Source organism: Stenotrophomonas rhizophila, assembly GCF_003751305.1.
In the GTDB taxonomy this organism is placed as follows: domain Bacteria; phylum Pseudomonadota; class Gammaproteobacteria; order Xanthomonadales; family Xanthomonadaceae; genus Stenotrophomonas; species Stenotrophomonas rhizophila_B.
In genome coordinates, this window is record NZ_RJKV01000001.1 from 57,672 (window position 1) to 169,001 (window position 111,330).

Annotated in this window: 107 protein-coding genes, 1 other RNA gene and 2 riboswitches (2 of these 110 running past the window's edge); of the genes, 62 read left to right on the plus strand and 46 right to left on the minus strand. The window is 67.4% G+C overall.

What is annotated here, in order from left to right; all coding sequences use genetic code 11:
* On the minus strand, positions 1-2,378 hold the 5' portion of the coding sequence (locus EDF74_RS00175) for an autotransporter domain-containing protein (RefSeq protein WP_148045891.1). The gene continues 1,159 nt to the left of window position 1, outside the view; only the first 2,378 of its 3,537 coding nucleotides appear in the window; its start codon is at positions 2,376-2,378; its stop codon lies beyond the left edge, outside the window.
* 235 nt (positions 2,379-2,613) lie between these two features.
* Here EDF74_RS00175 and glyA point away from each other — a divergent pair, with 235 nt between their 5' ends.
* The 10 genes from glyA (at position 2,614) to thiL (ending at position 10,708) form a co-directional block, all read left to right on the plus strand.
* Positions 2,614-3,867 (plus strand): serine hydroxymethyltransferase, encoded by a 1,254-nt coding sequence (gene glyA / locus EDF74_RS00180; RefSeq protein ID WP_123728329.1) that lies wholly within the window; start codon positions 2,614-2,616, stop codon positions 3,865-3,867.
* A 1-nt stretch (position 3,868) separates the two neighbouring features.
* The gene (locus EDF74_RS00185; RefSeq protein WP_123728330.1) at positions 3,869-4,294 is read left to right on the plus strand and encodes a hypothetical protein; all 426 of its coding nucleotides are present in this window, start codon (positions 3,869-3,871) and stop codon (positions 4,292-4,294) included.
* A 34-nt stretch (positions 4,295-4,328) separates the two neighbouring features.
* A complete protein-coding gene (locus tag EDF74_RS00190; RefSeq protein ID WP_123728331.1) occupies positions 4,329-4,742 on the plus strand; it encodes a hypothetical protein in 414 nt (137 codons plus the stop codon).
* A gap of 108 nt (positions 4,743-4,850) precedes the next feature.
* Entirely contained in the window at positions 4,851-5,372 is a 522-nt protein-coding gene (gene nrdR, locus EDF74_RS00195; RefSeq protein ID WP_019182518.1) for a transcriptional regulator NrdR, read from the plus strand.
* A gap of 70 nt (positions 5,373-5,442) precedes the next feature.
* Complete coding sequence (gene ribD, locus EDF74_RS00200; RefSeq protein WP_123729664.1) at positions 5,443-6,525, plus strand: bifunctional diaminohydroxyphosphoribosylaminopyrimidine deaminase/5-amino-6-(5-phosphoribosylamino)uracil reductase RibD; 1,083 nt, start codon at positions 5,443-5,445, stop codon at positions 6,523-6,525.
* 187 nt (positions 6,526-6,712) lie between these two features.
* Positions 6,713-6,857, plus strand: a riboswitch (FMN riboswitch).
* 76 nt (positions 6,858-6,933) lie between these two features.
* A complete protein-coding gene (locus EDF74_RS00205) occupies positions 6,934-7,536 on the plus strand; it encodes a riboflavin synthase (RefSeq protein WP_123728332.1) in 603 nt (200 codons plus the stop codon).
* Positions 7,533-8,648 carry a 3,4-dihydroxy-2-butanone-4-phosphate synthase gene (ribB, locus tag EDF74_RS00210; RefSeq protein WP_123728333.1) on the plus strand — a complete coding sequence of 372 codons (1,116 nt, stop codon included), beginning with the start codon at positions 7,533-7,535 and terminating at the stop codon, positions 8,646-8,648. The genes EDF74_RS00205 and ribB overlap by 4 nt, the downstream gene beginning before the upstream one ends.
* A gap of 133 nt (positions 8,649-8,781) precedes the next feature.
* Entirely contained in the window at positions 8,782-9,249 is a 468-nt protein-coding gene (gene ribH / locus EDF74_RS00215) for a 6,7-dimethyl-8-ribityllumazine synthase (RefSeq protein ID WP_019182514.1), read from the plus strand.
* Positions 9,246-9,725 carry a transcription antitermination factor NusB gene (gene nusB / locus EDF74_RS00220; protein WP_123728334.1) on the plus strand — a complete coding sequence of 160 codons (480 nt, stop codon included), beginning with the start codon at positions 9,246-9,248 and terminating at the stop codon, positions 9,723-9,725. Before ribH ends, nusB begins: the two co-directional genes overlap by 4 nt.
* Before the next feature lie 8 nt (positions 9,726-9,733).
* The gene (thiL, locus tag EDF74_RS00225) at positions 9,734-10,708 is read left to right on the plus strand and encodes a thiamine-phosphate kinase (protein WP_123728335.1); all 975 of its coding nucleotides are present in this window, start codon (positions 9,734-9,736) and stop codon (positions 10,706-10,708) included.
* A gap of 6 nt (positions 10,709-10,714) precedes the next feature.
* Here the strand turns inward: thiL and EDF74_RS00230 are convergent, their stop codons facing one another.
* The 4 genes from EDF74_RS00230 to EDF74_RS00245 are packed head-to-tail and all read right to left on the minus strand — an operon-like array spanning position 10,715 to position 14,734.
* The gene (locus EDF74_RS00230) at positions 10,715-12,100 is read right to left on the minus strand and encodes an FAD-binding oxidoreductase (protein ID WP_123728336.1); all 1,386 of its coding nucleotides are present in this window, start codon (positions 12,098-12,100) and stop codon (positions 10,715-10,717) included.
* A gap of 2 nt (positions 12,101-12,102) precedes the next feature.
* Positions 12,103-12,639 (minus strand): metal-dependent hydrolase, encoded by a 537-nt coding sequence (locus tag EDF74_RS00235; protein ID WP_123728337.1) that lies wholly within the window; start codon positions 12,637-12,639, stop codon positions 12,103-12,105.
* Complete coding sequence (locus EDF74_RS00240; RefSeq protein WP_260232160.1) at positions 12,639-13,064, minus strand: YraN family protein; 426 nt, start codon at positions 13,062-13,064, stop codon at positions 12,639-12,641. The genes EDF74_RS00235 and EDF74_RS00240 overlap by 1 nt, the downstream gene beginning before the upstream one ends.
* Entirely contained in the window at positions 13,013-14,734 is a 1,722-nt protein-coding gene (locus EDF74_RS00245; RefSeq protein WP_123729666.1) for a penicillin-binding protein activator, read from the minus strand. The genes EDF74_RS00240 and EDF74_RS00245 overlap by 52 nt, the downstream gene beginning before the upstream one ends.
* A gap of 79 nt (positions 14,735-14,813) precedes the next feature.
* Here EDF74_RS00245 and rsmI point away from each other — a divergent pair, with 79 nt between their 5' ends.
* Positions 14,814-15,635: a 16S rRNA (cytidine(1402)-2'-O)-methyltransferase gene (gene rsmI, locus EDF74_RS00250; RefSeq protein ID WP_121042690.1), complete on the plus strand. Its 822-nt coding sequence runs from the start codon at positions 14,814-14,816 to the stop codon at positions 15,633-15,635.
* A gap of 117 nt (positions 15,636-15,752) precedes the next feature.
* Here rsmI and rnpB read toward each other — a convergent pair.
* The 3 genes from rnpB to EDF74_RS00265 form a co-directional block, all read right to left on the minus strand.
* An RNA gene (rnpB, locus tag EDF74_RS00255) (RNase P RNA component class A) lies at positions 15,753-16,103 on the minus strand.
* A 40-nt stretch (positions 16,104-16,143) separates the two neighbouring features.
* Positions 16,144-16,623, minus strand: a complete 480-nt coding sequence (locus tag EDF74_RS00260; RefSeq protein ID WP_123728338.1) for a DM13 domain-containing protein — start codon at positions 16,621-16,623, stop codon at positions 16,144-16,146.
* 235 nt (positions 16,624-16,858) lie between these two features.
* A complete protein-coding gene (locus EDF74_RS00265; RefSeq protein ID WP_123728339.1) occupies positions 16,859-17,635 on the minus strand; it encodes an NRDE family protein in 777 nt (258 codons plus the stop codon).
* A 324-nt stretch (positions 17,636-17,959) separates the two neighbouring features.
* Between EDF74_RS00265 and mraZ the strand changes: the two genes are divergently transcribed.
* From mraZ to lpxC, 15 genes are all read left to right on the plus strand, one after another.
* Positions 17,960-18,406 (plus strand): division/cell wall cluster transcriptional repressor MraZ, encoded by a 447-nt coding sequence (mraZ, locus tag EDF74_RS00270; protein ID WP_019182494.1) that lies wholly within the window; start codon positions 17,960-17,962, stop codon positions 18,404-18,406.
* A 14-nt stretch (positions 18,407-18,420) separates the two neighbouring features.
* Positions 18,421-19,389, plus strand: a complete 969-nt coding sequence (gene rsmH, locus EDF74_RS00275; RefSeq protein ID WP_123728340.1) for a 16S rRNA (cytosine(1402)-N(4))-methyltransferase RsmH — start codon at positions 18,421-18,423, stop codon at positions 19,387-19,389.
* On the plus strand, positions 19,386-19,649 hold the full coding sequence (ftsL, locus tag EDF74_RS00280; RefSeq protein WP_123728341.1) for a cell division protein FtsL: 264 nt from the start codon (positions 19,386-19,388) through the stop codon (positions 19,647-19,649). Before rsmH ends, ftsL begins: the two co-directional genes overlap by 4 nt.
* The gene (locus tag EDF74_RS00285; RefSeq protein WP_123728342.1) at positions 19,646-21,490 is read left to right on the plus strand and encodes a peptidoglycan D,D-transpeptidase FtsI family protein; all 1,845 of its coding nucleotides are present in this window, start codon (positions 19,646-19,648) and stop codon (positions 21,488-21,490) included. Before ftsL ends, EDF74_RS00285 begins: the two co-directional genes overlap by 4 nt.
* A complete protein-coding gene (locus EDF74_RS00290; RefSeq protein WP_123728343.1) occupies positions 21,487-22,968 on the plus strand; it encodes a UDP-N-acetylmuramoyl-L-alanyl-D-glutamate--2,6-diaminopimelate ligase in 1,482 nt (493 codons plus the stop codon). The genes EDF74_RS00285 and EDF74_RS00290 overlap by 4 nt, the downstream gene beginning before the upstream one ends.
* Entirely contained in the window at positions 22,965-24,359 is a 1,395-nt protein-coding gene (locus tag EDF74_RS00295; protein ID WP_123728344.1) for a UDP-N-acetylmuramoyl-tripeptide--D-alanyl-D-alanine ligase, read from the plus strand. Before EDF74_RS00290 ends, EDF74_RS00295 begins: the two co-directional genes overlap by 4 nt.
* Positions 24,349-25,434 carry a phospho-N-acetylmuramoyl-pentapeptide-transferase gene (mraY, locus tag EDF74_RS00300; RefSeq protein ID WP_123728345.1) on the plus strand — a complete coding sequence of 362 codons (1,086 nt, stop codon included), beginning with the start codon at positions 24,349-24,351 and terminating at the stop codon, positions 25,432-25,434. The genes EDF74_RS00295 and mraY overlap by 11 nt, the downstream gene beginning before the upstream one ends.
* Positions 25,434-26,762, plus strand: a complete 1,329-nt coding sequence (ftsW, locus tag EDF74_RS00305; protein WP_123728346.1) for a putative lipid II flippase FtsW — start codon at positions 25,434-25,436, stop codon at positions 26,760-26,762. Before mraY ends, ftsW begins: the two co-directional genes overlap by 1 nt.
* Positions 26,759-27,853 carry an undecaprenyldiphospho-muramoylpentapeptide beta-N-acetylglucosaminyltransferase gene (murG, locus tag EDF74_RS00310; protein WP_123728347.1) on the plus strand — a complete coding sequence of 365 codons (1,095 nt, stop codon included), beginning with the start codon at positions 26,759-26,761 and terminating at the stop codon, positions 27,851-27,853. Before ftsW ends, murG begins: the two co-directional genes overlap by 4 nt.
* A gap of 37 nt (positions 27,854-27,890) precedes the next feature.
* Positions 27,891-29,327 (plus strand): UDP-N-acetylmuramate--L-alanine ligase, encoded by a 1,437-nt coding sequence (gene murC / locus EDF74_RS00315; protein WP_123728348.1) that lies wholly within the window; start codon positions 27,891-27,893, stop codon positions 29,325-29,327.
* A complete protein-coding gene (locus tag EDF74_RS00320; RefSeq protein ID WP_123728349.1) occupies positions 29,324-30,307 on the plus strand; it encodes a D-alanine--D-alanine ligase in 984 nt (327 codons plus the stop codon). Before murC ends, EDF74_RS00320 begins: the two co-directional genes overlap by 4 nt.
* Entirely contained in the window at positions 30,304-31,056 is a 753-nt protein-coding gene (locus EDF74_RS00325) for a cell division protein FtsQ/DivIB (protein ID WP_123728350.1), read from the plus strand. Before EDF74_RS00320 ends, EDF74_RS00325 begins: the two co-directional genes overlap by 4 nt.
* Entirely contained in the window at positions 31,053-32,288 is a 1,236-nt protein-coding gene (ftsA, locus tag EDF74_RS00330; protein ID WP_017355446.1) for a cell division protein FtsA, read from the plus strand. Before EDF74_RS00325 ends, ftsA begins: the two co-directional genes overlap by 4 nt.
* A gap of 299 nt (positions 32,289-32,587) precedes the next feature.
* Positions 32,588-33,820: a cell division protein FtsZ gene (gene ftsZ / locus EDF74_RS00335; protein ID WP_019182482.1), complete on the plus strand. Its 1,233-nt coding sequence runs from the start codon at positions 32,588-32,590 to the stop codon at positions 33,818-33,820.
* A gap of 216 nt (positions 33,821-34,036) precedes the next feature.
* Positions 34,037-34,948 carry a UDP-3-O-acyl-N-acetylglucosamine deacetylase gene (gene lpxC, locus EDF74_RS00340; RefSeq protein ID WP_123728351.1) on the plus strand — a complete coding sequence of 304 codons (912 nt, stop codon included), beginning with the start codon at positions 34,037-34,039 and terminating at the stop codon, positions 34,946-34,948.
* 296 nt (positions 34,949-35,244) lie between these two features.
* Here lpxC and EDF74_RS00345 read toward each other — a convergent pair whose 3' ends face one another.
* Positions 35,245-35,685: a DUF721 domain-containing protein gene (locus EDF74_RS00345; protein ID WP_123728352.1), complete on the minus strand. Its 441-nt coding sequence runs from the start codon at positions 35,683-35,685 to the stop codon at positions 35,245-35,247.
* Positions 35,686-35,697: 12 nt separating this feature from the next.
* Here EDF74_RS00345 and EDF74_RS00350 point away from each other — a divergent pair, with 12 nt between their 5' ends.
* The 3 genes from EDF74_RS00350 to EDF74_RS00365 all read left to right on the plus strand — a co-directional run bounded on the left by EDF74_RS00350 (position 35,698) and on the right by EDF74_RS00365 (position 41,021).
* Complete coding sequence (locus EDF74_RS00350; protein ID WP_019182479.1) at positions 35,698-36,648, plus strand: M23 family metallopeptidase; 951 nt, start codon at positions 35,698-35,700, stop codon at positions 36,646-36,648.
* A gap of 168 nt (positions 36,649-36,816) precedes the next feature.
* The gene (gene secA, locus EDF74_RS00355) at positions 36,817-39,549 is read left to right on the plus strand and encodes a preprotein translocase subunit SecA (RefSeq protein WP_123728353.1); all 2,733 of its coding nucleotides are present in this window, start codon (positions 36,817-36,819) and stop codon (positions 39,547-39,549) included.
* A 512-nt stretch (positions 39,550-40,061) separates the two neighbouring features.
* Entirely contained in the window at positions 40,062-41,021 is a 960-nt protein-coding gene (locus EDF74_RS00365; protein ID WP_123728355.1) for a Nudix family hydrolase, read from the plus strand.
* On the opposite strand, the gene EDF74_RS00370 is transcribed toward EDF74_RS00365, so the two are convergent.
* Positions 41,011-41,577 (minus strand): DUF4124 domain-containing protein, encoded by a 567-nt coding sequence (locus EDF74_RS00370; RefSeq protein WP_123728356.1) that lies wholly within the window; start codon positions 41,575-41,577, stop codon positions 41,011-41,013. The two genes, EDF74_RS00365 and EDF74_RS00370, sit on opposite strands and share 11 nt — an antisense overlap.
* 50 nt (positions 41,578-41,627) lie before the next feature.
* Positions 41,628-42,455, minus strand: a complete 828-nt coding sequence (gene metF, locus EDF74_RS00375) for a methylenetetrahydrofolate reductase [NAD(P)H] (protein ID WP_123728357.1) — start codon at positions 42,453-42,455, stop codon at positions 41,628-41,630.
* A 124-nt stretch (positions 42,456-42,579) separates the two neighbouring features.
* Here metF and EDF74_RS00380 point away from each other — a divergent pair, with 124 nt between their 5' ends.
* The 5 genes from EDF74_RS00380 to EDF74_RS00400 all read left to right on the plus strand — a co-directional run bounded on the left by EDF74_RS00380 (position 42,580) and on the right by EDF74_RS00400 (position 46,952).
* A complete protein-coding gene (locus tag EDF74_RS00380; protein WP_123728358.1) occupies positions 42,580-43,470 on the plus strand; it encodes a TIGR01777 family oxidoreductase in 891 nt (296 codons plus the stop codon).
* Positions 43,471-43,591: 121 nt separating this feature from the next.
* Entirely contained in the window at positions 43,592-44,512 is a 921-nt protein-coding gene (locus tag EDF74_RS00385) for an alpha/beta fold hydrolase (protein WP_123728359.1), read from the plus strand.
* A 20-nt stretch (positions 44,513-44,532) separates the two neighbouring features.
* Positions 44,533-45,603 (plus strand): sensor histidine kinase, encoded by a 1,071-nt coding sequence (locus EDF74_RS00390; RefSeq protein WP_260232161.1) that lies wholly within the window; start codon positions 44,533-44,535, stop codon positions 45,601-45,603.
* Complete coding sequence (locus EDF74_RS00395; protein ID WP_123728361.1) at positions 45,600-46,340, plus strand: LytR/AlgR family response regulator transcription factor; 741 nt, start codon at positions 45,600-45,602, stop codon at positions 46,338-46,340. The genes EDF74_RS00390 and EDF74_RS00395 overlap by 4 nt, the downstream gene beginning before the upstream one ends.
* Positions 46,341-46,394: 54 nt before the next feature.
* Positions 46,395-46,952, plus strand: coding sequence for a DUF3228 family protein (locus EDF74_RS00400; RefSeq protein WP_123728362.1), 558 nt, complete (start codon positions 46,395-46,397; stop codon positions 46,950-46,952).
* A 171-nt stretch (positions 46,953-47,123) separates the two neighbouring features.
* Here the strand turns inward: EDF74_RS00400 and EDF74_RS00405 are convergent, their stop codons facing one another.
* Both EDF74_RS00405 and ybaK read right to left on the minus strand, forming a co-directional pair.
* On the minus strand, positions 47,124-47,639 hold the full coding sequence (locus EDF74_RS00405) for a hypothetical protein (RefSeq protein WP_123728363.1): 516 nt from the start codon (positions 47,637-47,639) through the stop codon (positions 47,124-47,126).
* Complete coding sequence (ybaK, locus tag EDF74_RS00410) at positions 47,639-48,112, minus strand: Cys-tRNA(Pro) deacylase (RefSeq protein WP_123728364.1); 474 nt, start codon at positions 48,110-48,112, stop codon at positions 47,639-47,641. The genes EDF74_RS00405 and ybaK overlap by 1 nt, the downstream gene beginning before the upstream one ends.
* A gap of 92 nt (positions 48,113-48,204) precedes the next feature.
* Between ybaK and EDF74_RS00415 the strand changes: the two genes are divergently transcribed.
* Positions 48,205-49,032 carry a hypothetical protein gene (locus tag EDF74_RS00415; protein WP_123728365.1) on the plus strand — a complete coding sequence of 276 codons (828 nt, stop codon included), beginning with the start codon at positions 48,205-48,207 and terminating at the stop codon, positions 49,030-49,032.
* A gap of 76 nt (positions 49,033-49,108) precedes the next feature.
* Here EDF74_RS00415 and ahcY read toward each other — a convergent pair whose 3' ends face one another.
* Entirely contained in the window at positions 49,109-50,554 is a 1,446-nt protein-coding gene (gene ahcY / locus EDF74_RS00420; protein WP_123728366.1) for an adenosylhomocysteinase, read from the minus strand.
* A 35-nt stretch (positions 50,555-50,589) separates the two neighbouring features.
* Positions 50,590-50,678, minus strand: a riboswitch (S-adenosyl-L-homocysteine riboswitch).
* A gap of 126 nt (positions 50,679-50,804) precedes the next feature.
* Here ahcY and EDF74_RS00425 point away from each other — a divergent pair.
* Together EDF74_RS00425 and ppc are read left to right on the plus strand one after the other, a co-directional pair.
* Entirely contained in the window at positions 50,805-53,339 is a 2,535-nt protein-coding gene (locus EDF74_RS00425) for an alpha/beta hydrolase family protein (protein ID WP_123728367.1), read from the plus strand.
* 190 nt (positions 53,340-53,529) lie between these two features.
* Positions 53,530-56,241, plus strand: a complete 2,712-nt coding sequence (gene ppc / locus EDF74_RS00430) for a phosphoenolpyruvate carboxylase (protein ID WP_123728368.1) — start codon at positions 53,530-53,532, stop codon at positions 56,239-56,241.
* Positions 56,242-56,379: 138 nt separating this feature from the next.
* Here ppc and EDF74_RS00435 read toward each other — a convergent pair whose 3' ends face one another.
* The 3 genes from EDF74_RS00435 to metK form a co-directional block, all read right to left on the minus strand.
* A complete protein-coding gene (locus tag EDF74_RS00435) occupies positions 56,380-56,898 on the minus strand; it encodes an acyl-CoA thioesterase (protein ID WP_070471768.1) in 519 nt (172 codons plus the stop codon).
* Between the two features lie 58 nt (positions 56,899-56,956).
* On the minus strand, positions 56,957-58,171 hold the full coding sequence (locus tag EDF74_RS00440) for a hypothetical protein (protein WP_123728369.1): 1,215 nt from the start codon (positions 58,169-58,171) through the stop codon (positions 56,957-56,959).
* A gap of 152 nt (positions 58,172-58,323) precedes the next feature.
* On the minus strand, positions 58,324-59,535 hold the full coding sequence (gene metK / locus EDF74_RS00445) for a methionine adenosyltransferase (protein ID WP_019182462.1): 1,212 nt from the start codon (positions 59,533-59,535) through the stop codon (positions 58,324-58,326).
* A 326-nt stretch (positions 59,536-59,861) separates the two neighbouring features.
* Between metK and EDF74_RS00450 the strand changes: the two genes are divergently transcribed.
* Genes EDF74_RS00450 through EDF74_RS00460 form a run of 3 tightly spaced genes read left to right on the plus strand, consistent with a single transcriptional unit; the run spans position 59,862 to position 62,266 of the window.
* A complete protein-coding gene (locus EDF74_RS00450; RefSeq protein WP_260232162.1) occupies positions 59,862-60,704 on the plus strand; it encodes a UDP-2,3-diacylglucosamine diphosphatase in 843 nt (280 codons plus the stop codon).
* A gap of 48 nt (positions 60,705-60,752) precedes the next feature.
* Positions 60,753-61,829: a metal-dependent hydrolase gene (locus EDF74_RS00455; RefSeq protein ID WP_123728370.1), complete on the plus strand. Its 1,077-nt coding sequence runs from the start codon at positions 60,753-60,755 to the stop codon at positions 61,827-61,829.
* Positions 61,826-62,266: a hypothetical protein gene (locus EDF74_RS00460; RefSeq protein WP_123728371.1), complete on the plus strand. Its 441-nt coding sequence runs from the start codon at positions 61,826-61,828 to the stop codon at positions 62,264-62,266. Before EDF74_RS00455 ends, EDF74_RS00460 begins: the two co-directional genes overlap by 4 nt.
* A gap of 13 nt (positions 62,267-62,279) precedes the next feature.
* Here EDF74_RS00460 and EDF74_RS00465 read toward each other — a convergent pair whose 3' ends face one another.
* The 6 genes from EDF74_RS00465 to EDF74_RS00490 form a co-directional block, all read right to left on the minus strand.
* A complete protein-coding gene (locus tag EDF74_RS00465; protein WP_121042748.1) occupies positions 62,280-63,107 on the minus strand; it encodes a methyltransferase domain-containing protein in 828 nt (275 codons plus the stop codon).
* Positions 63,108-63,116: 9 nt separating this feature from the next.
* Complete coding sequence (dusB, locus tag EDF74_RS00470; RefSeq protein ID WP_123729668.1) at positions 63,117-64,109, minus strand: tRNA dihydrouridine synthase DusB; 993 nt, start codon at positions 64,107-64,109, stop codon at positions 63,117-63,119.
* Between the two features lie 189 nt (positions 64,110-64,298).
* On the minus strand, positions 64,299-65,045 hold the full coding sequence (locus EDF74_RS00475; RefSeq protein WP_123728372.1) for a SagB/ThcOx family dehydrogenase: 747 nt from the start codon (positions 65,043-65,045) through the stop codon (positions 64,299-64,301).
* Between the two features lie 14 nt (positions 65,046-65,059).
* Positions 65,060-66,397 (minus strand): YcaO-like family protein, encoded by a 1,338-nt coding sequence (locus tag EDF74_RS00480; RefSeq protein WP_123728373.1) that lies wholly within the window; start codon positions 66,395-66,397, stop codon positions 65,060-65,062.
* Positions 66,394-66,969, minus strand: a complete 576-nt coding sequence (locus EDF74_RS00485; protein WP_123728374.1) for a hypothetical protein — start codon at positions 66,967-66,969, stop codon at positions 66,394-66,396. The genes EDF74_RS00480 and EDF74_RS00485 overlap by 4 nt, the downstream gene beginning before the upstream one ends.
* A gap of 51 nt (positions 66,970-67,020) precedes the next feature.
* Positions 67,021-67,878, minus strand: coding sequence for a hypothetical protein (locus EDF74_RS00490; protein ID WP_148045892.1), 858 nt, complete (start codon positions 67,876-67,878; stop codon positions 67,021-67,023).
* Positions 67,879-68,011: 133 nt separating this feature from the next.
* On the opposite strand from EDF74_RS00490, the gene EDF74_RS00495 reads away from it, so the two are divergent.
* Positions 68,012-68,614, plus strand: a complete 603-nt coding sequence (locus tag EDF74_RS00495; protein ID WP_123728376.1) for a phosphatase PAP2 family protein — start codon at positions 68,012-68,014, stop codon at positions 68,612-68,614.
* Between the two features lie 397 nt (positions 68,615-69,011).
* Here EDF74_RS00495 and EDF74_RS00500 read toward each other — a convergent pair whose 3' ends face one another.
* Both EDF74_RS00500 and EDF74_RS00505 read right to left on the minus strand, forming a co-directional pair.
* Positions 69,012-69,977, minus strand: coding sequence for a ribokinase (locus EDF74_RS00500; RefSeq protein WP_123728377.1), 966 nt, complete (start codon positions 69,975-69,977; stop codon positions 69,012-69,014).
* A gap of 26 nt (positions 69,978-70,003) precedes the next feature.
* Entirely contained in the window at positions 70,004-71,302 is a 1,299-nt protein-coding gene (locus tag EDF74_RS00505) for a NupC/NupG family nucleoside CNT transporter (protein WP_123728378.1), read from the minus strand.
* Between the two features lie 247 nt (positions 71,303-71,549).
* Between EDF74_RS00505 and EDF74_RS00510 the strand changes: the two genes are divergently transcribed.
* From EDF74_RS00510 to EDF74_RS00525, 4 genes are all read left to right on the plus strand, one after another.
* Entirely contained in the window at positions 71,550-72,518 is a 969-nt protein-coding gene (locus tag EDF74_RS00510; RefSeq protein ID WP_123728379.1) for a potassium channel beta subunit family protein, read from the plus strand.
* A 336-nt stretch (positions 72,519-72,854) separates the two neighbouring features.
* A complete protein-coding gene (gene hemP / locus EDF74_RS00515) occupies positions 72,855-73,052 on the plus strand; it encodes a hemin uptake protein HemP (RefSeq protein WP_019182448.1) in 198 nt (65 codons plus the stop codon).
* A gap of 109 nt (positions 73,053-73,161) precedes the next feature.
* Positions 73,162-73,752, plus strand: coding sequence for a Hemin transport protein (locus tag EDF74_RS00520; protein ID WP_123728380.1), 591 nt, complete (start codon positions 73,162-73,164; stop codon positions 73,750-73,752).
* Entirely contained in the window at positions 73,752-74,693 is a 942-nt protein-coding gene (locus EDF74_RS00525; RefSeq protein WP_123728381.1) for a DUF6607 family protein, read from the plus strand. Before EDF74_RS00520 ends, EDF74_RS00525 begins: the two co-directional genes overlap by 1 nt.
* A 307-nt stretch (positions 74,694-75,000) precedes the next feature.
* Here EDF74_RS00525 and EDF74_RS00530 read toward each other — a convergent pair whose 3' ends face one another.
* Both EDF74_RS00530 and EDF74_RS00535 read right to left on the minus strand, forming a co-directional pair.
* Positions 75,001-77,487, minus strand: coding sequence for an ABC transporter permease (locus tag EDF74_RS00530; protein ID WP_123728382.1), 2,487 nt, complete (start codon positions 77,485-77,487; stop codon positions 75,001-75,003).
* On the minus strand, positions 77,484-78,086 hold the full coding sequence (locus tag EDF74_RS00535; protein WP_123728383.1) for an ABC transporter ATP-binding protein: 603 nt from the start codon (positions 78,084-78,086) through the stop codon (positions 77,484-77,486). The genes EDF74_RS00530 and EDF74_RS00535 overlap by 4 nt, the downstream gene beginning before the upstream one ends.
* 120 nt (positions 78,087-78,206) lie before the next feature.
* On the opposite strand from EDF74_RS00535, the gene EDF74_RS00540 reads away from it, so the two are divergent.
* The 3 genes from EDF74_RS00540 (at position 78,207) to EDF74_RS00550 (ending at position 81,088) form a co-directional block, all read left to right on the plus strand.
* The gene (locus tag EDF74_RS00540) at positions 78,207-78,857 is read left to right on the plus strand and encodes an arylesterase (RefSeq protein WP_184996993.1); all 651 of its coding nucleotides are present in this window, start codon (positions 78,207-78,209) and stop codon (positions 78,855-78,857) included.
* A 77-nt stretch (positions 78,858-78,934) separates the two neighbouring features.
* Entirely contained in the window at positions 78,935-79,648 is a 714-nt protein-coding gene (locus tag EDF74_RS00545; RefSeq protein ID WP_019182442.1) for a response regulator transcription factor, read from the plus strand.
* Positions 79,649-79,816: 168 nt separating this feature from the next.
* The gene (locus EDF74_RS00550) at positions 79,817-81,088 is read left to right on the plus strand and encodes a sensor histidine kinase (protein WP_123728384.1); all 1,272 of its coding nucleotides are present in this window, start codon (positions 79,817-79,819) and stop codon (positions 81,086-81,088) included.
* Between the two features lie 31 nt (positions 81,089-81,119).
* On the opposite strand, the gene EDF74_RS00555 is transcribed toward EDF74_RS00550, so the two are convergent.
* Entirely contained in the window at positions 81,120-81,827 is a 708-nt protein-coding gene (locus EDF74_RS00555) for an SGNH/GDSL hydrolase family protein (RefSeq protein ID WP_123728385.1), read from the minus strand.
* A 232-nt stretch (positions 81,828-82,059) separates the two neighbouring features.
* Here EDF74_RS00555 and EDF74_RS00560 point away from each other — a divergent pair, with 232 nt between their 5' ends.
* From EDF74_RS00560 to EDF74_RS00595, 8 genes are all read left to right on the plus strand, one after another.
* Positions 82,060-82,440 (plus strand): diacylglycerol kinase, encoded by a 381-nt coding sequence (locus EDF74_RS00560; protein ID WP_019182439.1) that lies wholly within the window; start codon positions 82,060-82,062, stop codon positions 82,438-82,440.
* A gap of 54 nt (positions 82,441-82,494) precedes the next feature.
* A complete protein-coding gene (locus tag EDF74_RS00565) occupies positions 82,495-83,244 on the plus strand; it encodes a TerC family protein (protein ID WP_123728386.1) in 750 nt (249 codons plus the stop codon).
* Between the two features lie 94 nt (positions 83,245-83,338).
* Positions 83,339-83,986, plus strand: coding sequence for a LemA family protein (locus EDF74_RS00570; RefSeq protein WP_123728387.1), 648 nt, complete (start codon positions 83,339-83,341; stop codon positions 83,984-83,986).
* A 4-nt stretch (positions 83,987-83,990) separates the two neighbouring features.
* The gene (locus EDF74_RS00575) at positions 83,991-84,887 is read left to right on the plus strand and encodes a TPM domain-containing protein (RefSeq protein WP_184996995.1); all 897 of its coding nucleotides are present in this window, start codon (positions 83,991-83,993) and stop codon (positions 84,885-84,887) included.
* On the plus strand, positions 84,887-85,375 hold the full coding sequence (locus EDF74_RS00580; RefSeq protein WP_123728389.1) for a TPM domain-containing protein: 489 nt from the start codon (positions 84,887-84,889) through the stop codon (positions 85,373-85,375). The genes EDF74_RS00575 and EDF74_RS00580 overlap by 1 nt, the downstream gene beginning before the upstream one ends.
* Before the next feature lie 84 nt (positions 85,376-85,459).
* Positions 85,460-86,350: a prolipoprotein diacylglyceryl transferase gene (lgt, locus tag EDF74_RS00585; protein WP_123728390.1), complete on the plus strand. Its 891-nt coding sequence runs from the start codon at positions 85,460-85,462 to the stop codon at positions 86,348-86,350.
* Positions 86,347-87,141: a thymidylate synthase gene (locus EDF74_RS00590; protein WP_123728391.1), complete on the plus strand. Its 795-nt coding sequence runs from the start codon at positions 86,347-86,349 to the stop codon at positions 87,139-87,141. The genes lgt and EDF74_RS00590 overlap by 4 nt, the downstream gene beginning before the upstream one ends.
* Before the next feature lie 11 nt (positions 87,142-87,152).
* Entirely contained in the window at positions 87,153-87,644 is a 492-nt protein-coding gene (locus tag EDF74_RS00595; protein ID WP_123729670.1) for a dihydrofolate reductase, read from the plus strand.
* Between the two features lie 43 nt (positions 87,645-87,687).
* Here EDF74_RS00595 and EDF74_RS00600 read toward each other — a convergent pair whose 3' ends face one another.
* From EDF74_RS00600 to EDF74_RS00640, 9 genes are all read right to left on the minus strand, one after another.
* Complete coding sequence (locus EDF74_RS00600; protein WP_123728392.1) at positions 87,688-88,713, minus strand: symmetrical bis(5'-nucleosyl)-tetraphosphatase; 1,026 nt, start codon at positions 88,711-88,713, stop codon at positions 87,688-87,690.
* Between the two features lie 13 nt (positions 88,714-88,726).
* A complete protein-coding gene (gene apaG / locus EDF74_RS00605; protein WP_121042792.1) occupies positions 88,727-89,110 on the minus strand; it encodes a Co2+/Mg2+ efflux protein ApaG in 384 nt (127 codons plus the stop codon).
* Positions 89,111-89,232: 122 nt separating this feature from the next.
* Positions 89,233-90,063 carry a 16S rRNA (adenine(1518)-N(6)/adenine(1519)-N(6))-dimethyltransferase RsmA gene (rsmA, locus tag EDF74_RS00610; protein WP_123728393.1) on the minus strand — a complete coding sequence of 277 codons (831 nt, stop codon included), beginning with the start codon at positions 90,061-90,063 and terminating at the stop codon, positions 89,233-89,235.
* Entirely contained in the window at positions 90,060-91,040 is a 981-nt protein-coding gene (gene pdxA / locus EDF74_RS00615; protein ID WP_123728394.1) for a 4-hydroxythreonine-4-phosphate dehydrogenase PdxA, read from the minus strand. Before pdxA ends, rsmA begins: the two co-directional genes overlap by 4 nt.
* A gap of 3 nt (positions 91,041-91,043) precedes the next feature.
* Positions 91,044-92,393, minus strand: coding sequence for a peptidylprolyl isomerase (locus EDF74_RS00620; RefSeq protein ID WP_123728395.1), 1,350 nt, complete (start codon positions 92,391-92,393; stop codon positions 91,044-91,046).
* Entirely contained in the window at positions 92,390-94,819 is a 2,430-nt protein-coding gene (gene lptD / locus EDF74_RS00625) for an LPS-assembly protein LptD (protein WP_123728396.1), read from the minus strand. The genes EDF74_RS00620 and lptD overlap by 4 nt, the downstream gene beginning before the upstream one ends.
* A gap of 116 nt (positions 94,820-94,935) precedes the next feature.
* The gene (locus EDF74_RS00630; RefSeq protein ID WP_123728397.1) at positions 94,936-95,847 is read right to left on the minus strand and encodes a histone deacetylase family protein; all 912 of its coding nucleotides are present in this window, start codon (positions 95,845-95,847) and stop codon (positions 94,936-94,938) included.
* A 34-nt stretch (positions 95,848-95,881) separates the two neighbouring features.
* Positions 95,882-96,436: a cob(I)yrinic acid a,c-diamide adenosyltransferase gene (locus tag EDF74_RS00635; protein WP_123728398.1), complete on the minus strand. Its 555-nt coding sequence runs from the start codon at positions 96,434-96,436 to the stop codon at positions 95,882-95,884.
* Between the two features lie 18 nt (positions 96,437-96,454).
* Positions 96,455-97,039: a hypothetical protein gene (locus EDF74_RS00640; RefSeq protein WP_123728399.1), complete on the minus strand. Its 585-nt coding sequence runs from the start codon at positions 97,037-97,039 to the stop codon at positions 96,455-96,457.
* 94 nt (positions 97,040-97,133) lie between these two features.
* On the opposite strand from EDF74_RS00640, the gene ubiH reads away from it, so the two are divergent.
* Positions 97,134-98,339: a 2-octaprenyl-6-methoxyphenyl hydroxylase gene (gene ubiH / locus EDF74_RS00645; RefSeq protein ID WP_123728400.1), complete on the plus strand. Its 1,206-nt coding sequence runs from the start codon at positions 97,134-97,136 to the stop codon at positions 98,337-98,339.
* Entirely contained in the window at positions 98,318-99,511 is a 1,194-nt protein-coding gene (locus EDF74_RS00650; RefSeq protein WP_184996997.1) for a UbiH/UbiF family hydroxylase, read from the plus strand. The genes ubiH and EDF74_RS00650 overlap by 22 nt, the downstream gene beginning before the upstream one ends.
* Before the next feature lie 9 nt (positions 99,512-99,520).
* Here EDF74_RS00650 and EDF74_RS00655 read toward each other — a convergent pair whose 3' ends face one another.
* The 4 genes from EDF74_RS00655 to EDF74_RS00670 all read right to left on the minus strand — a co-directional run bounded on the left by EDF74_RS00655 (position 99,521) and on the right by EDF74_RS00670 (position 103,614).
* Positions 99,521-99,916: an EF-hand domain-containing protein gene (locus EDF74_RS00655; RefSeq protein WP_123728402.1), complete on the minus strand. Its 396-nt coding sequence runs from the start codon at positions 99,914-99,916 to the stop codon at positions 99,521-99,523.
* A gap of 115 nt (positions 99,917-100,031) precedes the next feature.
* Positions 100,032-101,078, minus strand: coding sequence for a 23S rRNA (cytidine(2498)-2'-O)-methyltransferase RlmM (gene rlmM / locus EDF74_RS00660; protein WP_121042813.1), 1,047 nt, complete (start codon positions 101,076-101,078; stop codon positions 100,032-100,034).
* A gap of 24 nt (positions 101,079-101,102) precedes the next feature.
* Positions 101,103-101,663, minus strand: coding sequence for a nucleoside deaminase (locus EDF74_RS00665; protein ID WP_123728403.1), 561 nt, complete (start codon positions 101,661-101,663; stop codon positions 101,103-101,105).
* A 202-nt stretch (positions 101,664-101,865) separates the two neighbouring features.
* A complete protein-coding gene (locus EDF74_RS00670) occupies positions 101,866-103,614 on the minus strand; it encodes a glutamine--tRNA ligase/YqeY domain fusion protein (RefSeq protein WP_123728404.1) in 1,749 nt (582 codons plus the stop codon).
* Between the two features lie 191 nt (positions 103,615-103,805).
* Between EDF74_RS00670 and EDF74_RS00675 the strand changes: the two genes are divergently transcribed.
* Positions 103,806-104,072, plus strand: a complete 267-nt coding sequence (locus EDF74_RS00675) for a DUF2007 domain-containing protein (RefSeq protein WP_123728405.1) — start codon at positions 103,806-103,808, stop codon at positions 104,070-104,072.
* 30 nt (positions 104,073-104,102) lie between these two features.
* A complete protein-coding gene (gene msrA / locus EDF74_RS00680) occupies positions 104,103-104,756 on the plus strand; it encodes a peptide-methionine (S)-S-oxide reductase MsrA (protein WP_184997144.1) in 654 nt (217 codons plus the stop codon).
* A 209-nt stretch (positions 104,757-104,965) separates the two neighbouring features.
* Here msrA and EDF74_RS00685 read toward each other — a convergent pair whose 3' ends face one another.
* The 5 genes from EDF74_RS00685 to ahpC form a co-directional block, all read right to left on the minus strand.
* A complete protein-coding gene (locus EDF74_RS00685; RefSeq protein ID WP_123728407.1) occupies positions 104,966-105,928 on the minus strand; it encodes a transaldolase in 963 nt (320 codons plus the stop codon).
* A gap of 52 nt (positions 105,929-105,980) precedes the next feature.
* The gene (rnk, locus tag EDF74_RS00690; protein WP_123728408.1) at positions 105,981-106,388 is read right to left on the minus strand and encodes a nucleoside diphosphate kinase regulator; all 408 of its coding nucleotides are present in this window, start codon (positions 106,386-106,388) and stop codon (positions 105,981-105,983) included.
* 137 nt (positions 106,389-106,525) lie between these two features.
* Positions 106,526-107,482: a DNA-binding transcriptional regulator OxyR gene (gene oxyR / locus EDF74_RS00695; protein WP_123728409.1), complete on the minus strand. Its 957-nt coding sequence runs from the start codon at positions 107,480-107,482 to the stop codon at positions 106,526-106,528.
* Positions 107,483-107,573: 91 nt separating this feature from the next.
* On the minus strand, positions 107,574-109,166 hold the full coding sequence (ahpF, locus tag EDF74_RS00700) for an alkyl hydroperoxide reductase subunit F (RefSeq protein ID WP_123728410.1): 1,593 nt from the start codon (positions 109,164-109,166) through the stop codon (positions 107,574-107,576).
* A 151-nt stretch (positions 109,167-109,317) separates the two neighbouring features.
* Positions 109,318-109,881, minus strand: coding sequence for an alkyl hydroperoxide reductase subunit C (gene ahpC, locus EDF74_RS00705; RefSeq protein ID WP_123728411.1), 564 nt, complete (start codon positions 109,879-109,881; stop codon positions 109,318-109,320).
* Positions 109,882-110,307: 426 nt separating this feature from the next.
* Here ahpC and prmC point away from each other — a divergent pair, with 426 nt between their 5' ends.
* A complete protein-coding gene (gene prmC / locus EDF74_RS00710) occupies positions 110,308-111,156 on the plus strand; it encodes a peptide chain release factor N(5)-glutamine methyltransferase (protein ID WP_123728412.1) in 849 nt (282 codons plus the stop codon).
* Positions 111,157-111,258: 102 nt separating this feature from the next.
* A protein-coding gene (gene pip, locus EDF74_RS00715; RefSeq protein WP_123728413.1) for a prolyl aminopeptidase crosses the window boundary here: on the plus strand, positions 111,259-111,330 show its 5' end (the start). It continues 873 nt past the right edge of the window; only the first 72 of its 945 coding nucleotides appear in the window; the start codon lies at positions 111,259-111,261; its stop codon lies beyond the right edge, outside the window.

The following is a 111,330-nucleotide window of genomic DNA, read 5'->3' on the forward strand; positions in this document are numbered from 1 at the left end:
TCGAGGAACGCGAAGTTGCTGCTCACCCCGGCGAACGTGCCCGCCACACCATCACCTGCCGTCAGCACGGTGTAGCGGGTGGAGACCGCCCAGTTGCCGGCTGCCGCAACGGCAACGGTACCCGCAGTACCCAGAGTGGCCTGTCCGGCCACCGAGACGAGGTCACTGCGGCCATCGGCGGCAACGTCCACCTGGTAGGTCGCGCTCGGGTCGAACACCAGGTCGCCGCTCATCGACAAACGCCCGACGCTGCCAAGCTGGCGGCTGCCAGGCGACAGCACGCTGCCGCTGAGCAGGTGCGCGCTGCCCACGCTGCCGGTGCCGGCCAGCAGGGCGTTGCTGGTCATCTGGATGTCGCCGCCCAGCGCACCGGTTACCTCCAGCATGCCGCCGTTGACGACGGTGGTGCCGGTGAAGGCGCTGCTGTCGCCGGTCAGGGTCAGGAAATGGCGCCCCTGGCGGAGGGTGCCGCTGCCGCTGAACTGGCCGGCGTACTGCAGCACGCGGGTGGTGTCGATGGCGAAGGTGCCGGCGTTCCCGATCTCGATGTTGCCGGTCGGCAGTGCATTGCCGGTGGCAAGCAGCGTGCCGCCTTCGATGCGGGTGTCGCCGGTGTAGGCGCTGCCGCCCAGGACCAGCGTGCCGCTGTCGTTCTTCACCAGCAGGCTGTTGCCGCTGGCATCACGCACGCCGCCGGCCAAGGTCACGCTGTTGCCAGGGGCGACCCAGACGCCGACCTCGCCGTTGAGCGCGATGATGTTGTCCAGCGTGATCGGGCTGCCCAGGCCCAGCGAGGTGCCGTCGGCCATGCGCAGCGTGCCGGTGCCCAACGCCTTGCTGGTGCCTACCGAGAGAGTGCCCTGCTCGACGTACAGGCCGCCGCTCCAGGTGCTGTCGGCACCGAGCATCAGCGTGCCGGCGCCGGTCTTGCGCAGGGCGCCGCTGCCGCTGAAGGCGCGGGAGGCCATCAGGTTGCTGGTCACCTCCACGGTGGAGTCCGCCGAGACCAGCACGGCACTGTCCAGGTTGAGCCAGGTGTTGGCACGCAGGGTGCCGCCCGCCAGTTCGAACAGGCCCTGGCCGGTGCCAGCGGTGATGGCGACCTGACTGCTGCCGCTGTCGCCCACCGCGAGGGTGGCGTTCTGGCCGACCGTGATCGTGCCGCGGCTGGTGCTGGTCATGGCCAGGTCGATCGAGCCGGTGACCAGGGCGTTGGCACCGTCGTCGACCAGGAAGCTGCCGGTACCGTTGGTGCCCACTTTGAGGATCGTGCTCTGCCACTGGCTGTTGGTGCCGGTGACCTCGACCGCGCCGTTGCCGCCGACACGGTTGCCCAGCCACGCTTCGCCGCCGCTCAAGCGTCCGCCGTCGAACACGGTGACCGTGGCCCTGCCCAGGTCGCCGAACACCATCTGCGCGACCCCTGCATCCAGGCGGGAGCCGGTGTCGCTGATTTCCAGCGTACCCACGCCGGTGGCGGCCGAGCCGACGTAAAGGCCGCTGCCCGCCGTGGCGGTGGCGCCGCCGGACAGACGGGCCGTGCCGGTGCCGCCGTCGCCAATGCGGAGGTCGCGGGTGGTGGTCCAGCTGGCACCGTCGCTCACGACCATCAGGCCCACGCTGCCCGCGTTGACGCCGACCCGGGAGAACTGTGCAGTCACCTTCGCCCCATCGGTCACGTTCACGGTGCCGTTGCCGCCCGCACCCAGCAGCAGGGTGGCGCCGGTCGTGAAGGAGGAGGTTGCGCCGGAAACGTTGACCACGCCCACTGCCCCGAGCCCGGAGGCGATGTAGGCGTCGCTGCCGATCGCCAGCGTGCCGCCGTTGTCGACGTCGACCAGGCCCTTGCCCCAATGCCCGACGCCAATGGTCCCCAGCGAGGTCCAGGTCGAACCGGCACCGCTGATGGTGGCGCGGCCGTCGGCCGTGCCGCGGGTGCCGAGGACTTCGCCGGTGCCCATGAAGATGGTGGCCGAGGTCAGCTGACCGCCGCCCTGGATCACCAGCGTGCCGATGCCGGTGTCACCCACGTGGATGTGATTGGTGGCTTCGCCCGTGGTGCCCACGATGGCGGTGCGGTTGCCGTCGATGTACGTCGCGCGGGCCTGCGGGTCGGCGGCACTGGGTTCGCCCAGCTGCCAGTTGCCGGGGGTTGCCCAGTCACTGTCGATCGTCCCGCGCCATTCATTCCAGCCAGGCTCTGCCGCGAACGCGACAGGCGCGATGCAGCCCAGTGCGATGGCGGTGGACAGCGCGGCCAGCTGCGGCGCGCGACGCGCGGCGGTGGACGAGGCCGCGCGGCCGCCGCGGGCGATTTCTGAAACAACCTGCACGCACTTCAGCGCGTGATTGAAGACCACGCGATACACATGATTCACAGCCAACCCCTGTTTGAATGAGACGATTCCCTGAATTGGGAATAACGGCCGCTGGTTGAACGCCTTTAGGGTCTGAAATCACAAAAAATGAACAATTCAAGGAACGCTGTCGCAGTTCAGCTTGTTGGTCGTCATTGAAGAATGGATCGACCCCGCCTTCGGCAGGGGCCAGCCGCCGATCTCGGCCTTACAATGAAGGGCTGCCGTTCCCTCATCCCCTGTCCTGGAGTAAGCGATGTTCCCGCGTGACGTCCGCATCGAAACCTACGATCCCGAACTGGCCAAGGCCATTGCCGCTGAAACCCAGCGCCAGGAAGACCATGTCGAGCTGATTGCCAGCGAGAACTACACCAGCCCGGCGGTGATGGAAGCCCAGGGCAGCCAGCTGACCAACAAGTACGCCGAGGGCTACCCGGGCAAGCGTTACTACGGTGGCTGCGAATACGTGGACATCGCCGAGCAGCTGGCCATCGACCGCCTCAAGCAGCTGTTCGACGCCGACTACGCCAACGTGCAGCCGCATAGCGGCTCGCAGGCCAACCAGGCCGTCTACTTCGCGCTGCTGCAGCCGGGCGACACCATTCTCGGCATGAGCCTGGCCCATGGTGGTCACCTCACCCACGGTGCCAAGGTCAACGCCTCGGGCAAGCTGTTCAACGCCATCCAGTACGGCGTGGACGAAGCTGGCCTGATCGACTATGACGAGGTCGAGCGTCTGGCGCTGGAGCACAAGCCGAAGATGGTCGTCGCTGGCTTCTCGGCCTACTCGCAGGTCATCGACTGGGCGCGCTTCCGCGCGATCGCCGACAAGGTCGGTGCCTACCTGTTCGTGGACATGGCCCATGTGGCCGGCCTGGTCGCCGCCGGCGTCTACCCGAGCCCGCTGCCGCACGCCCACGTGGTCACCTCCACCACCCACAAGACCCTGCGCGGCCCGCGCGGCGGCATCATCATCGCCAAGGGGGCCAGCGAAGAACTGCAGAAGAAGCTGCAGTCCATCGTGTTCCCGGGCATCCAGGGCGGTCCGCTGATGCACGTCATCGCCGGCAAGGCCGTGGCCTTCAAGGAAGCACTGGAGCCGGGCTTCAAAGCCTACCAGCAGCAGGTGGTCAAGAATGCCCAGGCGATGGCCAACACGCTGATCGCGCGCGGCTACAAGATCGTCTCAGGCGGTACCCAGAACCACCTGATGCTGGTCGACATGATCGGCAAGGAGGTCTCGGGCAAGGACGCCGAAGCCGCGCTCGGCCTGGCCCACATCACCGTCAACAAGAACTCGGTGCCGAACGACCCGCGTTCGCCGTTCGTGACCTCGGGCCTGCGCCTGGGGACCCCGGCGGTGACCACGCGCGGTTACCTCGAACAGGACTGCGTGGACCTGGCCAACTGGATCGCCGATGTGCTCGACGCTCCGGCGGATGAGGCCGTGATCGCCCGCGTCCGCGACGCGGTCAGCGCGCAGTGCCGCAAGTACCCGGTCTACGGCTGATATGGACGAGGGCCGGCAACGGCGTACCTACGCCGTGCTGGCCCTGATCTGCGGCATCGTAGGGATGGCCGGCGGCGGCGCCTTCGCCGCCATCGGGGTCTGGGTCGCGTTCGTCGAACCGGCCTATCTCGATCGCACCTCGCGCCTGTTGATCGGTGGCTGGGGCAGTGCGGGCCTGATCGGGGTACTCGGCTGGCTGTGGTTAAGCAGCCGCTATCTTCGAGCGGGACGCACCGGCCTGCGTGACAGCGGACCCTGGCCGTGGGCGGCCTTGGGTCTTGGAGCACTGGCCGCCGTGGCGGTCGTCGGCATGGCGTTCTGGCAGGCCGCCGCCAGTCCGACGGCGCTGGTCCTGCTGCTGGCGGGGCCGCCACTGCTGCTGCCGGCGGTCATGCTGGTGCGGTTGCGGCGAACCCAGAGCACCTGACCGGATGGAGGGCCATCGCACACAGCGGCGCGGAATGCTGCTGCACGCGGGTGTGTTTGGAGTCCCGCATGCCCTGGCGTCGTTTGTCGTGGTGGGGCTGTGCCTGCGCGACGTGCTCCATCAATACGGTGGGCCGGGCACGGCGCCAGGCTGGGCAGTGGCATGGTTCGGCACGGCAAGTCTCATCGTCCTGATCTGGCTCATCCTTGCCCGGCGCTGGTGGCAAGGCGGCGCGGGCGCACTTCGGGCGGCGTCACCGATATGGTGGGCTGGCCTGCTGGCCGCGCTCGTGGCAACCGGGATTGCCTGGGCGGGACTGGTGCGGTCGATCTTCCACATTCATCTGTCCGATGGGCCCGCGCCAGCGGCCGCCCTGCTCGTGATGGCGGGCCTCCCGCTGTTCTCCTGTGCGGCGCACCTGCTGTGGTTGCGCCGGAGGGCCGCCTAGACAGGGCTGGACTCTCCCCCCGTCCATTTGCTGTAGCCGGTCCCTCTCAGGTACCGTTGCGACGCTGCCGTGACCACGGCATGACGTTTTCCCGATGTAAGGCGTTCCATGTACTGTCCGTTCTGCCAGCATGCCGACACCCGTGTGATCGACTCGCGCGTCTCCGAAGACGGCGCGACGATCCGGCGTCGCCGCGAGTGCGAGGCCTGCAACGAGCGCTTCAGCACCCTGGAAACCATCGAACTGAAACTGCCGGCGATCGTGAAAAGCGACGGCAGCCGCGAGGCCTTCGACGCTCGCAAGGTCCGTAGCGGCTTCGATCGCGCGCTGCAGAAGCGCCCGGTGCCCGAAGACAAGATCGAACTGGCGGTGCGCGCGGTGATGCAGCAGGCGCGGATCTGCGGTGAGCGCGAAATTCCGTCGATCAAGGTCGGCGAGTTCGTGATGAACGAGCTGCGCAAGCTCGATCATGTCGGCTACGTGCGGTTTGCCTCGGTGTACCGCAGCTTCGAAGACGTTGCCGATTTCCGCGAGGAAATCGAGAAGCTGGAGCGCGAGCTGCCGTCCAGCACCGAGCAACTGCAGCTGCTCGGCGATGTGATCGCGCTGACCAAGAAAAAGAAAGGCTGAGCCTGCGCCGCATCGCGGCCACCACGGCTGAGCTACCATCGCGGCTGCCTGCCGCCAGATGCTCACCGCCATGACTGAATTCACTGCTCTCGACCATCAGCACATGGCGCATGCGCTGCGCCTGGCCGAGCGTGCCGCCTATACCGCGCGGCCCAATCCGATGGTGGGATGCGTCATCGCACGCGACGAGGTGGTGGTCGGCGAGGGCTGGCACCAGCGTACCGGTGGTGCACACGCGGAAGTCTTCGCGCTGCGCCAGGCCGGTGAACAGGCACGCGGTGCCACCGCCTACGTCACCCTGGAACCCTGCGCGCACCATGGCCGCACACCGCCGTGTGCATTGGCCCTGATCGACGCGGGCGTGAGCCGTGTGGTCGCGGCGATGCGCGATCCGTTCCCGAAGGTCGACGGCGGCGGTTTCGTACTGCTGCGCGACGCCGGCATCGAGGTCGCCGAAGGGTTGATGGCTGCGCAGGCGCGCGAGCTCAACCACGGCTTCCTCTCCCGCATCGAGCGCGGCCGGCCATGGCTGCGGGTGAAGCTCGCGGCCAGTCTGGACGGGCGCACCGCGATGGCCGATGGCAGCTCCAAATGGATCACCGGTGCAGCCGCCCGCGAGGACGTGCAGCACTGGCGTGCACGGGCGGGTGCGATTCTCACCGGCGCGGCCACCGTGCTGGCTGACGATCCGATGTTGACCGTGCGGCTGGGCGAAACCGATGTGCTGCCGCCGTTGCGGGTGGTGCTCGATGCGCGGCTGCGCTCGCTGGAATGTGCGCGGGTCCGCGAGGGCGGGGCGCCGACCTTGTACGTGCATGACGCCGCGGTCAGCCCGCCGGATGCCGCCGATGCCGAGTTCGCCAGTGTGTCCAGCCATGACGGTCGGCTGGATCTGGGCGCAGTGCTGGCCCTGCTGGCCGAGCGCGGCATCAATGAAGTGCATACCGAAGCCGGCGCCACCTTGGCCGGTGCGTTGCTGGCCGGTGGCTGGGTCGACGAACTGCTGCTGTACCAGGCGCCCACGCTGCTCGGCGAGCACGGACTGCCGCTGCTGTCCGGCCTGGGGATCCACGCGATGGACCAGCAGCGCCGGATGCGCGTGGTGGACAGGCGCCAGGTGGGTGAAGACCTCCGCCTGTTGCTGCGCCCATAAAAAACGGGCCCCTTGCGGGACCCGTTCGATCATGGCGCGGCGCGGACGCCGCAGCCCGATCAGTAAGCGGAGCATCTGCCCAACGTTCACGGGCAGCGTGCTGAGCGGCTGAGCTTAACACTTATTTAACTTAAAGCCCCCAGTCAGGGTGCGCTGTTACACTAGCCGGGCCGGTTCGCCGGTACACAAACGTCTTCAGGGCGGGGTGCGATTCCCCACCGGCGGTAGGTGCGCAAGCACGAGCCCGCGAGCGCTTCCCGGTCACCGGGAGGGTCAGCAGATCCGGTCCGATGCCGGAGCCGACGGTATAGTCCGGATGAAAGAAGACGGTGCGGCCGGGCCTTGCGCTCGGCGTGCGCCTATATGCCTTGCGGCGTTTTTCGCTCATCTTTCCGCGGAGAACGTTACTTGTTTACTGGAATCATCGAAGGCGTCGGCCGTCTGGCCGCACGCGACCCCCTTGGCGGCGATGTCCGCTTTACCTTTGACGTGGGCACCCTGCCGTTCGAGAACGTGCAGTTGGGCGAGAGCATCGCCATCAACGGGGTCTGCCTCACCGTCATCGCTTATGACGCGACGAGCTTCCAGGCCGACGCCTCCACCGAGACGCTGGGCCTGACCACGCTCGGTCAACTGACCGACGGCGCCGTCATCAATCTTGAACGCGCGATGCGCCCGACCGACCGCCTTGGCGGCCATCTGGTCAGCGGCCATGTCGATGGCCTCGGCCAGGTGCTGTCGGTACACGACGACGCCCGTGCCCAGCGCTGGCGTTTCGCCGCGCCGACGGCGCTGCTGCGCTACATCGCCAAGAAAGGCTCGATCTGCGTGGACGGGGTCAGCCTGACCGTCAACGACGTGGACGAGCAGGGCTTCGAGGTCGCCCTCATCCCGCACACCGTCGCCAACACCGCCTTCGCCGCTACTGCCGTGGGCAGTGCCGTCAATCTTGAAATCGATCTGGTCGCCCGTTACGTCGAACGTTTGTTGGGTGCAGGAGCACGCGCATGAATTTCGCCCCCATTCCCGAGATCCTCGAGGACATCCGCCTCGGCCGCATGGTCGTCATCGTCGATGACGAAGACCGTGAGAACGAAGGCGACCTGATCATGGCCGCCGAGCTGGTCAAGCCCTCGGACATCAACTTCATGGTCACCCATGGCCGCGGCCTGGTGTGCCTGCCGCTGACCCGCGAACGCGCCGCCGATCTGGGCCTGGCACCGATGGTGCAGGCCAATACCGCGCAGTTCCAGACCAACTTCACGGTCAGCATCGAGGCCGCTGAAGGCGTCACCACCGGTATCTCCGCCTATGACCGTGCGCATACCATCCGCACCGCGGTGAAGCCGGACGCCAAGCCGGCCGACCTGCACCAGCCGGGCCACATCTTCCCGCTGATCGCCCAGCCGGGCGGCGTGCTGACCCGCGCCGGGCATACCGAGGCCGGTGTCGATCTGGCCATGCTGGCGGGCCTGGAGCCGGCCGGCGTGCTGGTGGAGATCCTCAATCCGGACGGCAGCATGGCGCGCCGTCCGGAGCTGGAAGTGTTCGCCCGCGAGCACGGCCTGAAGATGGGCTCGATCGCCGACCTGATCGCCTACCGCCTGGCCACTGAAAAGACGGTCGAGCGTGTGGACGAGCGTGAGATCGAGACCGAGTTCGGCCCCTTCACGCTGGTCACCTACCGTGATCGGATCGCCCACGACCTGCACTTCGCGCTGGTCCGCGGCACCCCGGACGCCGAGCCGACCCTGGTCCGCGTGCAGGTGGAAAACCCGCTGGCCGATCTACTGCACTGGCGCCGCGATGATTTCGGCGTGGCCTCCACCGATGCCCTGCGCGCGATCGCCGCCGCCGAGCGCGGGGTGATGGTGGTGCTGTCCGCGCCGCGCGACACCAACAGCCTGCTGGCCCGCCTGCGCCAGCAGCCGGCCCCGGTCGTGCCGGGCAAGGACAAGGACGTGGGCCAGTGGCGCCGCAACGGGGCCGGGGCGCAGATTCTGTCGGACCTTGGCCTGGGCAAGCTGCGCGTACTGGGCACCCCCCGCCGCCAGATCGGCCTGGCCGGGTATGGCCTGGAAGTGGTTGAGACGGTGGAGAACACGTCCTCGCACGCGCGCTGACGTCGCGCAGCTTCTCGGTAGCCCCCTGACCCAGGGGGCTTTTGCACCGGACCCGTCCCCCAACGCGCGGCGACCCGGCTACACGCGGCCATGCGCTAGAATATTCACCTATTAAATGGACCCCACGCCGAACATGAGCCATTACGAAGGCGACCTCCGTACTCCGGAAAAGGCCCGTTTCGCCATCCTCGCCAGCCGCTGGAATGCCCGCATCACCGACGTGCTGGTGGCCGGTGCGCGGCAGAGCCTGGCCGGCAACGGGATCGACGAGTCCGCCATCGACGTGATCCGCGTGCCCGGCGCATGGGAACTGCCGCTGGTCGCCGCGCGTCTGGCGGCCGCCCATCAGCACGCCGCGATCATCACCCTGGGCTGCGTGATCCGCGGCGATACCCGGCATTACGAACATGTGGCCGACCGCTGCGCCGAAGGCCTGATGCGCGTGCAGCTGGACTTCGGCGTGCCGGTGCTCAATGGCGTGCTGGCGGTGGAACGTGTCGAGGATGCCGAAGCCCGCGCGGGTGGCAGCCACGGCAACAAGGGTGAGGAAGCCGCACTGACGGCGTTGGAAATGGTCAATCTTCTGGAGCAGCTGCCATGAACAAGTCAAACCAGGGCAAGCCCTCCGGTAAGCCCGTCCGCCGTGATGGCGTCGACCCCGTGCTGCGTTCGCGCGCGCGTCGTCGTGCCCTGCAGGCGATCTATGCGTGGCAGATCTCCGGTGGCAACGCGCAGAGCGTGATCGCCCAGTTCGCCCACGAACAGGCCCGCGAAATCGCCGATCTGGCCTACTTCGAAGCGCTGGTGCATGGCGTGCTCGACAACCGCAAGGATCTGGATGCGGCGCTGGACCCGTACCTGGATCGTGGTATCGAGGAAGTGGACGCGATCGAACGCGCCGCGCTGCGCGTGGCCGCCTATGAAATGCGCTTCCGCCTGGACGTGCCGTACCGCGTCGTGATCAACGAAGCGATCGAATCGGCCAAGCGCTTTGGCTCCGAGCATGGCCACACCTACGTCAATGGTGTGCTTGACCGGGCCGCCGTGGAGTGGCGCAAGGTCGAATCGGGTCACTGATCCGTCCCGTGTCCCTTGCCGAATTCGCTCTGATCGACCGCATCCGTGCGCGCACCACCGCGCGCGCCGACGTCGTGCTCGGCATCGGCGATGACGCCGCGCTGCTGCAGCCGCGTGCGGGCGAACAGCTGGTGATCACCGCCGATACGCTCAACAGCGGCGTGCATTTCCCGCCCGAAACCCCGGCCTACGACATCGGCTGGAAAACCCTCGCGGTCAACCTCTCCGATCTCGCGGCCATGGGCGCCCGACCGGCATGGTGCACCTTGGCGCTGTCGCTGCCCACGGCCGACCCGGACTGGATCGAAGCCTTCGCCGATGGCTTCTTCGCCCTGGCCGACGAACACGACATCGTGCTGGTGGGCGGCGACACCACGCGCGGGCCGCTGTCACTGTCGGTCACCGCGATGGGGCAGGTGGCGCCCGGCCAGGCGCTGCGTCGCGATCGTGCCCAGGTAGGGGATGACATCTGGGTCAGTGGCACCCTGGGCGATGCCGCCGGTGCACTGCGCCTGTGGCAGCAGAACCGCCTGAAAGTGGCGGTGGCCACGCTGCTCAGCGATGACGAAACGCTGCGCGAGCGCCTGCTGCGTCCGATCCCGCGGGTCACGCTCGGCCTGCGCCTGCGTGCCTACGCGCATGCGGCCGTGGATATCTCCGATGGCCTGCTGTCCGATCTGGGCCACATCGCGGCACGCAGCGGTGTGCGCGCGGAAGTGGAGGCCGATGCATTGCCGATCTCGTCGGCGCTGCGCGAGCAGCTCGGGCGCGAGGGTGCCCGCGACTGCGCGCTGCGTGGTGGCGATGACTACGAGCTGTGCTTCACCGTCGCGCCGTCGCAGCGCGAGGCGATCCATGCCTTGTCGGCGTCACTGGGTTTGCCGCTGACCCGGATCGGCCGGATCGTGGAAGGACAGGGCGTGCACTGCGCCGATGCCGACGCCGCCGACGGTGGCTACGAGCACTTCTCCGAACGTCGCTGACGCCCATCACCCCGGCGGCAGTACCTTGCCCGGGTTGAGAATCCCGTCCGGATCCAGCGCGGCCTTGATCGCGCGCATCGCCGCCAGCGTGGCCGGGGTGAACGCCTGTGCCATGAAATCGCGCTTGGCCAGGCCGATGCCGTGTTCGCCGGACAGTGTGCCGCCCAGCGCCAGAGTCAGCGCGAACACGCGCGGCAGCGCCGCATGCGCGCGTGCGTTCTCGCCGGCATCGTCCGGGTGGTAGAGGATGTTGACGTGCAGGTTGCCGTTGCCGGCATGGCCGAAAGTGACGATCGGCAGATCGAACTCCACCGATAGTGCCTGCACCCCGGCGACCAGCGCGGGAATGCGGGAGACCGGCACCACCACGTCTTCGTTGATCTTGCCCGGTGCGATGCTGCGCAGCGCCGGTGACAGCGCCTTGCGCGCGGCCCACAGGGTTTCGCGCGCGCTGCCTTCCATCGCCACATCCAGTGCGATCAGACCGTCGCCTTCGGCGGCCGCCGACAGGGCCTGCAGCAGGTAGGGCAGGGTATCGTGGTCGCCGTCAGCCTCCACCAGCAGCATCGCGCCGGCCTCGGGTACGTCAGCACCATTGCGACGCAGCAGCGCCAGGCTGCGCGCATCCATGAATTCCAGGCGCGTGGGCACCACCGGTTGCGCCATCAGCCGCGACACCGCCTGCGCGGCGGCATCCGCATCGCGGTACAGCACGCGCAGCCCCGCCTGCGTCACCGGCAGCGGGGTCAGCTTCAAGGTCGCTTCCACGATCAGCGCCAGCGTGCCTTCGCTGCCCACCAGCAGATGGGTCAGGTCGTAGCCGGTGGCGTCCTTGGTGTACGGGCCGCCGCAGGTGATCAGTTCACCGGCGCCGGTGACCGCCACCAGGCCAAGCACGTTGTCGCGGCTGGTGCCGTACTTCACCGCGCGCGGGCCGCCGGCATTGCAGGCCAGGTTGCCGCCGATGCTGCATATCTCCGCACTGGAGGGGTCCGGCGGCCAGAACAGGCCGTGCGGCATCAGCGCCTGCTGCAGGTCGCCGTTGAGCACGCCGGGTTCGACCACCGCGCAGCGGTCGCCGGGCTGGATGGCGAGGATGCGGTTCATCCGCGCGAACGAGAGCACGATGCTGCCTTCGATCGGCACGGCAGCGCCGGTGGTGCCGGTGCCTGCGCCACGCGCGACCAACGCGATGCGGTGTTCGCGGCAGGCGCGGACCAGGGCGACCACCTGCTCGCGATCGCGCGGGAAGGCGACACCGGCCGGCAGCGTGTGCCGCCACGAGTTGTCCTGCGCATGTGCCTCGAGCGCGCGGTCATCGGTGCGCCAGCCGTCCTCACCGAGCAGGGCATGCAGGGTGGCAACGAACGCCGTGGGCAGGGCAGGGGTCATCATCAGGTCCGGGAATCAACAGGGGCACGTTGGATCGCTCGCCAGCCGACCACAGCCAGCGCCAGTGGCAGCCACACCCAACGCAGTTCGGAAAGGACGGTCGCCATCCCGCGCGCGCTGAAGAACTGCGGCGCGAAGGGCGAGACGCGGATCGGGCGCCACGGGGCGAAGAAGCGTTCGCCACTCCACGGCCACCACAGCGCGACGCCAAGCCCGCCGGAGGTCAGTGCATCCAGCAGCGGGTGCGACAGCGCGCACAGGCCGACGAACGCAGCCGCCTGCACCGCCGTGGCGCGCAGGCGCCGGTGCAGCAGCGCGGCGAGCACGGCCATCAGCGCGGCGAACACCATCGAATGGCTGGCGCCCCGATGGCCGAAGCTGTCGGCGTAGGGAATGTGCAACGCGAAGGCGAGCACGTCCGCATCCGGCAGCATGGCCGCGACCACACCGGCGGCCAGCAATGGCGTGGAGATGCGGCCGCGATCCGCGGCGCACCACAACGCCAGCGGAATGGCCGCGTGGGTGAAGATGGAGGGCATCAGCAGTCTTCGAGCCGGAACGCGTCGCGCAGCCAGTTCAGCTGCGGGGGCTCGCCGGCGGCTTCGACGACATCGAAGCGGCACGGCTGCTCGGCCAGCCAGGGATGCGACTGCAGGAACAGCTGCGCGGCGATCACCAGCTTGCGTCGCTTGCGCCGGTCCACCGAGGCCGCGCCGCCGCCGAAGCGGGCGTCCGCGCGGTAGCGGACTTCCACGAACACGACGACATCACCGTCGCGCATGATCAGGTCGATCTCACCGCGGCGATAACGCGCATTGGTGGTGACCGGGCGCAGCCCGGCTTCACGGAGATGGTGCTGCGCGGCCGCTTCCACCGCCGCACCGCGTACCGCGCGCCCGGTGGGCACGTGGCTCAGTTGCTGCTGGCGATCGGCATCGGCCGCCCGCCGCTGAAGGTCGACCATGCCGGCACCCGCAGTACGTTGCCGTTGCTGTCCAGGAACAGTGTGCCGGTGGCGCCGGCCAGGCCGCCTTCGGTCGCGACCTTGTCCAGGTAGGCGCTGATCTTCCACGCATCGAAACCGAACGCGAACAGGCGACCGGAGGCGCCACGCGCCGAGGGCAGGATCTGCCCGGCGGTGGAGGCGGCCGGCAGGCCGGGCACGCCGCGCACGTTCCAGGCTTCGTTCGGATAGACGATGCCGTCCAGCGCCATGTCTTCTTCCGGCTTGCCGGTACCGACGGTCAGCTGCGAGGTGCCGACGCGGCTGGCGCCACCGGCACCGGCCAGCGCCAGCTGCGGGGTCAGTGCACGCGCCTGCGGCGCCTTCACTGCCAGCAGCACACCGTCGATGGCGCCGGCCGCACGCACCTGCGCGCCAATGTCGCCTACCGTGTCGCTCACCCCGATCGTCGCCAGCACCTGGCCACCGCGCTGCGCGAAGCGCTCGCGGAAGGCGGCGGCAGCGCGGCGACCGTTGTCGTCGTTGCTGTGGATCACCAGCACCTTGCTGCGCTCGCGGCCGCGCAGGTACTCGGCGGCGATGATGCCGTCGTCTTCCGGAGCCAGCGAGAAACCGGCGCTGCCGGCCGGCGGGGTGTCCTTGCCGCGGTTCAGGGCCAGCATCGGCACCGGAAGTTCGCGGCGGCCGAACACGGCGTCTACTTCATCGCGGCCGAGCGGACCGACGATGAAATCGGCACCGGCGGTCACCGCCTTGTCGTAGGCGGCCACGGCACCGGCCGCGGTGCCGGCGGTATCGATGAACTGGATGTCCGGCCGGCGGCGGGTTTCACCGTAGTAACCGCTGAGCAGGCCATCGCGGACCGGCTGCGCGGCGGTGGCCAGACGGCCACTGAGCGGCAGCAGCACGGCCATTTTCACGGGCGGGCGGTAGCCATCGCTCATCGCCGGCGGGCGCTTGCTGGTATCGAACTGCGAGGCGCCTTCGCGATCGAATGGACGCGGCAGCGGTAGGCCGCGGGCGATCAGCGCACGGCCGGCGAAGTTGTACAGCGGCTCATTGGCCGGCAACGCCGCCGCGCGGGCGCGCAGGGTGGCATCGTCCAGCGTGCCGAGCAGGCCGGCGATGGCCTGCTGGTTGTCGCTGCGCGCCTTGCCGGTCAGCGCGGCGTGCGCACGGGCGCGTTCGAGCGCGGCACCGAGGTTGTCGCCGGTGGCCTGCAATGCGTTGGCGCGGGCCAGGTGCCAGCGGGTGCGCAGCGAGGGGGTGACCGCGTCACCCGAGTCTTTCAGCGCAGCCAGCGCCTGCGCCGGCTGCTTGTCGGCCAGCGCGAGTTCGGCCGTGGTCAGCTGGTAGCGCTGCAGGCTGGCGCCGCTGAGCTGGCGCGCGGTGACCTGGGCCAGCAGCGTGCGGGCGCGGGTCGCATCGCCGGCTTCATGCCAGGCAAAGGCGGCATCGGCCAGCGCTGCGCTGCGGGCACCGCCGCGCAGGGTGTTGGCCAGCGCTTCCAGCTGGAGGGCCGCATCGCGCGGCTTGCCCTGCTCGATCAGCGCCAGAGCCTGGCTCTGGGCCGGCGAATCCGGCGCACTGGTGAAACTGGTCGTGGCGCAGCCGGCAAGCAGCATCAGCGACAACGAAAGGGCGGAGATCCGTACGACGGGCTTGTTCATGATCAGGTCCATTCGATGGGGGCAGCGGCCGTGGCCGGGGAACGGTACGATTCTACCCTTGACCACGGAAGAGCCGCTGATGAGTGCTGTCCCCACGCTGTATGTCGTTGCCACCCCGATCGGCAACCTCGCCGATCTGACCCCGCGCGCGCAGGACGTGCTGCGTTCGGTGGCCGCGATCTGCGCCGAGGACACCCGCCGCAGCGGCCAGCTGCTGGCCCACTTCGGCATCCAGCAGCCGCTGGTGGCGCTGCATGACCACAATGAAGAAGCGTTGTCGCAGCGGATCGTGGCGCGCCTGTTGGCGGGTGAGTCGCTGGCGCTGGTCAGTGATGCCGGTACCCCGCTGGTCAGCGATCCGGGCTACCGCCTGGTCCGCGCCGCGCGCGAAGCCGGGATCAAGGTCAGCCCGATTCCCGGCGCCTGTGCCGCGATCGCCGCGCTCAGCGTGGCCGGCCTGCCCAGCGATCGCTTCACCTTCGAAGGCTTCCTGCCGGCCAAGGCCTCCGGCCGCCGCGAGCGCCTCCATGCGCTCGCCGGTGAAACCCGCACGCTGGTGTTCTACGAATCCTCGCACCGGATCACCGAATCGCTGGCGGACATGGTCGCCGCGTTCGGGCCCGAGCGGCCCGCGGTGCTGGCGCGTGAGCTGACCAAGCTGTTTGAGACCGTGCTGGATGGTGATCTGGCCTCGCTGCTGCAGCAGGTCGAGGCGGACGACAACCAGCGCAAGGGCGAGTTCGTGGTGATGGTGCAGGGCGCGGCCGACGATGAGGAGGCTCAGCTGGTCCAGGGCCGGCGCCTGTACGCCAAGCTGAGCGAGCACCTGCCGCCCTCGACCGCGGCCAAGCTGGCGGCCGAAATCACCGGTGCCCCGCGCAAGGCGTTGTACGGCGGGTAACCGATTCGCGGTGTCCGGCTTTCAGGTGTAGAGCCACCCCATGGGTGGCTGCACGCAGTGCCAGAACGTAAGGCAGCCACCCATGGGGTGGCTCTACCTTCGTCATGACGAAAAAAGCGGCGGAGCCGGCCGATAAGCCGGGTTTTGTCGTGGACAGTCATTCTTCTAGGCGCTGCGTCACCGCAGCGCTCAAGCAACCTACCCGGACCCGACGCGGGCCACGCCATTAGGTCCCTATTTGGTCTTGCTCCAGGTGGGGTTTGCCGTGCCGGTCTGTTGCCAGACTCGCGGTGCGCTCTTACCGCACCATTTCACCCTTACCGGCTTCCCGAAGGAAACGTAGGCGGTATCTTTCTGTTGCACTTTCCGTCGGCTCGCGCCGCCCAGGCGTTACCTGGCACCTTGCCCTGTGGAGCCCGGACTTTCCTCGGCATCCGCAAGGGATGACGCGACTGCCTGGCCGACTCCGCCGCACGTATTGTCCCACATTCACTCGCGGGGCGGGCGATCAACCCGGGGTGCGGTACTGCCCTGCCGAGATGAACTGCGCGAAGCGTTCGCACCACACCACGACGGTGGTGAATTCCTCCACGTCCACGCCCGTCGGCACATCGACCACGAAGCGGTTGAAGGTCTTCACCTCGCCGATGCGCACGGCATCGGCCTTGATCCGTTCGAACCCGGCCTTGGTGTCGACGAACTCACGGGTCAGGTACACCTTGTAATCAGGACCGGGGGCGATCTTGCCGGTGAACGCGACCGCGGTGCTGCTTATGCTCAGCGTCCCGTCGGCCCAGTGCAGCGCATCGCTGCCCTTCTGGTCACGGTGCAAGGTGGCGTGGTATCGCGCTTGCTCCATCGCGGCCTGCACCTTCTGCACAGGCGGATCGTCAGGCGCGGTCAGGATGGGCAGGAAGTACACCCCCAGCCCGAATCCCACGCCAAGCGTGAGCAGATGGGTAGTCAATAGAAGGATGAGGCGTCGCATGCAGGGCTCCGGTCCAGGAAGAACGCGGCGAAGGTGCCGCCGGGCCATCCTCTCTGCGGGGTGCAGGGGGTCAAGCGCTGCATCATGTCGCATCGGGACGGCGCCGCAGTTCGCCCCGCCCGAGCACGCCGTATTGCCCGAAAGCCCTTGTGGCACAACACGTTAGACTTCGGTGAACACCTTTACCTGCGGCTGAACTACCCCGCCGCGCCTGCGTGGGAGCGAGCTGGTTGCGTCATGTTGCCGCCGACGGCGGTGCAACCGGCAGTCGGGTCTCACCGGTGCAGTGGCCCTCCGCATCGAACCGCCGCTCGGTGATGAAGCCGTGGCCGGTGGCGTCCAGCGCGATGATCGTGCTGGCGCGGGTGCCGTACTCGGGGCTGCGGATGAAGGCGGATGACAGCCACCGCTCGCGCTCCAGGCCGATGCCGGTCTCCGGCAGCGCGCTGTCGTCGGCGCGGGTCTCGTCGCGCAGGGCGTCCCATAGCGGAGCCAGGTCGTCATTGCCGAGGTCCACCCATGTGCGCAGGGCGGCGTTCAATGCCACGGTTTTCGGCCAGGGCGCGTCCAGTGGGCCGTTGGACATGCCATGGATGCCCGGCGCCAGTGACTGGCGGTGCAGGGGGTGGTTGCCCAGGAACTGGCAGCTATCGCGATCGGCCAGCAATAGATTGAAGGGGGCGAATTCGACTGCCCGCCGCGCGAGCTCGTCCGCGAACAGTGCGGCCGGCGCGGCATCACGCAGATAGTCGGCCACCAGCGCGCCGCGGGAGGGGCCGGTCTGCCGGGCGAGCGGATCGCGGACATTGGTCACCACCGCCATCCGCCCCTCCAGTCCGATCCCCGCCCAGGTTCCGCCCGAGCGCAGGTCGCGGCCCGCACACACTCGGTCATCCGGTGCCGGCCATCGGCCCAGGGTGTCGGTCGGCCGCGCGTGGAACTCATCGCGGTTACCGGCCATCACCAACTGCCAGCGGGGGTGGGTTTTCCAGGCAAGGGCAAGCAGACACATGCCTCACATTGTGCCGGTTCTGCGCAGGGCGGAGGCGACGCCGGCCGGGTCAGGACTGAATACGGGGCGATGTTTCACGCGGCCTCCACAGGCCTGAACTTCGGCGAAATCTCAAAAAATGAGACGAAACAGCAACTTGTGGATAAGCCTTGAACAAGTCTCTAAAGATTGCTGCAAGCCCTTGATGTTCAAAGTGATTTCCCGTTCGCAAAGTTGTTGACAACCCAATCGGCACTGCTAAGGTGGGCATCAGAGGGGAAACCGGGTTTTTTGTGGTTTTTCGTGGTTCAATGTTTCACCAGGCGAAGGAAAGGTGAAAACGTCGTGTTTCAAGGCGAGACGGCCATCACTGTTGACGACAAAGGGCGCATGGCGGTTCCGACCGCGCATCGCGACCTTGTCGCGCGTGTGAGCAACAACCGTCTGGTCCTGACCTACAACCCGTTCGAGTCCGGCTGTCTGTGGCTGTACGCCGAGCAGGAATGGGAACGCGTCCGTGATGACGTCATGTCCAAGCCCAACACACAGCGCGTCGTGCGCCTCCTGCAACAGAAGCTGGTCGGTTCGGCCGCGCATCTGGAGCTGGACGGCAACGGCCGCATCAGTATTCCCGCCAGCCACCGTGGTGCCGTTGGCATTGAAAAGAAGGCGGTGCTGCTCGGTATGGGCGACAAATTCGAATTGTGGAGCGAGCAGGCTCATCGCGCGTTGATCCAGCAGACGTTGTCTGACGAGGATCTCGGCGATGGGTTGCTCGACCTGAAGTTGTGAGCCGGGGTGCCCGGATGCGCGGAGCAGCGCAGACCGGTCACCTTCCGGTGTCGCAGTCGCCGGCAGGCCACCTGCCGGTCCTGTACACGCAGGTCCTGGATGGCCTGAAGGTGATCGAAAACGGCGTGTATCTCGATGGCACGTTTGGTCGTGGCGGTCACGCCCGCGGCGTGCTCGAGCAACTCGGTCCTGGAGGCCGGCTGCTGGTCATGGACAAGGATCCGGAGGCGATTGCGGTAGCCGAGCGTGATTTCGCGCCGGACCCGCGCGTCTCGATCTTCCGTGGCAGCTTCGCCGATCTGCTGCACTGGGAAGCCACCGCCGAGGGCCTGGATGGCGTGCTGTTCGACCTGGGCGTGTCCTCGCCCCAGCTGGATGTCGCCGAGCGCGGTTTCAGCTTCGGCAAGGACGGTCCGCTGGACATGCGCATGGATCCGGACAGCGGTGAAAGTGCGGCGCAGTGGCTCAACCGCGTTGAAGAGCGCGAGCTGATGGACGTGCTGTGGACCTATGGCGAAGAGCGCCAGGGCCGCCGCATCGCCAAGGCCATCGTCGCCCGCCGCAACAAGCAGCCCTTCACCCGCACCGCCGAACTTGCAGAGTTGATCGCCTCGGTGATGCCGCGTGGCAAGGACAAGATCCACCCGGCCACGCGCAGCTTCCAGGCGATCCGCATCCATATCAACCGTGAACTGGCCGATCTCGAAGCCGGCCTGGACGCGGCACTGGCACGCCTCAAGCCCGGTGGCCGGTTGGCGGTGATCAGCTTCCATTCGCTGGAAGACCGCATCGTCAAACAGTTCATGAACCGCTACGCCAAGGCACCGCCGAGCAACCGCCGGCTGCCCGAGCTGGCCGCGTTCGTGCCGACACTGGACCTGCACGGTGGTGCCATCAAGGCCGACGACGACGAGCTGGCGGTCAATCCGCGCTCGCGCAGCGCGGTGCTGCGTGTCGCCGAAAAACGTGAGGTGGCTGGATGAGCCGCCTGCTGTTGATCGTGCTGCTGGCCTGCACCATCGCTTCTGCGATCGGGGTGGTGTTCATGCGCCATCGCCACCGCCAGACCTTCGTGGAGCTGTCCCGGGTCGAGCGTGCGCGCGATGAGATCAACATCGAGTTCGGTCGCCTGCAGCTTGAGCAGGCCACCCTGGCCGAGGCGACCCGGGTCGACCGCGTCGCCCGCGAGCGCCTGGGCATGAAGTTCCCCGAAGCGGCCGATGTCGTGGTGATCCGGCCATGAACAAGTCCGGTCGCAACCGTGCGCGCAACAGCTTCAACCTCCGCCAGCGCCTGAAGTGGGTGGGGCTGGCGCTCGGCCTGTGCTCGGTCTCGCTGGTCGGCCGTGCCGCCTACGTGCAGATCATCAACAGCGAGTTCTACCAGCGCCAGGGCGAAGCCCGTTACCTGCGCGAACTGCCGATCAACACCTCGCGCGGCATGATCACCGACCGCAATGGCGAGCCGGTGGCGGTGTCCACTCCGGTCGCCTCGATCTGGGTCAACCCGCAGGAACTGCTGCGTTCGCCTGACCGTATCCCTGAGCTGGCGACCGCGCTGGGCATGCCGCTGGATGAGCTGACCTCCAAGCTCTCGCAGAAGGCCGATAAAGAATTCATGTATCTGCGCCGCCGGATCAATCCGGACGACGCGGAAAAAGTGGTCGCGATGAAGATCCCGGGCGTGGCCTCGCAGCGCGAGTTCCGCCGCTTCTACCCGCAGGGTGAGGCGATGGCGCACGTGCTCGGCTTCACCAACATCGACGACCGCGGCCAGGAAGGGCTGGAGCTGGCCTTCGATGAATGGCTGCGCGGCAAGGCTGGCGCCAAGCGCGTGATCCGCAACCGCAAGGGCGATACGGTGGAGAGCGATCTGCTGCGCGCCGCCGAGCCGGGCAAGGACCTCACCCTCAGCATCGATCGCCGCATCCAGTTCCTGGCGTTCAAGGAGCTGCGCAACGCGCTGATCGAGAACAAGGCTGCGGGCGGCTCGATGGTGATCATGGATGTGGCCACCGGCGAGATCCTGGCCATGGTCAACCTGCCCACCTACAACCCCAATGCCGTGGGTGGTGCTGCGCCGGATACCCGCCGCAACCGCGCGGTGACCGATCTGGTCGAGCCCGGCTCGACCATGAAGCCGTTGACGATCGCCTCGGCGCTGCAATCCGGCGTGGTCACCAAAGACACCACGGTGGACACCAACCCGGGCTACATGGCGCTGGGCCGTTACACGATCAAGGACGTGCCGCGGAACAATGGCGTGCTCACCGTCACCGGCGTGATCACCCGCAGCTCGAACATCGGCGCGGCCAAGATCGCCGCCAAGATGCCGGACCAGGTCTTCTACGACCACATTCACAGCTTCGGTTATGGCGTCGCCCCGCACAGCGGCTTCCCGGGCGAATCGGCCGGCGTGCTGCCGCGCCCGGCGCGCTGGAGTGGTCCGTCCAAGACCACCATGTCCTATGGCTACGGCCTGAATGTCAGCCCGCTGCAGATCGCGACCGCCTACTCGGCGCTGGGCAACGGCGGCAAGCTGATCGCGCCGACCTTCGTCAAAGGCCAGCGCAACGAAGGCAAGCAGATCATCGACGAGAACATCGCCAAGGAAGTCGTGGCGATGATGGAAACCGTGGTCACCCAGGGCGGCGCCAAGCAGGCGGCGGTGCTGGGTTACCACGTGGCCGGCAAGACCGGCACCGCCCGCAAGGCCGGCCCCGGCGGTTACGAGCGTGGCCATTACAACGCGCTGTTCGCCGGCGTGGTGCCGGCCACCAACCCGCGTTTCGCCACGGTCATCGTCATCAACGACCCGCAGGGCGGCAAGTACTACGGCGGTCTGGTCTCCGCACCGGTGTTCCACAACGTCATGGAAGGCGCGCTGCGCCTGATGGATGTGCCGCCGGATGACATCGAGTCGTGGCTGGCCGCCCAGCAGTCCGGAAAGCTGGGGCATACCGCCTCGTCGTTGCCGACGCCGCCGCCGGAAACGGTGATCGCGCCCGATGCCGCCGCAGAATTCGATGCCGCGCTGCCCAGCGCGCACGCCACAGTGCCGCCCGCGCAGGGAGGCACGCAATGAGCCAGATGATGTTGCTGTCGCAGTTGCTTCCCGATGTGGCGCTGAGCCACAACCCGACCATCACCGGCCTGGTGCTGGACAGCCGCGCGGTGCGCCCGGGCAATGCCTTCGTGGCGATCGCCGGCTTCGGCGCGCATGGACTGGGCTTTGTCGATCAGGCCCGCGCCAATGGCGCCGGGGCGATCCTGTTCGACCCGCCGGCCCCGGCCGAGCTGCCGGCCCCGGCCGATGCGATTGCGGTGCCGGGCCTGCGCCACCGCATGGGCGCGATGGCCGATCAGTTCCACGGCCACCCCTCGCGCGCGATGACGATGGTCGGCGTGACCGGCACCAACGGAAAAACCTCCACCGTGCAGCTGCTGGCCCAGGCCTGGCACCTGCTCGGCACCCGCAGTGGAAGTATCGGCACGTTGGGCGTCGGACTTTATGGCGACGTGGTGCCGACCGGCTTCACCACGCCGCTGGTGCTGCAGATGCATGAGGTGCTGGCGCAGCTGCGCGACGGGGGTGCCCAGGCCGTGGCGATGGAAGTCAGCTCGCACGCGCTCGATCAGGGGCGCGTGGATGCCGTCCACTATGACGTGGCGGTGTTCACCAACCTCACCCGCGACCATCTCGACTATCACGGCGACATGGCGCAGTACGGTGCGGCCAAGGCCAAGCTGTTCCACCGTGACGGGCTCAAGGCCGCTGTGGTCAACCTCGATGACAGCTTCGGCAGCGAACTGCTGCGCACTGTCGGCGAGACCGTCCGCCCGATCGGCGTGAGCTCGCGCGGTGCCGCACAGGCCACCCTGCGCGCTGATTCACTCACCCTGGACGGTCGCGGCATCGCCTTCGATCTGGTCGTGGACGGTCAGCGCCATCCGGTGCAGTCGCCGCTGCTGGGCCGCTTCAACGTGGACAACCTGCTGGCCGTGGCCGGCGCGCTGTATGCGCTGGATCACGCCCCGGCCGCGATCGCCGCGCTGCTCTCGCAGCTGCAGCCGATCGCCGGGCGCATGAACCGCCTGGGCGGCGAGGGTGGCCTGCCCACCGTCGTGGTCGATTACGCGCACACCCCGGATGCGCTGGAACAGGCACTGACCAGTGTGCAGGGCCATCTGGCCGGGCGCCTGATCTGCGTGTTCGGTTGCGGCGGCGAGCGCGATACCGGCAAGCGTCCGCAGATGGCCGCCATCGCAGAACGCCATGCCGACGTGGTGATCGTCACCGACGACAATCCGCGCGGCGAAAACGGCGACGTGATCGTGGCCGACATCCTGAAGGGATTTGATGCGCCCGCTGCCGTCACCGTGCAGCGTGATCGCGCCGCCGCGATCGCCACCGCGATCGGCCTGGCCGGCGCGGGCGATATCGTGCTGATCGCCGGCAAGGGCCACGAGCCCTATCAGGAGATTCACGGGGTCAAGCACGCCTTCGATGACACCGAGGTGGCTGGCCGTGTGCTGGCCGCGCACGCGGGGGTGAACGCATGAAGCGCACCCCGCTGTCGCTGATCGCCCACTGGGCCGGTGGCGAGATCCATGGCGAAGATACCGCCATCGATGCCATCAGCAATGACACCCGCACGCTCGCGCCGGGCAGCCTGTATGTGGCGCTGCGTGGCGAGCGTTTCGATGGCCATGACTTCGCGGCCGACGCGCTGGCGCGCGGTGCCTCGGCGATGCTGGTCGAGCGACTGCTGGATGTCGCCCTGCCGCAGATCGTGGTCGCCGACAGCGAACACGCCCTCGGTCGCATCGCCGCCGGCATGCAGCGTGACCGTGACACTGCGGTCTTCGCGATCACCGGCAGCAACGGCAAGACCAGCGTCAAGAGCCTGCTGCTGGCGATCCTGGAACAAGTGGCACGTGACGACCGCAAGGTGGTCTACGCCAACCCCGGCAACCGCAACAACGAGATCGGCCTGCCGCTGGCGGTGCTCGATGCCCCGGAAGATGCTGACTACGCCGTCTACGAGATGGGCGCCGGCAAGCCGGGCGATATCGCCTACCTCACCGAGATCGTGCGCCCGCACTACGCGCTGGTGAACAACATCGCCCCGGCGCATCTGGAACGCATGGGCAGTCTGCAGGGCGTGGCCACCACCAAGGGCGCGATCTACGCGGCGCTGCCTTCCGATGGCGTGGCCGTGATCAATGCCGATGACGCCTTCGGGATCTGGTTCGAACAGCACATCGTCGGCCAGCCGCCGCGCTGCCGTGTGCTGCGTTACGGCCTGGACCACAGCGCCGATGTCACCGCGCGCACGATCCGCACGGCCGCGCAGGGCAGCCAGTTCGTGCTGTCCACGCCCGCGGGCGATGCCGAGATCACGCTGGGCCTGCCGGGCCGGCACAACATCAGCAACGCGCTGGCCGCTGCCTCGCTGGCGCTGGCAGCGGGCATTGCGGTGGCGCAGATCGCCGCCGGCCTGGCCCGCGCCGAGCCGGTGCCGGGCCGCCAGATCGCGCACCAGCTGCCCAGCGGCGCGGTGCTGATCGATGACAGTTACAACGCCAACCCCGGTTCGCTGGCCGCCGCCATCGATGCCCTCGCTGCCTCAAGGGACGAGGGCTGGCTGGTGCTGGGCGACATGCGCGAACTCGGCCCGGACGGCGAGGCGCTGCATGCCCAGGCAGGCCGCCGCGCCCGCGACGCCGGCCTGAAGCGGCTGTACACGCTCGGCCCGCTGAGCGCCGCCGCCTCGACCGCCTTCGGTGAAGGCGGCCAGCAGTTCCAGAGTCACCAGGCCCTGTCCGCCGCGCTCGCCACTGAACTGCATGCCGGCGTGCGCTGCCTGGTCAAGGGCTCGCGTGGCAGCGCCATGGACACGATCGTCAAAGCGCTGCTCGCGCAAGGAGAGGAAACCCCCAATGTTGCTTGAACTGGCCCGATGGCTGCAGCAGTTGGAGAGCCTGTTCGGGCTGTTCGGCTACCTGACCCTGCGCGGCATCCTCGCGGCGCTGACCGCCCTGTTCCTGTCGCTGTGGCTCGGCCCGGCGATGATCCGCAAGCTGGCCCAGTTCAAGGGCGGGCAGCCGATCCGTACCGATGGTCCGCAGACCCATTTCGCCAAGGCCGGCACGCCGACCATGGGCGGCTCGCTGATCCTGCTGACGATCACGCTGTCGGTGCTGCTGTGGGCCGACCTGCGCAACCGTTACGTCTGGCTGGTGCTGGCCGTGATGCTGTGCTTCGGCGCGATCGGCTGGTACGACGACTGGATCAAGATCGTCCGTCGCGACCCGAACGGCCTGAAGTCGCGCTGGAAGTACCTGCTGCAGTCGATCTTTGGTCTGGCGGCCGGTCTGTTCCTGTTCTACACCGCCGATGTCCCGGCGGCGATGACGTTCTACATCCCGATGTTCAAGTCGATCGCGCTGCCGCTGGCCGGGGTCAGCTTCGTGGCCATCGCATATTTCTGGATCGTCGGCTTCTCCAACGCGGTCAACCTGACCGACGGCCTGGACGGGCTGGCGATCATGCCGACCGTGCTGGTCGCCTGCGCGCTGGGCGTGTTCGCCTATGCCTCGGGCAACGTGGTGTTCTCCAGCTACCTGCAGATCCCGCAGATCCCGGGCGCCGGTGAGCTGGTCATCATCTGCGCGGCGATCGCCGGTGCAGGCCTGGGCTTCCTCTGGTTCAACACCTATCCGGCCATGGTCTTCATGGGCGACATCGGCGCGCTGGCGCTGGGTGCGGTGCTGGGCACGATCGCAGTGATCACCCGCCAGGAACTGGTGCTGGTGGTGATGGGCGGCGTGTTCGTGATCGAGACGCTGTCGGTGATGATCCAGGTCGCTTCGTTCAAGCTGACCGGCAAGCGCGTGTTCCGCATGGCGCCGATCCACCACCACTTCGAACTGAAGGGCTGGCCGGAGCCGCGCGTGATCGTGCGCTTCTGGATCATCTCGGTGGTGCTGGTCCTGATCGGCCTGGCCACGTTGAAGGTCCGCTGATGAACGACCTGTCGCGCCAAGCCACCCGCCTGGAAGCCATCGGAGGCCACTTCGACAAGTGGCTGCTGGGCGCGATCATCACGCTCACCGGGCTGGGCGTGGTGATGGTCGCGTCGAGCTCGATCGCGCTGATGAGCAGCCCGTTCTATTACCTCAACCGCCACCTGATCTTCCTGGCGGTGGGTATCGGCCTGGCGATCATTGCCATGCGCACCGAGCTCAAGAGCATCGAGCAGTACAACCAGATCCTGCTGCTGGGCTGCTTCGCCCTGCTGGTGGTGGTGTTCATCCCGGGCCTGGGCAGCAGCGTCAACGGTGCCCGCCGCTGGATCAACCTGGGCATCTCCAAGTTCCAGACCGTCGAAGCGGTCAAGGTGCTCTACATCGTGTGGCTGTCCAGCTATCTGGTCCGCTTCCGCGATGAGGTCAACGCCACCTGGCCGGCGATGCTCAAGCCGCTCGGCGTGGCCGGCGCGCTGGTGGTGCTGCTGCTGCTGCAGCCGGACTTCGGCTCGTCCACCCTGCTGCTGGCGATCACCGCCGGCATGCTGGTGCTGGGTGGGGTCAACCTGCCACGCATGTCGATGCCGATCGTGTTCGGCATGATCGGCATGACCGCGCTGGCGATCTTCGAGCCGTACCGCATGCGCCGCATCACCTCCTTCCTGGACCCGTGGGCTGATCAGCAGGGCGATGGCTACCAGCTGTCCAACGCACTGATGGCCGTGGGCCGCGGCGAGTGGACCGGCGTGGGCCTGGGCAACTCGGTGCAGAAGCTCTATTACCTGCCCGAAGCGCATACCGATTTCATCTTCTCGGTCACCGCCGAGGAACTGGGCTTCCTCGGTACCTGCCTGATCATTTCGCTGTATGCGCTGCTGGTCGGCCGCACCTTCTGGCTGGGCATGCGCTGCGTGGAAATGAAGCGCCACTTCTCCGGCTACATCGCCTTCGGCATCGGCCTGTGGATCAGCATGCAGAGCTTCGTCTCGATCGGGGTCAACCTCGGCATCCTGCCGACCAAGGGCCTGACCCTGCCGCTGATTTCCTCGGGCGGCTCGAGCGTGCTGATGACCTGCGTGGCGATGGGCCTGCTGCTGCGCGTCTCCTATGAACTGGACCGCGCCGAACGCCGCCAGGCCGTGCGCATGGGCGCCGACCAGGATGGCCCGCTGCCGGGCGACGTGCCCAAGGCCGCCAGCGCCAGCGCGGTCGCCGCGGCGATGCAGGACAGCGGCAACCGCGATACCGCACCGCGCGACAGCTCCACCCGTGGCACCAGCCGCATGCAGCAGCGCATCGAACCGACGCTGGGGAGGATGGGATGAGCACGCCTCGCCTCGATCCGTCCCAGCGCCCGGTCATGATCATGGCCGGCGGTACCGGTGGGCACATCTTCCCCGGCCTGGCCGTGGCCAAGGTGCTGCGCGCACGCGGTGTGCCGGTCACCTGGCTCGGTGCCGATGGCGCGATGGAAACACGCCTGGTGCCGCAGCACGACATCCACATCGACACGCTGGCCATCGGTGGCCTGCGCGGCAAGGGCAAGCTGGCCCTGATCGGCGCGCCGCTGCGCCTGCTGCGCGCAATCCGCGCGGCCGGTTTCCTGATCCGCGATCGCCAGCCGCGGGCGGTGATCGCCTTCGGCGGCTTCGCCTCCGGCCCCGGTGGTATCGCCGCGCGCCTGCATGGCCTGCCGCTGCTGGTGCACGAACAGAACCGTGCACCTGGCATGACCAACCGCGTGCTGTCGCGCTTCGCGCGCCGCGTGCTGACCGGTTTCCCGGGCAGCTTCGCCCAGCGTGAGGAGGCGGTCGGCAACCCGGTGCGTGCCGAGATCGCCGCGATCACGCAGCCCGAGCTGCGCCTGGCCAACCGGCAGGGGCCGCTGCGTCTGCTGGTACTCGGCGGCAGCCAGGGCGCGCGCGCGCTCAACAACGCGGTGCCCAAGGCACTGGCCGCGCTGGGCACGGGGATGCCGGTGCAGGTGCGCCACCAGAGCGGCGAGAAGCTGCATGCCGAAGCCCTGCAGGCGTATGCCGATGCCGGTGTGCAGGCAAGCGTGGAACCGTTCATTGCCGATATGGCCGAGGCGTTCGCCTGGGCCGATCTGGTGGTGTGCCGCTCCGGTGCCTCCACCCTGGCCGAGCTGTGCGCGGTCGGCGTGGGCAGCGTGCTGGTGCCGTTTGCCGCGGCCGTCGACGATCACCAGACCCGCAATGCGGAGTATCTGGTCGAGCGCGGCGCCGCGGTGTTGCTGAAGCAGGACGAAACGCTGGCGACACAGCTGGAAGGCGTGTTGCGCGAATTGTCCGAAAATTCTGGCCGACGCATGCAGATGGCTCATGCCGCGCGTGCCCTGGCCAAGGTCGATGCCGCTGAGCGCATCGCCGACATCATTCTCGAGGAATCCAAATGAACACCGCTACGCGCGCCAGCCTGGCGCGAGGCCGCGCATGATCCGCCGCCTCCACGACACCAACGACCTGGTACGCGCGTTCCCGCGCGTGCACTTCGTCGGCATCGGCGGCACCGGCATGAGCGGCATCGCCGAAGTGATGCTGACGCTGGGCTATGAAGTGTCCGGTTCGGACAATGCCGACAACGCCGCGACCCGCCGCCTGGCCGGCCTGGGTGCGCGCGTGATGCGCGGCCACTCGGCCGCCAATGTGCTCGGCACCGACTGCGTGGTTGTCTCCAGCGCGATCCGCGATGACAACCCGGAACTGATGGAAGCGCGCAGCCAGCGCATTCCGATCATGCCGCGCGCGGCGATGCTGGCCGAACTGATGCGCTTCCGCCGCGGTATCGCGGTGGCCGGCACGCACGGCAAGACCACTACCACCAGCCTCACCGCCGCGGTGCTGAGCGAAGGCGGGCTGGACCCGACCTTCGTGATCGGCGGCCAGCTGCTCGCCGCCGGTGCCAACGCCAAGCTCGGCGGTGGCCAGTGGCTGGTGGCCGAAGCCGACGAGAGCGATGGCAGCTTCCTGCGCCTGAACCCGCTGGTCTCGGTGATCACCAACATCGATTCGGACCACCTGGAAAACTACGGCAACGATTTCGCCCGCGTCCAGGCCGCGTTCGCCGAGTTCCTGCAGCGCCTGCCGTTCTACGGGCTGGCGGTGCTGTGCATCGACGATCCGGAAGTGGCCGCATTGGCTTCGCAGACGCCGCGCCATGTCATGAGCTATGGCATGAGCAGCAACGCTGACGTGCGTGCCGAGGACGTGGTCCAGGACGGCCCGCGCATGCATTTCACCCTGCGCCTGCCGGAAGGCAGCAGCCACCCGGTGACGCTGGCCCTGCCGGGCGCGCACAACGTGCTCAACGCGCTGGCCGCCGCCGCCGTGGGCTGGCAGCTGGGCGTGGCCCCGGACGCGATCGCGCGTGCGCTGGAGAGCTTTGCCGGCATCGGCCGCCGCTTCAATGACCTGGGCATCGTCACCACGCACACCGGTGCCAAGGTCCGCGTGATCGACGACTACGGCCACCACCCGCGTGAGCTGGCCGCCGTGTTCGCCGCCGCCCGCGGCGGCTGGCCGAGCCAGCGCCTGGTGGTTGCCTTCCAGCCGCACCGTTACAGCCGTACCCGCGATCAGTTCGATGCCTTTGCCGCTGTGCTGTCCGAAGTGGATGCGCTGGTGCTGAGCGAGGTGTACCCGGCCGGCGAAGCGCCGATCCCGGGCGCCGATTCGCGTTCGCTGGCCCGCGCCATCCGTGCGCGCGGCCGCAGCGAGCCGGTCGTGGTCGGCAACGCTGCCGAGCTGGCGCACGTGCTGCCCGATGTCCTGCAGGACGGGGATCTGCTGCTGATGATGGGGGCCGGCGACATCGGCTACATCGCCCAGCAGATTGCCGGCGAAGGCTTCCAGGAGACCCCGGCCGCATGAACGCGCTGACCTTCCCGCCGCTGCGCCTCACCGACCCGGCCATGTTCGGCCGCGTCGCCGTGCTGCTGGGTGGCACCTCCAGCGAGCGCAACGTCTCGCTGGATTCCGGCCGCAACGTGATCGAAGCGCTGCGCGCGCGCGGCGTCGATGCGATTGCGGTCGACGGCATCCCGGCCCTGGCGCTCGCGCTGGTCGAGAAGCGCTTCGACCGCGTGTTCAACATCCTCCACGGCCATAACGGCGGTGGCGAGGACGGCATCGTGCAGGGCCTGATGGAAGCCTTCGGCGTGCCGTACACCGGCTCGGACGTGCTCGGCTCGGCGCTGAGCATGGACAAGATCCGCACCAAGCAGGTGTGGCTGTCGCACGGGCTGCCGACCCCGCGCTTCATCGCGCTGGACCAGGCCTCCGATGTCCACGCCGCTGCGGCCGAGCTCGGCCTGCCGGTGGTGGTCAAGCCGGCCAATGAAGGCTCCAGCGTCGGCATCAGCCGCGTGGTGGAAGCGGCCGGGCTGGATGAGGCGGTCGCGCTGGCGGTGCGTTATGACGGCCAGCTGCTGATGGAGCAGATGGTGGTCGGCGACGAGTTGACCGTGGCGATCCTGGGCGACCAGGCGCTGCCGTCGATCCGCATCGTGCCCAAGGGGCAGTGGTACGACTACAACGCCAAGTACATCGCCGAGGACACTCAGTACCTGTGCCCGGGCCTGGAAGGCGAGGATGAAATCGAGATCCGCCGCCTCGCGCTGGCCGCGTTCCGCGCGGCCGGTTGCCGTGGCTGGGGCCGGGTGGACGTGATGCGTGACCGCAGCACGGGCCGCTTCTACCTGCTGGAAGTGAACACCGCGCCCGGCATGACCAGCCATTCGCTGGTGCCCAAGTCGGCCGGCCAGGCGGGGATCGGCTTTGAAGAGCTGGTCTGGCGCGTGCTGGAACAGACCCTGCCGGGTCACGCCGCACAGGAGCACCGCCACGCATGAACGCGGTGCTGCGCATCTTCGTCTGGTTGCTGGCCCTGTCGGTCGTGGCACTGCCTGTGGTGGCGGTGCTCAACGGCTGGGTCGGTGCCGAGCGTTGGCCGTTGGCCAAGCTGCGTGTGCACGGTGAGTTCAAGCGGGTGCCGGCCGAGCAGCTGCAGCAGGTGGTGCTGCCGTATGCGAGGTCCGGCTTCTTCGCGGTCAAGCTGCAGGATGCGCAGGACGCCATCGAAACGCTGCCGTGGGTGGAGAGCGCGCAGGTCCGCAAGCAGTGGCCGGACGTGCTGGAAATCACCCTGGTCGAGCACAAGCCGTTCGCGCGCTGGGGCAACGACCGCCTGCTCTCCGAGCAGGGCAAGCTGTTCGCCACCCCGAAGAAGCTGCAGGACCTGGAACTGCCCGACCTGGATGGTCCGGACAGCCAGACCGAAGAAGTGGTGGCGCTCTACAACGATGCACGCGCACTGTTCGCGCCGGCCGGCGTGGACGTCAAGCGGGTCACCATGGACGCACGCGGCAGCTGGTCGCTGGTGCTGAGCAATGGCACCGAAGTCGTCGTCGGCCGCGACGATGCCCGTTCGCGCCTGCAGCGCTTCGTACGCGTGCTGCCGCAGCTGGCCAATCAAGCGGCGCCGATCGAGCGCGCCGACCTCCGATACACCAATGGTTTCACGCTGAGCTGGGGTACCCCGGCCCCGGCCGCGCCGGCCGAACCGGCCAATGTGGCGCACAGGACGCAGGACAGGACATGAATCGCAAGGGTGACAAATCACTGATCGTTGGTCTGGATATCGGCACCTCCAAGGTGGTGGCGCTGGTCGGCGAGTATTCGCCGGGCAATCCGATCGAGGTCATCGGCATCGGCTCGCACGAATCGCGCGGTCTCAAGCGCGGCGTGGTGGTGGATATCGAATCGACCGTGCAGTCCATCCAGCGTGCGGTCGAAGAAGCCGAACTGATGGCCGGCTGCGAAATCCGCTCGGTGTACGCGTCGATCTCCGGCAACCACGTGCAGTGCAAGAACTCGCCCGGCATCGTGCCGATCCGCGACGGCGAAGTGACCTGGGGCGACCTGGATCGCGTGCTGGACGCGGCCAAGGCGGTGGCGATCCCGGCCGACCAGAAGATCCTGCATGCGATCCCGCGCGAGTATGTGCTGGACGATTCGCAGGAAGGCATCCGCAACCCGGTCGGCATGACCGGCGTGCGCCTGGAAGTGCATGCCCACCTGGTGGTGTGCGCACAGTCGGCGGCGGCCAACATCTCCAAGTGCGTGCAGCGCTGCGGCCTGCAGGTCGATGACCTGGTGCTCTCTTCGCTGGCCTCCAGCGTGGCTGTGCTGACCGCCGACGAGCGCGAGCTGGGCGTGGTGCTGGTCGACATGGGCGCCGGCACCACCGACCTGGCCGTGTTCGTGCAGGGCGCGATCTGCCACACCGCCTCGCTGCCGATCGCCGGCGACCACGTCACCAACGACATCGCGCACATGCTGCGCACGCCGACCCCGGAAGCCGAGCAGATCAAGGTGCGCTATGCCTGCGCGCTGGCCCAGCTGGCCACTGCCGAGGAAAGCATCCAGGTGCCCAGCGTCGGCGATCGTCCGCCGCGCCGGATGCCGCGCCACGCACTCGCCCAGGCAGTGCAGGGCCGCTACGAAGAGATCTTCGAGATGGTGCAGGCCGAACTGCGCCGCTCGGGTTTCGAAGAACTGGTGCGCGCCGGCATGGTGCTCACCGGCGGCGCGTCGAAGATGGAAGGCGTGGTCGAACTGGCCGAGGAAATGCTGCAGATGCCGGTGCGCGTGGGTATTCCGCAGCACGTCACCGGGCTGGGCGAAGTGGTGGGCAACCCGGTGCATGCCACCGGCGTGGGCCTGCTGTTGATGGGCAGCCAGATCGAACACCCGCGTCGCCCGTCGCTGCCCACCGGCCGCGCCGGCAGCATGTTCAAGAAACTCAAAACCTGGTTCCGCGGCGAGTTCTGATCGTGGACCGCAACACGCAGTACACATGCAATAAGCGATAAGCAGTTCCCGAAAAATCCACACACCGTCCACGCAACACCGCAACACCGCAACACACCGCAACAGAACGCATCACGACCTACACAGCAAGCGCATTACCCGGCCACCTGGCCGACCATTGAAGCAGGCAACACCGCCGCGGTTGGCTCTATCCGGCCCGGCATACCAACTACAACTCGCCGGCACGATGGGTGGGGAGGACAGGAGAAGGATTCTCCGAAGCCCCCGTCCCGCGTAAACGGCAACACGAGGACACGGACATGGCGCATTTCGAACTGATTGAAAAGATGGCACCCAATGCGGTGATCAAGGTGATTGGCGTGGGCGGCGGCGGCGGCAACGCTGTGGCGCACATGGTCAGCACCAGTGTGGACGGCGTGGAATTCATCACCGCCAACACCGACTCGCAGGCCATCAAGAATTGCGGTGCCAAGCTGCAGCTGCAGCTGGGTACCAACGTCACCAAGGGCCTGGGCGCAGGCGCGAATCCGGAAGTCGGCCGCCAGGCCGCGCTGGAAGACCGTGAGCGCATCATGGACGCCCTGCAGGGTGCGGACATGGTGTTCATCACCGCCGGCATGGGCGGCGGTACCGGCACCGGTGCCGCCCCGGTCGTGGCACAGCTGGCCAAGGAGATGGGCATCCTGACCGTCGCCGTGGTCACCAAGCCGTTCCCGTTCGAAGGCCGTCGCCGCATGCAGGTCGCGCTGAAGGGCATCGAAGAACTGAGCCAGCATTGCGATTCGCTGATCACCATCCCGAACGAAAAGCTGATCACCGTGCTGGGCCGCAACGCCACCATGATCCAGGCCTTCCGTGCCGCCAACGACGTCCTCCAGGGCGCCGTGCAGGGCATCGCTGACCTGATCGTGCGTCCGGGCCTGATCAACGTCGACTTCGCCGACGTGCGCACCGTCATGTCCGAAATGGGCCTGGCAATGATGGGCACCGGCACCGCGCGTGGTGATGACCGTGCCCAGGCCGCTGCCGAAGCCGCCATCCAGAACCCGCTGCTGGACGATGTGAACCTGGCCGGTGCCAACGGCATCCTGGTCAACATCACCGCCGGCGCCGACTTCACGATGGCCGAGTTCGACGAGATCGGCCGCACCATCGATGGCTTCGCGTCCGAAGATGCCACCGTGGTCGTGGGTACCGTGCTGGATCCGGACATGCAGGACGAAGTCCGCGTGACCGTGGTCGCCACCGGCCTGAACCGTGCCGTCACCGCCAAGACCCAGCGTCCGGGCGAGCGCGCACCGATCAAGCTGGTCCGCAATGCCACCACCGGCCAGCCGGAGTTCGGCGAGTTCGACAACGGCGGCGATGCGGTTTCCAAGGCCGTGGGCGGGATGGGCATGGGCATGGGCCTGCGTCGTCCGAGCGCCGACACCGTGGCACCGTCGGCCCCGAGCGCGTCGGGTCCGGCTGCCGCTGAACTGCCGAACGATTACCTGGACATCCCGGCGTTCCTGCGCCGCCAGGCGGACTGAGTACTGCGTGCCGGGGCCTTGTCCTCCCCGGTAAGCATCTCCATGTCCCATGCTGCCGGGCCAGGATCGGCCCGGCAGTCTGACCGCCGTCGTGCAGTGCGCACGTCCGGGCAGTGCTGTCGACGCACCACGGTTCACGGAAGGGACAGCGGTAGTGCGTGTTATTCTTGTTTGTCACAGCCGCGCTGACCGCGCGCTTTCTGGTCCTGCCCCCTGATGATTCCGCAACGCACCCTCAAGAACACGATCCGCGCCACCGGCGTCGGCCTTCACAGCGGTGACAAGGTCTACATGACCCTGCGCCCGGCCCCGGTCAACCACGGCATCGTCTTCCGTCGCGTCGATCTGGACCCGGTGGTGGAAGTGCCTGCGCGTGCGGACCTGGTCACCGAAGTCACCCTGTGCACCGGCTTGACCTATCACGAGGCGAAGATCCAGACCGTCGAACACCTGATGTCGGCCCTGGCCGGCCTGGGTGTGGACAACATCATCGTGGAACTGTCCTCGGCAGAGCTGCCGATCATGGACGGTTCCTCCGGCCCGTTCGTCTTCCTGCTGCAGTCGGCGGGCATCGCCGAGCAGGACGCGCCGAAACGCTTCATCCGCATTCTCAAGACGGTGGAAGTCACCGATGGCGACAAGGTCGCCCGCTTCGAGCCGTACGAAGGCTACAAGCTCGGTTTCACCATCCAGTTCAACCACCCGATGATCCCGGCCAAGCAGTCGCGGGCCGAGATCGAATTCTCGACCCAGGCCTACACCCGGGAAATCTCGCGTGCCCGGACCTTCGGCTTCATGCGGGATCTGGAGTACATGCGCGAGCGCAACCTCGGCCTGGGCGGCTCGATGGATAACGCCATCGTGCTCGACGAGTTCCGCGTGCTCAACGACGACGGCCTGCGCTACGCCGATGAGTTCGTGCGCCACAAGATCCTCGATGCGATCGGCGATCTGTATCTGGCCGGCGGCCAGGTGCTGGGCGCGTATGAGGGCTTCAAGTCGGGCCACGCGCTCAACAACAAGCTGGTGCGCGCGCTGCTGGCCGATGCCAGTGCCTGGGAGTGGGTCAGCTATGACTCGCCCGCAGTCGAGGCACCGGTCGTCTACGGTCTGCCGGCGTACGCCTGAGCCCTGCCATCGCGCAAGTCATTGATTTTAAACAAAATAGAGCGGCGCCCATGGCGCCGTTTCTGTTTCCTGGGGTTTAGACGCGCTGAGAGCCATGTGATCTTGACGTCAATGAACCGTGGGGGTGCACAGCGCACAGATTTGTGAACCTCATCAAGGTTTCTGCCGAATTTAACGTTAATTTAATAAAACACTAACGACTGGCGGCGGTTCCGCCGCTACAGTGCAGACCGGCTCCCAGCCAAAGTTCACGTGATCGTGACGCGGCCGGGAAGGGGCGGGATGCCCCGATGGCTTCACGATTTGGACGAATCCACATCGCGGAGACAGGCCAACGCGTCGCGTAGCCCTTTGTGCGTGGCGGCTGAAACAGCGTGGGGGCCATTCCTGTTATCGATCGCTGGGGAGCGTGGGGGAGGGGCAGACGCTGTTTTGACGGTCACCTTGGTGACCTTCAGCCCGATGGACCGGGCCGCGTCGATCAACTGTGCTTCGGCAAGCCGGACCTTGGCGTGCCACACGGGAGATTCGACGAGAAAAACGAGGTGCTCGCCGTTTACATTCGCCAGCCGGCAACGGGTGGCCAGTGCAGGCGGTAAATGGGGGCGCAATTGACGGTCCAGCGCGTCGAGCCACAAGGCACGACGCAGCGGGTTACCGGCTTTGTCCCCCATGACCGCATCCAGCGCCGGCTTCGGCGTAGATGGGGAACGGGCACTGGATTTCGGCTCAGACATGAAAACTCACTGATGGCATTCAAAAAGATCGTAATCAAAACGCGTGAAGGACAGGCCAAGACGCCGCTGGCGCGTTTGCGTTTCTACTTCGAAGATTCCCCCCGGGCCCTGCTGGGCAGTGTGCTGGGGGTGGGCTGCCTGATCGGCTTCGGTGCCGGTATCGGTGGCAGCATGTTCAACGATTCCCGGCTCCACGCCAAGGTCGCACAGCAGGAACGCGAACTGGCGCAGGCCCAGAAGGACGCTCAGACCCAGGTCAACGCGCTGGCTGCGCGGATGGGCGAGCTGCAGGCGCAGGCCACCCGTCTCAATGCGCTGGGCGAACGCCTTACCCAGATGGGCAAACTCGAAGACGGCGAATTCGACTTCAACGAGACCCCCGGCCTCGGTGAAGGTGAGCCCGGCCCGACCCAGGACATCCCGGTCAGCGCTGTCAACGCCGACTTACAGGTGCTGGAGCAGCGCTTTGCTGCTTCAGGCCGCCAGCTGTCGGTGATGGAATCGCTGATGTTCGATCACCAGCTCGAACAGAACGCCGTGCCCTCGCGCATGCCGATCCGCAATACCTACATCACCTCCAACTTCGGGACCCGCAGCGATCCGTTCGGTCGTGGTGCGGCCACCCACAAGGGCATGGATTTCCACGCCAAGGTCGGTGACCCGGTGATGTCGGTGGCCGACGGCGTGGTCAGCTTCGCCGGTGTGAAGGGCGGCTACGGCAATGTGGTCGATGTGGACCATGGCAACGGTTATGTGACCCGCTATGCGCATAATTCGCGCCTGGTGGTGAAGCCGGGCGATCTGGTCCGGGCCGGCCAGGAAGTGGCCAAGGCCGGTTCCACGGGCCGTTCCACCGGTGCCCACGTGCACTTCGAGGTCTGGGAACGCGGCCAGGTGGTCAATCCGCGCAAGTTCCTCGGTGATGGCGGCAACACCCCGGTCGGCCGCGTTTCGCGGGGCTGATCACGGTAACGAACTTGAACGGGGGTGCTTGAAACGCCGGACCCCCGTCCCAAGCTACAATGGGTGTTGCCATAGACAGGGCGCGGTGCGCCCTGTTTCGTTTGCGGCGTGCGCATCCCCCGGGGAAAGCGCCGCCGTTGGGGCGTCTCATTCCAACCGGTTCCTTCAATGATCAACAGCCTGCTTACCCGCGTCTTCGGCAGTCGTAATGAACGACAGCTGCGCCAGCTCAACCGCATCGTCGCCAAGGTCAATGCGTTGGAGCCGGAAATCGAAAAGCTCTCCGACGAGCAGCTCAAGGCCAAGACCCCGGAATTCAAGCAGCGCATCGCTGACGGTGAAGCCCTGGACAAGGTGCTGCCGGAAGCCTTCGCGGTCTGCCGTGAAGCCAGCCGCCGCGTTCTGGGCATGCGCCATTACGACGTGCAGCTGATCGGCGGCATGGTCCTGCACCTGGGCAAGATCGCGGAAATGCGCACCGGTGAAGGCAAGACCCTGGTCGCCACGCTGCCGGTCTACCTCAATGCGCTGGAAGGCAAGGGCGTCCACGTGGTCACCGTGAACGACTACCTGGCCCGCCGTGACTCGGCGCAGATGGGCAAGCTCTACAACTGGCTGGGCCTGAGCGTGGGCGTGGTCTATCCGGGCATGCCGCACGGTGACAAGCGCGAGGCCTATGCCAGCGACATCACCTACGGCACCAATAACGAATTCGGCTTCGATTACCTGCGCGACAACATGGCGCTGTCCCGTGCGGACCGTCACCAGCGCGGCCTGCACTACGCGATCGTCGATGAAGTCGACTCGATCCTGATCGATGAAGCCCGTACCCCGCTGATCATTTCCGGCCCGGCCGATGATTCCCCGGAGCTGTACATCCGCGTCAACCGCATCGTCCCGAACCTGATCAAGCAGGAGGCCGAGGAAGGCGAGGGCGATTTCTGGGTCGACGAGAAGGGCAAGCAGGTCCATCTGTCCGAAGCAGGCATGGAGCATGCCGAGGCGCTGCTGGTCGAAGCCGGCATCCTTAATGCCGAGACGGAAGGCCTGTACGCCGCGCAGAACCTGACCGTGGTGCATCACCTCAACGCGGCGCTGCGCGCGCATGCGATCTACCAGCGCGACGTGGATTACATCGTGCGCGACGGTGAAGTGGTGATCGTCGATGAATTCACCGGCCGTACCCTGGCCGGCCGCCGCTGGTCCGATGGTCTGCACCAGGCGGTGGAAGCGAAGGAAGGCGTGCCGGTCCAGCGCGAGAACCAGACGCTGGCCAGCATCACCTTCCAGAACCTGTTCCGCATGTACAAGAAGCTGTCCGGCATGACCGGTACGGCCGATACGGAAGCCTACGAGTTCCAGAGCATCTACAACCTGGAAGTGGTGGTGATCCCGACCAACCGCCCGACCATCCGCAAGGACGGTTCGGACCAGGTCTTCCTCAACCGCAACGGCAAGTTCAACGCGGTGCTGGCCGATATCCAGGCCTGCAACGAGCGCGGCCAGCCGGTGCTGGTGGGTACCACCTCGATCGAGACCTCGGAGATGCTGTCCGAGCATCTGACCAAGGCCGGTGTGCACCACGAAGTGCTCAACGCCAAGCAGCATGACCGCGAAGCGACCATCATCGCCAACGCCGGCATGCCGGGCGCGGTGACCATTGCCACCAACATGGCCGGCCGTGGTACCGACATCGTGCTGGGCGGTTCGCTGGAAGCGCAGCTGCACGAGCTGGGCGAAGAGGCGACGCCGGAACAGCGCGCCCAGGTCAAGGCCGAGTGGCAGGTCCGCCACGATGCGGTCAAGGCGGCCGGTGGCCTGCACATCGTTGGCACCGAGCGCCATGAGTCGCGCCGTATCGATAACCAGCTGCGTGGCCGTTCGGGCCGCCAGGGCGATCCGGGTTCGTCCCGTTTCTACCTGTCGCTGGAAGACAACCTTATGCGCATCTTCGCCTCGGACTGGGTCCAGAAGGCGATGCGCATGATGGGCATGAAGGAAGACGACGTCATCGAGGATCGTCTGGTCAGCCGTCAGATCGAGAAGGCGCAGCGCAAGGTCGAAGCGCACAACTTCGATATCCGCAAGAACCTGCTGGACTTCGACGACGTCAATAACGATCAGCGCAAGGTGATCTACAGCCAGCGCGATGAGCTGCTGGACGCCGAGTCGGTGAAGGACAACGTGGATGGCATCCGTGGCGATGTGATCTTCGATGTGGTGGCGCGTTTCGTGCCGCCGAACTCGATCGACGAGCAGTGGGACCTGCAGGGTCTGGAAGCCACGCTGGCCTCGGACTTCGGCATCGATATGTCGGTGACCGAACTGGTCAAGTCGCACGAGGAGCTGGACGCCGAAGGCATCGCCGAGAAGGTGCAGGCCAAGGTCGACGAGCACTTCGCGGCGAAGGAAGCCGGCGTGGGTGACGAGACCATGCGCGCGCTGGAGAAGCACGTGATGCTGACCGTGCTGGACCAGAGCTGGAAGGAGCATCTGGCGCGCATGGATTACCTGCGCCAGGGCATCTACCTGCGTGGTTATGCGCAGAAGCAGCCGAAGCAGGAATACAAGAAGGAAGCCTTCGAGCTGTTCTCGGAGATGCTGGAGAACGTGAAGCGCGAAGTGGTGACGTTGCTGGCGCGCGTGCGCATCCGCAGCGAAGAGGAAGTGGCTGCGCTGGAGCAGGCCGAGCGCCAGCAGGCGGAGGCCCGTCTGCTGCAGTCGCAGTTCCAGCATCAGGACGCGGGCGGTTACGGTGCGGACGAAGAGGCTGCGCAGGTGGAAGCGGCGCAGAATGGCGTGGCGCAGGTCAGCCGTGATGAGCCGAAGGTCGGCCGCAACGATCCGTGCCCGTGCGGCAGCGGCAAGAAGTACAAGCACTGCCATGGTCAGCTGAGCTGATCGGTTGATTGGCTGATCGACTGATCGGCTGTTTGGAAGTGCTGAAGAAGCCCCGCCTGGTGCGGGGCTTTTTTGTGGTTCGTCGCCATCGGCGTGGCGCCTCGAATGTCCATGGCGTGAGGCGACCGGGCAGCCCCGTCCAGGACACGCCGTAAATACATCCTTGTAGGCTCGACACCCGCATCCATGCGGGTGACGGTCCTTCCCGGAGCAGCCCGGTCGCCTCGTGACAGTAGGCTGCGGTAGCGGTGGGTAGATCAAGGACCGCTTTGCGCACTCCCACCACACGCGAGCGCCGTAGCGGCCGGCAGGCTCCTGGGCAAAATCAAGGAGGAGGCCGTCGCCGCCAGGCGGCGGCCGGGGGACATTTGCCGAGGGGCCTATCGGTCGCTGCGGGGCCCTCACGCTCGCGGTAGACCTGAGCGAAGACACCACCAGGAAATCCGCACTCCACCTCGACGGTACCCTCAGGGGCATTGCGTCACCCGGCCCGCTTTGGGCATCCTCCGGGTATGTCATCTCCCCTTCGTTCGATCCATGTCGTGGCCGGCGTCATCACCGATGCCCGTGGCCGCATTCTGCTCAACCGTCGTACCGAGAACCGCGATATGGCCGGCCTGTGGGAATTCCCGGGCGGCAAGCGGGAGCCCGGCGAGACCTCCGAGGAGGCGCTGGTGCGGGAGCTGCGCGAGGAGCTGGGGATCGAGGCGGAGATCGGTGAGTGGATCATGGACGTGCCGCAGATCTACCCGGACAAGCGGCTCCGGCTGGAGGTGCGCCGGATCCAGAGCTGGAAGGGCTCGCCGCGAGGCCGCGAGGGACAGGCGATCACCTGGGTGGCGCCGGACAAGCTGCACCGGTATTCGATGCCGCCGGCCGATCTGCCGGTGGTGGCGGCCCTGCGGCAGCCGGATCGCTACCTGATCACGCCGGAGCCGGAGGGTGAGGAGGACAGCGTCCACCAGGCCTGGTTGGGGCGCCTGGCGCAGGCGCTGGAAAGCGGGGTGCGCCGGGTACAGCTGCGCACGCCGTCCAGCCCGGCACGGGTGGCGCTGGCCGAGCAGGTGATCCAGCAGCACGGGCCGCGCACGCAGTGGCTGGTGAATCGGGATATCGAGCTGGCCGCTCGGTTGGGGGTCGGCGTGCATCTGGGCAGTGAGCAGCTGCTGGGGCTGGATGCGCGGCCGCTGGCCGCCGGTCAGCTGGTCGCGGCGTCCTGCCACGACCTGACGCAGCTGCAGGCGGCGCAGCGGCTGGGCTGCGATTTCGCGGTGCTGGGGCCGGTGCAGGCGACGGCCAGCCATCCAGGCGCGGCACCGCTCGGCTGGGAGGCGTTCGAGGCGCTGCGCGAGCAGGTGTCGTTGCCGCTGTATGCGCTCGGCGGGATGACCCCCGGTGATATCGAGGAGGCGCGTCGCCACGGGGCGCAGGGCATCGCGGCGATCCGGTCGCTGTGGCCGGCTACAGCGTGATCCAGAAGCAGCCGTACTGACGGCGCAGGCCGAACACGGTCCTGGCCGGGGTGGCGGTGCTGCCGAGGGTCTGTTCGATGCGCAGGCCGACCGGGCGGGGACGCGAGGGCGCCTCCACAGGACCCGCAGCGGCGAGCGCCGGGTCCACCATGACAGGCGCGCTGTCCGGGTAGACCGGCGCGATGTCGATCAGCGGGCGCTGCACCACCGATTCCAGGCGGCCGATGATGTGGTTGGCGGTGGCGTTGGAGACGTTGCTCCAGAGGTAGATCGAGGACAGCCGGTTGACGTCCTGTGCGCTGACCGCGTCGCGGATCTGCCCGGTCAGCTCACTGAGCCGGCGCGCGCAGCCGGCGCGGTAGATGCCGGTGTTGCCGACGCTCGCGGTGCGTGGGGGCATACGGGAGGTCGCACCCAGTGCATCGCAGCGGCGATCGGTGAAGACGGTTTCGCCCTGCGCAGTGGTGCAGCGGTTCACGCGCTGCGGCGCCTGCGCCAGGGCAGGCGGCGAGGGAAGGCACAGCGCACACAGCAGGAGCCACACGAGCGGTTTCATCGCAGCAGCGTAGCGGCGTGGGCGTTATCTGCAAGCGATGCGTGGCGGCCTCAGCCGCGCAGCAGTTTCAGCACCTGGGTGGTCGGCTTGGCCAGGTTGAGGGTGTAGAAGTGCAGGCCCGGCGCGCCGCCGGCGACCAGGCGTTCGCACAGGCTGGCCACCACCTCGGCACCGAACGCGCGGACCGAGTCGGCATCGTCACCGTAGGCCTGCATGCGCTTGCCGATCCAGCGCGGAATCTCGGCACCGCACTGCTCGGAGAAGCGGCGCAGCTGGCTGAAATTGGAGATCGGCATGATGCCCGGCACGATCGGCACGGTGACCCCCAGCTTGCGCACCGCATCGACGAAGTGGAAGTAGGCGTCGGCGTTGAAGAAGTACTGGGTGATCGCCGCATCGGCACCGGCGTCGATCTTGGTCTTGAAGTGCTTCAGGTCCAGCAGCGCGTCGTTGGCCTGCGGGTGGGTCTCCGGATACGCGCCCACTTCGATCCGGAACGCATCGCCGTGCTCGGCGCGGATGAAGCTGATCAGGTCGGAGGCATAGCGCAGGTCACCGGGGTGGCCCATGCCGGAGGGCAGGTCACCGCGCAGGGCGACGATGCGGCGGCAACCGATCGCGCGGTACAGCTTGAGCAGTTCGCGGATCTCCTCGCGGCTGCCACCGACGCAGGACAGGTGCGGGGCCGCATCGAAGCCATGGTGCTGCTTGAGGTGACGGACGGTCTCGGAGGTGTAGCTGAGCGTGGAGCCGCCGGCACCGAACGTACACGACACGTACTCCGGCGCGAACACCTTCAGCTTGGCCGCGGTCCGGTCCAGCTGGGCGCGCTGCTCGTCGGTCTTGGGCGGATAGAACTCGAAGCTGATGGCGGTCATGGGCGGGGCGCGTCGGCGGGTGTGGCTCAATCATATCTCTTCATCGCGATGAATGTGAAGTGCGTCGCATGCGCCGTGCACATCCCCGGGCTTACAGTGATGGCTACCTCAAGGAGCAACCGCCATGCAGATTCTCGTCACCGGTGGCACCGGCTTCATCGGGCGCAGCCTGTGCACGCGCCTGCTGGCCGAGGGCCATGACCCCATCGTCCTGACCCGGCGGCCCGGCCGGAACCCGCAGCCGGGCGTGCGCAGCGTTGCAGCGCTGGAGGAGGTCGGGCCGGTCCAGGCGGTGGTCAACCTGGCCGGCGAGCCGTTGATGGATGGCCGCTGGACCGATGAACGCAAGCAGGCGTTGCGCGATTCCCGGATCGGCACCACGCAGGCGCTGCTGGCCTGGATGGCCGCGTTGCCTGAACGCCCCCAGGTGCTGGTGTCCGGCTCGGCGATCGGCTGGTACGGCCCGCGCGACAGCGCGCCGTTGGATGAGACGGCCTCCCCGGGGCACGACTTCGCGGCGATGCTGTGCCGGCACTGGGAGGCCGAGGCGCTCAAGGCCGAGGACCTCGGCGTGCGCACCTGCGTGCTGCGGACCGGCATCGTGCTCGAACGTGAGGGCGGCGCACTGCAGAAGATGCTGCCGCCGTTCCGGATGGGGCTCGGCGGGCCGATGGGCGATGGTCGGCAGTGGATGAGCTGGATCCATCGCGAGGACCTGGTCGGGATGATTCTGTGGCTGCTCACTCGCGATCAGGCACGCGGCGCCTACAACGGCACGGCGCCCGGCACGGTTACCAACCGCACCTTCGCCACCACGCTGGGCGAGGTGCTGCATCGTCCTGCACGGCTGACCACTCCGGCGTTCGCGTTGAAGCTGGGCTTCGGGGAAATGAGCGGGCTGCTGCTGACCGGGCAGAACGTTCAGCCGGCGCACGCATTGGCCGAGGGGTTTGTCTTCCAGTATCCATCGCTGGCGGCGGCCTTGCAGGCCATCGTGGGCGCGCCGGATCGCTGAGGCGCGGATGTTGATCCGCCGCTGCCGACCGCTCACTGCCGGTCTGCGGCCGCTGCTCATGTAATCGCCCCGGCGGCGACGCCCTGCGGCAGTCTCCATGCTCACCCAGCAGGAGCCTGCCATGTCGACCGTCCGTCCCCGCCGCATCTACTTCATCGCCCCGTTGGCTGCGCTCGCGCTGACCGCGTGGGCCACCTTGGTCAGTCCGGCCCATGCGGCCACCGGGCGCTTCCAGGATCTGCAGGTCGAGGTGATCGGCAGCGGCCGGCCGGTGCTGATGATCCCGGGCCTCAACAGCGGTGCCGACGTCTGGCGCGAGACCTGCGCCGCGCTGCAGCCGCAGGTGCAATGCCACCTGATCCAGCTGCCGGGCTTTGCCGGTGCGCCTGCGGTGGCCAGCGATGACTTTCTGAGCGCCATGCGCGATCGCCTGCTGGCCTACAGCGCGGACCGCAAGCTCGATCATCCGGCTGTGATCGGCCACAGCCTCGGTGGCGTGCTGGCGCTGCAGATGGCGATCGCGGCGCCGCAGAAGATCGGGCCACTGGTGATCGTTGATGCCCTGCCGTACTTCGGCGCGGTCCAGAATCCGGCCGCGACACCGGCCACGCTCAAGCCGATGGCCGAGCACATGCGGGCCGGCATGCTCGCCGCCGACGCCGAGCAGTACGCGGCGCAGACCGACGCCGCGGTTGCCAACATGGCGCACGCCCCCGAGCATGTGGCGACCTTGAAGCAGTGGGGACGCGACAGTGACCGTGCCACCACTGCCAACGCGATGTATTCGATGACCATCACCGACCTGCGCCAGTCGATCGCCGGCATCACAGCCCCGGTGCTGGTGCTGGGCGCGTGGGCGGCCTATCAGCCGTTCGGTGCGACCGAGGCCAGTACGCGGCAGGTATTCGCCACGCAGTACGCCGCGCTGCCCGGTGTGCGGATCGAGATGAGCCGCGCCGGCTACCACTTCCTGATGTGGGATGATCCGCGCTGGCTGCAGACGCAGATCCGGGGCTTCCTTGATCTGCCTGCAGCGCCCTGATCGAGACCGGCGTGGAGACGATGAGCGAGAAGCGGGCAGCACGCGATTCCGGTTTCTGGTGGCGCAACAGCGCGGTGTGGTTGGCCTACCTCGGCGTGAGCCTGCTGCTCGGGTTCACCTACGGCGGGCACTGGTCCGGCATTGTCCTGATCTCTGCGATGGTGTCGCTTTCCCTGTGGGTGGGCAGCGCGTTCATCCGCGGCTATGCGTTGCGGCATGACTGGTTGCAGCGCGATCTGCTGGGATTGACGTGGCGACTGCTGCTCGCGGTGGTGATCGTGGCGGCGGCCGCCCAGGTGCTCACTGCTGCCGCGCTGTTGCCCGCGTTGGCCTGGGACTGGGTGCAGCTGCCGGGACAGCGTGCGAACTATCGCCCGGCCGCTGTCTTCGGCTACTGGTTCAATACCGCCATCGTGCTGAGCGTGTGGTGCGCGCTGTGGACCGGCCGCCGCGCGCTGCAGCGTGCGCGCCACAGCGAGATGGCGCAGCTGCGCGCCGAAGCGCAGCGGGCGACGCTGGAGCACCAGGCACTGCGTGCGCGGCTCAATCCCCACTTCGTGTTCAATGCGCTCAATAACCTGCGTGCGCTGATCAATGAAGACCCGGCGCGTGCACGCGACATGGTCACCCATCTGTCCAGCACGCTGCGCCACGCCCTGGTGCATACCGACGGGGGCTGGGTCACCCTGGCCGAGGAGTGGCGCGTGGTACAGGACTACCTGGCGGTGGAAGCGATCCACTACGAAGACCGCCTGCGGGTGCACACCGACATCGATCCGGTCGCGCTGTCCGCGCGGCTGCCGCCGATGGCGCTGCAGCTGCTGGTGGAGAACGCGATCAAGCATGGCATCGCGGTGCACCCCGGCGGCGGTGAGCTGACGATCCGCGTGCGCCTCGATGGTGGCTGGCTGCGGGTGGAGGTGGACAATCCCGCCGTGCACGACGCCAGCAGCGAAGGCCATGGCATCGGGCTGGCCTATCTGCGGGCGCAATTGGGCATCGACACGCCGCCCTCTTCATCCAGCCGGGGCACGTTCCGGCTGGAGCGACAGGGCGAGCGCATGCTGGCCCGCCTGGAGGTGCAGCAATGAGTGCTTCACTACGCGTGTTGATCGTGGACGATGCGCGGCTGGCGCGCAGTGAGCTGCGCACCCTGCTGGCGGCGATCCCGTGGGTGGCGTGTGTCGGCGAGGCCGACGACGTGCCCGCGGCACGCGAGGCGATCCTGCGCGAGCAGCCCGATCTGGTGTTGCTCGATGTGCAGATGCCCTCGGGCGAGGGCTTCGATGTCCTCGAGGGACTGGAGACGGTGCCGATGGTGGTGTTCGTCACCGCCTACGATCAATACGCGGTCCGCGCCTTTGAAACCAACGCGCTCGACTACCTGGTCAAGCCGGTGGAGGCAGGCCGCCTGCAGGCGGCGCTGGAACGCGGTCGGGAGCGTCTCTCGGCACCGGCCGCCCCCACTGCGGCGGACAGCGTGCGCGATGCGCTGGGCGCCGACGATCAGGTGTTCCTGCGCGATGGCGAGCGCTGCTGGTTCGTGGCGCTCGGGGAAATCCGCAAGGTCGTGGTCGACGGCAACTACGCGCGGCTGTGGTTCCGCGACCAGAACGCGGTGCTGGCACGCAGCCTCAGCACGCTGGAGGCACGGCTGTCGCCAGCGCTGTTCTTCCGCGCCAACCGCAATACGCTGGTCAATCTGCGCCGCGTACGTGCGATCGAGCCGTCCCTCGGCGATGGCTACGACCTGACCCTGGATGATGGCAGCCAGGTGGAGGTCTCGCGGCGGCAGGCCCGCGAGCTGCGTGAGCGGCTGGCGCTGTAGGGGGCGCGCCGCACACGTTACCCTGTGCGGGATCTCCGCCGCCTGACTGTGCCCATGTCCATCGTCCTCACCGCGTTCGCCCGGCCCCGCCTGTTCCCGCGCGTGCCGCGCGGCAACACCATTCAGGACTGCAGCGCCGAGCAGTTCGAACAGCACCTCAATACGCACGCGCCGTTCAAGGTGCTCGATGGCTACGCGCCCTTCTGCAAACTGCATGTGTACGAAAACTGGACCTCCACGCGCTGCCTGACCGTGCCGATCACCGAGGCCAACCGTCACCAGCTGCGCAGTGGTTATGAAGCGCGCAACCGCGAGGAGCTGCCGGTGCTGGTGCGCTGGTTCGAAGGGGTCGAATCGCCGCGCGCGAACTACCTGGTGGTGATCCTGTACAGCGCCGAGCAGTTGGCCAAAGAGGGCTCACCCATCGATGCGGAGTGGGGCATCGTCGGCTGCATCTACACCGCCGAACCGGAGGAAGTGCCGATGGCCCCGATCACCATGATGCGCAATGCGCTGGGCGTGGAAGAGGGGGGCTCGGGCGTGCCGCTGGATCGCGAGGCGTATCAGCGCGCCGTGACGTTCTGGGACAGCAACGCCAACTGGCGGCCCTGAGCGCCCAGGCCCGCTGCACGCCTCCCCTGTAGAGCCGCCCCATGGGCGGCTGCACGCGGACCGGGGCGAGACGCAGCCACGCATCGCGTGGCTCTACAGGTCTATGAAGCGTCCACCTGGATGCCCATGCGCCGGAGCATCGCGCCAGTGCGATATGCAGCGGCGATGAAATCACGCATGCGTTGCGGTTCCCTCCACGGTGGGAACCGCCAGTTTCCACTCCCACCAAGGGTAGTGATACTCGCGGTCGGTGGCCAACCAGTGCGTTGCACAGTCCACGCAGGTGACGGCATGCGCCTCGCCCCAGCCGTCCTCGGCTTCCCCCACGGCATCGATGACAACATGCCCGCGCGTGGCTTCCCGACGCGGATCGAAGAACGGGTAGTGCGGGTAAAGCGCACACAGGCAGCCGGCCCGGTCCCGCCAGAAGCGCAGCCGGCGCAGGGCGAACTGCAGGTGATGGTTATTGGCGAACAGGGCGCCACCCAGCGCGATGGGCGCGGTGGCGCGCTCGATCCGTTCGACCCACGGCGAAAGCGCGTCCAGTTCGGCCGGATCACGGAGCTGGGCGATGGCGCAGGCCGCGCTGTAGATGCGGTCAGGCTCTGACGACAGCAGCGCCTGCAGGTGCTGCGCGCCAGGTCCCTCGGTGGGGGTGGATGGGTCCCGGTTGAAAGGCAAGCGCATCACCGGGCCTTGCCGATGGCGGCATAGCATCCGCCAGTAAGCTGCAGCAGATCGGCCGGTGCCAGCGCCACCTCCAGTCCACGCCGCCCGGCGCTGACGTGCAGCACGGGCAGCGCCCGTGCGCTGGCATCGAGGAAGGTGCGGTGCTTCTTCTTTTGCCCCAATGGGCTGATGCCGCCGACCAGGTAACCGGTCGCGCGCTGCGCCACCTCGGCGTTGGCCATTTCGCATTTCCGGCAGCCGACTGTTGCGGCGAGTGCCTTGAGGTCCAGGGTGCCGCTCACCGGCACGATCGCCACCAGCAGCTCGTGCGTCTCGGTGCTTGCCAGCAGCGTCTTGAACACCTGCGCCGGATCCAGCCCGAGCTGCTGCACCGCTTCGCCACCGTAGGATTCGGCGGCGGCGTCATGGCGATAGGACAGCACGCTGTGCGCGATGCCAGATGTCTTCAGCAGGTTGATGGCCGGGGTCATGGCGGCATCCTAGCGCGGTGCGGACCCGCTGCCTTGACCGAAGCTACTGCGGTCGCTGCGATAATGGCGGCGTTCCCGTCTGGAAAGTTCCCATGCGCCTCTCTGGCCAATTCAACGCGCTCAGCTTCGATGGTGATGTGGCGCGCGGACCGTATCCCCCTCAGGGGTTTGTGTCGATCGCGGAAGGCGCGCTCGGCAATGGCGATTGTTTCGGGCTGTATTGGCCGTTGGGGCGCGAGGGAGACGCGCCCTTCGTCTGCGAGATGTTCCATGACGAATGGCGTATGGAACTGCGCCATTCCTCGGTGCAGGTGTTCTCGCGCTGGCTGGAGCTGAACGAAGGCGAGTATGGCGAGCATGAGGTCGAAGATCCCGGTTCGCCCTCCGAGCGGTTGGAGCAGGCGCGTGCGCAGGTGCTGGCAGCGGAGGTCGAGCAGGCCATTGAACTGCTGCGCGCAGCCTGCACCGCGTTCCCGGAGCTTCAGCAGGGCTGGGCGCTGCTGGCAAGCCAGTACATGCGGCAGGGGCAGCGCGATGCGGCGATCGATGCGGCACGTTCGGCGGTGCTGGCCAACTGGGCGTTTGGCATTCCCGAGGCCGGGGTGCTGCGCATCCTGCGCGCTGCCCCGGCCAGCACTGACCCGGTGATCGCGATGGTGCAGCGGATGGGCTTCGCGTTCGGCGGCGCCAAGACCAATCCGGATTACGCGCTGATGCAGGCCTGCATCGATGAATGCTGGGCTGCCGGTGACACCCTGACGGCGCTGCGACTGTCGCAGAACCGCTGCTACGTGCTTGCTGGCGAAACGGTCTCTTTTCAGGAACGCGAAGGGTTCATGCTGTCGCGCTGGCAAGCGGACTTCGCCGGGCAGTGCCAGGCTGTCCTCAACGACGACCGCAGGGGTTTCAGGCAGGATTGAAGGGCATCGCGCCACAAAAAAAACGGGCGCCTTCCGGCGCCCGTCTGTTTTCAACGCAACTGGACCGGCATGCCGATCAGTAGCGGTAATGCTCCGGCTTGAACGGACCTTCCACCGGCACGCCGATGTAATCGGCCTGTTCCTGGCTCAGGGTGGTCAGCTTCACGCCGATCTTTTCCAGATGCAGGCGCGCCACTTCTTCGTCCAGCTTCTTCGGCAGCAGGTACACCTTCTTCTCGTAGCTGTCCTTGTTCGCCCACAGGTCGATCTGTGCGAGCGTCTGGTTGGCGAACGAGTTGGACATCACGAAGCTCGGGTGGCCGGTGGCGCAGCCCAGGTTGACCAGACGGCCGTCGGCCAGCAGGAAGATCGCATTGCCGTTGTCGAAGATGTACTTGTCGACCTGCGGCTTGATGTTGATCTTCTGCACGCCGGCCAGCGCGTTCAGCGCATCGACCTGGATCTCGTTGTCGAAGTGGCCGATGTTGCAGACGATGGCCTGGTCCTTCATCGCGCTCAGGTGCTCGATGCGGATGATGTCCTTGTTGCCGGTGGTGGTGACGTAGATGTCGCCACGGCCCAGGGTGGATTCGATGGTGTTGACCTCGAAGCCTTCCATCGCCGCCTGCAGGGCGCAGATCGGATCGATCTCGGTGACCACGACGCGTGCGCCGTAGGCACGCAGCGAAGCGGCGCAGCCCTTGCCCACGTCACCGTAGCCGCAGACCACGGCAACCTTGCCGGCCAGCATCACGTCCATCGCGCGCTTGAGACCATCGGCCAGCGACTCGCGGCAGCCGTACAGGTTGTCGAACTTGCTCTTGGTGACCGAGTCGTTGACGTTGATCGCCGGGATCAGCAGGGTGCCGGCCTGGGCCAGCTGGTACAGGCGGTGCACGCCGGTGGTGGTCTCTTCGGAGACGCCCTTCCAGTCCTTGACCACGCGGGCCCAGTAACCCGGACGCTCCTTGGCCACGCGCTTGAGCAGGTTCTTGATGACCTGCTCTTCGTGCGAGGCGGCCTTTTCATCGACCCAGGTGCTGCCGTTTTCGAGCTCATAGCCCTTGTGGATCAGCAGGGTCACATCGCCGCCGTCGTCCACCACCAGCTCCGGGCCGGTCAGGGTGCCGTCGGGCAGGGTGAAGGTCAGCGCGTCCAGGGTGCAGTCCCAGTACTCTTCCAGGGTTTCACCCTTCCAGGCGAACACCGGGGTGCCCGATGCGGCGATCGCCGCGGCGGCATGGTCCTGGGTCGAGAAGATGTTGCACGAGGCCCAGCGCACGTCGGCGCCGATGTCCTTCAGGGTCTCGATCAGCACCGCGGTCTGGATGGTCATATGCAGCGAGCCGGTCACGCGCACGCCCTTCAGCGGCAGGGTGGCGGCGTGCTTGCGACGGATCGACATCAGGCCCGGCATTTCATGCTCGGCGATGTCCAGCTCCTTGCGGCCCCAATCGGCCAGGGAGATGTCGGCAATCTTGTAATCGCCTTCGGTGGAGAAGGTCTTGGCAACAGCGTTCATTCAAAGCTCCGGTGTAATGACGAGTCGATACTCGTGTTCGCCGGGCGCCGTTGGAACCAATCCTGGCCACCGAGCCTGGCCGCCCCCGGACAAGTCCGGCACGGTCGCAGCGCCCCTCGGTGGAGGGTCACCCATTATATCGCGGCCGGTTGCATTGGCATGAATCGGTCCCTGCCCCCAACCATCGGCAGGGGGGCGATCGGCGCGCGGCTGTTAAGGTCGGGGGTTCGTATCAGTACAGGCACAGAACATGACACGCACCCCCGGTCGACGCGCTCCACAGTGGCGCCATACCTTGATCCTCGGCCTGGCCCTGCTGGCGGTGCCGCCATTGGCGCTGGCCGCCACCCCGGCCGCGAAGATCACTGCGCCGACCGCAGCCGCCGCCAAGGGCGATCAGGGCGGCTACCAGCTGCCGTCGCCGGCCCTGCAGGCCGTGGTCGATGCGCCGCGTGCCCCGACGCTGAGCCTGTCCCCGCGCCGTGATCTGGCCGCGCTGCTGCAGACGCCGCCGCTGCCGTCGATCAACGACGTCGCCCAGCCGGAACTGAAGCTGGCCGGCCTGCGCATCAACCCGGCCACGCATTCGGCCAGCCGCTTCAGCTTCGCCGACAAGCTGTGGCTGATGAGCGTCGCCGATGGCAAGGAGCGCCAGATCAGCGGGCTGCCGCAGCCGTTGTCGATCGCCACCTTTGCCTGGTCGCCGGACCAGAAGTACATCGCCTTCAACCAGGTGCACGCGGCCACCCACACCAATGAACTGTGGATCGTTGATGTCGACGCCGGTTCGGCGCGCCGCCTGGTCGGTGATCTGAACACGGTGATGGGCGATGGCTACAGCTGGCAGCCCGACAGCCGGGGGCTGCTGGTGATGCAGCAGCTCAAGGGCCAGGGCGCGGCACCGGCCGCCGGCGGCATTCCGACCGGCCCGGCGATCCAGCAGACCGAGGCCGACGCCGGTGTGCGCACGATCCGTACCTACCAGGACATGCTCAAGAACGAGGCCGATGCCCGCCTCTTCGACTACTACGCCAGCGCGCAGCCGGCCAAGGTCGCCCTCAACGGCGTGACCACGCCGCTGTCCACCGGCGGGGTGTACTGGGATGTCACGCTCTCCCCGGATGGCCGTTACCTGCTGAGCGAGCGGGTGGTGCGTCCTTACTCCTATCTGGTGCCGGCCAGCGCGTTCGCGCGTCGCATCGAAGTGCTGTCCGCGGTGGATGGCAAGCTCGAACACACCGTCGCCGACCTGCCATTGAAGGAAGGCCTGCCGACCGGCAACGATGCGGTGGCCACCGGCGTGCGCCGGATCGACTGGCGCGCCGATGCCCCGGCGACCCTGGTCTGGGCCGAAGCGCAGGACGGCGGCGACCCGAACCGCGAGGCCAAGGTGCGCGATGCGGTGCTGATGCAGGCGGCGCCCTTCGATAAGCCGCCGGTGACGCTGGCGCAGCTGGGCAGCCGTTATGCGGGCATCCAGTGGGGGCGTGGCGATCTGGCGCTGCTCAACGAATCGTGGTGGAAGAACCGCGAGGTCAAGCAGTGGCGGATCGCGCCGGACCAGCCGGAGAAGGCGGCCGAGCTGTTGTCGGCGCGCTCCTCTCAGGACCGTTACAACGACCCGGGCCGCCCGGGCCTGGTGCGCGACGTCAACGGTCGCTCGCGCCTGCAGGTCAGTGCCGACGGCCGCAGCATCTTCCTGTACGGACTGGGCGCCTCGCCGGAAGGCGACCGTCCGTTCGTGGACCGCTTCGATCTGGACAGCAAGCAGACCACCCGCCTGTTCCACTCGCAGGCGCCGTCCTACGCCGCGCCGGTGGCGCTGCTCGACCAGGAAGGCACCTCGCTGCTGCTGACCCGTGAATCGCCCGACGAGCCGGCCAACTTCTACGTGCAGTCGCTGGCCGATGCCACCGCGGCACCGAAGGCGTTGACCCACTTCCAGCACCCGCTGCCGCAGCTGCGTGGGGTGAGCAAGGAGCAGATCCGCTACAAGCGCAACGATGGCGTCGACCTGACCGCCACGCTGATGCTGCCGCCGGGCTACAACGCGAAGAAGGACGGTCCGTTGCCGCTGCTGATGTGGGCCTACCCGGGCGAGTTCAAGACCGCCGAAGCCGCCAGCCAGGTCACCGATTCCCCGTACCGCTTCAACGCGATCAGCTACTGGGGTCCGCAGGCGTTCCTTGCCAAGGGCTACGCGGTGCTGGTCAGCCCTTCGATGCCGATCATCGGCGAGGGCGACAAGGAGCCGAACGACACCTACCTGCCGCAGCTGATCGCCAATGCCGAGGCGGCCGTGAATGAAGTGGTGCGGCGTGGCGTGACCGACCGTGAGCACATCGCGATCGGCGGCCACTCCTACGGTGCGTTCATGACCGCCAACCTGCTCGCGCATACCCGCCTGTTCAAGGCCGGCATCGCGCGCAGCGGTGCGTACAACCGCACGCTGACCCCGTTCGGCTTCCAGGCCGAAGAGCGCAACTACTGGCAGGCGCAGGACGTCTACCAGAAGATGTCGCCGTTCAACTACGCCGACAAGATCAAGGACCCGATCCTCTTCATCCACGGCGTGGACGACAACAACTCCGGCACGTTCCCGATCCAGAGCGAGCGCATGTTCGCCGCGGTGAAGGGGCTGGGCGGGACGTCGCGGCTGGTGATGCTGCCCAACGAATCGCACGCCTACCGTGCACGCGAATCGATCATGACCATGCTGGCCGAGAGCGAGCGCTGGCTGGAGCAGACCGTAGGCGAAGGGAAGCCCGTCAAGAAGAAGCGCTGAGCTGGCAGGTGCCGGCCACTGGTGGTACCTGAAAACACCCGGTAGGTACCGGCCGTTGGCCGGTACGGAACAATCGGTAATGCCGGCCCCTTGCCGGCATTACCAGATGTAACTATTTGCGCGACGCAGCAACGACGCGATTGTGGGTTAGGCTTGAGCGGATTCCGTTCCCGAGGCCAGTGCGTCGCAGATGAACGAGTACCGTAGCAGCATCGTTTTTGCCACTCCCGATATTCCCCTGCGTGACGATGTACGCCGACTCGGCGCACTGGTCGGCGACCTGCTCGCCGAGCAGGTGTCCACGCAGTTTCTCGATGATGTGGAACAGGTGCGTACGCGCGCCATCGCCCGCCGCGAAAGCGACGCCCCGCTGTCCGATCTCAACGACGTCCTGACCGGCCTGCCGCCGGCGCGCGCCGAAGCGATGGTGCGTGCTTTCAGCACCTACTTCCAGGTGGTGAACATCGCCGAGCGCGTGCACCGTATCCGCCGTCGCCGCGACTACCAGCGTGCCGGTACGGCCACGCCGCAGCCGGATGGCCTGCAGGATGCACTGGTCAATCTCAAAGCGCAGGGCGTGACCCTGGCCGAGCTGGCGCAGTGGCTGCCGCGCATCGATATCGAGCCGGTGTTCACCGCGCATCCGACCGAAGCCGTCCGCCGCGCGCTTTTGGAAAAAGAGCAGTTGATGGTCGCCAGCCTGGTCGACAACCTCGACGGCCAGCGCACGCCGGGTGAAGCCGCCGCCGACGCTGCACGTTTCCGCATGGCCCTGACGGCGTCGTGGCAGACCACCGATTCCTCGCCCGTGCGCCCGACCGTGGACGACGAGCGGGAGCATGTCGGCTTCTATCTGGTGCAGGTGCTGTACCGGGTGATTCCGGTGCTGTACGAATCGCTGCAGCAGGCGCTGCTGGATACCTACGGCGAGGAACTGCCGCTGCCGCGCCTGCTGCGCTTCGGCACGTGGGTGGGCGGCGACATGGACGGCAATCCGAACGTGGACGCCGGCACCATCCGCAACACGCTCGATGCGCAGCGCCAGGCCGTACTCGGGCGCTACCAGAAAGACCTGCTGCAGCTGGCCAGCCTGCTCAGCCAGTCCACCGAGCGGGTGGCGGTCAGCGATGCGCTGCAGGCACGTGTGGAGCAGTACAAGGTACTGCTGCCCAAGGTCACCTCGCGGCCACGACATGCCGACATGCCGTACCGCCTGCTCAACGACCGCATGCGCGCACGCGTGCAGGCGACGATGGACGATGCGGAAGGTGCTTACGCGTCGCCGCAGGAACTCACCGACGACATCGAGCTGATCCTGCGCAGCCTGCACGACAACAAGGGCGACCACGCCGGCGGCTTCGCGGTGCGTCGCCTGCTGTGGCGGGTGCGTACCTTTGGCTTCCATCTGGCGAGGTTGGATGTACGTCAGGAATCGAGCGTGCACGGCCGGGCGTTGGCCAGCGTGCTGGATGGACAGGACGCCTGGGACGGCGCCGATGCGGTCAGCCGCGCCGCGCGCCTGGCCCCGTTCGCCAGTGGCGAGCAGGCGCTGCCGGCGAGCAACGAAGAAGGCGGTGAGCGCCTGGACGCGGTGTTCGCGGCGCTGGCCGATGCACGCCACCGGCACGGTGCCGACGCGCTGGGCAGTTACATCATTTCAATGGCGCACGACCGCAGCGATGTGCTCGCCGTACTCGCGCTGGCGCGTCGCGGCGGCCTGGTGGATGACGCCGGCGCGGTGCCGCTGGACATCGCGCCGTTGTTCGAAACCGTGGATGACCTCAAGCGCGGTACCGACACCCTGCGCGATCTGCTGGCCGACCCGGTCTACCGTACGCACCTGGCGTCGCGCGGTGATGTGCAGATGGTGATGCTCGGCTATTCGGACAGTGGCAAGGACGGCGGTATCGCGGCCTCGCGCTGGGGCCTGCAGCGCGCCCAGGTGGAACTGCTGGACGTCGCTGCCGAGAACGACATCCGGCTGACCTTCTTCCACGGCCGTGGCGGCTCGATCAGCCGCGGGGGCGGCAAGACCACCCACGCGGTGGATGCCTCGCCGCGCGGCAGCATCGACGGCCGTCTGCGTGTAACCGAGCAGGGCGAAGTGATCCATCGCAAGTACGGCATCCGTGCACTGGCGCTGCGCTCGCTGGAGCAGTCCACCGGTGCGGTGCTGCGCTCCAGCCTGCGCCCGCGCGCAGCGGAACCGCGCGAGGAACAGTGGCGCCCGGTGATGGACCTGATCGCGCAGAAGAGTGCGGAGGCGTACCGCGCTTTCGTCGGCCAGATAGACTTCATGCAGTACTTCCGCCTGGCCACGCCGATCGACGTGATCGAGCGGATGACCTTGGGTTCACGCCCGTCGCGCCGGCTGGGCGAGGATGCTGCACTGACCAACCTGCGTGCGATTCCGTGGGTGTTCGCCTGGAGCCAGGCGCGTGCCGTGATTCCGGGCTGGTATGGCGTCGGCAGTGGCCTGCAGGCGGCGGTCGATGCCGGTCACGAAGGCCTCCTGAAAGAGATGGCGCGCGACTGGCCGTTCTTCAGCACGTTCCTGGACGACATCGCCATGGTGCTGTCCAAGGGCGACCTGACCATCGCCGAACAGTTCTCGCAGCTGTCCGGTGCGTTGCATGGCCGCTTCTTCCCGCAGATCCAGGGCGAGCTTGAGCTCACCTCACAGTGGATCCTGGCCCTTACCGGGCAGGACGCACTGCTGCAGCACGACCAGCGCCTGGCGCTGTCGATCCGCCTGCGCAATCCCTACATCGATCCGATCAGCGTGCTGCAGGTGGACCTGCTGCGCCGCTGGCGGGAGAGCGGGGGCGAAGACGACGATGTGCTGCGCGCGCTGGTGGCGTGCGTGAACGGTGTTGCGCAGGGCGTGCAGAACACCGGATAGGCCATACCGGGTAGTGGCGGGTAGGCCACCATGACGGGTAGTGCCGGCCGCTGGCCGGCAGCGCGCGCCATCTGGCAGGTATCCACCACCGGTCGATATCTGCCGGCTAGGCCATGACCGTTGGTCATGGCGCAGGGTTCAGACCCGCTCGACCAGATCACCCGGTGCGGGCGGATTGGATGCCAGCAGCTCCAGGTGACGCTGCTCCATCTCCTCGCGCAGTTGGCGGCGGATCAACGCGGCCGCATGCCGGCGGCGTTCGTCGGCGGTCTCCAGCACCAGCGGCGGCACCGGGGTCGGCTTGCCGTCGTCGTCCACCGCGACCATGGTGAAGAAGCAGCTGTTGGCGTGGCGCACGCTGCGCTTGAGGATGTCCTCGGCCACTACCTTGACCCCGATTTCCATCGAGGAGGTGCCGGTGTAGTTCACCGAGGCCAGGAAGGTGACCAGCTCGCCGACCGCGATCGGCTGGCGGAACATCACCTGGTCCACCGAGAGGGTGACCACGTAGCTGCCGGCATAGCGGCTGGCGCACGCGTAGGCAACCTGGTCGAGCAGGCGCAGCACCGCACCGCCGTGCACCTTGCCGGAGAAATTGGCCATGTCCGGTGACATCAGCACCGTCATGGAGAGCTGGTTGGATTTGAATTCGGGCATGGCTGGAGTGTATCCCCACGACTGGAACAGCGTCAGCGAGGGGCTGACCCCTGCGTTGCTACTGGACGGCAAGGCGCTCCAGGAGGTCTGCCGAAGGGTAGCCGAGGGTGAGGTAGCGTGGCGGATGCAGGTGCCGGAGATCTGGCTCCAGCAGGTGGCCAATCACCGGCATGGCAGCTTCCCATGCGACGAACATGACCCGGGGGGATTCCGCGTCGGGTATTACGAATCCGATCATGTCAGTCTGCGGGAGTGATGCGAGCGCCACGTTTCCCCAACTGCAGAAAGACGTGAGCTCGCCGTCCTGCTCTTTCACCAGATAACTGGCAACGTGCACATCTTCGTCCTGTGCCTCATGCACACGTCGCAGCAGCTGCTGCTGCATCTGGTAGGCATCCTGCCGGAATGCGTACCGCAGGCGGGCCTGCTTGGCGCGGAGCAGGTCCGACGCCGGCGTGAATGCCTGGATGCGGCCTTCATCGTCGTAGCAGAGCAGTTCCCATGAAATGGCGCGCCCTGCCGCCACTGCATCGCTGGCCAGGTCGAACATCCGGGCCTGCGCGTCCAGATCCCGTTCTCCGGCGACCATGAACAGATCGCGTGTGGGCAGCATGAACACCGGTCGTCCCGTGATCGGGATCCGGTTGACCAGTTCGGGCAGCAGGGCGCGACTGCTGTCGTAGCCGTCTTGCCAGGCGGCGTGGAACAGGCCCGGGGCGAGCGGCAGGAAGGGCACCTGTTCAATGCCGCGCAGGTTGCTGCGTGCGGTATCGAGCGCCTCATGCAGAGACACCCCCCAAGCGGGGTCAGGGCCATCCTGTTTGGTCAGGGTGTGCTCGGGATGATCCACCGCAAGCAGTTCCACGCATTCCTCCGTGATCCTGCGGAACTGGAGGGTGCTCGGAGCCTCCCAGCCCGTCGTTTCGATCGCGTGCAACCGCACCTGCTCCAGCTGGGAGATGCTGCGGAGGATCGGGCGGAGCAGTGGACGCAGCGCATTCCACCCTGCGTCACCGTCGTCCACGGGACGCAGGCTGCGCACGAACATGTCCAGCGCCTCCTGCTGCTTGCCGCGCTTCGCATCAAGGTAGGCGCGGTGGGCGTTGAAGAGGTGAAAATACGAGCCGTCACCCACGCGGATGCGGAACAGATCCGCCTCGTAGGTCATGGGGGCCGTCATGCCGTGGCGGTGTGCGGTAGCAATGAAACGCTCGGCAAATGCTTCGTTGCCGGGGTTGTCTTTGAACAGCCTGTCCATCAGTGCTGAAAACATCGGTGACCTTCCTTGTCCTGTGTTCGTGCATCCTCGCCTGCCGGGGCTGTACAGGCAACCCGTGACCTGACATTTCCGCAGTCCGGAAAAGAAAACGGGCCGCTGGTGCGGCCCGTTTCCAATCGACGTCGGGCGGAGCCCGATGCGACCGCTTACTTCAACTTCGCATCCGCGCGCAGGGCGGCGGCGCGATCGGTCTTCTCCCAGGAGAAGGCGGTCGCGTTGACCTGTTCGCCAGCACCGTTGGTGTAGCTGAACTCCTTGGCCTTGCGGCCGAAGTGGCCGTAGGCCGCGGTCTGCTGGTACATCGGGTGGATCAGGTCCAGCATCTGGATGATGCCGTACGGGCGCAGGTCGAAATGCTTGCGGATCAGCTTCTCGATCTTGTCATCGCTGATCTTGCCGGTGCCGAAGGTGGTGACCGAGATCGAGGTCGGCTCGGCCACGCCGATGGCGTAGGAGACCTGCACTTCGCAACGGTCGGCCAGGCCGGCGGCAACGACGTTCTTGGCGACGTAACGGGCCGCGTAAGCCGCCGAACGGTCGACCTTGGACGGATCCTTGCCCGAGAACGCACCACCACCGTGACGGGCCCAGCCGCCGTAGGTGTCGACGATGATCTTGCGGCCGGTCAGGCCACAGTCGCCCACCGGGCCGCCGATCTCGAACTTGCCGGTCGGGTTGATGTGGAACTTGGTGCCCTTGTGCAGCCACTTGGCCGGCAGCACCGGCTTGATGATCTCTTCGCGGACGGCCTCGATGAGGTCCTTCTGCTTCACGCCCGGGGCGTGCTGGGTCGACAGCACCACCGCGTCGATGGCCGAGACGGCGCCGTTTTCATAGCGCAGGGTGACCTGGCTCTTGGCATCCGGGCGCAGCCAGGACAGCGGGGAGTTCTTCTTCTTGCGGATCTTGGCCTGCTGCTCGACCAGGCGGTGCGACAGGTGGATCGCGGCCGGCATGTAGCTGTCGGTCTCGTTGGTGGCATAGCCGAACATCAGGCCCTGGTCGCCAGCGCCCATTTCTTCGGGCTTCTTGCGGTCCACGCCCTGGGCGATGTGCGGCGACTGCTTGCCGATCAGGTTCAGCACGCCGCAGGTCGCGCCGTCGAAGCCGACGTCGGAGCTGTCGTAGCCGATGTCCAGGATCACCTTGCGGGTCAAGGCTTCCAGGTCGATCCAGGCGCTGGTGGTGATTTCACCGGCGACAATAGCCACGCCAGTCTTGACCATGGTTTCGCAGGCCACGCGCGCACGCTTGTCCTGGGTCAGGATCGCGTCCAGCACCGCATCGGAGATCTGGTCGGCAATCTTGTCCGGATGGCCTTCGGAGACCGATTCGGAGGTGAACAGGTAGCTGGACATCAGGCGTAATATCCTTTGATTCGGATGGAAAGATGGCCGCGAATGATACACGGCAAGTCGCGCACTTGCATTGTGCGTCAGCACGGGTTGCCGGTGGTTAAGCTCGCGTGCCCGTCGCAGGGCCCTATGTGACGGGATTGCGTCCCAGCGTCGCCGCCCAGTGTTCCACGGGCGTGACAAATGGCCAGCGGGCCCTCCCGGTCGGCGGGCGTGGCAGACGCTCCAGTCCTGAGTGTGTCACCCGGCCGTCGTCAAACCGCCATCGGGCTGTCGCCGGGGCGGTGCAGGCTTCGGCGCATCCGGCCGCCGGACCTGAGGAGCACGCCATGCACGGATTCGAGCAGCGCGACGCGCGGGAGGCCGCCACGCGGCCCGTGACGACCTTGCCGCCCCATCGGCGGGCCGTCTTCCTGTCTGACGTGCACCTGGGCTCACGCCACTGCCATGCCGCCGAACTGGCTCGTTTCCTGGCCGAGCTGCGTTGCGAACGCCTGTATCTGGTGGGCGACATCATCGACCTGTGGTGGATGGCGCACCGCCGGGCCGCCTGGCGGCCGGCCCACAGCGAGGTGATCCAGGCGCTGCACGCGCTGCAGCGCACCGGCACCGAGATCATCTACATCCCCGGCAACCACGATGCCTCGCTGCGCAAGGTCTGCGGGCTGATGCTGCCGGCCATGCAGGTGCGTCGGCGGGCGATCCATGTGACCGCCGACGGGCGCCGGCTGCTGGTCGTGCACGGCGATGACTACGACTGTGTCACTCACTTCGGAGGTCTGCAGGAGAAGTTCGGGGACTGGCTGTACTACCGCATCCTCACCGGCAACCACCTGCTCAATGCCGCGCGACGACGGCTCGGCCAGCGCTACTGGTCGCTCTCCGAATTCCTCAAGAAGCGCAGCGGCGCGGCCGAGCGCTACATCGAGCGCTTCGTCCAGGCCGGGCTTGAGGATGTGCGGCGGCGCGGTCTGGATGGCATCGTCTGCGGGCATATCCACCGTGCCGCGCTGGTCGAACGCGACGGGCTGATCTATGCCAACGACGGCGACTGGGTGGAAAGCCTGACCGCGTTGGCCGAAGACCCGGATGGGAGCCTGCGGCTGCTGGATCACACCGGGCAGACCCTGGTGGCGCTGCCCGGCAGCGCCGCATTTGCCAGGGCGGCCTGAGCAAAACGGCAGAGGCGCATGACCAGTCCCGGCTGCTAGCATCGGCCGATGGACTCCTTTACCCAGATCGTTCTCGGCGGCGCAGTCGCCGCCGCCATCGCCCCGGCCGGCCATCGCCGCGCTGCCCTGTTGGCCGGTGCCGCACTCGGCACCCTGCCGGACCTGGATGCGCTGGTACTGGCCTTCACTGCTGCCGATCCCGTGGCGCTGATGGTCGAACACCGCAGCTACAGCCACTCGCTGCTGGTGCTGCCGTGGGTGGCCGCGCTGATCTGGTGGCTGTTCAAGCGGTTCGGTCACGGCCGCGTGGCGCAGGCGCCGGGGCGCTGGTTCTGGGCGATCCTGCTGGCGTTGATCACCCATCCGCTGCTGGATGCCTTCACCGTTTACGGCACCCAGCTGTGGTGGCCGTTCACCCCGCACCCGACGATGTGGGCCAGCGTCTTCATCATCGACCCGCTGTACACCGTTTGGCTGCTGCTCGCCTGTGCAGTGGCATGGTTTGCGCGGGCGCGTCCGCTGGCGCAGAAGGCGCTGGTGGCCGGGCTGGTGCTAAGCAGTGGTTACCTGGGCTGGTCGTTGCTGGCCAAGCACACGGTCGATCGCGAAGCCGACCGCGCCCTGGCGGCGATGGGGCTGGGCGATGCGCCGCGCTTCTCGGTGGCGATGCCATTCAACACACTGCTCTGGCAGGTGGTGGCGATGACGCCCAACGGCTACGTGATCGGCGAACGCTCGCTGATCGCCGACTACGGCCCGATGACCTTCGAGGGCCATCCCTCCAACGTGCAGGCCCTGCGCCAGGCGGCCGAGCTGCCGGCCGTGCAGCGGCTGAACTGGTTCAACCGCGGCTTCATGCGTGCCCAGGTGGTCGATGGCGAACTGCGGCTCAGCGATCTGCGCATGGGCCTGGAGCCGGACTACACCTTCACCTTCGCGGTTGCGCGGGCCGAGGGCGAGGGCTGGGCTGCGATCACGCCGCGACAGCTGCGCCCGGCGTATGAAGGGGAGCAGGGCAGGACGATGCTGAAGCGTCGGTTCGCGGCCCTGTGGCAGCGCATCTGGCATGCGCCGCCGAGCACCGACGTGATCGCACCGAAGGCAGGTTGGACGGAGGCACCGTGACCGAACGGTTTGAAATGGAGATCAATGGCACGCGCTACACGCGGCTGGCCGATGTGCCGCCGGAATACCGCGCGCTGTTGCTGGATGTGACCCCGGGCCGCTCCGCCGAGCAGCCGGCGGTGCCGTTGCGCGAGATCCTGCACAAGGCCAAGGCGCAGCCGGACCGCGCGCGCCAGCAGCAGGTGCTGTTGGACGAGCTGCGCAAGGTCGATCCCGAGCGGGCGCGGCGCATGCAGAACAAGATCACCGAGCGCAGCCAGCGGCCGGCCACCGGTACCCTGGAAGTGGGCAACACACCCACCGCACGCCCGCGCGAAGGCGCGCGCAACACCGCCGGTGGCAGCACGGTGGCCCCGGGGGATCGGGGCGGACTGGGTATCTGGGTGTTGCTGGCGGCAGCGGTCGGGGTAACCCTGGTCGCCTGGGCGACGCGCTAGCGCCGCGCCGCGATCAATACACCGTTGCGCGGGCCTGCACGAAGGAGAAGAAGAACACCGCGTTGGGGTCGTTCTGGACCAGGCTGAACTCGCGGCGCATGCCGTCCACCGTTTCCTGGTCGACCAGGCCGGCTTCCAGCAACGGATCGGCGGCCGACAACAGCAGCTGCTCCCAGAACGCGATCATGGTCTTGCGACGGGCCGGTTCGCGGTTGTCCAGGTGGATGGTCTTGATCTCGGTGTGCACGTCGCGGAAGCCACCGGCCAGCAGCAGGTTGCCGAGCTTGGCACCGACGAACGGATCGCCACCGTGGTCGTACTGGAAATCGTTGAAGGCCATCCAGTAGCGCCAGATATGCGGCGAGTACGGATCGAGCAGGAACGAGGCGTTCATCACTTCGGTGACGTACACCGGCGAGCCCGGCACCAGCACGCGGCGCACTTCGTTGAGTACCCGCGCCGGTGAGGGCACATGCTCCAGGACCCAGCACAGGAAGGCCGAGTCGAACTCGCGCGCGCCGAACGGCAGGTTGCCGGCATCGGCCTGCAGCAGTGTGTAGCGCTCGCGGCACCATGGCGTCCTGGCCAGGTTGGTGGCGGCGGTGGCCAGCTGCGCCTCGCTCAGGTCCACGCCGGTGACATGCAGTTCCGGGAACCGCCGCAGCAGGATGTCCGTCTGTGCGCCCACGCCGCTGCCGACTTCCAGCAGGCGCGTGGCGCCGCCGTAATCGATGCCGCTGAAGATGCTCGATTCGAACAGGCGCGACTGGGTGACCAGGCGGTGCTGCTCGGTATCGGAGAAGCCGTGGAGATAGGTCGGTGCAGTGATGGGCGGGGTCATGGCGAAGGCTCAGGCAGCGGACGACAACGACTCGCCGGCGGCGAGGGCGTCGAAATATTCGGTGGTCAGGGCGACCTGGCTGGCCGCATCCTCGGCGCGGTTGACCACCGCACGGAAGGCGGCGTTTTCCGGCCGGTCCTTGGCGTACCAGCCCAGGTGCTTGCGCGCGATGCGCACGCCCTGCTGCTCGCCATAGAAATCATGCAGCGCATGCAGGTGGCCCAGCAGCAGGTTGCGTACCTCGGCGACCGACGGCGGCGCAAGCAGTTCGCCGGTGGCCAGGTAGTGCGCCACCTCGCGGAAGATCCACGGGCGGCCCTGGGCGGCGCGACCGATCATCACCGCATCCACGCCGGTCTGCTTGAGCACCTGCGCGGCCTTCTGCGGCGAATCGATGTCGCCGTTGGCGATCACCGGAATGCGCAGCGCGGCCTTGATCGCGCCGATGGTCTCGTACTCGGCGGTGCCGGTGTAATGCTGGTCGCGGGTACGCCCGTGCACGGCCAACGCGGCGATGCCGCTGTCTTCGGCGATGCGGGCGATCAGCGGGCCATTGCGGTGGTCGCAGTCCCAGCCGGTGCGGATCTTCAGGGTGACCGGTACGTCCACCGCGTTGACCACGGCGGTCAGGATGCGCGCGACCAGATCCTCATCGCGCATCAGCGCCGAACCGGCCCAGGCGTTGCACACCTTCTTGGCCGGGCAGCCCATGTTGATGTCGATGATCTGCGCGCCGTGGTCCACGTTGTAGCGCGCCGCCTCGGCCAGCTGCTGCGGCTCGGTCCCGGCGATCTGCACGCTGATCGGGTCCGGCTCGCCGGCATGGTCCATGCGGTGGAGCGATTTGCGGGTGTTCCAGAAGCGCGGATCGGAGATGGTCATCTCCGAGGCGGCCAAGCCCGCACCCAGCTGTTTGCACAGCAGGCGGAAGGGCTTGTCGGTGACACCGGCCATCGGCGCCAGCACCACGTTGGGCTGGATGTTGTAGGGGCCAATCTGCATGCGGGCATTGTAGTGCCGGCCGCTGGCCGGCAACCACGCAGGCACCGTCACCTGTTCAGGCCGATCTGGAAGGGCCTGATGCGCTCCGGTCATGAGCATATGCTTGACGATTGCTTCCGTCGTCCCCAATGGCCGGGGATGCTGGGCAGTTACGTCCTGCGCAGCCGGCGTTGCGACACCGGCGGTTGTTCATGGCGCGGGACCACACGCATAGGCCAGCACGGCCAGATGCCGCTGCGGGTCGAGCCCGAGCAGGGCCAGCACGGCGGCGTCGTCGAACGAGCCGATCGCGCAGCCGGCGGCGTTCATCGCCGCCACTTCCTGGCCCAGCGCCCCCAGCCAGACCCCGGCCTCGATCAACACGAAGCGGCCTCCGCGTTCACCGTACTTGGCCAGCGTTCCACTCGGCTCGGCGATCAGGAACAGCACCGCCGCCGGCCGCTCCGGCCAATCCACACCGAGCAGCCTGGCCAGCGCCGGCCATGTGGGGCAGGGCGCTACCGGCACCAGCGCATGTTCAAGCGGGTCGTACCAATGGATGCCTGGCTCTGCGGCGAACGCATCGTCGCTGCCGTACAGCGCGGCATAGGCCTGGATCGGATACTTGGCCCCGCCGGACGGCAGGCGCCGCGTGTCACTGTCGCCGGGCCGGGCCCGCAGCGGGGCCAGCACGCGGCCCAGCTCCTTGGCGCCCCAACGCGCGTCACCGAAGCGGCGGCCACTGTGGCGCTGTGCCAGAGCGTCACCGGGGAGCACCGGGTCCGGCAGGGCGATGCCGGCGGCTGCATGCAACGGCCGCGGCGGCGACCAGGCACGCGCGGCATCCTCGGCGATGCGCGTGCGCATCACCTCCGCGCGCGCAGGCGTGAGTTCGCCGTTGTGCCAGAACAGATGGAACAGCGGTGCATCGTGCCAAGGGGGAGGCGGAGACGGCATGCGGTCCTCGTGGATCAACCCAAGGGATGCGGAAAGGGATTGGGAAACGCGCCGCGGTGCGACACGCCGGGATATCGCCAGGCCACGTCCTGGCAACGGCCGCCGAGGAACGGCGCACGCTCGTCGGCATGCAGGCCGCTGAGCTGCGGCGACAGCACCCGCATCACCCGCAGCCCGGCTGCGGCGACATCGGCGGTGGTCAACTCGCGGTAGTACAGCGCGATGCCGGCACTGCCGAGCTGGCGGCGCAGCTGATCGAGCTCGGCGATGGCGCGCGGTGCGGCGGGCCGGACCGCTGCGCCTAGCAGGGGCAGCTGCAAGGTGCTGTCGCCCGCCTCCCCGAACAGCGGCAGCTGCGGCCAAAGCTCCGGGCGCAGGGTGTAGAACGCGGCATGCTCATCGAAACTGCGCAGTGCTGCGGGATCGCGCGGCAGCCGGGCGCTTTCGCGGCCACACAGATGCGCGGCAAAGGTCAGCGCCTGCTGCCATTCCAGCAGCGCTTTGTGCAGTGCCTCGCCCGGATCGGCGCGGCAGGCGATGCCCAGCACGTGGCGGGGGCGGCCTTCGAACGGGATGCCGCCCGCGACCGCGATCACCGGGTGCGGGTTCCAGTGCTGGGTCAGGTCGAAGGCCTGCAGTTCACCGCCACGCGCGTCCACATGGGCGTGCCATTGCGGCGGCAACGCGATCCGCCGGCCGGCCACGCCGTTGAGCCATGTCACCGCCAGTGCATCGCGTTCCAGCAGCTCCTGCGCAGCCCGCAACAGCGCCAGCCAGGCGCCATCGCGGCCATCGCGCCACGCCGCCAGCCCACTGGACGTCGACGGCAAGCGCGCCAGGCCACGGCGAGGCCCCAGTCCGACCAGTTCCTGCGGTACCCAGACCCTGCGGTTGTCATCGAGCGCATGCACCGCTGCGAACAGATCGTCATCGCGTTCGGGCATCGGCCACGGGAAGCCGGGCGTGGCGCGTTGGCGTGGCGAGAACAGGGCGAAGGCCGATTCGTCCAGGCGGTGTGCGGGTGTCAGCGCATCACGGCGACGCACCTCCACGCTCGCCTGCGCCGCCGCCAGCCGCTCCAGTGCCTCGGCGACCGCGCCATCGGCGGCCGACTCGGCATCCAGGGCGACCGCGCCTGACACCCCCTGCCAGGGATTGGCCGGATCGGCCGGCGTGGCGGCGTTGTGCACGCGCCGTCCGTCGAACAACGGCCCGGTTGCATCGCAGGGACTGGCCTCGATCGGCTGCGCCGGGCGTACCAGACCACAGCGCGAACGCGCCGCGCCATGCAGCAGGTGCGAGGACAGCGTGGGCGTTTCCGGCTGCGCCGCCTGCACGGCGGCGCGGCTCATTTCATCACGCTCAGCCAGAGCATCATCTCGAGTGCGCCGACCACGAACAGGCCCAGCAGCAGGGCGATGCCGATGCCGATGCCGCGCCCGAGCGACCGCCCCGAGCGCTCGTAGACGAGGGCGTAAATCCCGACATACAGCCCGACGGCGACGAACAGGCCGAATATCGGGTTGGCGGTGCCGAAAATGCCGCCGCCGATCGCGGCCAGCGGCAAGGCGAACAGCCCCAGCAACACCCGACTGGTGCGGCTCAATCCGGCCACCGGCACGACAGCGACAGGTGTCTGCTGACGGTCCGGCGTCGCAGCGCTGATCGGTGCCTGCGGCAACGCAGGTGGCTGGGGGGGGAGGTCCGTACGGGTGTCGACGCTGGCGACCGTGGCGTGTGCGTCGCTGTTGACGGCGGCAGGCGTTACGGGGTCCAGCTTGCCAAGCACCACCGCCGACAGCACCGAGGTGCCGAGCAGGGTGACGATGCAGGAACTGCAGGTGGTCGACGTCGAGCCGCCGCCTGCCGCGGCAAGGTCCTGGCGTGAGGCACTGGCATCGAACTGGGTCGGCAGGCGATACATGAGGTCACTCCATTGACCGGGGCGGAAACGCCCGGCGCGTGGCGCACATTATCACGGGCGCCCGGTGTCCCAGGGCAAGGACAGCGGTGACGGCAGCGACGCTTCGCCATCCTGGCAGGCGGGGCACCACGGCAGCCGCAACACCCGGTCGCGCTCGCCGTGCAGGCGATGCAGGTCGAGCCAGACGCTGCGTTCGAGATAGGCCAGCAACAGCGGCGGCTGATCCAGCAACGGCGCGACCAGCGCCGCGATCCGTGCCGGTTGCGCTGCGACCGCCGGCATCGCCGGCACGGGTGCTTCGCCCCAGCGGCGCAGCACCCGGTTGCCCAGGCAATATACACAGGCGCTCTGGCCGGGCACCACATAGGGGCCCAGTGCGAGCGTGTGGTGATAGCTGAGGTCGAGCAGCAGATGCGGTTGTGCCGGGATCTGCGTGCGGTAGCGGGCCAAGGCCTGTTCCCAGCCCAGCCCGTGCCGGACCAGCACGAGGAGGTCGGCATCAGCGACGGCATCGACGCGCTGCAGATCCGCGCCGGCATGCTGGTCGAAGGCGTCGGCCAATCCGGGCAGCGGTTCGCCGAGCCAGTCGATTGCGTAGCGTCGCACCTTGCGCACGGCCGCCAGCGGCGCCAAGACGCCGAGACGTATCAACTGGCGGACCGCCGGGCCGCACTCGGCATCGTCCTGCAGGATCGCCAGCGTGTCGTTTTCCCAGTGGCCGAGGATCCGTTCGATGACCGTCGGGGTATCGGCCTCATCGACCACATACAGTTCGTCGGCGCCACCGGACACCAGCAGCAACTGTCGCTGCGCATGGGTCTGCGAAAACAGCGCCCACGCTGGATTGCGCGTCCAGCGCGGTTCGCCCACGTACGGGCCTGCGTGTTCCTGACTGCCTGCTGCTGCCACTGCGTACAGTCCGTGTATCCGCGAAACCGCAAGGATAGCGGCAAACAGGCGGGCCACGTTCTGCTACGGTGCGCGCGTGCCCACGCCGCCTGTTGCCAACGCATCCGTCCCCCAGCCGCCCTGGCGCGAGGCGATGCTGTGGATGTTGCTGCTCGGTGCGATGTTCATCCATGGCTACAGTTGGACGAACCACTGGGCGGCCAGCCAGGCGCACACCTACAGTCTGCACGGTCGCTGGGACGAAGCGATCCCGTTCTGGGCGTGGTCGATCTGGCCGTACCTGGCGCTGAACCTGCTGTACCCGCTGACGTTCTTCCTGTGCCCGACCCGATCGGCCCTGCGCCGCCATGCGCTGGCCATCGCGCTGGTGCAGGCCGCCTGCATGCTTGCCTTCGTGTGCTGGCCGACCGGCAATGTGCGTGTGCTGCTGCAGCCGGAGGGCGCGAGCGGCCTGCTGTTCGCACAACTACGCGCGTTCGAAGCGCCCTTCAACATGGCGCCGTCGCTGCACGCTGCGGTACTGGTGGTGGTCTGGCAGACATGGCGGCAGTCACTGCAGGCGGATGCGGCAGCGGTGCGCTGGTTGTGGAACGGCGCCTGTGGGCTGATCCTGGTCTCGACGCTCACCACCTGGCAGCACGATCTGCTGGATGTGCTCGCCGGGCTGTTGGTCGGTGCGCTGGCGCTGTGGATCACGCACTGCGTGCCGTTGCCACGTGGTCTACCGCGAGCGTGAGGGCCCCGTAGCGACCGGCAGGCCCCTTGGCAAATGTCCCCCGGCCGCCGCCTCGCGGCGACGGCCTCCTCCTTGATTTTGCCCAGGAGCCTACCGGCCGCTACGGGGCTCCGGCTCGCGGTAGGCAGAAGGGAAACCGGTGCTTTCCATACGGCGCCAGTGGTCTGGACACGTGGGGCGCGATGCCCTTGTGGGCGAAATCAAGGAGGAGGTGGCGGCCGCAGGCCGACGCCGGGGGACATTCGCCGGCAAGGGCATCGCGCCCCAGCGCTCAACCACCCGGCCGCCGCGCATCGAAAGGCCCAGAGGTCGCTTCGTGCATTCCATGCAAGCAGGAGCAGAACCAAAAAAAAGGCCAGCGCGAACGCTGGCCTCTCGGTATCCACACCGGTGGCGCTTACTTGTTCTCGGCATCACCCGGGGTGAAGTGCGGCATCGCCGCGGCGGCGCCTTCCTTCTCGGTCGAACGACCGGCGAACTGATTGGCGAAACGCACGTGGCGGGCAAACGCCGCCTCCGGATCCTGCGCGATCGAGGCAACCAGCGCACCGTTGAACGCATCGCCTGCACCGGTCGTGTCCAGCACCTGCACCTGCTCGGCACCGACGCGGTAGTACGGCTGGGTATCGCCACGCAGGTTCTCTTCAGCGTGCGACACGAACACCCCGACCGAACCCAGCGTCACCACCACGGTGCCGTTTCCGACCAGCTTGCGGCACAGCGCATGCAGGCTGGCGCCGTCCAGCGCGGCGACGTCGTTGGCATCCACGCGCTCGCCGACATGACGGCCGAGCAGGGCAGCGAACTCGGTCTCGTTCGGGGTCAGCACATCGGCCAGCTTGAGCAGGCCGATGCTGGACGGCGCATCGGCAGGCGCCACGTTGAGCACGGTGGTGGCACCGGCCTCGCGCGCGATTGCCAGGGCCGCTTCGATGGTTTCCACCGGCGATTCCAGCTGCGCCAGCACCACCTTGGCGCCGGCCAGCAGCGCGCGCTGCTGTTCGACGAAGTCCAGGCTCAACGCGGCGTTGGCGCCCGGGCCGATCACGATGGTGTTGCGGCCGCGGCTGTCGACATAGATGCCGCCGGTGCCGGTCGGCTCGCTGCTGGCCTCGGCGGTCAGCGAAAAGCCGTCCTGCTCGGCCAGGCCGCGCGCCATCGCACCGCCGGCGTCATGGCCCAGCGCGCACAGGAACGTGGTCGGCGCGCCGGCACGGCGGGCGGCCACGGCCTGGTTGAAGCCCTTGCCGCCGGGACCGGTGCTGTAGCGGCCGGCAATGGTCGCACCCGGGGCCGGGAGCGACTCACAACGCCAGACATGATCCACATTGAAGGAACCGATTACGACGACACTGCTACTCATAAAGACTGTTTCTCAAAGAACGGATATCAGCTGAAATGCGTCAGCACGCCGGCGATGGTCGCCGTCATGAAGGTGGCAATGGTACCGCCGAGCACCGCACGGAGGCCGAACTTGGCCAGATCGTGGCGACGCTCCGGCGCCAGCCCACCAATACCACCGATCTGGATCGCGATGGAGCTGAAGTTGGCAAAACCGCACAGCGCGTAAGTGGCGACCAGACGGCCCTCGGCCGACAGCACCGTGCCCGGCACCTCGCCTCGGATGATCTTGGCCAGTTCCGAATACGCCACGAACTCGTTGATCACGACCTTCTGGCCGATCAGCGAGCCTACGGTGGTGGCATCGGCCCACGGGGTTCCGATCACCCAGGCGATCGGCGCCAGCAGGAAGCCGAACAGGGTGGACAGGTCGGTCGGGCGACCCATGAGCGCGGCCAGGCCGGTGACCTCACCCAGCCAGGTCAGCGGGGCGTTGATCAGGGCGATCAGGGCGATGAAGGCCAGCAGCATCGCACCGATGTTCAGCGCCAGCTTCAAGCCATCGCCCGCACCGGCTGCGGCCGCGTCGATGATGTTGCTGGAGGTCTTCTCCACTTCCATCTTGACCGTGCCGCGGGTCAGCGGTGTACCGGTCTCGGGCACCAGCAGCTTGGCCACCACCAGGGTCGCCGGGGCCGCCATGATGCTCGCGGCGAGCAGATGCTTGGCATAGAAGGCCTGTTCGACCGGATCGCCGGCACCGAGCATGCCCACGTATGCGGCCAGCACGCCGCCGGCGATGTGCGCCATGCCGCCGATCATCATGGTGATCAGCTCGGACTGGGTCATCTTGGCAATGTACGGACGCACCGTCAGCGGCGCTTCGGTCTGGCCGATGAAGACGCTGGCGCAGACGCTGGTGGTTTCGGCGCCGGACACGCGCATGATCTTGGTGATCGCCCAGGCCATGCCGCGCACGATCATCTGCATCACGTTGAGGTGGTACATGACCCCCATCAGCGCCGAGAAGAAGATGATGGTCGGCAACACCTGGAAGGCGAAGATGAAACCGAACTGGCTGGTGTCCATCAGGCTGCCGAAGATGAAGCCGGAGCCGGCGTTGACGAACTCCAGGACCTTGACGAAGCCCTTGCCCAGCGCGTCGAACACATCGCGGCCACCCGGGACCAGCAGCACCACCGCCGCGAAGGCGATCTGCAATGCGATACCGGTGACGACCAGGCGCCAGTCGACAGCCCGCTTGTTGTTCGAGAACAACCAGGCAATGCCGATCAGCACTGCCAACCCGAACAGGCCGAAGCCAATCCTGCCCAAACCTTCGACCATGAGACTTCCCTTGGGGCGCCGCGAAAAACGGGAAGCCTAGAGCAGCGGCAAGGGCGGGGCAAGGAAAAGCAGCGTCCGCGAGCCGATCGGTCGTGATCGGGCCTGTATCGGCAAGGCATGGCCCGGTTTCCGTGCGGCGTGTCACGGGCCGTGAGATCACGGTGTACGCCCTGCGCGCGCTGCATGCCACCCTCTACACTTACCGCATCGATCCGGCCCGGTCGCGGGCCCGCAGCAGGAGAACCACATGCTCTATCGCCGTCTTGGCTCCACCGGCCTGAAGCTCTCGGCCCTGTCCTTCGGGGCCTGGGTGACCTTCGGTGACCAGATCGGCCGCGATGAGGCCCGCAAGCTGATCGCCACCGCCTGGGATGCCGGGGTCAATTTCTTCGACAACGCCGAGGGCTATGCGCGCGGCCGCGCCGAGCAGGTGATGGGCGATGTGATCGCCGACCTGCGCCTGCCACGCGATGGCTTCTGCGTTTCCAGCAAGGTGTTCTTCGGTGCCGTCGACGACCCGCGCCCGACCCAGCACGGCCTCTCGCGAAAGCACGTCACTGATGCCTGCCACGCCGCGCTCAAGCGGCTGCGGGTGGAGTATCTGGACCTTTACTATTGCCATCGCCCGGATCCGGACACCCCGATCGCCGAGACCGTGCAGGCCATGGACACCCTGATCCGCCAGGGCAAGGTGCTGTACTGGGGGACTTCGGAGTGGTCGGCCGCGCAGATCCAGGAGGCGGTGGACATCGCCCGCGCGCGCAACCTGCATGCGCCCTCGATGGAGCAGCCGCAGTACAACCTGCTGCACCGCGAGCGGGTGGAGCGCGAGTACGCGCCGCTGTATGCCGAGGCCGGCCTGGGCACCACGATCTGGTCGCCGCTGGCCTCCGGCCTGCTGACCGGCAAGTACAACGCCGGCGTAGACCCGCAGTCCCGGCTGGGCCAGGAACAGCTGGGCTGGCTGAAGTCGCAGGTGCTGGACGACGGCAGCGACCGCATCGAGCGGGTGCGGCGCTACACCGCACTGGCCGCGCAGCTGGGCGTCTCCCCGGCACAGTTGGCGATCGCCTGGTGCCTGCGCAACCCGAATGTCTCCAGCGTGATCCTCGGCGCCAGCCGGGTCAGCCAGCTGGAGGAAAACCTGGGCGCACTGGCGCTGTTCGAACAGCTCGATGAAGGCATCTGGCAGCAGGTGGAAGCGGTCTTTGCCTGATTGCGTCTGTCGGGATCCGGGGAGCCGGCCAGCGGCCGGCACTACCGATGGTGTGGCGGGAGATGGAACGGGACGAGCAGAGCTCGGATCCTTGGCAGAACGGAGCAGGGCGCCTGGAACAGGCGCCGTCCCTCCACGGTAGTGCCGGCCGCTGGCCGGCTCTGCAGCTCACGCGACGGGCGACCACACACAGAGCGCGCTTGACTGAGGCGATTGACTGAGGCTATCGAAGTTGAGCATTCGATCATTAATGTCATCTCTCAAAGTGAGAATGGTTGTTGATTGTCAACTGAGAATCATTATCATTTGAATCGCCCCTCGCAACGAGTCCAGACGATGAACACTCAAGCTGCTGTACTGCTGCGCCCCGAAACGCTGACCCTCCGCGACCGTCCGGTCCGCGTGGTCCCGCCGGAAGAAGTGATCGACAGCGAAGCCCTGCTCAAGGGGCGCCGCGAAATCCTGATCCAGCACGGCGACCGCTTCTATCGCCTGCGTCATACCAGCAACGACAAGCTGATCCTGACCAAGTAACGGCGCTGCCTCCCCCAGCTCTCTCCCCCTCGACACTCCGCCGTCGGCTCCGGCCCACGGCGTGGGTCGAGGGTCTCCCCCCGCAACCGCCGATTGCAGGTAGACCGCCATGAGCCGTGCCCTTTCCGTCGGCCGCCCACCGGGCCGCCATCCCATCGCCGGCCTGCCATCGGCCGCGCAACTGGCCTCGCTGGGCACCGTGCTGTGCCTGTACCGCCCGGACAGCAGTGAACTCGGTGGCTGGAAACATGCTGTCTCCGCGCATGCCTGCCAGGGCATGGACAGCGAAGGCATCCGCGAAAGCCTGTGCTTCGTCGATGCCCGCGGCCGCTGCTGCTGGCGCCTGTATCTGCTGCCCGACAGCGATTTCCTTGCCTGGGATCGCCTGGTGTCCGCGTTTCCCGCACGGCCCGAACCGGTCAACGACGCTGGCGTCGCCGAACGTCTGTGGCGACGCCTCGCGGTGCGCCTGGGCAACGACGCATGGCGCATGTGCGCGCTGCGCCTGCAGGTCGGCGAAGGCCGCGAACTGGCCGCCAGCCTGGCATCGTTGTCGTCCCTGGGCGCCACCACCGCGCGCCGGATCGGCAACGTTGAAGGCGCCGAAGGCGAGCTCTGGGTCGACGACTGCTGCTGCGCCACCGCGGCCCGCCGCAGTGGACCGTGGACGGCCGACGGCATGCCGGTGATCCAGCTGTAATGCCGTACTCGCTCACCCTGGCAGCGCTGCTGCTCGCGCTCACCGCCAGTGCGCATGCCACACCGGCCGACCCCGCGCGCGACCGCGCCAGCATCCTGGCCATGCAGGGCGAATACATCGTCGACTTCGCCTTCGACGAAACCGTCCTGCTCAAACCCGGCTACGAACGCGCGCCGGCCGTACGCACCGGTGGCAACGAAGTGGTGATCGTGGTCGAAGACACCCCGAAGCGGGTGGTGCTGCAGCACCTGCTGGTCGAACCGAAGAGCGGCCACGTCACCAAGCACTGGCGCCAGGACTGGGTCTACCAGGCACCGACCCGGTTCGAGTTCACTGCCGAGCAGACCTGGCACGTGCGCCCCATTCCCACGTCGCTCACCACCGGTGCCTGGACCCAATGCGTCTACGAAGTCAGCGACGCACCGCGCTACTGCGGCACCGGCGCCTGGCGCTACGACAACGGCATCGCCGAGTGGACCAGCGACCTCAGCTGGCGCCCCCTGCCGCGCCGCGAATACACCCGCCGCAGCGACTACAACGCCCTGGCCGTGATCAACCGGCACACGCGCACGCCCAACGGTTGGACCCACGAGCAGTTCAACACCAAGATCCAGCGGCGCTCCGACGGCACGCAGACACCGATCGCGCGCGAATTCGGCTTCAACGAGTACAACAAGACCACCGAGGTGGACTTCACCCCCGCCTACGCCTACTGGACCGCCACCGCGGGTTACTGGGCGAAGGTGCGCCAGCGCTGGGACGACTTCCTCGGGCAGGCACCGGGCGTGCACCTGAAGACCAAACCCGACGGCATGGCCATGATCATCCCGCTGTTCACCCAGGCCCAGGACATCCAGGACGGCAAGACCGTGGTGGACACCGAGATCGACGCCGTCTTCCAGCAGTGGGTAGAAAAAGCACCGCCAGAACGCGCGCGCTGACACCGACGCCATCGGTGCCGCTCGCGTCCATCGCCAAACCTCGAAGCAGCACATTGCCTCATCGATGGTCGTACCAACTCGAGCCCAACGGTAGACCCGCCACTCTCCCCTCCGCCCAAGGCCATCCCTCGAGAAGGATGGCGGGTTGCCCTGCCCGGGACCGTCAGGGCGCCAGGGATGGCGCCCACGAGCCCCCAGGGAGGGGTTTACGGCGCGTCCTGGGCAGGGCTGCCCGCCAGCCTTCAGGCAGTGGACGCATGGACGCCGTCGCTTTCGCTTTCGCTTTCAATGCAACGGCGCCCCAAACTCACGCCTCCCGAAGCGCCAACGCCGGCGGCGTATGCAGAATCCGCCGCGTCCCCCACCAACCAGCCAGCATGCTCAACAGCACACCCAACGCACCGCCCACCACCAACGGCCCCCACGGCGGACTCAGCGTCAACTCGAACACCTGCCGCGCCACCACCGAGCCCAGCAGCGCCGCTGCGCCCACCGCCAACAACGCCGACAACAGCCCGAGCGCACCGAACTCCACCAGCACCGCACCGCGCAGCTGACGGCGCGTCGCCCCCAGCGTCCGCAGCACCGCACTGTCGTAGCGCCGCTCACCGGCCGTTGCCTGCAACGCCGCCAGCAGCACCAGCAGCCCGGCCAGCAGACTGAACCCCATCACCAGCTGCACCGCCTGGCTCACCCGATCCACCACCTCGCGCACCCGCTCCAGGATGCCGTCGATATCCAACAGTGAAATGTTCGGGTACTCCCGCGTCAGCCCGGCCAGCGCCGGTGCCTGCGCGCGTGGCAGATGGAAGGCGGTGATCAGGTTGTACGGCGCATCGGCGACCGCACCTTCGTTGAGCAGCAGGAAGAAGTTGACCCGGAACGAATCCCAGTCCGCCTTGCGGATGCTGGTGATCGTGAAACTGCGCTCCTGATCGCCCATCTGCAGCGTCACCGTGTCGCCCAGCGTCATCCCGTAGCGCTCGGCCCAGCCCTGCTCGATCGAGGCCTCCGCCGCCGTGCTGCCGGCCTTCCAGAACGTCCCGCTGAGCAGCGTATTGGCCGGCGGGAAATCATGCCGCCACGAGAAATTGACCGGCCGGTTGGCATCGTCATCCTCGTTGCTGTTGTCCTCGCGTGCCTGCCGCTGCGGCGGCCGATCATTGACCGCCAGCAGGCGACCGGTGCTGAACGGCTCGATGCCCGGTGATGCCACGCCCAGCCCACCCAGCGTGGCCAGCACGGCATCGCGCTGCTCGGGCTGGATGTTCATCAGGAAGTAGTTCGGCGTATCGGTCGGCAAGCGATCGCGCCACTGCGCCAACAGCCCCGGACCGATCACCGACAGCAGCAGCAACGAACACAGCGACAGCGACAGGCCGACCAGCTGCATCACCGCCAGCCCGCGGCGTCGCGTCAACGAGGCCAGCCCGAGCTTCCAGCGTCCGCGCAGGCGCGGCTGCAGCCCACGCAGCAGCCACAGCAGCAGGGCACCGAGCGCGCCGGCCAGCGCCGCCAGCGCGGCCAGCCCGCCCAGCACCCACGCGGCCAGCTTTACATCGCCGGTGGCCTGCACGGTCAGCGCGACGGTCGCGGCCAGCGCGGCGGCATAGACCAGCATGGAGCTCGGCGGCAGCGCGGCGAAGCTGCGGTTGAGCACGCGCATCGGCGGCACGCTGCGCAGGCGCAGCAGCGGCGGCAGGCCAAAGCCCAGCAGCAGCACCAGGCCGATGCCTGCACCACTCAGCGCCGGTGTGGCCTGCGGCAGCGGCAGGCGGTTCGGAATCAATCCACCCAGCGCCTGCACCAGCCCGGCCTGCGCGGCCATGCCCAGCCCGATACCAACCAGGCAGGCCGGCACCGCCAGCATCACCAGCTGCAGCGCCATCGCGGTGAGGATGTCGCGCTGGCGCGCGCCCAGGCAGCGCAGGATCGCGACCTGATCGATGCGTCGCATCGCGAAGCGGTTGGCGGCCAGCGCGGTGGCGACACCGGCCAGCAACACTGCCAGCAGCGCGGCCAGCGAGAGGAAACGCCCGGCCAGATCGAACGCGCCGCGCACGCCGCGCTGGGTATCGTCGATCCCCACGATGCGATAGCCCTTGGCCTGCGGCGTGAGCCACTCGCGGAAGGAGGCGATCTGCGCAGGCTCACCGGCGAACATCATCCGGTAGGAGGCGCGGCTGCCCGGCCCGAGCAGGCCGGCGCGATCCACATCGATGCGGTTCACCAGCAGCGGCGGCGACAGCTGCATCAGCTCACCGGAGGTGTCCGGCTCGGCCTGCAGCACGCGGGTCACGTTCAATGTGCCCGCGCCGAATTCCAGTGCATCGCCCACCTGCAGGCCAAGCGCCTGCATCAGGCGGGGATCGGCATACGCTTCGCCCGGCGGCGGCGTTCCTGTGGTGTCGCTGGCGCTGTCATGCAGCGTGCGGCTGACCCGCAGTTCACCGCGCAGCGGGTAGCCATCGGCGACCGCCTTGATGTTGGCCATCTGGCTGTCATCGCCATGGAACAGCACGCTGGGGAAGCTGACCATGCGCGTGTTGGCCAAGCCGCGCTCGCGCGCTGCATCGGCGAAGGTCTGCGGGATGTCTTCGCGGCCGCTCAGGCCCAGGTCGCCGCCGAGCATCTCCGCTGCGCTGCCGGTCAGTGCCAGGGTCACGCGGTTGACCAATGTCCCGACGGCGGTCATCACCGCCACGCCCAGCACCAGTGCGGCGAACACGGTCAGCAGATCGCCGGCCAGGAATTCGCGGCGCAGCGCACGCGCTGCATGGCGCACGACGTTCATGCGCCTGCGCCGGCAACGGTGTCGGCCAGGCGGCCACCGTCGAGCTGGTAGATACGCTCGCAGCGCTGCGCCAGGCGCAGGTCATGGGTGACCAGTACCAGGGTGGTATCGCTGGTGGCGTTGAGCGCGAACAACAGGTCGCTGATCTGCTGCCCGGTGGTCTGGTCCAGGCTGCCGGTCGGCTCATCGGCGAACAGGATGCGCGGCCGCGCCACGAACGCGCGGGCCAGCGCCACCCGCTGCTGCTCGCCACCGGAAAGCTGGCGCGGGTAGTGACGCGCACGATGGCCCAGGCCGACCTGTTCCAGCACCTCGCGCACCCGCACTGGATCTTCGCGGCCAGCCAGTTCCAGCGGCAGCGCGATGTTCTCTTCGGCGGTCAATGCCGGCAGCAGGTGGAAGCTCTGGAACACGAAGCCGACCTCGCGTGCGCGCAGCTGTGCGCGGGCTTCCTCATCGAGCGTGTTGAGCTCGGCACCGGCCAGCGCAATGGTGCCGTGGCTGGGCAGGTCCAGCCCGGCGAGCAGGCCGAGCAGGGTGGTCTTGCCCGAACCTGAAGCGCCGACGATGGCCACGCTCTCGCCTTCATGGACGGTCATGTCAATGTTGTCCAGTATGTGGACTTCACCCTCCGGGCCACGTGCGGACTTGCCCACGTTGTGGGCGGCGATGGCGACGGGCGCGCTGCGGGGGGACAGGCTGTCGATGAGGATTCTCCAATGAACCAAGCAAGTGGAATGGGCCGCGTGGCCTCGATGGGCTGGCTGCTGGCAGGGTTGCTGCTGATGCCGATGCTGGCCTGTGCCAAAGGTCCGGACACCCGTGCGGCGGTGCTGGTGGTCGGCGACAGCCTCAGTGCCGCCCACAATATCCCGGCCGCGTCGGGCTGGGTAAACCTGCTTCAGCAGCGGGTCAAACAACAGATCAAGACACCGCCGGCGATCATCAATGCCAGCATCAGCGGCGAAACCACCGCCGGCGCGCTGACCCGCCTGCCGGGCCTGCTGGAAAAGCACCGCCCGTCCGTGGTGGTGATCGAACTGGGCGGCAACGATGCGCTGCGCGGGCTGACCCCGGCCCAGCTGCGCGGCAACCTGGAAAAGATGATCGTGGCCAGCCAGAAGGCGGGCGCCAAGGTGCTGCTGCTGGGCATCGACGTGCCGCCCAACTATGGCCCGGCCTACCGCCAGCGCCTGCGCCAGACCTACGCCGAGCTGGCCAAACAGTACGACGTGCCGCTGCTGCCGTTCCTGCTTGAGGGGGTGGCCTTGAAGCCGAATCTGATGCAGGCCGACGGGCTGCACCCCACCGCAGCTGCGCAGCCGCAGGTGCTGGACAACGTCTGGCCGCTGCTCAAACCCCTGCTTTGATCGGTGTGTGAGGAACTTCACACCGCGTCCACTGACGATGCGGCATGTTTCACAAAGCTGAAGAAAGAGGGAATCCCATGCGTCAGACAAAGGAGACCTCCGGCCTGGTGCTGGTGGTCGAAGACAACCGTAATATTTCCGAGATGATCGGCGAGTACCTGGAAGGGCGCGGCTTCGAAGTCGACTACGCTCAGGATGGGCTGGACGGTTATCGTCTGGCGGCCGAGAACAGCTACGACGTGGTCGTGCTCGATCTGATGCTGCCGCGTCTGGACGGCATCGAAGTCTGTCGCCGCCTGCGCAACGACGCCCGCAAGTCCACGCCGGTGCTGATGTTGACCGCGCGCGACACGCTGGACGACAAGCTCACCGGCCTGGGGTTCGGCGCCGATGACTACCTGACCAAGCCGTTCGCGATCCAGGAACTGGAAGCCCGCCTGCGCGCGCTGATCCGCCGCGAGCGTCGCCAGGTCGGCTCGGAAGTGCTCAAGGTCGCTGACCTCGTGCTCGATCCGGTCAGCATGCGCGCCACCCGTGCCGGGACCGAACTGCAGCTCTCGCCGATCGGCCTGCGCCTGCTGACGATCCTCATGCGCGAATCGCCGCGTGTGGTGACCCGCCAGGAAATCGAACGCGAGATCTGGGGCAATGGCCTGCCGGACTCGGACACCCTGCGCAGCCATCTGTACAACCTGCGCAAGATCATCGACAAGCCGTTTGATCGCCCGCTGCTGCATACCGTGCAGAGCGCCGGTTACCGCATTGCCGATATCGCCCAGCCGATGAGCTGATGGGCGGTCGATCGCCGCTCGGCCGCCTGCGGGCGGCATGAGCGATCCGATCCTCCGGTACCCTCTGGAGCATGACGGCCCGGCATCTGCCGGGCCGTTGTCATGGTTTGCACGATGGACTCACGGCAAGCTTTCCTATAATCGCCGCGAACCGCCCTGGACCCCGTAATGCCGCACGGTCTGCCGCGCAAGATCCGCATCGTCTTCATCCTCCAAGCCGTGCTCGCCAGCCTGGGCATCCTGCTGGGTGCGTGGCTGGTGTCGTTGGTGATCAAGCACAGCCTGGTCAGCAGCGCGCTGCAGGAAGAGGCCGGGTACTACTGGCAGCTGCACGAGGCCTCGCCGGTGCAGCCGCCGCCCAATACCCAGAACATTCGCGGCTATCTGCTCGAGACCGGGCAGTCGCCGCTGAGCCTGCCGGCCAACCTGCGCACGCTCCCCCCCGGCTTCCATGAGCTCAAGGACGACGACCAGCTGGTGCTGGTCGATGCACGCCCGGAAGGTCGCCTGTACCTGGTGTTCCTGCGTTCGCGTGCGGAAATGCTGGCGTTCTGGTTCGGCGTGGTGCCGGTGCTGCTGACCCTGCTGGCGGTCTATGGCGCCTCGTGGATCACCTACCGCGCCTCCAAACGTCTGGTGTCGCCGGTCAACTGGCTGGCCCGCCGTGTCTCGCGCTGGGATCCGGGGCACCCGGAAGCAGCCGACCTGGCGCCGGCCAAGCTGCCGGCCGACATGCAGGGCGAGACTCGTCAGCTGGCCGCTGCGCTGCACTCGCTGGCCACCAAGGTCACCGCGCACGTCGCGCGCGAGCGCAACTTCACCCGCGATGCCAGCCACGAGCTGCGCACCCCGCTGACCGTGATCCGCGTGGCCAGCGACATGGCGCTGGGCGACCAGGACATCACCCCGCGCCTGCGCCGCGGCCTGCAGCGCATCCAGCGCGCCGGGCGCGACATGGAAGCGGTGATCGATGCCTTCCTGATCCTTGCCCGCGAGGCCGATGTCGAGCCGCAGATCGAGCTGTTCGACGTCAACGAGATCGTCCGCCACGAGGTGGACAATGCCCGCGAGCTGATCGCCGGGCGGCCGGTGGAGATCCATCTGCACAGCAGCGGCCCAGTGATGCTGCACGCACCGCCGCGGGTGTTGCAGGTGGTGGTCAGCAACCTGCTGCGCAATGCCTGCAGCTATACCGATGAAGGGCGGATCGACGTTGATGTCGAAGAGGATCGCGTGGTCGTGCGCGATACCGGCATCGGCATGTCACCCGAAGCGCTGGGCCGCGCCTTCGAGCCGTTCTACCGCGCTGAGCCCAGCCGCCCGCAGGGGACCGGGCTGGGGCTGTCGATCGTACGCCGGCTGTGTGACCGCTTCGGCTGGAAGATCGGCCTGACCAGTGAGCCGGGGCAGGGCACCCAGGCCACGATCCACTACCGTTGAGTCGGGGAGGCGCTGCGCCTCCCCGGATCGCTCAGTTGCACTGCACCTTGGGCGCCAGCGCCGTGCGCCAGATTGCGTAGCCTTCGGGTTTCATGTGCAGCATGTCCTCGCGGAACAGCGCGGCACGCGGCTGGCCATCGGCACCGAGCATCGGCGTGTAGACGTCGGTGTAGCCGGTGTTGGGCAGCGTGGCCAGCGCGGCCTTGATCAGCCCGTTGGCTTCCACCACCGCGGGCAGCAGGTTCGCGCGCGACGGGCTGGGCTTGATCGAGATGATCTCCACCGTGGTCTTGGGCAGGTCGCGGTGCACGCGCTGCACGAAGGCCACCACGTCATCGCGGACCTGGGTCGGGCTGCGGCCGCTGTTGAGGTCGTTGTCGCCAGCGTAGAAGAACACCTTGCAGGGCGCATACGGGATCACGATGCGGTCGGCGTACCAGGTGCTGTCGCGCACTTCCGAGCCGCCGAAGCCGCGGTTGAAGACCGGCTGGCCCGGGAAATCGGTGGCCAGGCCCTCCCACATGCGGATCGAGGAGCTGCCGATGAACTCGATGCCACCGCGCGGCGGCGGGTTGGCCGCGTCCTGGGCCGCGAACTGCGCCATGTCGCCGGCCCAGGCCACGTTGGAGACCTGGGTCGGTACCTGCGGTGCGGCGGGGGCCGGGGTGCGTGCCAGGGCGGGCAGGGTGGCGCCCAGGGCAAGGGCGAGCAGAAGGGGACGGGCACGGCGGTGCAGCATGGACGACTCCTGTGGTGGGGCGCCCGAAGGCGCCCGGACGGGTAGGCATTCATCATAGAAGCTGCCCCCGCGCCGCGCTTTACCACGGACGGGCGTTGGCCGCCTTCGACAATGCCCCGGCCGGCTTATGGCAAAATGAGCGATTGCCTGCCCCATTCAGCGATGCTCATGACTGTCTGCCGTGTGCTGTTCCTGCCGTTCCGGCCCGCATTGCCGACCCGGGTGATTGCCCATGGCGGATGAAATCGGGCACCTGCCGCGCGGCCCCAAGCGCATTTTCAAGGCCGCCGTGTGGTCGTGGCAGGGGCTGCGTGCGGCCTGGCTGCATGAGTCCTCGTTCCGGCTGGAGGTCTACCTGCTGATCGTGCTCGCTCCGCTGGCGCTCTGGCTCGGCCAGACCCCGGTGGAGCGCGCACTGATGATCGGCTCGGTGCTGCTGGTGCTGGCCATGGAACTGGCCAACTCGGCGATCGAGGCGGTGATCGAACGCTACGGCGCTGAGTTCCACGAGCTCGCCGGGCGTGCCAAGGACATGGGCTCGGCCGCCGTGTTCGTGCTGATGATGAACGTACTGGTGTGCTGGGTCCTGATCCTGCTGCCGCAGATCTTCTGACGTAATACTTCTGACGCGTCACGCGCGTCATCCCCCCTGTAAGGATGGAAGTCCATGTTCCTTGAGTTGTTGTCCGACCCCAATGTCTGGTTGACCCTTCTGACGCTGAGCGCACTGGAAATCGTGCTGGGCATCGACAACCTGGTGTTCATCTCGATCGCGGTGAGCAAGCTGCCCGAGGCGCGTCGTCCGTTCGCACGCAAGCTCGGCATCGCCGTGGCCTGCATCACCCGCATCCTGCTGCTGGTCTCGCTGGCCTATCTGGCACACATGCAGGCCAACCTGTTCACGGTGGCCGGGATGGGCATCTCGATCCGCGACCTGGTGCTGATCGTCGGTGGCCTGTTCCTGATCATCAAGGGCGGCATGGAAATCCGCGAGCTGATCACCGGCGGTGAGGACGAAGATCCGACCACCACCAAGGCCTCTGCCGTGTTCGGCATGGTCATCGCGCAGATCGCCATCATCGACATCGTGTTCTCGCTGGACTCGGTCATCACCGCCGTCGGCATCGCCGAGCATGTGCCGGTGATGGTCGCCGCGATCCTGCTCTCGGTCGCGGTCATGCTGCTGGCCGCCAACCCGCTGGGCCGCTTCATCGACGCCAACCCGACCGTGAAGATGCTGGCCCTGGCCTTCATCCTGCTGATCGGCGCGGTGCTGATCCTCGATGGCCTGGACGTGCATGTGCCCAAGCCCTACATCTACGCCGCGATGGGCTTCTCGGTGCTGGTGGAGTGGCTGAACCTGCTGATGCGCCGCCGCGCCGTGGCCCACCACGTGCCGGGTGCCGGCAACTGGTAAGAAGGTGGGTGCCGACCGTTGGTCGGCACCCACATCCGCTTTACCCAAGACGTGGCATGCTCCGGATCCCGTTCATCGAGATCCGGAGCCGGCCATGCGATCGTTCTCCCGTTTGTTGTGCCTGGCCGTGCTGGCCTCCCTGTTGTCCGGTTGTGGCTACAACGCCATCCAGCAGAAGGATGAGCAGGTCAAGGCCGGTTGGGCCGAGGTGCTCAACCAGTACAAGCGCCGCGCCGATCTGATCCCCAACCTGGTGCAGACCGTGGAAGGCTATGCCAACCAGGAACGCCAGGTGCTGACCGATGTCACCAACGCCCGTGCGCGCGTGGGGCAGGTCAACGTCAATGCCGACGATGCCGACTCCCTCAAGCAGTTCCAGCAGGCCCAGGGCGAGCTGAGCGGTGCGCTGTCGCGCCTGCTGGTGGTCACCGAGAACTATCCGAACCTGAAGTCCGACCAGGGCTTCCGCGATCTGCAGGCGCAGCTGGAGGGCACCGAGAACCGCATCACCGTGGCGCGCGGCCGCTACATCCAGATGGTGCAGGACTACAACACCTACATCCGCCAGTTCCCGCAGGTGATCACCGCCAAGCTGTTCGGCTATGCGACCAAGCCGAACTTCACGGTGGAGAACGAAGCGCAGATCTCGCAGCCGCCGGCGGTCAAGTTCGGTTCGCAGCCACCGGCCCCGGCACCTGCACCGCAGGCGCCGCCGCAGCAGCAGCCGCAGCCGGCGAACTGAGCCCGTGACCATGCGCCTGCTGCGCTGCCTGTTGCTGCTCTGCCTGGCGCTGGCGTTGCCTGTCTGGGCGCAGACCCAGGCGGCGATCCCGGCGATGTCCTCGCCGGTGGTCGACACCACCGGCACCCTGGATGCGGCGCAGATCCAGGCGCTGGAGGCGCAGGCGTTGGCGTTGCAGCAGCGCAAGGGCAGCCAGCTGCAGATCCTGATGGTGCCGACCACCGCGCCGGAAACCATCGAGCAGTACACCCAGCGCGTGTTCGAGCAGTGGTCCGTCGGCCGCAAGGGCGTGGATGACGGCGTGCTGCTGGTGGTGGCCAAGGACGATCGCCGGGTCCGCATCGAGCCGGGCTACGGCCTGGAAGGCGCGATCCCGGATGCGATCGCCAACCGGGTGATCCAGGAGTACCTCGCCCCGCGTTTCCGCACCAATGACTATGCCGGTGGCCTCACCGACGCCAGCGCCGCGCTGGTCAAGCTGATCGACGGCGAGGCGCTGCCCGCGCCGGTCAGTACGCATCGCACGCAGGACGCCCCGGCGGGTGGCAACTGGACGATGGCGCTGGGCATCGGCCTGTTTGCCGGTCTGTTCCTGCGCGGCATCCTGGGCTGGCTGCCGCGACCGCTGCGCGCGCTGGCGAGCGGTGCCGGGGCCGGGGTGGCCGCGTTCCTGTTCACCTCGCTGGTGGTCGCCAGTGGCGCGGCCGCCGTGGTGGGCCTGCTGGTCGGCCTGACGTCGGCCGGTCGCGGCGGCGTGTTCGCACGCAGTGGCGGCTGGGGTGGTGGGGGCTGGGGCGGTGGCGGGTTCGGTGGCGGCGGGGGTGGCTTCGGCGGCGGTGGAGGCGGCTGGGGCGGAGGGGGTGGACGTTCGGGAGGCGGTGGCGCCTCGGGAGGCTGGTGATGCGCTGGCTCCGGCACGTGTTCTCCCCGTCGGTGCGACGCGCCTTCCCACCCGCACATCTGCAGGCGATCACCGATGCGATCACCGCCGGCGAGCGGCGCCACGGTGGTCAGGTGATGTTCGCGGTGGAAGCGGATCTGGCGCTGGCCGCGTTGTGGCAGGGCATCACCGCGCAGCAGCGCGCTGAGCAGGCCTTCGCCCAGTTGCGCACCTGGGATACCGAACACAACAACGGCGTACTCATCTACCTGCTGCTGGCCGACCATGCCATCGAGCTGGTCGCCGACCGCGGCCTGCGCGGGCGCATCGGTGAGGCGCAGTGGCACGCGATCTGCGCGCACATGCAGCAGCGGCTGCGTGAGGGTGCCCTGCAGGAGGCGGTACTGCTGGCGATCGAAGAGGTTTCGGACCTGCTGGCCGGGCACTATCCGCCGGTTCCGGGGTCACACGATGACGGCCTGCCGGACACGCCCCAGATGCTGGGCTGAAGCCCGGCAATCGCGCGATCGCGGCCGCCGCGAGGCCGCTCCCGGGCGGCGCTAGAATATCGGCATCCCTGCAAGGCGCCCTTCATGATCTATTTCCACGATATCGACCCCATCGCCATCTCGCTCGGGCCGATCAAGGTGCATTGGTACGGCATCATGTACCTGCTCGGCTTCACCGCTGCCTGGTGGCTGGGGCGCAAGCGGATCGCGGCCGGGCGCCTGCCCGGGGTCGATGCCAACGGCTTCTCCGATCTGCTGTTCTACGCGATGCTCGGCGTGGTTGTCGGTGGCCGCGTGGGCTACATGCTGTTCTACGCGACCTCGGAATTCCTGCACAACCCGCTGCTGCTGTTCAAGGTGTGGGACGGCGGCATGAGCTTCCACGGTGGCCTGCTCGGCGTGCTGCTCGCCGCGTGGTGGTGGTCGCGCAAGCATCGCCTGCATCTGTTCGACACCCTCGATTTCGTCGCCCCGCTGGTCCCGTTGGGCCTGGGCTTCGGGCGCATCGGCAACTTCATCGGCGCCGAGCTGTGGGGCAAGTACACCGACGGCAGCTGGGGCGTGGTGTTCCCGAGCGGCCTGCCGGCGCCGTTGAACGGGCTGGATCTGACAACGCTCAAGGCCGAGTTCGCCACCGGCGCGCTCAACCAGTACGCCCGCCATCCCTCGCAGCTGTATGAAGCGCTGCTGGAAGGCCTGGTGATGTTCCTCGTGCTGTGGGCGGTGTCGGCCAAGCCGCGCCACCGCTACGTGATCGCCGGCCTGTTCGCACTGATGTACGGCATCTTCCGCTTCGCGGTGGAGTTCGTGCGCATGCCGGACAATGGCGTCTATCTCGCCTTCGACTGGTTCACCCGTGGCCAGCTGCTCAGCCTGCCGCTGGTGGCCTTTGGCCTGGTGCTGCTGGCGTTGTCGCGTCGCGCACCGGTCCTGCAGCCGGTGCTGCCGGTCGCCCCTGAAGGCGCCAAGGCATGAAGACCTATCTCGATCTGCTCGCACATGTGCTGGAGCACGGCACGGAGAAATCCGACCGCACCGGCACCGGCACGCGCAGCGTGTTCGGCTGGCAGATGCGCTTCAACCTCAATGACGGCTTCCCGCTGGTCACCACCAAGAAACTGCACCTGCGCTCGATCATCCATGAGCTGCTGTGGTTCCTGAAAGGCGATACCAACATCGGGTATCTGAAGGACCACCAGGTGCGGATCTGGGACGAGTGGGCCGATGCCAACGGCGATCTCGGCCCGATCTACGGCAAGCAGTGGCGCAGCTGGGCCACCGCCGATGGCGGGGCGATCGACCAGATGCAGTGGCTGGTGGACGAGATCAAGCGCAACCCGGATTCACGCCGGCTGGTGGTCAGCGCCTGGAACGTGGGCGAGCTTTCGCAGATGGCGTTGATGCCGTGCCACAACCTGTTCCAGTTCTATGTGGTGGACGGCAAGCTCAGCTGCCAGCTTTACCAGCGCAGCGGCGACATCTTCCTCGGCGTGCCGTTCAACATCGCCAGCTATGCGCTGCTGACCCACATGGTGGCGCAGGCGACCGGGCTGGGCGTCGGCGATTTCGTGCACACCCTGGGCGACGCGCACCTGTACTCGAACCACGTCGAGCAGGCCCGCGAACAGCTCGCGCGTGAGCCGCGCGCGCTGCCGAAATTGTGGTTGAACCCCGACGTGACCGATCTGTTCGGTTTCCAGTTCGATGACATCCGCATCGATGGCTACGACCCGCACCCGGCGATCAAGGCCCCGGTGGCGGTGTGAGCAACACGCGCATGAAGCTCTCCCTGATCGCCGCGCTGGACACCGACCACGGCATTGGCCGTGACAACGACCTGCCATGGAAGCTGCCGGACGATCTCAAGCGCTTCAAGGCGCTGACCGTCGGCAAGCCGATCCTGATGGGGCGCAGGACCGCGCAGTCGCTCGGCCGTGCCTTGCCGGGCCGGTTGAATCTGGTGCTGACCCGCAGCGGGCAGGTGCCCTTCGAGGGCATGCAGGCGGTGACCTCGATCGAGCAGGGGCTGCAGGCAGCGGGCGCTGCGGGGGCGGAGGAGCTGTGCGTCATCGGCGGCGGCGAGATCTATCGCCTGGCCATGGCCCAGGCCACCGATCTGCACCTGACCTGGGTACAGACCACTGTACCGGCCGATACCCATTTCCCGCCCGTCGATCCGGCGCTGTGGGTGGAAGTGGCGCGCGAACACCACGCGGCCGACGAGCGGCACGCGTTCGCGTTCGATTTCGTGGATTACCGCCGCGCCTGAGCGCGCGCTGCAGGCAGGCCGGTCGTACTGACCGGCCTGCGGATCATTCGGCGTCGCTGGTGACGTCGTTTTTCTGCGGCTGCTGCTCAGCGTTCTGCGCGGGCTTCGCGCCACCGCCTTGTCGGCCCTGGCCACCACGGCCACGGTCGCGCCCTTGGCCTTGCCCCTGCCGCGGCGGACGCCCGTTCGGCTGGGCACCCTCGGCAGTCGGTCGGCGTGCCGGCGGACGCGGCGCGGACACCGGCTTGGGCACATCGCGGCCCGGCACCTGCACCACGCGCAGTTCGTCGGTATCCAGCTGCAGTGCGGTGAGCTTGCCACCCCAGACCGCGCCGGTATCGATCGCATGCACACCCTGGGTGATGGTCAGGCCCAAGGCGGACCAATGCCCGCAGACGATCTTCAGATCGCGCTCGGCGCGGCCCGGCACCTCGAACCAGGGGTACAGGCCCTGTTCCTGCGTGCCCGGCGTGCCCTTGTCTTCGATCCCGATCCGGCCCCGCGGCGTGCAGTAACGCATGCGGGTGAACAGATTGATGATCGCGCGCGAGCGGTCGTAGCCGGCCAGGCCGGGTGACCAGCTGGGCTTGTCGCCGTACATGTTGCGGAACAGCTTGCGGTAGCCGCTGCCGTGCAGCTGCTGCTCGACCTCGCGCGCATGCTTTTCGGCCAGCTGGGTGGTCCACTTCGGGGCGAGCCCGGCGTGGATCATCATCCAGCCCAGCTCGCGGTCCACATGGGCCAGCTTCTGCAGGCGCAGCCAGTCCAGCAGCTCGTCGCGGTCCTCGGCCTGCACGATGCGCAGCAGGTCCGGATTGACCTTGCGCTGCTCTTCCTCGGTGCGTGCACCGACCGCGAGCAGGGACAGGTCATGGTTGCCCAGTACGATCACGCTGCTCTCGCGCAGCGAATGGACCAGGCGCAGGGTTTCCAGCGACTGCCCACCGCGGTTGACCAGATCGCCGCAGAACCACAGCTTGTCGACCGCGGGGTCGAACTTGATTTTTTCCAGCAACCGCTGGGTGACGTCGTAGCAGCCCTGCAGGTCGCCGATGGCCCAGACACTCATGCGTGCGCCTCCATCAGTGCAGTGTGCGCGGAACGGTCAGGACGAACGGCGCGATGGGGGCGGCGAACTCGGTGCCGTCGTCGGCCACCATGTCGTAGTGCCCCTGCATCGTGCCGTGCTCGGTCTCCAGCATGACACCGGAGGTGTAACGGAAGTCTTCACCGGGGCGCAGCCGCGGCTGCTCGCCGATCACCCCATCGCCGTCGACATGTTCGATGCGGCCATTGGCATCGGTGATCCGCCAGTGGCGGGCCACCAGCCGTGCCGCGACGCGGCCCCGGTTGAGGATGCGGATCGTATAGGCGAACGCGTAGCGGCCGTCCTCCGGGGTGGACTGGTCATCGAGGAAGCGGGGGGCGACCTCGACGGAGATCGCGTAGTTTGCAGCGTCGTTCATGCAGGCAGTTTAGTGAATGTTGTGCACGATGAGATGAGTGCTGCCAAGCTGGCAGCGCCCCCGTCATGGATGTCAGGCGGTTCCACGTGCGCGCGGCCGGTGAGGGCCACGAGGTGGCGCGCTCAACCTTGCGGCGCGTCAGCCTCGTACGGGGCGTTGGCCAGCGCGATGAACTGCGCCACGTCCAACTGCTCGGCACGGGCATCGCTGCGCACACCGGCCGCCTCGAACTGCTCGGGCGTGCACACGTTCTGCAGCGCATTGCGCAGGGTCTTGCGGCGCTGCCCGAAGGCGGCCTTGACCACGTGGGCGAAGCGCTTGCGGTCCAGGATGCCGACCGTGGCCGGATCCCGCGGCACCAGCCGCACCACCGCCGAATCGACCTTGGGCGGCGGGCGGAACGCACCCGGCGGCACCACGAACAGCGAGGTCACCTTGCAGAACGCCTGCAGCATCACGCTCAGTCGGCCATACACCTTGCTGCCCGGATCGGCGGCCATGCGGTCGACCACTTCCTTCTGCAGCATGAAGTGCATGTCGGTGATCACCGCGGCGTGGTCCAGGGCATGGAACAGGATCGGCGAGGAGATGTTGTAGGGCAGGTTGCCGACCAGGCGGATCGGGCTGCCGGCGGCCAACTCGGTGAAGTCCACCTGCAGCACGTCGCGGTGGATGATGGTCATCTCGCCCAGCGGCTCGGCGGCGGCGGCCAGCGGGCCGACCAGATCCCGATCGAACTCGATCACGGTCAGCTTCGGGTGGCGGCGCAGCAGCGGCAGGGTGATCGCGCCCTGGCCGGGGCCGATCTCGACCAGACGGTCGCCGTCTTTCGGGCTGACCGCCAGGACGATCTTGTCGATATAGCTGCGGTCGGCGAGGAAGTGCTGGCCGAGCTGCTTCTTGGCGGGGCCGGAGAAACCGGGGGCGCCGGAGGAGGAATACGAAGAAGTCATGACACCAGTGTACGTTGGCGCGCCAGCCGGGCACACAGCGCGGTGGCAGCGAGGAGGCTGGAAGGGTCGGCCACGCCGCGGCCGGCCAGGTCCAGGGCGGTGCCATGGTCGACCGCGACGCGCGGGTAGGGCAGGCCCAGGGTGATGTTGACGGCCTGCTCGAAGCCGCTGTACTTGAGCACCGGCAGGCCCTGGTCGTGGTACATGGCCAGCACCGTGTCGAACCCGGCCAGCTTGGCCGGCAGGAAGGCGGTGTCGGCCGGCAGTGGCCCGACCAGGTCCATGCCCTGGGCGCGCAGGCGCTCCAGCAGCGGGATGATCAGGTCAAGTTCTTCGCGGCCCAGGTGGCCGTCTTCGCCGGCGTGCGGGTTGAGCCCGAGCACGGCGATGCGCGGCGAGGCCAGGCCGAAATCGCGCTGCAGGGCGTCGTGGACGATCTGCAGGGTGAGTGCCAGACCATCGGCCGTAATCGCATCGGCGACCGCCCGCAGCGGCAGGTGGGTGGTCGCCAGCGCCACGCGCACGATGTCATTGGCCAGCATCATCACCACCGGCGAACGGGCCTGGTCGGCCAGCAGTTCGGTGGTGCCGCTGTAGGCGATGCCGCCCTCGTTGATGACCGCCTTATGCACCGGGCCAGTGACCACGCCGGCGAGTTCACCGGACAGGCAGGCCTGACCGGCCTGACGCAGCGCGCCGATCACCGCCCCGGCGTTGGCCGCGTCCGGCGTACCGAAGCGCGACGGCACGGCATTGGGGACCGCGCGCAACGGCAGATCGCCCGGCTGGCGGGCGATGGCATCTTCAGGCAGGAGCTGCAGCGGCAGCGACAGCGCCGCGGCGGCGGCGTGCAGGGTATCCGGGTCGGCGAAGGCGAGCAGCCGGCAATCAGTGCGCGGCTGCTGGATCAGACGGAGGCAAAGCTCCGGGCCGACCCCCGCCGGCTCGCCCGGGACCAGCGCGAGCTGCGGGAGCATCGATCAGGACTGCGGCGGGGTGGGGGCTGCGGCGCCAGCAGGCGTGTTGCCGCGCATGTCCACGTAGGCTTCGCCACGCAGTTCCTGCAGGAAGCGGTTGTACTCTTCCTCCAGCTTGCGACGGCCGATCGTTTCACGGATCTGGGCGCGCTGGTTGTCGGTGGTGGCATCGGTCTGGCGCGTGGCGACGCGCTGGACGATGTGCCAGCCGGCATCGGTGCGGAACGGCTGGCTGACGCCACCGTCGGCGACGCCTTCAACCTGCTTGCCGAAGTCCGGACCGAACGCATCGACCGGGAACCAGCCCAGATCGCCGCCCTGGCCCTTGCTGTTGTTGTCTTCCGAGGATTCCTTGGCTACCGCATCGAACTCCGCGCCGCCGGCAATGCGGGCGCGCAGGGTATCGATCTTGGCCTTGGCCGCGGCGTTGTCCTGCTGGTCGGTGATGCGGACCAGGATGTGGCGGGCGTGGTACTCGGTGATGCTCTGACCACCGCCGGCGGTGGCGTTGGCGTCACGCACCTCGACCAGCTTCAGCAGCTGGAAGCCGCTCGGGCCACGCAGCGGACCGACCACGTCGCCGGACTTCATGTCTTTCATCATCTGGGCGAACGCATTCGGGATTTCATCCAGCGAACGCCAGCCCAGGTCGCCGCCTTCCAGCGCGTTGGGGCTGTCCGAATAACGGACCGCCGCGGCGTTGAAGTCGATCTCGCCCTTGTCCAGCAGCGCCTTCACGCCATCGGCCTTCTTCTGGCCGGTGGTGATCTGCTCGGCGGTGGCCCCTTCGGGCAGGCCGATCAGGATGTGCGCCAGGTGGTACTGGGTACCGACGGTGGCCTGCTGCTTGAGCGCGCCATCCACTTCGCCTTCGCTGACCGAGATGCGGCTCTGCGCAAAGCTCTGGCGCAGGCGCTGCACGGTGATCTCGTCACGGACCGAATTGCGGAAATCGTTGAAATCCAGGCCGTCGCTGGCCAGCCGCTGGCGCAGGGCATCCAGGGTGGAGCCGTTCTGCTGGGCGATGGCGTTGATCGCCTGGTTCAATTCCTGATCGCTGACCTTGATGCCACTGCTCTCAGCGCGGGCGACCTGCAGCTTGACCAGGACCAGGCGCTCGAGCACCTGGCGGTTGAGCACGTCATCGGGCGGCAGCTGGTTTTCGCGACCGGCGTACTGCGCTTTGATGTTCTGGACGGCACGGTCCAGTTCGCTCTGCAGCACGACGTCCTCATCGACGATCGCCGCGATGCGGTCCAGACGCTGGCTCTGCTGTGCCATTACCTGCAACGGGGCCGTCGCGGAGGAGACCGCCAGCAGGGAGGCAAGGAGTACGGGAAGGGTCTTGGTCATGGGATCAGATTCGGATCGTAGTCATCGCGGGCCGCACCGGTGTTGCTGGGCGGCACCAGATAGAGGTCGTCTCGGTAGTAGCCGAGAATAGCACGGCGCAAGGTGCGGTCCGTGTTCTGGCCGATGGAGCTCAGGCCCTTGAGCACGAACTCGATCTGGAAGGAGTTGTTGAGCTCGCCTTCGCGGTTGCGGACGTAGCGGCGGGCGATGGCGCGAACGGCCAGGCAGCAGCTGTCCCACTGCACGCCGCCGATGATTTCCAGCGGCGCGCGATCCTGGATGGAGTAGTAGTAGCGACCCACCAGGCTCCAGCGCTCGTTGAGCGGATAGAGGAAGGACAGGTCGGCCTGTTCCAGCAACTCGCTGCCGTTGGGGTTCAAGCGGTGGCGGTAGGTCAGGTTGACCACGCCATCGTTGGACATCAGGTAGCGCGCGCGCACGCTGGCCAGATCCTCACGCTTGTACTTGGGATCCCACTGATAGGTGGCGCCCAGGTTCCAGCGGTCGTTGATGGCGTAGTTGGCGTCCGCGATCCAGGCCGACTTGCCCTGTTCCACCGGGGTTTCGCTGCTGTTGAGGGTGACCCGGGAATCATCGAAGTACAGGATCTGGCCAATGCTGCCGGAGAAGCGCTCTTTGCCGGTGTCCTGGTCGATGAAGCGGGTGCTCACCGCCATGGTCAGCTGGTTGGCGTCATTCTGGCGATCGGCGCCGGAGTAGCGCGAGTCGCGGAACAGCTGGCCCCAGCTGAAGGTGAAGTCACGCGTATCGAATACCGGCAGATCGCTCTGGTCGCGGTACGGCGTACGCAGGTAGAACAGACGCGGTTCCAGCGTATGCAGGAAGCGCGTGCCGCCGATGGTGGTCTCGCGGTCGAAGAACAGCCCGGCGTCGATGGTTCCGATCGGCAGGCTGCGGCTCGGCGAGGTGTTGCCGCGCAATTGGTCGGGGGTGGCAACCGCCAACTGTTCCGGGGTCAACTGACTGCGGCGGATGCTGTCGGCGAGGCCACGTTCCAGGTCATAGCCGGTGTAGCGGTAGGCCAGCGTCGGGGTGACGTACCAGGCCGCGCCGCTGAACGGCATCGAGACATAGGGCTTGATATCGAGGCGCGAGCCACCGTCCATGCGCGTCGGCGGCAGGCCGTCGCGGACGTATTCGCCTTCGGCATCGATGATCTTGCCGTGCACGTCCAGATGCGTGAAGTTCACCGCTTCGGCATACACGCCGGTTTCCAGCCACGGCAGCAGCGGCTTGTCCCAGTTGACGAACAGGCGCGGCTGGCGCGCGTACGGCAGGGACGCTTCGGTCAGCGTGTAATCGGTGAGCTGCCAGTAGTCGGCCATCAGGCCGCCGGTCCAGTTCTCGCCGGTGCCGTAGATGCCGATCTGGCTCTGCAGGTTGGAGGTGGTCACGCCGAGCAGCTTGTTGGAGAAATCCTCCAGATAGCGCTCATCGCTGACCCAGGCCAGATTCGCACGGGCCTGCCAGTTGGCATTGATGTTGTGGTACCCGCCAAACTCCACGCGGCCGCGATCCTTGTCGCGCAGCTTGTCGTTGGGCAGGTAGGCGGTCAGCAGCTCGCCGCGCCCACCGTCGTAGAGATACCGGAACTCGTTGTCGAGCATGAAGCCGCGCTTGCTCATGTAGCGCGGCATCAGGGTGTCGTCGAAGTTCGGCGCCAGGTTCAGATAGATCGGCTGGGTGTAGTCGAAGCCGTTGCGGCCGGACAGGCCGATCTGCGGGTAGAGCAGACCGGTCTGGCGGCGATCATCGATCGGGAACTTGAAGTACGGCGCCCACAGCACCGGCACCTTGCCGATGCGCAGCACCGCGTTGCGTGCGGTACCGAAGCCGGCGTCGTTATCGACCTCGATCTGCGGGGCCGACAGCTTCCACACCGGCTGCGAGGGATCGCAGGTGGTGTAAGTGGAACGATGCATCTGGCCGACCGCACCCTGCAGGTCGATCGATTCGGCACCGCCATTGCCGCGGCGGGACACCAGCTGGTACTGGATGTCGCTGATCTTGTGGGTGTCGCTTTCCTGGTTGCCCTCGGCGCGACGGGCCTTCATCCGGATCGAGGAGTCCTGGTAGCGGACGTTGCCCTCGGCGACGTAATTGCCGCTCTCGGTATCGAAGCTCAGGTTGTCGGTCCCCAGGAACTGGTCACCGCGCTTGAGCGCGACGTTGCCCTGGTAGTTGGGCACCACGGAGGTGCCGGTGAGTTGGTCACCCTCGATATCGGTCGGCTGCTGGTCACGCGTCGCGGCCGCGGCTTTGTCAGCCTTGGGCGCATCGTCGAACACGGGCAGCACGTCGGTAACCGGGCACAGGCCCCAGTTCACCGGCTTGTCGTCGGCCAGGGCCGGCAGGCAGATGGCGATACTGAGGGGGAGGGGCAGCAGGCGGAGGGCTCGGCGCACGCGGTATCGGATTCGGGCGAAAACGGATCGTAGCTTGCCCCATCCCTTGCATAGGGGCAATGAAGGTCGCGCTGATGCAGGGGTCCGGGTTCATTCGCCACCCGGACCGGGCGGCGTCAGCGCAGCTGCCCGACGTGGGCCACGCTGCACTCGGCCAAGGCCTGCAGGTCGTAGCCGCCTTCCAGCATGGACACGATCCGGCCCGCGCCGTGGCGCCGGGCCAGGCCACGCAGCTCGGTGGTGATCCAGGCGAAATCCTCGGTTTCCAGCATCAGGTCGGCCTGTGGGTCGCGCATGTGGGCGTCGAAGCCGGCCGAGATCAGCAGCAGCTGGGGCCGGAAATCATCGATGGCCGGCAGCATCTCGTCGGCCCAGGTGTTGCGGAAGCGGAAGCCGCCGCTGCCCGGGGGCAGCAGGATGTTCATCAGGTTGCCGGCTCCGCGGTCCCGGCGCAGGCCGGAATTGGGGAACAGGCCGGCCTGGTGGGTGCTGTAGTACGCCACGCCAGGGTCGGCGATGAAAATGTCCTGGGTGCCGTTGCCGTGGTGGACGTCGAAATCGACGATGGCGATCCGCTCCAGCCCGTAGCGATCGCGGGCGTAGGCCGCGGCGATGGCAATGTTGTTGAACAGACAGAAGCCCATCGCGGTGCTGGCACTGGCGTGGTGGCCGGGCGGGCGCACCGCGCAGAACGCGACCGGATCACTACCAAGCATCACCGCATCGACGGCCGCCACCCCGGCACCCGCGGCGTGCAGGGCCGCGCTGGCTGATCCGGGCGAGGTCATGGTGTCCATGTCGATCAGGCGCAGTGGCTCGGTCTGCGGCGTGAGCACCAGATCGATCAGTTCGCTGTCGTGCACCCGGGCCAGCTCGCCGAGCTTGGCCGGTGGGGCCTCGCGCCAGTCCAGCTGGTCCGGATAGGCCGCCTTGAGCGCATCCAGCACCCCCTGCAGGCGCGCCGGGCATTCGGGATGGCCGCGGCCGGGATCGTGTTGCAGACAGGCGGGGTGGGTGAAAACCAGCATGCGGGCAGAATATCCGGTGGGGCGGCAGGGCCGTTCAGGCGTGGCGGCGCTCGTGGCGCCAGAGCACCTCGCCGTGGCCGTCGGCGCGGGCCAGCACGCGCGCGAGCACGAACAGCAGGTCCGACAGACGGTTGAGGTAATGCAGCGCTTCCGGGCGGACCGTCTCCCGGCGCGCCAGCGTGACCGTGTCGCGCTCGGCCCGGCGCACGATGGTGCGGGCCAGATGGCAGCGCGCGGCCGCTTCACCGCCGGCCGGCAGGATGAACTCCTTGAGCACGGGCAGATCGGCGTTGTAGTGGTCCAGCTGCTGTTCCAGCGCCTGGATGTCGGCAGCGTGGATGGCGGCATGGCCGGGGATGCACAGCTCGCCGCCCAGATCGAACAGCTGGTGCTGGATCACCGTCAGCAGCGCGCGGACATCCTCCGGCAGCGGCACGGCCAACAGCACGCCGAGCGCCGAGTTGGCCTCATCGACCGTGCCATAGGCGGCCACGCGGGCATCGTCCTTGGCCACGCGGCTGCCATCGCCCAGGCCGGTGCTGCCATCGTCACCGGTGCGCGTATAGATGCGGGAAAGGCGGTTGCCCATCGGTGAGCCCGGCCGCGCTCAGTGCAGCACGTCGCGGCGCGCCTGCAGCAGCTTGCCGACCTGCTCGGTCGCCAGCTGCAGGGCGGCGGCCAGGCCGACATAGACGGCGGCCGTGCGCAGGTACGGCAGGAACCAGTCGCCGTAGTTCTTCGCCCAGCCATCGACGGTAGGGGCTGCCACGCTGTCGCTGGTCCAGTAGAAGCCGCCCTGGGCGAACAGATGGCAGACCGCGACCGCCGCGACCAGCAGCAGGGCGCCCTTGCCCAGCGCGGCCCAGGTAGCACTGTGATAGCCGCCGCGCAGGAGCATGCCGCCGCTCCACATGGCGAAGTACGCCGGGAGCAGCATCCAGTAGCCGGGGGAGACGCAGTAGTGCTGCCAGAAATCCAGGCCGCTGCGCCGGATCACGATCCAGTCGACCAGCACCGCCAGCGCCATCAACACGGGGAACGCCCAGCGGGTCCACGCGCGCAGATAGAAGCCGCCGATGAAGAACACCGCCCAGGAGGCATCCGGAATCGCCGCGAAATGGTTGACCCGGGTTGCCGCCATCAACAGCACGAGCACGGACAGGACAAAGGCGCGTTGGGCAGTGGAGGTCATGGCGGTGACGGGTGAGGGCAGACATTCATTCTAGCGCCTGCTGCGGCAGCCCGCCGCACGCCGCCGGAACGGGCGAACCCTTATCATGGCGGGCATGAGTGAACGACATGATGTAGTGATCGTAGGCGGCGGGCTGGTCGGTGCCAGCCTGGCCATTGCCCTGGACCGTGCCGGCCGCGATGTCGGCCTGGTCGAGGCCTCGCCGCTGGGTACCCTGCCGGCGGTGTTCGACCAGCGCAACCTCAGCTTTGCTGCCGCCACCGTCAATGCGCTGACCGCGCTGGGCGTGATGCAGATGCTGGCCGGTGCGCCGGGGGCGATCACCCGTATCCATGTGAGCCGCGCCGGTGACTTCGGCCGCGTGCAGATGGAGGCCGCTCAGTATCAGCGCCCGTGGTTCGGACAGGTGGTGGTCGCCCGCGATTTCGGCCAGGCGCTGGAAGCGCGGCTGGACACGCTGACCCACCTGACCCGCTATCGCCCGGCCCGGTTCGTGCGCCTGGGCGCCACGGTGGACGGCTACCGCCAAGTGTTCATCGCCGAGGACGGCGGCGAGCGCTGCCTGCTGGCGCGGCTGGTGGTCGGTGCCGACGGGACCCGCAGCGGCGTGCGCGAGGCGCTGGGGATCGAGGTGGACGAGCATGATTTCGAGCAGACCCTGTTCGTGTCGCGGGTGCGCGCCGCCCGTGCGCCGGACGGCACCGCGTACGAGCGCTTCACCGACACCGGCCCGACCGCGTTGTTGCCGCGTGGCGATCGCCATTTCGGTGCGGTGCACGGTGTTGCCCGCGACCAGGCCGAGGCAGTGATGGCGCTGGACGATGCGGCGTGGGTGAGCCGCCTGCAGGGTGCGATCGGCTGGCGTGCCGGCCGGTTGCTGGAGAGCGGGCCGCGCAGCGCCTACCCGTTGGTCCAGGTGCTGTCGCAGGCATTGGTCGGTGAGCGTGCCGTCCTGCTTGGCAATGCCGCACAGACCATCCATCCGCTGGGCGCACAGGGCTTCAACCTGGGCCTGCGCGATGCGCTGACCCTGGCCGAACTCGTGGCCGATGCCGACGATGCCGGCAGCGATGCGCTGCTGCGCGAACACGTGTCACGGCGTCTTGAAGACCGCGAGCAGACCATCGCCTTCTCCGGTGGGCTGGCGCGATTGACCAGCAACCCGGCACCGCTGATGCGGCCGCTGCGCTCGCTTGGGTTGTTGGCCGCACACGCGACGCCGATGCAGTCGATGCTGGTGGGCGGCGCGATGGGCTTCCGTGGCCAGGTGCCGGCGCTATGCCGCGGAGCAGGCCTGTGAGCCGGCGTCCGCAGGATGTGGTGGTGGTCGGCGGCGGTGTGGTCGGTGCGGCCTGTGCCTTGGCCCTGGCCGATGCCGGGCTGTCGGTGACGCTGGTTGAAGGCCGCGAGCCGGCCGCCTGGCAGCCGCAGCAGCCGGATCTGCGCGTGTATGCCTTCGCGCCGGACAACGCCCAGCTGCTGGCCGCGCTCGGCGTGTGGCCGGCGGTGACTGCCGCGCGTGCCTGTGCCTACCGCCGGATGCGGGTCTGGGATGCGGCCGGCGGCGATGAACTGCGTTTCGATGCCGATACGCTCGGCCGTGAACAACTGGGATGGATCGTCGAGAACGATCTGCTGGTGGACCGCTTGTGGGCGGCGCTGCCGGCGGCCGGCGTGCAGCTGTGCTGCCCGGCCCGGGTGGAAGCGCTGGAGCAGGACGCCAACGGGGTGCGCCTGCGCCTGGACGACGGCCGTCGGCTGGAAGCATCGCTGGCGATCGCCGCCGACGGTGCCGAATCCACCCTGCGCCGACTGGCCGGCCTGGAGGTCAGCCGGCATGACTACGCCCAGCGTGGCGTGGTTGCCTACGTGGATACCGAAAAAAACAATGAAGCCACCGCGTGGCAGCGTTTCCTGGTCACTGGGCCGCTGGCGGTGCTGCCGATCAGCGCGCAGCGCAGCTCGATCGTATGGACCCTGCCCGATGCCGAGGCCGAGCGCGTGCTGGCACTCGACGAGAGCGCCTTCGGCCGTGAGCTCACCCATGCCTTTGCCGGGCGGCTGGGGGCGATGACCCTGGCCTCCAGCCGCGCGGCCTTCCCGCTGCGCCGCCAATTGGCGACCGGCTACGTCGCCGGGCGCGTGCTCGCGCTCGGTGATGCGGCGCATGTGGTGCATCCGTTGGCCGGGCAGGGCGTCAATCTCGGCCTGCGCGATGTCGCCGCGTTGCGGACGATGGTGCTGGCCGCACAGCAGCGCCGCCAGGACTGGATGTCACCGCACCGCCTGCAGCGCTGGGCACGCGAACGCCGCAGTGAAAACACCGTCGCTGCGTACAGTTTCGATGCGATCAACACGGTGTTCTCCAATGATGAGATGCACCTGACCCTGGCGCGCGGTCGCGCGCTGGGCTGCGCCGGCAAGCTGCCGCCGCTGGTATCGATGTTCTGGAAGCGCGCGGCGGGGTTGTGACCCGCGCGCTCAGTCGATCAGCCAGCCGGCCAGATCGGCGCGGTCCAGCGTGCCGCGCCGCTTCACGTCCAGCGCGTTGAATTCATCGGCCAGCGTCGGGTTGGCCTGCGCCTCGGCGCGGCTGATGAATCCGTCGCCGTCGACATCCAGCGCCGCGAACGCGATACGGTATTGACCGACCACGCTCACCGGCTGCACCGATCGCACCGTCACCGCGGCTTCGCCGGCCGGTGCGGCCAGCGTCACCTGATGGGTCACCTCACCCTGCGAGAGCGGCTGCGCGCGCACGCTGGCCGGCACCTCGCGCAGCGGCTCGCTGACCGCCGGAGGCGGCGTGCGGACCTGGGCCAGGGCAAGCGTGGGCAGCAACGTCAGCAGCAGGGTGAGGCTGGATCGGCGTCGCATGGAAACTCCGTATATCTGAGGTGGGGGCGCCGGGTGCCCGGCGCGTGCTTCGATCATTGCCACGCGTTGCGCGGCCAGCCGGGCATGGCCCGGCTCTACCTGTGGTGCGCGTGGGTCAGCGCAGCGGCGAAGCCAGCACCGTGATTTCTTCGCGGTCGTGATACAGCTGCTTGGCGCGCAGGTGCAGCGGTTTGCCGGCCTGCTCCTGGAACAGCTCCAGGCACAGGCGGGTTTCATCCCAGCGCTTTTTCATCGGCAGCTTGAGGTTGAAGATTGCATGCTTGCACCAGCCCTCACGGAACCAGGTGGCCATGCGCTCGGCCACGCGGCGCGGCTGTTCGACCATGTCGCAGACCATCCAGTCCAGCGGGGTCTCCGGCTGCCAATGGAAGCCATCGGCGCGCAGATGTTCAACCAGCCCGGTCTCCAGTACGTGCTCGCGCAACGGGCCGTTGTCCACGCTGATCACCTTGACGTGCTGGCGGGTCAGCACCCACGTCCAGCCACCCGGTGCGGCGCCCAGATCGGCCGCGCGCATGCCCGGCTTGACCAGCAGCTCGCGCTCTTCCGGCGTCATCAGGGTGAGCAGGGCTTCATCCAGCTTCAGCGCCGAGCGCGAAGGCGCATCGGGCAGCAGCTTCAGGCGCGGGATGCCCAGCGGCCACGGCGCGCTGTCGCGGGTATCGGCCACGCACACAAAGGCATGGCGACCGTCGACGAAGACGATGTGCAGGCGCGGCAGGCCGGTGTTCGGCTTGTCGGTCAGCAGGCCGGCCTTGCGCAGCGCCGGGCGCAGTGCATTGCCGAACGCGCGGGCCAGGCCGGCCAGCGGCTTGCCTTCGTCCGAGTCCGGATGCTCGACCCACATGTCGCCGAAGCGTTGCTGCCCCTGAAGCGCGGCAATGATCGGGGTGATGCGGTCGGCGGCATCGAGCTGCGGCAGCTCGGCCAGCACCTGCAGCTTCTGCCGGGCGAAGATCAGCGAGCGCCAGGACAGGGCCTTGGACAGCGCCGCGCCTTCCTCGGTGACGAACACCACGTAGCCGTCATTGCGCTGGGTGCGCGCATAGCCGGCCACGTTGGCATACGCCGCGCGCTCGGACAGCTCGGCGGCCAGTTCCGGTTCAAAGCCCTGGCGGCACAGACACAGCAGGCCGCTCATCGCATCGCGCCCGAAGCGCGGACATCAGTAATGGGCACCGTTGATCTCTCCGTACTGGCGCAGGACCGCGCGTGCAGCGTCGCGCTCGATGTCGCGCACGACCTCGATGCCGCGCTTGTTGAGTTCGCCGATCCAGTCCGCCGGCAGCGGACCCTCGTCGAACGGGGTGAGTTCTTCCACGTCCTGTGCGCTGGCACCGATCAGCAGCCGATCGATACCGGCCCAGATGGTGGCGCCGTAGCACTGGCAGCACGGCTGCGAGGAGGTCGCCAGAGTGATCGGCGACAGCACATCGTTCAGGCGCGGGGTCTGCAGGCGCTGCTGGGCCAGCATGTAGGCCATGTTCTCGGCATGCGCCAGCGAGGTCGTATGCGGGACCACGCGGTTCACGCCGGCGGCGATCACACGATGGTCCGGCCCAAACACCACGGCGCCGAACGGGCCGCCGGTCTGCGCCTCGACATTCAGGCGCGACAGTTCGATCGCCAGCGCGACCTTGTCGGCATCCTCGGGATAGACACGGCCCAGATCGATCTGGTCGTGGATCCAGGCGGGCAGGGTGAGATGGACTTGCGCGTACAGCATCGGGACATGAACCTCTTCAAAGATGGAGCAGCGGCAGTGTATCGGGCCGCGCGTAGGGATGCCGTGCCCGCGCTGAACACGGCCACGCGCACGCCGGCGCAGGGCTGCGCCGGTCGCAGGGGAGCTGGAGCGCAGGCCCTGCCATGGCAGGGCCGCGTAGGTGACATCGGGCGGCCGGTGCCTGGCACCGGCCGGGTGCAGCTTACGCCGACCAGGTGTCGCGCAGGGTCACGCTGCGGTTGAACACCGGCTTGGCCGCGGTGTGATCGCGGCGATCAGCGACGAAGTAGCCGGTCCGCTCGAACTGGAACGACTGTTCCGGCGCGGCGGTGGCCGCGGCCGGCTCGACATAGCCGGTGACGGTGCGGCGCGAGTCCGGGTTGAGGTAGTCGCGGTAGGTCTTGCCCTCGGATTCGTCGTCCGGGTTGGCCACCGAGAACAGACGGTCGTACAGGCGGATTTCGGCCGGCACCGCGTGCACGGCGCTGACCCAATGGATGGTGCCCTTGACCTTGCGATTGGCGCCTTCCATGCCCGGGCGCGATTCCGGATCCAGCCAGCCGCGCAGTTCGGTGATGGTGCCATCGGCATCCTTGATCACCTCATCGCAGCGGATGATGCCGGCCCCGCGAAGGCGCACTTCGCCGCCCGGTACCAGACGCTTCCAGCCCTTTGGCGGGACGTCGGCGAAATCCTCGCGCTCGATCCACAGCTCGCGTGCGAACGGCACCTCGCGGGTCCCGAACGCCTCGTCCTTGGGATGGTTGGAGAAGGTCAGGGTCTCTTCGTGACCTTCCGGCAGGTTGGTCAGCACCAGCTTGACCGGATCCACCACCGCCATGCGGCGTGCGGCAGCACTGTCGAGGTCTTCGCGCAGCGCGCCTTCCAGCACGCTGAAGTCGATCAGCGAGTTCTGCTTGCTGATGCCCACGCGCTCGGCGAACAGACGCATTGCCGCCGGGGTATAGCCACGGCGACGCAGGCCCTGCAGGGTCGGCATCCGCGGATCTTCCCAGCCATCCACCAGCTGCTCGGTGACCAGCGCCATCAGCTTGCGCTTGCTCATCACCGTGTAGTTGATGTTCAACCGCGAGAATTCGATCTGGCGCGGCTTGGCAGCTTCACGCGGCAGGCCGCGATCGACCAGCGGCTGGGTCAGCGCATCGTGGTGGGCGAAATCAACGTTGTCCACGCACCAGTCGTACAGCGGGCGGTGGTCTTCGAACTCGAGCGTGCACAGCGAATGGGTGATGCCTTCGATGGAATCGCCCAGCGCATGCGCGAAGTCGTACATCGGGTAGATCGGCCACGCAGTGCCGGTGTTCTGGTGTTCGACGTGCTTGATCCGGTACAGCGCCGGGTCGCGCAGGTTGATGTTGCCGCTGGCCATGTCGATCTTGGCGCGCACGGTACGCGCACCATCCGGGAACTCGCCCGCGCGCATGCGGCGGAACAGGTCCAGGTTCTCTTCGACGCTACGATCGCGGAACGGCGACGGACGGCCCGGCTCGGTGAGCGTGCCGCGGTAGGCGCGCACTTCCTCGGCCGACAGGTCGCACACATACGCCTTGCCATCGGTGATCAGCTTCTGCGCGGCCAGGTAGTAGGCATCGAAGTAATCCGAGGCATGCCGCAGCTCGTTCCAATCAAAGCCCAGCCAGCGCACGTCATCCTGGATCGCGGCCACGTACTCCGGATCTTCCTTGGCCGGGTTGGTGTCGTCGAAGCGCAGGTTGCACACGCCGTTGAACTCACCGGCGATGCCGAAGTTCAGGCAGATCGACTTGGCATGGCCGATGTGCAGGTAGCCGTTGGGCTCGGGCGGGAAGCGCGTCTTGATCGCGGCATGCTTGCCGGCGGCCAGGTCCTCGCGGACGATCTGACGGATGAAATCCCGTTTTTCCTGGGCTTCCGGAAGGGCGTCGGTGGGGGCGGCGGTAGGCTCGGACATGATGCGCGGTCGCAGTTAAAAGGCAGAAAGACCAACAGTTTAGCCTGTCGCAAGGCGACAGGCTAAACGGGTAGGTGCCGACCGTTGGTCGGCACGCCTTCCGCAGGCCGGCACCACCCGGCCCCTTCGGTGGGTCGGCACGCCTTCAGCCCCCGGGCGTATGCTGGGCCCATGCCCTCCGGAGCCGCCCCATGCACGTGATCTACCAGGCCGACAACCTGTTCGACGCCCATCTGGTCAAACACGCCCTGGAGGACGCCGGCATCCCCGCCTTCGTCTTCGGCGAATCGCTGCTGGGCGGCATGGGCGAGCTCCCGCTGTTCGGCGTCCTGCGCGTGTGCGTCCCCGATCTGGCCCGTCCTGAAGCGGAAGACATCGTCGCCCAGCTGGACTTGGGCGCGGCCCCGGACGACCCCATATTGGACGGAGACGAAAGCGCCGGCCTGTTGCCGGCCTAGGAGAACGCCATGTTGGGTATTGGAAACGGTCTGTTGGGCATCGGCGCCTTCAAGCAGCGCCTGCCGCGCCCGGAAGAAGCGTTGCCGGGCCGCGACCAGCCCCTGCCGCTGCTGCACAACCAGCATTACGTCAACAGCCACCCGCTGAAAGACAGCTTCACCGGCCTGGAGCGCATCCGCTTCGCGATGGGGTGTTTCTGGGGCGCGGAGCGCAAATTCTGGACCATTCCCGGCGTCTACTCGACCTCGGTCGGTTACGCTGGTGGCGTCACCCCGAACCCCACCTACGAAGAAGTCTGCTCCGGCCTCACCGGGCACACCGAAATCGTCGAGGTCGTCTACGATCCCGCCATCGTCACCCTCGAACGCCTCCTCCAGGTCTTCTGGGAAAGCCACGACCCCACCCAGGGCATGCGCCAGGGCAACGACACGGGCACCCAGTACCGCTCCGCGATCCACGCCACCACCCAGGCCCAGCACGACGCTGCCCTGACCAGCCGCGACGCCTACCAGCAGCGCCTCAACGACAGCGGTTACGGCCCCATCACCACCGATATCGTCTTCCCCGCGCCCGAGTACTACTACGCCGAGGACTACCACCAGCAGTACCTCGCCAAGAACCCCAACGGCTACTGCGGCATCGGCGGCACCGGCGTCAGCTGCCCCATCGGCGTGGATGCCTGAGAGCGGAGAAAGCCGACCAACGGTCGGCTCTACCACGTCTAGCAGACAGCCCTAGGCTCGCCGCGCTACTGCTCTCCCCAACGCACCACCCACACCGCGCCAACCCCAACGAAAGTGAGCCGTTGCCGTTGCCGTTGCCGTACGCGCCAAAAACAAAAGGCCCCGCATGAGCGGGGCCTTTTGTCGTGCAGCCATCCACCCGCCAGCGCTTACAGCCGCTCGCGGATCGTCTGCCGCAACGCCTCCAGATCCTTGGCGAACGCATCGATACCGCTGGCCAGCTTCTCCGTTGCCATCGGATCGGCCGCCAGATCCGCCGCAAACCGCGCCCCATCGATCGGCGTCACCTGCACCGACTCGGCCGCACCTGCCACCAGCCTGCGCGGCAGCGCACCGTGATCGGCGTCCAGCTTTTCCAGCAGATCCGGCGAAATCGTCAGGCGATCGCAGCCTGCCAGCGCCTCGATCTGCGCCGTCGAACGGAACGACGCGCCCATCACCACCGTCGGCGAACCGCGGCGCTTGAACTCGGCATAGACGCCGCGCACGAACACCACACCCGGGTCTTCATCGATGGTCGCCGGCGCCTGCCCGTTGGCCACGTACCAATCCAGGATGCGGCCCACGAACGGCGAAATCAGGAATGCCCCGGCCTCACTGCAGGCCAGGGCCTGGGTCGGATTGAAGATCAGCGTCAGGTTGCAGTCGATCCCCTCGGCCTGCAGCTGACGCGCCGCTTCCACGCCTTCCCAGGTCGCCGCGATCTTGATCAGCACCTTGCTGCGCGGCACACCGGCCGCCTCGTACATCGCGATGAACTGGCGCGCCTTGGCCACCGTCGCCGCCGTATCGTGGGCCTGGTCCGCATCGACCTCGGTCGAGACACGGCCCGGCACCAGCGTACTGAGCAGCGTACCCACGCCCACGGTCAGCCGATCGGCCACCGCGTGCACGATGGTCTCGCGCTCACCGGCCTGCTCACGACCCCAGGCCAGCGCCTTCTCGATCAGATCGGCATACACCGGCAGATCCAGCGCCTTCTTCACCAGGGTGGGATTGGTCGTGCAATCGACCGGCTTCAAACGCTTGATCGCCTCGTAATCGCCGGTATCGGCAACTACCACGGACAGATCACGCAACTGGGAGAGTTTTGACGGCGAAACGGTGCTCATTGCAACTCCTGGTACAAACGGTGGAGCCTGCGCGGATCGCAGCAGGCAGGGGTCAGGCGTGAGACGCGTGGTGAACGGCGGTCACGCGCAGGCGCAGCTTACGGCCACCCGGGGCGTCCCAGTCCATGGTCTGGCCAACCGACAGGCCCAGCAGGGCAGTGCCCACCGGTGCAAGGATCGAGACCTTGCCCTGTTCAACATCGGCTTCGCGCGGATAGACCAGCGTCAGCACGTGTTTCTCGTTCTGCAGCTCATCTTCGCATTCCACGCGCGAATGCATCATGACGGTGCCCTCGGGCATCGCGTCCGGCGCCACAACGGTCGCACGGTTGAGTTCCTGGGCCAGGGCGAGCGCGGCAGGCGTCTGCGCCACGGCGGGGGATTCGAGCATGGCATCCAGGCGGTCCATGTCGTGGCTTGAAACGATGATCGAAGGGGGCAGTCCGCTGGAAGTGGACATGGTGTAGCTCCTTGCGTGTGTGGAAGACCCAGTAAAAAGGCGGCGCCTGCTGGCACCGCCTCGTTCTATTGTGCTGACAATCGTAGGCGGATGCGACCCGTCCGGCGTATCGGCCCCGCCGGACAGTTCAGTCCGGCTCAGCCTGCGCGGGCGCTGCGTGTCTCACCGGCACCCGGGACATCAGTGGTTTCCAACGCAAACAGGCCCTGCGGCAGCCGTTTGAACTGCTGGGCCAGCTGCTCCAGGAAACCCGTCATCGCCGAACTGCGGCGCCAGGCCATCGCGATGCGGCGGCTGGGGCGGTCATCGCCGCTGAAATCCAGCAGGCGGATGTTCTCCGAACGCGGCACCGGCGGCTTGACCGAGAGCGTCGGCAGCAGGGTGATGCCCACATCGGCGGCCACCATCTGCCGCAGCGTTTCCAGGCTGGTCGCGCGGAACTCGGATTTTTCGTTGGCGCCGAACAGCCGGCAGACCGCCAACGCCTGGTCGCGCAGGCAATGCCCGTCTTCGAGCAGCAGCAGTTTCTGCGAGGACAGCTCCTGCACGTCCAGATGCTGGCGGCGTGCCAGTGGATGCTGCCCGGACACGGCCAGCAGGAAGGGCTCCTCGAACAGGAATTCCGCATGCAGCTGGTCATCGTCCAGCGGCAGCGCCAACAACGCTGCATCCAGCTTGCCTTCGCGCAGTCGCGCCAGCAGCTCGTCGCTCTTTTCCTCGACCAGCAGCAGCTCCAGCTGCGGGAAACGTTCGCGGATGTTGGGAATCACATGCGGCAACAGGTACGGCCCGAGCGTGGGGAAGATCCCCAGCCGCACCGTGCCGGCTTCCGGATCGCGGCTGCGCCGCGCCGCTTCCTTCATCTGCTCCACCTCGGCCACGATGGTGCGGGCACGCGCGGCCGCTTCCACCCCGGCCGGGGTCAGCATGACCTTGCGCGGTGCGCGCTCCACCAGCGGCAGACCCAGCTCGTCCTCGAGCTTGCGGATCTGGGTGGACAGGGTGGGCTGGCTGACGAAGCAGGCCGCAGCCGCCTTGCCGAAATGGCGGTGGTCGGCCAGCGCCACCAGATACTTCAAATCACGTAGGTTCATTTCCTTGGACCTCTCACGGTAATGGACCGGGTGATGGCGTGGCTTACCCAGCAGACAGACAGGGTTCCCGGCGAACCGGGAACCGGACGTTTCAGGCAGCTTCGGCGACAGCGCCGCTGCTCTTGGGAACGGAGGTTCGGATCAGGTGATCAAAGGCGCTCAGTGCCGCAGTGGAACCGGCGCCCATCGCGATGACGATCTGCTTGTACGGAACGGTCGTGCAATCGCCTGCGGCGAAGACACCCGGCACGCTGGTCTGGCCGCGGTCGTCGATCAGGATCTCGCCACGCGGTGACAGCGCCACCGTGTCCTTCAACCATTCGGTATTCGGCAGAAGACCGATCTGCACGAAGATGCCTTCCAGTTCCACCCGGTGCGAATCGCCCCCGACGCGGTCCTGGTAGACCAGGCCCGTCACCTTCTGGCCATCGCCCAGCACTTCCTGGGTCAGGGCGCTGGTGATGATGGTGACGTTGCCCAGACTGCGCAGCTTCTTCTGCAGTACTTCATCGGCGCGCAGTTTGTCATCAAATTCCAGAAGGGTCACATGCGTCACCAGACCCGCCAGATCGATCGCTGCTTCCACGCCGGAGTTGCCACCGCCGATCACCGCCACGCGCTTGCCCTTGAACAACGGACCGTCGCAATGCGGGCAGTACGCCACGCCCTTGTTGCGGTACTGATCTTCGCCGGGCACGTTCATCTGGCGCCAGCGCGCACCGGTGGACAGGATCACCGAGCGCGACTTCAGCGACGCGCCGTTGTCCAGTTTGATCTCGACCAGGCCGTCATCGCCGGCGGGGACCAGCGCGGTGGCGCGCTGCAGGTTCATGATGTCCACCTCGTACTCGCGCACGTGCTGTTCCAGCGCGGCGGCCAGCTTCGGACCTTCGGTCTCCGTGACGGAGATGAAGTTCTCGATCGCCATCGTATCCAGCACCTGGCCACCGAAACGTTCAGCGGCAACACCGGTGCGGATGCCCTTGCGTGCGGCATAGATCGCCGCGGCCGCACCGGCCGGGCCACCGCCGACCACCAGCACATCGAAGGCCGCCTTGGCACTGAGCTTTTCGGCATCGCGCTTGCTGCTGCCGGTGTCGAGCTTGGCCACGATCTGCTCCAGCGACATCCGACCCTGATCGAACACTTCGCCGTTGAGGTACACGGTCGGCACGGACATGATCTGGCGCGCTTCGACCTCGGCCGGGAACAGGCCGCCGTCGATCGCGACGTGGTGGATGCGCGGGTTCAGCACGGCAGCCAGGTTCAGTGCCTGGACCACGTCCGGGCAGTTCTGGCAGGACAGCGAGAAGTAGGTTTCGAACCGGTACTCGCCCTCCAGGTTGCGCACCTGCTCGATCACCTCGGCGGTGGCCTTGGAGGGGTGACCACCCACCTGCAGCAGCGCCAGCACCAGCGAGGTGAACTCATGGCCCATCGGCAGGCCGGCGAAGGCCAGGTGGATGTCCTGGCCCGGCGTGGTGAGCGCGAACGAGGGCGTGCGCTCGCTGCTGTCGCGGCGTACCTCCAGGCGGATCTGCGTGGAGAGCGTAGTCAGCGTGTCCAGCAGCTCGAGCATCTCCTGCGACTTGGCGCCGTCATCCGCGTGCGCCGTGATCTGGATCGGACGGGTGACACGTTCCAGATAGGTCTTCAGCTGGGACTGGAGGTTGGCATCCAACATCGAAAAACTCCTTGAATCAGGCAAGGGGACAGCGTCGACGCACCCCGCGGGTGCATCTGCGCGACATGGGGGTGAACCGAAACCGGCGCGTGGGGCACCGGCTTGGGTTCACCCCCATCCCCGGCGGACGGGGATGGGGATGAGGAGCAGCTTAGATCTTGCCGACCAGGTCAAGCGACGGGGTCAGGGTCTTTTCGCCTTCCTTCCACTTGGCCGGGCACACCTGGTTCGGGTTGGCGGCGGTGAACTGGGCAGCCTTCAGCTTGCGCAGGGTCTCGGAGACGTCACGGGCGATCTCGTTGGAGTGGATCTCCAGGGTCTTGATCACGCCTTCCGGGTTGATGATGAAGGTGCCGCGCAGGGCCAGGCCTTCTTCGGCAATGTGCACGCCGAAGGCGTTGGTCAGCTGGTGGGTCGGATCGCCGACCAGCGGGAACTGGGCCTTGCCGACGGCCGGCGAGGTTTCGTGCCACACCTTGTGCGAGAAGTGCGTGTCGGTGGTGACGATGTAGACCTCGGCGCCAGCCTTCTGGAACTCGGCGTAATGATCGGCGGCGTCTTCAATCTCGGTCGGGCAGTTGAAGGTGAACGCGGCCGGCATGAAGATCAGCACGGACCAGTGACCCTTCAGGGTGCTGTCGGAGACCTTGATGAACTCGCCGTTCTGGTAGGCGTTGGCTTCGAACGGCTGGATCTGGGTGTTGATGAGCGACATCGTTGTTCCTCTTGGTGAAAGGGGTGGGTGAAGCGACCAACACAGGTTAGCGGCTCCGTTCCCATAAGGACAATCCATTGATTGCATCTATACGATAGTCAAAGACTATCAATATGGTCTGATCCTGCGATGAATGGTGATCGCCAGATCCGTCAGAACCGTTGCAGCGCAGTGACCGGAGCGCCTGCGGCGGTGATCGGCTCAATAGCCTGCGCTTATCCGGGCAGCGGGCAACCTGAACGCTGAAGGCACCTACCGCGCCGGCGTTCGGTGAAATCCGGGGGAAATCGATAGCGATCGAAAATGTAGATGTGAGTTGTGATGGTCGGATTCAATCGCGCGGGGGCGTGGCAGGCCGTTTTTTCCCGACCGATCCTGGCGGTGGCGTGCACTACACTGCGGCCCCTGCCGCTGCTCCGCCCCGCCATGACCGCCGCCCCGCCAGACGTCCGCCAGTTGCTCGCCGATGCCGCCACCCGCCTGCCCGGCGTGGACGGCCGCCATGAGGCCGAACTGCTGCTGCTGCAGGTGCTGGAACGCGAGCGCAGCTGGCTGTTCGCGCATGCCACCGATCCGGTCGAGCCGGCGCAGGTGGCGGCCTTCGAGGCGCTGCTGGCCAAACGCCTGGCCGGTGAGCCGGTGGCGTACCTGCTGGGCCGCCGCGGCTTCTGGACCCTGGATCTGGAGGTCAGCCCGGCCACCCTGATTCCGCGCCCGGAGACCGAGCTGCTGGTCGAGCTGGCGCTGGCACGGTTGCCCGAAGACACCACGCTGCGGGTCGCCGACCTTGGCACCGGCAGTGGCGCGATCGCGCTCGCGCTGGCCAGCGAACGGCCGCAGGCGCAGGTAGTGGCGACCGACCTCAGCGAGGCAGCCCTGGCGGTCGCCGCGCGCAACGCGCAGGGCCACGCACTGGGCAATGTCCGCTTCCGGCAGGGCGCGTGGTACGCACCGCTGGCAGGCGAGCGCTTCGATCTGATCGCCACCAATCCACCGTACATCGCCAGCAACGACCCGCACCTGGTGCAGGGTGACCTGCGCTTCGAGCCGGCCACCGCGCTGGCCTCCGGTCTTGATGGGCTGGACGACATCCGGCTGATCATCGCCGGTGCAGCAGCACACCTGCTTCCCGGCGGCTGGCTGCTGATCGAACACGGCTGGGACCAGGGCGAGGCGATCCGCGCGCTGCTGCGGGACGCCGGTTTCCAGTCGGTCGCCACCGAGCACGATCTGGAACAGCGCGACCGGGTGAGCCTGGGCTGTCTGCCGGCCTGACGGCATGCCATCCCAGCGCTGACCCCGAGGCTAGAATGACCTGTCCACCGGGCCGCCGCGCAGCGTGATGCGGCGACTGTCATTCCACATGGAGTTTCTGTCATGCGTACGCTGTATCCCGCCATCACCCCTTACGACCTCGGCACCCTGAAGGTCGATGACCGCCACACGCTG

Bases quoted from the DNA above. Each gene is read 5' to 3' on its own strand.
- glyA (WP_123728329.1), top strand. From the start codon at position 2,614: ATGTTCCCGCGTGACGTCCGCATCGAAACCTACGATCCCGAACTGGCC.
- EDF74_RS00185 (WP_123728330.1), top strand. From the start codon at position 3,869: ATGGACGAGGGCCGGCAACGGCGTACCTACGCCGTGCTGGCCCTGATC.
- EDF74_RS00190 (WP_123728331.1), top strand. From the start codon at position 4,329: ATGCTGCTGCACGCGGGTGTGTTTGGAGTCCCGCATGCCCTGGCGTCG.
- nrdR (WP_019182518.1), top strand. From the start codon at position 4,851: ATGTACTGTCCGTTCTGCCAGCATGCCGACACCCGTGTGATCGACTCG.
- ribD (WP_123729664.1), top strand. From the start codon at position 5,443: ATGACTGAATTCACTGCTCTCGACCATCAGCACATGGCGCATGCGCTG.
- ribB (WP_123728333.1), top strand. From the start codon at position 7,533: ATGAATTTCGCCCCCATTCCCGAGATCCTCGAGGACATCCGCCTCGGC.
- ribH (WP_019182514.1), top strand. From the start codon at position 8,782: ATGAGCCATTACGAAGGCGACCTCCGTACTCCGGAAAAGGCCCGTTTC.
- nusB (WP_123728334.1), top strand. From the start codon at position 9,246: ATGAACAAGTCAAACCAGGGCAAGCCCTCCGGTAAGCCCGTCCGCCGT.
- EDF74_RS00230 (WP_123728336.1), bottom strand. From the start codon at position 12,100: ATGACCCCTGCCCTGCCCACGGCGTTCGTTGCCACCCTGCATGCCCTG.
- EDF74_RS00235 (WP_123728337.1), bottom strand. From the start codon at position 12,639: ATGCCCTCCATCTTCACCCACGCGGCCATTCCGCTGGCGTTGTGGTGC.
- EDF74_RS00240 (WP_260232160.1), bottom strand. From the start codon at position 13,064: ATGGTCGACCTTCAGCGGCGGGCGGCCGATGCCGATCGCCAGCAGCAA.
- EDF74_RS00245 (WP_123729666.1), bottom strand. From the start codon at position 14,734: ATGAACAAGCCCGTCGTACGGATCTCCGCCCTTTCGTTGTCGCTGATG.
- rsmI (WP_121042690.1), top strand. From the start codon at position 14,814: ATGAGTGCTGTCCCCACGCTGTATGTCGTTGCCACCCCGATCGGCAAC.
- EDF74_RS00260 (WP_123728338.1), bottom strand. From the start codon at position 16,623: ATGCGACGCCTCATCCTTCTATTGACTACCCATCTGCTCACGCTTGGC.
- EDF74_RS00265 (WP_123728339.1), bottom strand. From the start codon at position 17,635: ATGTGTCTGCTTGCCCTTGCCTGGAAAACCCACCCCCGCTGGCAGTTG.
- rsmH (WP_123728340.1), top strand. From the start codon at position 18,421: ATGCGCGGAGCAGCGCAGACCGGTCACCTTCCGGTGTCGCAGTCGCCG.
- ftsL (WP_123728341.1), top strand. From the start codon at position 19,386: ATGAGCCGCCTGCTGTTGATCGTGCTGCTGGCCTGCACCATCGCTTCT.
- EDF74_RS00285 (WP_123728342.1), top strand. From the start codon at position 19,646: ATGAACAAGTCCGGTCGCAACCGTGCGCGCAACAGCTTCAACCTCCGC.
- EDF74_RS00290 (WP_123728343.1), top strand. From the start codon at position 21,487: ATGAGCCAGATGATGTTGCTGTCGCAGTTGCTTCCCGATGTGGCGCTG.
- EDF74_RS00295 (WP_123728344.1), top strand. From the start codon at position 22,965: ATGAAGCGCACCCCGCTGTCGCTGATCGCCCACTGGGCCGGTGGCGAG.
- mraY (WP_123728345.1), top strand. From the start codon at position 24,349: ATGTTGCTTGAACTGGCCCGATGGCTGCAGCAGTTGGAGAGCCTGTTC.
- ftsW (WP_123728346.1), top strand. From the start codon at position 25,434: ATGAACGACCTGTCGCGCCAAGCCACCCGCCTGGAAGCCATCGGAGGC.
- murG (WP_123728347.1), top strand. From the start codon at position 26,759: ATGAGCACGCCTCGCCTCGATCCGTCCCAGCGCCCGGTCATGATCATG.
- murC (WP_123728348.1), top strand. From the start codon at position 27,891: ATGATCCGCCGCCTCCACGACACCAACGACCTGGTACGCGCGTTCCCG.
- EDF74_RS00320 (WP_123728349.1), top strand. From the start codon at position 29,324: ATGAACGCGCTGACCTTCCCGCCGCTGCGCCTCACCGACCCGGCCATG.
- EDF74_RS00325 (WP_123728350.1), top strand. From the start codon at position 30,304: ATGAACGCGGTGCTGCGCATCTTCGTCTGGTTGCTGGCCCTGTCGGTC.
- ftsA (WP_017355446.1), top strand. From the start codon at position 31,053: ATGAATCGCAAGGGTGACAAATCACTGATCGTTGGTCTGGATATCGGC.
- ftsZ (WP_019182482.1), top strand. From the start codon at position 32,588: ATGGCGCATTTCGAACTGATTGAAAAGATGGCACCCAATGCGGTGATC.
- lpxC (WP_123728351.1), top strand. From the start codon at position 34,037: ATGATTCCGCAACGCACCCTCAAGAACACGATCCGCGCCACCGGCGTC.
- EDF74_RS00345 (WP_123728352.1), bottom strand. From the start codon at position 35,685: ATGTCTGAGCCGAAATCCAGTGCCCGTTCCCCATCTACGCCGAAGCCG.
- EDF74_RS00350 (WP_019182479.1), top strand. From the start codon at position 35,698: ATGGCATTCAAAAAGATCGTAATCAAAACGCGTGAAGGACAGGCCAAG.
- secA (WP_123728353.1), top strand. From the start codon at position 36,817: ATGATCAACAGCCTGCTTACCCGCGTCTTCGGCAGTCGTAATGAACGA.
- EDF74_RS00365 (WP_123728355.1), top strand. From the start codon at position 40,062: ATGTCATCTCCCCTTCGTTCGATCCATGTCGTGGCCGGCGTCATCACC.
- EDF74_RS00370 (WP_123728356.1), bottom strand. From the start codon at position 41,577: ATGAAACCGCTCGTGTGGCTCCTGCTGTGTGCGCTGTGCCTTCCCTCG.
- metF (WP_123728357.1), bottom strand. From the start codon at position 42,455: ATGACCGCCATCAGCTTCGAGTTCTATCCGCCCAAGACCGACGAGCAG.
- EDF74_RS00380 (WP_123728358.1), top strand. From the start codon at position 42,580: ATGCAGATTCTCGTCACCGGTGGCACCGGCTTCATCGGGCGCAGCCTG.
- EDF74_RS00385 (WP_123728359.1), top strand. From the start codon at position 43,592: ATGTCGACCGTCCGTCCCCGCCGCATCTACTTCATCGCCCCGTTGGCT.
- EDF74_RS00390 (WP_260232161.1), top strand. From the start codon at position 44,533: ATGAGCGAGAAGCGGGCAGCACGCGATTCCGGTTTCTGGTGGCGCAAC.
- EDF74_RS00395 (WP_123728361.1), top strand. From the start codon at position 45,600: ATGAGTGCTTCACTACGCGTGTTGATCGTGGACGATGCGCGGCTGGCG.
- EDF74_RS00400 (WP_123728362.1), top strand. From the start codon at position 46,395: ATGTCCATCGTCCTCACCGCGTTCGCCCGGCCCCGCCTGTTCCCGCGC.
- EDF74_RS00405 (WP_123728363.1), bottom strand. From the start codon at position 47,639: ATGCGCTTGCCTTTCAACCGGGACCCATCCACCCCCACCGAGGGACCT.
- ybaK (WP_123728364.1), bottom strand. From the start codon at position 48,112: ATGACCCCGGCCATCAACCTGCTGAAGACATCTGGCATCGCGCACAGC.
- EDF74_RS00415 (WP_123728365.1), top strand. From the start codon at position 48,205: ATGCGCCTCTCTGGCCAATTCAACGCGCTCAGCTTCGATGGTGATGTG.
- ahcY (WP_123728366.1), bottom strand. From the start codon at position 50,554: ATGAACGCTGTTGCCAAGACCTTCTCCACCGAAGGCGATTACAAGATT.
- EDF74_RS00425 (WP_123728367.1), top strand. From the start codon at position 50,805: ATGACACGCACCCCCGGTCGACGCGCTCCACAGTGGCGCCATACCTTG.
- ppc (WP_123728368.1), top strand. From the start codon at position 53,530: ATGAACGAGTACCGTAGCAGCATCGTTTTTGCCACTCCCGATATTCCC.
- EDF74_RS00435 (WP_070471768.1), bottom strand. From the start codon at position 56,898: ATGCCCGAATTCAAATCCAACCAGCTCTCCATGACGGTGCTGATGTCA.
- EDF74_RS00440 (WP_123728369.1), bottom strand. From the start codon at position 58,171: ATGTTTTCAGCACTGATGGACAGGCTGTTCAAAGACAACCCCGGCAAC.
- metK (WP_019182462.1), bottom strand. From the start codon at position 59,535: ATGTCCAGCTACCTGTTCACCTCCGAATCGGTCTCCGAAGGCCATCCG.
- EDF74_RS00450 (WP_260232162.1), top strand. From the start codon at position 59,862: ATGCACGGATTCGAGCAGCGCGACGCGCGGGAGGCCGCCACGCGGCCC.
- EDF74_RS00455 (WP_123728370.1), top strand. From the start codon at position 60,753: ATGGACTCCTTTACCCAGATCGTTCTCGGCGGCGCAGTCGCCGCCGCC.
- EDF74_RS00465 (WP_121042748.1), bottom strand. From the start codon at position 63,107: ATGACCCCGCCCATCACTGCACCGACCTATCTCCACGGCTTCTCCGAT.
- dusB (WP_123729668.1), bottom strand. From the start codon at position 64,109: ATGCAGATTGGCCCCTACAACATCCAGCCCAACGTGGTGCTGGCGCCG.
- EDF74_RS00475 (WP_123728372.1), bottom strand. From the start codon at position 65,045: ATGCCGTCTCCGCCTCCCCCTTGGCACGATGCACCGCTGTTCCATCTG.
- EDF74_RS00480 (WP_123728373.1), bottom strand. From the start codon at position 66,397: ATGAGCCGCGCCGCCGTGCAGGCGGCGCAGCCGGAAACGCCCACGCTG.
- EDF74_RS00485 (WP_123728374.1), bottom strand. From the start codon at position 66,969: ATGTATCGCCTGCCGACCCAGTTCGATGCCAGTGCCTCACGCCAGGAC.
- EDF74_RS00495 (WP_123728376.1), top strand. From the start codon at position 68,012: ATGCTGTGGATGTTGCTGCTCGGTGCGATGTTCATCCATGGCTACAGT.
- EDF74_RS00500 (WP_123728377.1), bottom strand. From the start codon at position 69,977: ATGAGTAGCAGTGTCGTCGTAATCGGTTCCTTCAATGTGGATCATGTC.
- EDF74_RS00505 (WP_123728378.1), bottom strand. From the start codon at position 71,302: ATGGTCGAAGGTTTGGGCAGGATTGGCTTCGGCCTGTTCGGGTTGGCA.
- EDF74_RS00510 (WP_123728379.1), top strand. From the start codon at position 71,550: ATGCTCTATCGCCGTCTTGGCTCCACCGGCCTGAAGCTCTCGGCCCTG.
- hemP (WP_019182448.1), top strand. From the start codon at position 72,855: ATGAACACTCAAGCTGCTGTACTGCTGCGCCCCGAAACGCTGACCCTC.
- EDF74_RS00520 (WP_123728380.1), top strand. From the start codon at position 73,162: ATGAGCCGTGCCCTTTCCGTCGGCCGCCCACCGGGCCGCCATCCCATC.
- EDF74_RS00525 (WP_123728381.1), top strand. From the start codon at position 73,752: ATGCCGTACTCGCTCACCCTGGCAGCGCTGCTGCTCGCGCTCACCGCC.
- EDF74_RS00530 (WP_123728382.1), bottom strand. From the start codon at position 77,487: ATGAACGTCGTGCGCCATGCAGCGCGTGCGCTGCGCCGCGAATTCCTG.
- EDF74_RS00535 (WP_123728383.1), bottom strand. From the start codon at position 78,086: ATGACCGTCCATGAAGGCGAGAGCGTGGCCATCGTCGGCGCTTCAGGT.
- EDF74_RS00540 (WP_184996993.1), top strand. From the start codon at position 78,207: ATGAACCAAGCAAGTGGAATGGGCCGCGTGGCCTCGATGGGCTGGCTG.
- EDF74_RS00545 (WP_019182442.1), top strand. From the start codon at position 78,935: ATGCGTCAGACAAAGGAGACCTCCGGCCTGGTGCTGGTGGTCGAAGAC.
- EDF74_RS00550 (WP_123728384.1), top strand. From the start codon at position 79,817: ATGCCGCACGGTCTGCCGCGCAAGATCCGCATCGTCTTCATCCTCCAA.
- EDF74_RS00555 (WP_123728385.1), bottom strand. From the start codon at position 81,827: ATGCTGCACCGCCGTGCCCGTCCCCTTCTGCTCGCCCTTGCCCTGGGC.
- EDF74_RS00560 (WP_019182439.1), top strand. From the start codon at position 82,060: ATGGCGGATGAAATCGGGCACCTGCCGCGCGGCCCCAAGCGCATTTTC.
- EDF74_RS00565 (WP_123728386.1), top strand. From the start codon at position 82,495: ATGTTCCTTGAGTTGTTGTCCGACCCCAATGTCTGGTTGACCCTTCTG.
- EDF74_RS00570 (WP_123728387.1), top strand. From the start codon at position 83,339: ATGCGATCGTTCTCCCGTTTGTTGTGCCTGGCCGTGCTGGCCTCCCTG.
- EDF74_RS00580 (WP_123728389.1), top strand. From the start codon at position 84,887: ATGCGCTGGCTCCGGCACGTGTTCTCCCCGTCGGTGCGACGCGCCTTC.
- lgt (WP_123728390.1), top strand. From the start codon at position 85,460: ATGATCTATTTCCACGATATCGACCCCATCGCCATCTCGCTCGGGCCG.
- EDF74_RS00590 (WP_123728391.1), top strand. From the start codon at position 86,347: ATGAAGACCTATCTCGATCTGCTCGCACATGTGCTGGAGCACGGCACG.
- EDF74_RS00595 (WP_123729670.1), top strand. From the start codon at position 87,153: ATGAAGCTCTCCCTGATCGCCGCGCTGGACACCGACCACGGCATTGGC.
- EDF74_RS00600 (WP_123728392.1), bottom strand. From the start codon at position 88,713: ATGAGTGTCTGGGCCATCGGCGACCTGCAGGGCTGCTACGACGTCACC.
- apaG (WP_121042792.1), bottom strand. From the start codon at position 89,110: ATGAACGACGCTGCAAACTACGCGATCTCCGTCGAGGTCGCCCCCCGC.
- rsmA (WP_123728393.1), bottom strand. From the start codon at position 90,063: ATGACTTCTTCGTATTCCTCCTCCGGCGCCCCCGGTTTCTCCGGCCCC.
- pdxA (WP_123728394.1), bottom strand. From the start codon at position 91,040: ATGCTCCCGCAGCTCGCGCTGGTCCCGGGCGAGCCGGCGGGGGTCGGC.
- EDF74_RS00620 (WP_123728395.1), bottom strand. From the start codon at position 92,393: ATGACCAAGACCCTTCCCGTACTCCTTGCCTCCCTGCTGGCGGTCTCC.
- EDF74_RS00630 (WP_123728397.1), bottom strand. From the start codon at position 95,847: ATGCTGGTTTTCACCCACCCCGCCTGTCTGCAACACGATCCCGGCCGC.
- EDF74_RS00635 (WP_123728398.1), bottom strand. From the start codon at position 96,436: ATGGGCAACCGCCTTTCCCGCATCTATACGCGCACCGGTGACGATGGC.
- EDF74_RS00640 (WP_123728399.1), bottom strand. From the start codon at position 97,039: ATGACCTCCACTGCCCAACGCGCCTTTGTCCTGTCCGTGCTCGTGCTG.
- ubiH (WP_123728400.1), top strand. From the start codon at position 97,134: ATGAGTGAACGACATGATGTAGTGATCGTAGGCGGCGGGCTGGTCGGT.
- EDF74_RS00650 (WP_184996997.1), top strand. From the start codon at position 98,318: ATGCCGCGGAGCAGGCCTGTGAGCCGGCGTCCGCAGGATGTGGTGGTG.
- EDF74_RS00655 (WP_123728402.1), bottom strand. From the start codon at position 99,916: ATGCGACGCCGATCCAGCCTCACCCTGCTGCTGACGTTGCTGCCCACG.
- rlmM (WP_121042813.1), bottom strand. From the start codon at position 101,078: ATGAGCGGCCTGCTGTGTCTGTGCCGCCAGGGCTTTGAACCGGAACTG.
- EDF74_RS00665 (WP_123728403.1), bottom strand. From the start codon at position 101,663: ATGCTGTACGCGCAAGTCCATCTCACCCTGCCCGCCTGGATCCACGAC.
- EDF74_RS00670 (WP_123728404.1), bottom strand. From the start codon at position 103,614: ATGTCCGAGCCTACCGCCGCCCCCACCGACGCCCTTCCGGAAGCCCAG.
- EDF74_RS00675 (WP_123728405.1), top strand. From the start codon at position 103,806: ATGCACGTGATCTACCAGGCCGACAACCTGTTCGACGCCCATCTGGTC.
- EDF74_RS00685 (WP_123728407.1), bottom strand. From the start codon at position 105,928: ATGAGCACCGTTTCGCCGTCAAAACTCTCCCAGTTGCGTGATCTGTCC.
- rnk (WP_123728408.1), bottom strand. From the start codon at position 106,388: ATGTCCACTTCCAGCGGACTGCCCCCTTCGATCATCGTTTCAAGCCAC.
- oxyR (WP_123728409.1), bottom strand. From the start codon at position 107,482: ATGAACCTACGTGATTTGAAGTATCTGGTGGCGCTGGCCGACCACCGC.
- ahpF (WP_123728410.1), bottom strand. From the start codon at position 109,166: ATGTTGGATGCCAACCTCCAGTCCCAGCTGAAGACCTATCTGGAACGT.
- ahpC (WP_123728411.1), bottom strand. From the start codon at position 109,881: ATGTCGCTCATCAACACCCAGATCCAGCCGTTCGAAGCCAACGCCTAC.
- prmC (WP_123728412.1), top strand. From the start codon at position 110,308: ATGACCGCCGCCCCGCCAGACGTCCGCCAGTTGCTCGCCGATGCCGCC.